This is a genomic window from Niallia sp. FSL M8-0099 (assembly GCF_038006945.1).
GTDB classification, from domain to species: domain Bacteria; phylum Bacillota; class Bacilli; order Bacillales; family Cytobacillaceae; genus Niallia; species Niallia circulans.
The window spans coordinates 2,708,276-2,823,618 of the sequence record NZ_JBBOWF010000001.1 but is presented as its reverse complement, the minus strand read 5'-3'; the positions used below and the strand labels follow the sequence as shown (position 1 = coordinate 2,823,618).

General features: G+C 34.9%; 113 protein-coding genes, 1 tRNA gene, 1 other RNA gene, 1 pseudogene and 2 riboswitches (2 of these 118 running past the window's edge). Of the genes and pseudogenes, 92 read left to right on the top strand and 24 right to left on the bottom strand.

Annotated elements, in window-relative coordinates; all coding sequences use genetic code 11:
• The 22 genes from NSQ92_RS14055 to NSQ92_RS13950 form a co-directional block, all read left to right on the top strand.
• Positions 1-179 carry the final stretch of a hypothetical protein gene (locus NSQ92_RS14055; RefSeq protein ID WP_061798605.1) on the top strand. Its footprint begins 268 nt before the window's first position, so only the last 179 of its 447 coding nucleotides appear in the window; the start codon falls outside the window, past its left edge; its stop codon occupies positions 177-179.
• A 231-nt stretch (positions 180-410) separates the two neighbouring features.
• Positions 411-695 (top strand): sporulation protein YqfC, encoded by a 285-nt coding sequence (gene yqfC / locus NSQ92_RS14050; protein WP_095322357.1) that lies wholly within the window; start codon positions 411-413, stop codon positions 693-695.
• A gap of 14 nt (positions 696-709) precedes the next feature.
• Entirely contained in the window at positions 710-1,903 is a 1,194-nt protein-coding gene (gene yqfD, locus NSQ92_RS14045) for a sporulation protein YqfD (RefSeq protein WP_341152876.1), read from the top strand.
• Entirely contained in the window at positions 1,900-2,865 is a 966-nt protein-coding gene (locus NSQ92_RS14040) for a PhoH family protein (protein ID WP_341152875.1), read from the top strand. The genes yqfD and NSQ92_RS14040 overlap by 4 nt, the downstream gene beginning before the upstream one ends.
• Before the next feature lie 322 nt (positions 2,866-3,187).
• Positions 3,188-5,359, top strand: coding sequence for an HD family phosphohydrolase (locus NSQ92_RS14035; protein ID WP_047941294.1), 2,172 nt, complete (start codon positions 3,188-3,190; stop codon positions 5,357-5,359).
• Positions 5,360-5,371: 12 nt separating this feature from the next.
• Entirely contained in the window at positions 5,372-5,842 is a 471-nt protein-coding gene (ybeY, locus tag NSQ92_RS14030; RefSeq protein WP_047941293.1) for an rRNA maturation RNase YbeY, read from the top strand.
• Positions 5,820-6,215 (top strand): diacylglycerol kinase family protein, encoded by a 396-nt coding sequence (locus tag NSQ92_RS14025; RefSeq protein WP_047941292.1) that lies wholly within the window; start codon positions 5,820-5,822, stop codon positions 6,213-6,215. The genes ybeY and NSQ92_RS14025 overlap by 23 nt, the downstream gene beginning before the upstream one ends.
• Positions 6,216-6,630: 415 nt before the next feature.
• The gene (locus NSQ92_RS14020) at positions 6,631-7,032 is read left to right on the top strand and encodes a cytidine deaminase (protein WP_047941291.1); all 402 of its coding nucleotides are present in this window, start codon (positions 6,631-6,633) and stop codon (positions 7,030-7,032) included.
• Positions 7,022-7,936, top strand: coding sequence for a GTPase Era (era, locus tag NSQ92_RS14015; RefSeq protein WP_217279781.1), 915 nt, complete (start codon positions 7,022-7,024; stop codon positions 7,934-7,936). Before NSQ92_RS14020 ends, era begins: the two co-directional genes overlap by 11 nt.
• A 227-nt stretch (positions 7,937-8,163) precedes the next feature.
• Entirely contained in the window at positions 8,164-8,307 is a 144-nt protein-coding gene (locus tag NSQ92_RS14010) for a YqzL family protein (RefSeq protein ID WP_082138270.1), read from the top strand.
• 34 nt (positions 8,308-8,341) lie between these two features.
• On the top strand, positions 8,342-9,097 hold the full coding sequence (recO, locus tag NSQ92_RS14005) for a DNA repair protein RecO (protein ID WP_047941379.1): 756 nt from the start codon (positions 8,342-8,344) through the stop codon (positions 9,095-9,097).
• A 378-nt stretch (positions 9,098-9,475) separates the two neighbouring features.
• The gene (gene glyQ / locus NSQ92_RS14000; RefSeq protein WP_047941289.1) at positions 9,476-10,366 is read left to right on the top strand and encodes a glycine--tRNA ligase subunit alpha; all 891 of its coding nucleotides are present in this window, start codon (positions 9,476-9,478) and stop codon (positions 10,364-10,366) included.
• Positions 10,359-12,425: a glycine--tRNA ligase subunit beta gene (gene glyS / locus NSQ92_RS13995; protein WP_341152874.1), complete on the top strand. Its 2,067-nt coding sequence runs from the start codon at positions 10,359-10,361 to the stop codon at positions 12,423-12,425. Before glyQ ends, glyS begins: the two co-directional genes overlap by 8 nt.
• Before the next feature lie 207 nt (positions 12,426-12,632).
• Positions 12,633-13,283, top strand: coding sequence for a helix-turn-helix transcriptional regulator (locus tag NSQ92_RS13990; RefSeq protein WP_047941287.1), 651 nt, complete (start codon positions 12,633-12,635; stop codon positions 13,281-13,283).
• The gene (locus NSQ92_RS13985; RefSeq protein WP_047941286.1) at positions 13,276-14,106 is read left to right on the top strand and encodes a pyruvate, water dikinase regulatory protein; all 831 of its coding nucleotides are present in this window, start codon (positions 13,276-13,278) and stop codon (positions 14,104-14,106) included. The genes NSQ92_RS13990 and NSQ92_RS13985 overlap by 8 nt, the downstream gene beginning before the upstream one ends.
• Before the next feature lie 376 nt (positions 14,107-14,482).
• Positions 14,483-14,944, top strand: coding sequence for a YaiI/YqxD family protein (locus tag NSQ92_RS13980; protein ID WP_082138269.1), 462 nt, complete (start codon positions 14,483-14,485; stop codon positions 14,942-14,944).
• Between the two features lie 40 nt (positions 14,945-14,984).
• Positions 14,985-16,799: a DNA primase gene (dnaG, locus tag NSQ92_RS13975; protein ID WP_095320938.1), complete on the top strand. Its 1,815-nt coding sequence runs from the start codon at positions 14,985-14,987 to the stop codon at positions 16,797-16,799.
• Positions 16,800-16,838: 39 nt separating this feature from the next.
• Complete coding sequence (gene rpoD / locus NSQ92_RS13970; protein ID WP_047941284.1) at positions 16,839-17,963, top strand: RNA polymerase sigma factor RpoD; 1,125 nt, start codon at positions 16,839-16,841, stop codon at positions 17,961-17,963.
• Positions 17,964-18,105: 142 nt separating this feature from the next.
• A complete protein-coding gene (locus tag NSQ92_RS13965; protein ID WP_341152873.1) occupies positions 18,106-18,648 on the top strand; it encodes a hypothetical protein in 543 nt (180 codons plus the stop codon).
• 22 nt (positions 18,649-18,670) lie between these two features.
• Entirely contained in the window at positions 18,671-19,381 is a 711-nt protein-coding gene (locus NSQ92_RS13960; RefSeq protein WP_095258978.1) for a tRNA (adenine(22)-N(1))-methyltransferase, read from the top strand.
• Complete coding sequence (locus tag NSQ92_RS13955; protein ID WP_341152872.1) at positions 19,368-20,483, top strand: Nif3-like dinuclear metal center hexameric protein; 1,116 nt, start codon at positions 19,368-19,370, stop codon at positions 20,481-20,483. The genes NSQ92_RS13960 and NSQ92_RS13955 overlap by 14 nt, the downstream gene beginning before the upstream one ends.
• A 361-nt stretch (positions 20,484-20,844) precedes the next feature.
• Positions 20,845-21,012 (top strand): hypothetical protein, encoded by a 168-nt coding sequence (locus NSQ92_RS13950; RefSeq protein WP_341152871.1) that lies wholly within the window; start codon positions 20,845-20,847, stop codon positions 21,010-21,012.
• Between the two features lie 169 nt (positions 21,013-21,181).
• Here NSQ92_RS13950 and NSQ92_RS13945 read toward each other — a convergent pair whose 3' ends face one another.
• Both NSQ92_RS13945 and vrrA read right to left on the bottom strand, forming a co-directional pair.
• On the bottom strand, positions 21,182-22,123 hold the full coding sequence (locus tag NSQ92_RS13945) for a 4-hydroxy-3-methylbut-2-enyl diphosphate reductase (RefSeq protein WP_095322363.1): 942 nt from the start codon (positions 22,121-22,123) through the stop codon (positions 21,182-21,184).
• Between the two features lie 235 nt (positions 22,124-22,358).
• Positions 22,359-22,949 (bottom strand): VrrA/YqfQ family protein, encoded by a 591-nt coding sequence (vrrA, locus tag NSQ92_RS13940; RefSeq protein WP_053215612.1) that lies wholly within the window; start codon positions 22,947-22,949, stop codon positions 22,359-22,361.
• A 265-nt stretch (positions 22,950-23,214) separates the two neighbouring features.
• On the opposite strand from vrrA, the gene NSQ92_RS13935 reads away from it, so the two are divergent.
• Both NSQ92_RS13935 and NSQ92_RS13930 read left to right on the top strand, forming a co-directional pair.
• Positions 23,215-24,525, top strand: a complete 1,311-nt coding sequence (locus tag NSQ92_RS13935; RefSeq protein WP_047941279.1) for a DEAD/DEAH box helicase — start codon at positions 23,215-23,217, stop codon at positions 24,523-24,525.
• A gap of 19 nt (positions 24,526-24,544) precedes the next feature.
• Positions 24,545-25,438, top strand: a complete 894-nt coding sequence (locus NSQ92_RS13930; RefSeq protein ID WP_047941278.1) for a deoxyribonuclease IV — start codon at positions 24,545-24,547, stop codon at positions 25,436-25,438.
• A gap of 43 nt (positions 25,439-25,481) precedes the next feature.
• Here the strand turns inward: NSQ92_RS13930 and NSQ92_RS13925 are convergent, their stop codons facing one another.
• The gene (locus tag NSQ92_RS13925) at positions 25,482-25,739 is read right to left on the bottom strand and encodes a DUF2624 family protein (RefSeq protein WP_016202998.1); all 258 of its coding nucleotides are present in this window, start codon (positions 25,737-25,739) and stop codon (positions 25,482-25,484) included.
• Positions 25,740-26,012: 273 nt separating this feature from the next.
• Between NSQ92_RS13925 and NSQ92_RS13920 the strand changes: the two genes are divergently transcribed.
• Positions 26,013-26,426: a Fur family transcriptional regulator gene (locus NSQ92_RS13920; RefSeq protein WP_047941277.1), complete on the top strand. Its 414-nt coding sequence runs from the start codon at positions 26,013-26,015 to the stop codon at positions 26,424-26,426.
• A gap of 55 nt (positions 26,427-26,481) precedes the next feature.
• On the opposite strand, the gene NSQ92_RS13915 is transcribed toward NSQ92_RS13920, so the two are convergent.
• Both NSQ92_RS13915 and NSQ92_RS13910 read right to left on the bottom strand, forming a co-directional pair.
• Positions 26,482-27,644 (bottom strand): IS3 family transposase gene (locus tag NSQ92_RS13915; protein ID WP_341132941.1). Its coding sequence is split into 2 segments (ribosomal slippage): positions 26,482-27,368 and positions 27,368-27,644, totalling 1,164 coding nucleotides; the frame shifts between segments, so codons are not numbered across the junction.
• A gap of 144 nt (positions 27,645-27,788) precedes the next feature.
• The gene (locus NSQ92_RS13910) at positions 27,789-28,367 is read right to left on the bottom strand and encodes a nucleotidase (RefSeq protein ID WP_047941376.1); all 579 of its coding nucleotides are present in this window, start codon (positions 28,365-28,367) and stop codon (positions 27,789-27,791) included.
• A 159-nt stretch (positions 28,368-28,526) separates the two neighbouring features.
• Here NSQ92_RS13910 and NSQ92_RS13905 point away from each other — a divergent pair, with 159 nt between their 5' ends.
• A complete protein-coding gene (locus NSQ92_RS13905) occupies positions 28,527-28,919 on the top strand; it encodes a DUF4190 domain-containing protein (RefSeq protein ID WP_095258972.1) in 393 nt (130 codons plus the stop codon).
• Positions 28,920-28,972: 53 nt separating this feature from the next.
• Here the strand turns inward: NSQ92_RS13905 and ispG are convergent, their stop codons facing one another.
• Both ispG and NSQ92_RS13895 read right to left on the bottom strand, forming a co-directional pair.
• Complete coding sequence (gene ispG, locus NSQ92_RS13900) at positions 28,973-30,091, bottom strand: flavodoxin-dependent (E)-4-hydroxy-3-methylbut-2-enyl-diphosphate synthase (protein WP_173427262.1); 1,119 nt, start codon at positions 30,089-30,091, stop codon at positions 28,973-28,975.
• A gap of 232 nt (positions 30,092-30,323) precedes the next feature.
• Positions 30,324-30,644, bottom strand: coding sequence for a LysM peptidoglycan-binding domain-containing protein (locus tag NSQ92_RS13895; RefSeq protein ID WP_047941274.1), 321 nt, complete (start codon positions 30,642-30,644; stop codon positions 30,324-30,326).
• A gap of 180 nt (positions 30,645-30,824) precedes the next feature.
• Here NSQ92_RS13895 and NSQ92_RS13890 point away from each other — a divergent pair, with 180 nt between their 5' ends.
• Together NSQ92_RS13890 and NSQ92_RS13885 are read left to right on the top strand one after the other, a co-directional pair.
• Positions 30,825-31,220: a hypothetical protein gene (locus tag NSQ92_RS13890; RefSeq protein ID WP_341152870.1), complete on the top strand. Its 396-nt coding sequence runs from the start codon at positions 30,825-30,827 to the stop codon at positions 31,218-31,220.
• Positions 31,221-31,244: 24 nt separating this feature from the next.
• Positions 31,245-32,546 (top strand): methyl-accepting chemotaxis protein, encoded by a 1,302-nt coding sequence (locus NSQ92_RS13885; RefSeq protein WP_341152869.1) that lies wholly within the window; start codon positions 31,245-31,247, stop codon positions 32,544-32,546.
• Between the two features lie 26 nt (positions 32,547-32,572).
• Here NSQ92_RS13885 and NSQ92_RS26835 read toward each other — a convergent pair whose 3' ends face one another.
• Together NSQ92_RS26835 and NSQ92_RS13880 are read right to left on the bottom strand one after the other, a co-directional pair.
• Entirely contained in the window at positions 32,573-32,632 is a 60-nt protein-coding gene (locus NSQ92_RS26835; protein ID WP_369988355.1) for an SWIM zinc finger family protein, read from the bottom strand.
• A 42-nt stretch (positions 32,633-32,674) separates the two neighbouring features.
• Positions 32,675-33,454 (bottom strand): DUF1189 domain-containing protein, encoded by a 780-nt coding sequence (locus tag NSQ92_RS13880; RefSeq protein WP_047941272.1) that lies wholly within the window; start codon positions 33,452-33,454, stop codon positions 32,675-32,677.
• A 147-nt stretch (positions 33,455-33,601) separates the two neighbouring features.
• On the opposite strand from NSQ92_RS13880, the gene NSQ92_RS13875 reads away from it, so the two are divergent.
• Positions 33,602-34,081 (top strand): DUF456 domain-containing protein, encoded by a 480-nt coding sequence (locus NSQ92_RS13875; RefSeq protein ID WP_047941271.1) that lies wholly within the window; start codon positions 33,602-33,604, stop codon positions 34,079-34,081.
• A gap of 138 nt (positions 34,082-34,219) precedes the next feature.
• Here the strand turns inward: NSQ92_RS13875 and NSQ92_RS13870 are convergent, their stop codons facing one another.
• Entirely contained in the window at positions 34,220-34,915 is a 696-nt protein-coding gene (locus NSQ92_RS13870; RefSeq protein ID WP_095320794.1) for a Crp/Fnr family transcriptional regulator, read from the bottom strand.
• 550 nt (positions 34,916-35,465) lie between these two features.
• Between NSQ92_RS13870 and NSQ92_RS13865 the strand changes: the two genes are divergently transcribed.
• The 9 genes from NSQ92_RS13865 to phoU all read left to right on the top strand — a co-directional run bounded on the left by NSQ92_RS13865 (position 35,466) and on the right by phoU (position 46,678).
• Entirely contained in the window at positions 35,466-36,074 is a 609-nt protein-coding gene (locus tag NSQ92_RS13865) for a superoxide dismutase (RefSeq protein WP_061798570.1), read from the top strand.
• Positions 36,075-36,241: 167 nt separating this feature from the next.
• Positions 36,242-37,459 (top strand): MFS transporter, encoded by a 1,218-nt coding sequence (locus tag NSQ92_RS13860; protein ID WP_061798568.1) that lies wholly within the window; start codon positions 36,242-36,244, stop codon positions 37,457-37,459.
• A 149-nt stretch (positions 37,460-37,608) separates the two neighbouring features.
• A complete protein-coding gene (locus NSQ92_RS13855; protein ID WP_341152868.1) occupies positions 37,609-39,729 on the top strand; it encodes a peptidoglycan D,D-transpeptidase FtsI family protein in 2,121 nt (706 codons plus the stop codon).
• Between the two features lie 264 nt (positions 39,730-39,993).
• Entirely contained in the window at positions 39,994-42,093 is a 2,100-nt protein-coding gene (locus tag NSQ92_RS13850; protein ID WP_095258968.1) for a peptidoglycan D,D-transpeptidase FtsI family protein, read from the top strand.
• Positions 42,094-42,279: 186 nt separating this feature from the next.
• Positions 42,280-43,248 (top strand): PstS family phosphate ABC transporter substrate-binding protein, encoded by a 969-nt coding sequence (locus tag NSQ92_RS13845; protein ID WP_095258967.1) that lies wholly within the window; start codon positions 42,280-42,282, stop codon positions 43,246-43,248.
• A 67-nt stretch (positions 43,249-43,315) separates the two neighbouring features.
• The gene (gene pstC, locus NSQ92_RS13840) at positions 43,316-44,266 is read left to right on the top strand and encodes a phosphate ABC transporter permease subunit PstC (protein WP_047941266.1); all 951 of its coding nucleotides are present in this window, start codon (positions 43,316-43,318) and stop codon (positions 44,264-44,266) included.
• 1 nt (position 44,267) lies between these two features.
• On the top strand, positions 44,268-45,146 hold the full coding sequence (gene pstA / locus NSQ92_RS13835) for a phosphate ABC transporter permease PstA (protein ID WP_047941265.1): 879 nt from the start codon (positions 44,268-44,270) through the stop codon (positions 45,144-45,146).
• Positions 45,147-45,208: 62 nt separating this feature from the next.
• Positions 45,209-45,988, top strand: coding sequence for a phosphate ABC transporter ATP-binding protein PstB (gene pstB / locus NSQ92_RS13830; protein WP_235844481.1), 780 nt, complete (start codon positions 45,209-45,211; stop codon positions 45,986-45,988).
• 36 nt (positions 45,989-46,024) lie between these two features.
• A complete protein-coding gene (gene phoU / locus NSQ92_RS13825; RefSeq protein WP_047941263.1) occupies positions 46,025-46,678 on the top strand; it encodes a phosphate signaling complex protein PhoU in 654 nt (217 codons plus the stop codon).
• A 188-nt stretch (positions 46,679-46,866) separates the two neighbouring features.
• Here the strand turns inward: phoU and NSQ92_RS13820 are convergent, their stop codons facing one another.
• The gene (locus tag NSQ92_RS13820) at positions 46,867-47,349 is read right to left on the bottom strand and encodes an aminodeoxychorismate lyase (protein ID WP_341152867.1); all 483 of its coding nucleotides are present in this window, start codon (positions 47,347-47,349) and stop codon (positions 46,867-46,869) included.
• Between the two features lie 4 nt (positions 47,350-47,353).
• Complete coding sequence (locus tag NSQ92_RS13815; RefSeq protein WP_047941261.1) at positions 47,354-47,743, bottom strand: hypothetical protein; 390 nt, start codon at positions 47,741-47,743, stop codon at positions 47,354-47,356.
• A 456-nt stretch (positions 47,744-48,199) separates the two neighbouring features.
• Between NSQ92_RS13815 and NSQ92_RS13810 the strand changes: the two genes are divergently transcribed.
• The 7 genes from NSQ92_RS13810 to NSQ92_RS13780 all read left to right on the top strand — a co-directional run bounded on the left by NSQ92_RS13810 (position 48,200) and on the right by NSQ92_RS13780 (position 53,929).
• Positions 48,200-48,907 (top strand): DUF4912 domain-containing protein, encoded by a 708-nt coding sequence (locus tag NSQ92_RS13810; protein ID WP_047941260.1) that lies wholly within the window; start codon positions 48,200-48,202, stop codon positions 48,905-48,907.
• A complete protein-coding gene (locus tag NSQ92_RS13805; protein ID WP_341152866.1) occupies positions 48,904-51,357 on the top strand; it encodes a glycosyltransferase in 2,454 nt (817 codons plus the stop codon). Before NSQ92_RS13810 ends, NSQ92_RS13805 begins: the two co-directional genes overlap by 4 nt.
• 25 nt (positions 51,358-51,382) lie before the next feature.
• Complete coding sequence (locus NSQ92_RS13800; protein WP_047941259.1) at positions 51,383-52,009, top strand: hypothetical protein; 627 nt, start codon at positions 51,383-51,385, stop codon at positions 52,007-52,009.
• Between the two features lie 67 nt (positions 52,010-52,076).
• Positions 52,077-52,226, top strand: coding sequence for a 50S ribosomal protein L33 (rpmG, locus tag NSQ92_RS13795; protein ID WP_016204868.1), 150 nt, complete (start codon positions 52,077-52,079; stop codon positions 52,224-52,226).
• A gap of 68 nt (positions 52,227-52,294) precedes the next feature.
• Positions 52,295-52,864, top strand: coding sequence for a 5-formyltetrahydrofolate cyclo-ligase (locus NSQ92_RS13790; RefSeq protein ID WP_047941258.1), 570 nt, complete (start codon positions 52,295-52,297; stop codon positions 52,862-52,864).
• Positions 52,857-53,633: a DUF92 domain-containing protein gene (locus tag NSQ92_RS13785; protein WP_341152865.1), complete on the top strand. Its 777-nt coding sequence runs from the start codon at positions 52,857-52,859 to the stop codon at positions 53,631-53,633. Before NSQ92_RS13790 ends, NSQ92_RS13785 begins: the two co-directional genes overlap by 8 nt.
• Before the next feature lie 95 nt (positions 53,634-53,728).
• Entirely contained in the window at positions 53,729-53,929 is a 201-nt protein-coding gene (locus NSQ92_RS13780) for a hypothetical protein (protein ID WP_047941256.1), read from the top strand.
• Positions 53,930-54,194: 265 nt separating this feature from the next.
• Here NSQ92_RS13780 and NSQ92_RS13775 read toward each other — a convergent pair.
• Positions 54,195-54,677: pseudogene (locus NSQ92_RS13775) on the bottom strand (DinB family protein).
• A gap of 586 nt (positions 54,678-55,263) precedes the next feature.
• Between NSQ92_RS13775 and NSQ92_RS13770 the strand changes: the two are divergent.
• Positions 55,264-56,781, top strand: a complete 1,518-nt coding sequence (locus tag NSQ92_RS13770; RefSeq protein WP_341152864.1) for a rhomboid family intramembrane serine protease — start codon at positions 55,264-55,266, stop codon at positions 56,779-56,781.
• On the opposite strand, the gene NSQ92_RS13765 is transcribed toward NSQ92_RS13770, so the two are convergent.
• Positions 56,771-57,643: a hypothetical protein gene (locus NSQ92_RS13765; protein ID WP_095322372.1), complete on the bottom strand. Its 873-nt coding sequence runs from the start codon at positions 57,641-57,643 to the stop codon at positions 56,771-56,773. The two genes, NSQ92_RS13770 and NSQ92_RS13765, sit on opposite strands and share 11 nt — an antisense overlap.
• 282 nt (positions 57,644-57,925) lie before the next feature.
• Here NSQ92_RS13765 and NSQ92_RS13760 point away from each other — a divergent pair, with 282 nt between their 5' ends.
• The 7 genes from NSQ92_RS13760 to NSQ92_RS13730 all read left to right on the top strand — a co-directional run bounded on the left by NSQ92_RS13760 (position 57,926) and on the right by NSQ92_RS13730 (position 64,975).
• Positions 57,926-58,141, top strand: a complete 216-nt coding sequence (locus tag NSQ92_RS13760; RefSeq protein WP_047941253.1) for a YqgQ family protein — start codon at positions 57,926-57,928, stop codon at positions 58,139-58,141.
• Positions 58,141-59,103 (top strand): ROK family glucokinase, encoded by a 963-nt coding sequence (locus NSQ92_RS13755; RefSeq protein ID WP_047941252.1) that lies wholly within the window; start codon positions 58,141-58,143, stop codon positions 59,101-59,103. Before NSQ92_RS13760 ends, NSQ92_RS13755 begins: the two co-directional genes overlap by 1 nt.
• A gap of 290 nt (positions 59,104-59,393) precedes the next feature.
• Positions 59,394-61,292: an LTA synthase family protein gene (locus NSQ92_RS13750; protein ID WP_341152863.1), complete on the top strand. Its 1,899-nt coding sequence runs from the start codon at positions 59,394-59,396 to the stop codon at positions 61,290-61,292.
• Positions 61,293-61,422: 130 nt separating this feature from the next.
• Positions 61,423-62,610: a M14 family metallopeptidase gene (locus tag NSQ92_RS13745; protein ID WP_341152862.1), complete on the top strand. Its 1,188-nt coding sequence runs from the start codon at positions 61,423-61,425 to the stop codon at positions 62,608-62,610.
• Positions 62,611-62,783: 173 nt separating this feature from the next.
• A complete protein-coding gene (locus NSQ92_RS13740) occupies positions 62,784-63,911 on the top strand; it encodes a YqgU-like beta propeller domain-containing protein (protein WP_061798534.1) in 1,128 nt (375 codons plus the stop codon).
• Positions 63,912-64,008: 97 nt separating this feature from the next.
• Entirely contained in the window at positions 64,009-64,326 is a 318-nt protein-coding gene (locus NSQ92_RS13735) for an MTH1187 family thiamine-binding protein (RefSeq protein ID WP_047941248.1), read from the top strand.
• Positions 64,327-64,339: 13 nt separating this feature from the next.
• A complete protein-coding gene (locus NSQ92_RS13730; protein WP_047941247.1) occupies positions 64,340-64,975 on the top strand; it encodes an MBL fold metallo-hydrolase in 636 nt (211 codons plus the stop codon).
• Between the two features lie 34 nt (positions 64,976-65,009).
• Here NSQ92_RS13730 and NSQ92_RS13725 read toward each other — a convergent pair whose 3' ends face one another.
• Positions 65,010-65,708, bottom strand: a complete 699-nt coding sequence (locus tag NSQ92_RS13725) for a helix-turn-helix transcriptional regulator (protein WP_095258956.1) — start codon at positions 65,706-65,708, stop codon at positions 65,010-65,012.
• A 270-nt stretch (positions 65,709-65,978) separates the two neighbouring features.
• On the opposite strand from NSQ92_RS13725, the gene NSQ92_RS13720 reads away from it, so the two are divergent.
• Positions 65,979-67,022 (top strand): NAD(P)-binding domain-containing protein, encoded by a 1,044-nt coding sequence (locus tag NSQ92_RS13720; RefSeq protein WP_144545192.1) that lies wholly within the window; start codon positions 65,979-65,981, stop codon positions 67,020-67,022.
• Between the two features lie 43 nt (positions 67,023-67,065).
• A complete protein-coding gene (locus NSQ92_RS13715) occupies positions 67,066-67,998 on the top strand; it encodes a cation diffusion facilitator family transporter (protein ID WP_047941244.1) in 933 nt (310 codons plus the stop codon).
• Between the two features lie 67 nt (positions 67,999-68,065).
• Here the strand turns inward: NSQ92_RS13715 and NSQ92_RS13710 are convergent.
• Positions 68,066-68,137 (bottom strand) — tRNA-Gln (locus NSQ92_RS13710).
• A gap of 222 nt (positions 68,138-68,359) precedes the next feature.
• Here NSQ92_RS13710 and comGA point away from each other — a divergent pair.
• Genes comGA through NSQ92_RS13670 form a run of 8 tightly spaced genes read left to right on the top strand, consistent with a single transcriptional unit; the run spans position 68,360 to position 72,590 of the window.
• On the top strand, positions 68,360-69,424 hold the full coding sequence (comGA, locus tag NSQ92_RS13705; RefSeq protein WP_061798515.1) for a competence type IV pilus ATPase ComGA: 1,065 nt from the start codon (positions 68,360-68,362) through the stop codon (positions 69,422-69,424).
• Complete coding sequence (gene comGB / locus NSQ92_RS13700) at positions 69,411-70,448, top strand: competence type IV pilus assembly protein ComGB (RefSeq protein WP_186325647.1); 1,038 nt, start codon at positions 69,411-69,413, stop codon at positions 70,446-70,448. Before comGA ends, comGB begins: the two co-directional genes overlap by 14 nt.
• A gap of 13 nt (positions 70,449-70,461) precedes the next feature.
• On the top strand, positions 70,462-70,776 hold the full coding sequence (gene comGC, locus NSQ92_RS13695; protein ID WP_047941179.1) for a competence type IV pilus major pilin ComGC: 315 nt from the start codon (positions 70,462-70,464) through the stop codon (positions 70,774-70,776).
• On the top strand, positions 70,773-71,210 hold the full coding sequence (gene comGD, locus NSQ92_RS13690; protein WP_082138260.1) for a competence type IV pilus minor pilin ComGD: 438 nt from the start codon (positions 70,773-70,775) through the stop codon (positions 71,208-71,210). Before comGC ends, comGD begins: the two co-directional genes overlap by 4 nt.
• Positions 71,194-71,517, top strand: a complete 324-nt coding sequence (locus tag NSQ92_RS13685) for a hypothetical protein (RefSeq protein ID WP_047941177.1) — start codon at positions 71,194-71,196, stop codon at positions 71,515-71,517. Before comGD ends, NSQ92_RS13685 begins: the two co-directional genes overlap by 17 nt.
• Complete coding sequence (gene comGF, locus NSQ92_RS13680; RefSeq protein WP_235844479.1) at positions 71,514-71,960, top strand: competence type IV pilus minor pilin ComGF; 447 nt, start codon at positions 71,514-71,516, stop codon at positions 71,958-71,960. The genes NSQ92_RS13685 and comGF overlap by 4 nt, the downstream gene beginning before the upstream one ends.
• A gap of 6 nt (positions 71,961-71,966) precedes the next feature.
• Complete coding sequence (gene comGG / locus NSQ92_RS13675; protein ID WP_047941176.1) at positions 71,967-72,347, top strand: competence type IV pilus minor pilin ComGG; 381 nt, start codon at positions 71,967-71,969, stop codon at positions 72,345-72,347.
• A gap of 54 nt (positions 72,348-72,401) precedes the next feature.
• A complete protein-coding gene (locus NSQ92_RS13670) occupies positions 72,402-72,590 on the top strand; it encodes a YqzE family protein (protein ID WP_047941175.1) in 189 nt (62 codons plus the stop codon).
• Between the two features lie 63 nt (positions 72,591-72,653).
• On the opposite strand, the gene NSQ92_RS13665 is transcribed toward NSQ92_RS13670, so the two are convergent.
• Both NSQ92_RS13665 and NSQ92_RS13660 read right to left on the bottom strand, forming a co-directional pair.
• Positions 72,654-73,451 (bottom strand): YqhG family protein, encoded by a 798-nt coding sequence (locus tag NSQ92_RS13665; RefSeq protein WP_144545194.1) that lies wholly within the window; start codon positions 73,449-73,451, stop codon positions 72,654-72,656.
• Positions 73,420-75,132 (bottom strand): DEAD/DEAH box helicase, encoded by a 1,713-nt coding sequence (locus tag NSQ92_RS13660; protein ID WP_061798499.1) that lies wholly within the window; start codon positions 75,130-75,132, stop codon positions 73,420-73,422. Before NSQ92_RS13660 ends, NSQ92_RS13665 begins: the two co-directional genes overlap by 32 nt.
• Positions 75,133-75,424: 292 nt before the next feature.
• Positions 75,425-75,516, top strand: a riboswitch (glycine riboswitch).
• A 2-nt stretch (positions 75,517-75,518) separates the two neighbouring features.
• Positions 75,519-75,606: riboswitch (glycine riboswitch) on the top strand.
• Between the two features lie 102 nt (positions 75,607-75,708).
• Between NSQ92_RS13660 and gcvT the strand changes: the two genes are divergently transcribed.
• Genes gcvT through gcvPB form a run of 3 tightly spaced genes read left to right on the top strand, consistent with a single transcriptional unit; the run spans position 75,709 to position 79,664 of the window.
• Positions 75,709-76,809, top strand: coding sequence for a glycine cleavage system aminomethyltransferase GcvT (gene gcvT / locus NSQ92_RS13655; RefSeq protein WP_144545198.1), 1,101 nt, complete (start codon positions 75,709-75,711; stop codon positions 76,807-76,809).
• Between the two features lie 58 nt (positions 76,810-76,867).
• On the top strand, positions 76,868-78,214 hold the full coding sequence (gene gcvPA, locus NSQ92_RS13650; RefSeq protein WP_341152861.1) for an aminomethyl-transferring glycine dehydrogenase subunit GcvPA: 1,347 nt from the start codon (positions 76,868-76,870) through the stop codon (positions 78,212-78,214).
• Positions 78,207-79,664, top strand: a complete 1,458-nt coding sequence (gene gcvPB / locus NSQ92_RS13645; RefSeq protein ID WP_047941169.1) for an aminomethyl-transferring glycine dehydrogenase subunit GcvPB — start codon at positions 78,207-78,209, stop codon at positions 79,662-79,664. The genes gcvPA and gcvPB overlap by 8 nt, the downstream gene beginning before the upstream one ends.
• A 105-nt stretch (positions 79,665-79,769) precedes the next feature.
• Here gcvPB and NSQ92_RS13640 read toward each other — a convergent pair whose 3' ends face one another.
• Complete coding sequence (locus tag NSQ92_RS13640) at positions 79,770-80,147, bottom strand: rhodanese-like domain-containing protein (protein ID WP_047941360.1); 378 nt, start codon at positions 80,145-80,147, stop codon at positions 79,770-79,772.
• A 209-nt stretch (positions 80,148-80,356) separates the two neighbouring features.
• Here NSQ92_RS13640 and NSQ92_RS13635 point away from each other — a divergent pair, with 209 nt between their 5' ends.
• The 7 genes from NSQ92_RS13635 to NSQ92_RS13605 all read left to right on the top strand — a co-directional run bounded on the left by NSQ92_RS13635 (position 80,357) and on the right by NSQ92_RS13605 (position 88,256).
• Positions 80,357-81,193: a lipoate--protein ligase family protein gene (locus tag NSQ92_RS13635; RefSeq protein ID WP_061798495.1), complete on the top strand. Its 837-nt coding sequence runs from the start codon at positions 80,357-80,359 to the stop codon at positions 81,191-81,193.
• A gap of 533 nt (positions 81,194-81,726) precedes the next feature.
• Positions 81,727-84,279 carry a vitamin B12-dependent ribonucleotide reductase gene (locus NSQ92_RS13630; protein ID WP_251687604.1) on the top strand — a complete coding sequence of 851 codons (2,553 nt, stop codon included), beginning with the start codon at positions 81,727-81,729 and terminating at the stop codon, positions 84,277-84,279.
• A gap of 276 nt (positions 84,280-84,555) precedes the next feature.
• Positions 84,556-85,254 (top strand): response regulator transcription factor, encoded by a 699-nt coding sequence (locus tag NSQ92_RS13625; RefSeq protein ID WP_341152923.1) that lies wholly within the window; start codon positions 84,556-84,558, stop codon positions 85,252-85,254.
• The gene (locus tag NSQ92_RS13620) at positions 85,247-86,359 is read left to right on the top strand and encodes a HAMP domain-containing sensor histidine kinase (RefSeq protein WP_095258974.1); all 1,113 of its coding nucleotides are present in this window, start codon (positions 85,247-85,249) and stop codon (positions 86,357-86,359) included. The genes NSQ92_RS13625 and NSQ92_RS13620 overlap by 8 nt, the downstream gene beginning before the upstream one ends.
• A gap of 90 nt (positions 86,360-86,449) precedes the next feature.
• Positions 86,450-87,346, top strand: coding sequence for a VanY-A/VanY-F/VanY-M family D-Ala-D-Ala carboxypeptidase (gene vanY / locus NSQ92_RS13615; protein ID WP_341152860.1), 897 nt, complete (start codon positions 86,450-86,452; stop codon positions 87,344-87,346).
• Between the two features lie 464 nt (positions 87,347-87,810).
• Positions 87,811-88,110: a DUF2089 family protein gene (locus tag NSQ92_RS13610; protein ID WP_061798489.1), complete on the top strand. Its 300-nt coding sequence runs from the start codon at positions 87,811-87,813 to the stop codon at positions 88,108-88,110.
• Complete coding sequence (locus NSQ92_RS13605; protein ID WP_341152859.1) at positions 88,110-88,256, top strand: hypothetical protein; 147 nt, start codon at positions 88,110-88,112, stop codon at positions 88,254-88,256. The genes NSQ92_RS13610 and NSQ92_RS13605 overlap by 1 nt, the downstream gene beginning before the upstream one ends.
• A gap of 349 nt (positions 88,257-88,605) precedes the next feature.
• On the opposite strand, the gene NSQ92_RS13600 is transcribed toward NSQ92_RS13605, so the two are convergent.
• Positions 88,606-88,869 carry a spore coat protein gene (locus NSQ92_RS13600; protein WP_341152858.1) on the bottom strand — a complete coding sequence of 88 codons (264 nt, stop codon included), beginning with the start codon at positions 88,867-88,869 and terminating at the stop codon, positions 88,606-88,608.
• 327 nt (positions 88,870-89,196) lie between these two features.
• Between NSQ92_RS13600 and NSQ92_RS13595 the strand changes: the two genes are divergently transcribed.
• Positions 89,197-90,081, top strand: coding sequence for a patatin-like phospholipase family protein (locus tag NSQ92_RS13595; protein ID WP_095258947.1), 885 nt, complete (start codon positions 89,197-89,199; stop codon positions 90,079-90,081).
• Positions 90,082-90,141: 60 nt separating this feature from the next.
• Here the strand turns inward: NSQ92_RS13595 and NSQ92_RS13590 are convergent, their stop codons facing one another.
• Positions 90,142-90,531 carry an SA1362 family protein gene (locus tag NSQ92_RS13590; protein ID WP_341132699.1) on the bottom strand — a complete coding sequence of 130 codons (390 nt, stop codon included), beginning with the start codon at positions 90,529-90,531 and terminating at the stop codon, positions 90,142-90,144.
• A 191-nt stretch (positions 90,532-90,722) separates the two neighbouring features.
• On the bottom strand, positions 90,723-91,658 hold the full coding sequence (locus NSQ92_RS13585) for a DUF1385 domain-containing protein (protein WP_341152857.1): 936 nt from the start codon (positions 91,656-91,658) through the stop codon (positions 90,723-90,725).
• Between the two features lie 216 nt (positions 91,659-91,874).
• On the opposite strand from NSQ92_RS13585, the gene NSQ92_RS13580 reads away from it, so the two are divergent.
• The 15 genes from NSQ92_RS13580 (at position 91,875) to NSQ92_RS13510 (ending at position 111,300) form a co-directional block, all read left to right on the top strand.
• A complete protein-coding gene (locus NSQ92_RS13580; protein ID WP_047941157.1) occupies positions 91,875-92,405 on the top strand; it encodes a YqhR family membrane protein in 531 nt (176 codons plus the stop codon).
• 253 nt (positions 92,406-92,658) lie between these two features.
• Positions 92,659-93,720, top strand: a complete 1,062-nt coding sequence (locus tag NSQ92_RS13575; protein WP_095258945.1) for a M24 family metallopeptidase — start codon at positions 92,659-92,661, stop codon at positions 93,718-93,720.
• Between the two features lie 12 nt (positions 93,721-93,732).
• A complete protein-coding gene (gene efp, locus NSQ92_RS13570; protein ID WP_047941155.1) occupies positions 93,733-94,290 on the top strand; it encodes an elongation factor P in 558 nt (185 codons plus the stop codon).
• Positions 94,291-94,364: 74 nt separating this feature from the next.
• Positions 94,365-94,556: non-coding RNA, 6S RNA (gene ssrS, locus NSQ92_RS13565), on the top strand.
• A gap of 520 nt (positions 94,557-95,076) precedes the next feature.
• On the top strand, positions 95,077-97,308 hold the full coding sequence (locus tag NSQ92_RS13560) for a glycosyl hydrolase family 95 catalytic domain-containing protein (protein WP_341152856.1): 2,232 nt from the start codon (positions 95,077-95,079) through the stop codon (positions 97,306-97,308).
• A 112-nt stretch (positions 97,309-97,420) separates the two neighbouring features.
• The gene (locus NSQ92_RS13555) at positions 97,421-99,187 is read left to right on the top strand and encodes a cache domain-containing sensor histidine kinase (protein ID WP_341152855.1); all 1,767 of its coding nucleotides are present in this window, start codon (positions 97,421-97,423) and stop codon (positions 99,185-99,187) included.
• A gap of 12 nt (positions 99,188-99,199) precedes the next feature.
• Entirely contained in the window at positions 99,200-100,654 is a 1,455-nt protein-coding gene (locus NSQ92_RS13550) for a response regulator transcription factor (RefSeq protein WP_095320804.1), read from the top strand.
• Positions 100,623-101,312: a DUF624 domain-containing protein gene (locus NSQ92_RS13545; RefSeq protein ID WP_235844477.1), complete on the top strand. Its 690-nt coding sequence runs from the start codon at positions 100,623-100,625 to the stop codon at positions 101,310-101,312. The genes NSQ92_RS13550 and NSQ92_RS13545 overlap by 32 nt, the downstream gene beginning before the upstream one ends.
• Positions 101,309-102,592 carry a hypothetical protein gene (locus NSQ92_RS13540; protein WP_095320805.1) on the top strand — a complete coding sequence of 428 codons (1,284 nt, stop codon included), beginning with the start codon at positions 101,309-101,311 and terminating at the stop codon, positions 102,590-102,592. The genes NSQ92_RS13545 and NSQ92_RS13540 overlap by 4 nt, the downstream gene beginning before the upstream one ends.
• Positions 102,593-102,882: 290 nt before the next feature.
• A complete protein-coding gene (locus NSQ92_RS13535; protein ID WP_341152854.1) occupies positions 102,883-103,839 on the top strand; it encodes an ABC transporter permease in 957 nt (318 codons plus the stop codon).
• Between the two features lie 10 nt (positions 103,840-103,849).
• Entirely contained in the window at positions 103,850-104,764 is a 915-nt protein-coding gene (locus tag NSQ92_RS13530) for a carbohydrate ABC transporter permease (protein WP_047941144.1), read from the top strand.
• A 45-nt stretch (positions 104,765-104,809) separates the two neighbouring features.
• Positions 104,810-106,459 (top strand): ABC transporter substrate-binding protein, encoded by a 1,650-nt coding sequence (locus NSQ92_RS13525; protein WP_047941143.1) that lies wholly within the window; start codon positions 104,810-104,812, stop codon positions 106,457-106,459.
• Between the two features lie 130 nt (positions 106,460-106,589).
• Entirely contained in the window at positions 106,590-107,504 is a 915-nt protein-coding gene (locus NSQ92_RS13520; RefSeq protein WP_047941141.1) for an ROK family protein, read from the top strand.
• Positions 107,491-109,797, top strand: a complete 2,307-nt coding sequence (yicI, locus tag NSQ92_RS13515) for an alpha-xylosidase (protein WP_047941140.1) — start codon at positions 107,491-107,493, stop codon at positions 109,795-109,797. The genes NSQ92_RS13520 and yicI overlap by 14 nt, the downstream gene beginning before the upstream one ends.
• 39 nt (positions 109,798-109,836) lie before the next feature.
• Positions 109,837-111,300: a glycoside hydrolase family 1 protein gene (locus tag NSQ92_RS13510; RefSeq protein ID WP_144545213.1), complete on the top strand. Its 1,464-nt coding sequence runs from the start codon at positions 109,837-109,839 to the stop codon at positions 111,298-111,300.
• A 108-nt stretch (positions 111,301-111,408) separates the two neighbouring features.
• Here NSQ92_RS13510 and NSQ92_RS13505 read toward each other — a convergent pair whose 3' ends face one another.
• Positions 111,409-112,125, bottom strand: a complete 717-nt coding sequence (locus tag NSQ92_RS13505) for a M23 family metallopeptidase (protein ID WP_053215601.1) — start codon at positions 112,123-112,125, stop codon at positions 111,409-111,411.
• Between the two features lie 67 nt (positions 112,126-112,192).
• Entirely contained in the window at positions 112,193-113,578 is a 1,386-nt protein-coding gene (locus NSQ92_RS13500; RefSeq protein WP_047941137.1) for an alkaline phosphatase, read from the bottom strand.
• 227 nt (positions 113,579-113,805) lie between these two features.
• Between NSQ92_RS13500 and spoIIIAA the strand changes: the two genes are divergently transcribed.
• The 3 genes in view from spoIIIAA to spoIIIAC are tightly spaced (at most 17 nt apart) and all read left to right on the top strand, a layout consistent with a single transcriptional unit that may run on beyond the window.
• Positions 113,806-114,732 carry a stage III sporulation protein AA gene (gene spoIIIAA, locus NSQ92_RS13495; RefSeq protein WP_047941136.1) on the top strand — a complete coding sequence of 309 codons (927 nt, stop codon included), beginning with the start codon at positions 113,806-113,808 and terminating at the stop codon, positions 114,730-114,732.
• Entirely contained in the window at positions 114,733-115,248 is a 516-nt protein-coding gene (gene spoIIIAB / locus NSQ92_RS13490; RefSeq protein WP_047941135.1) for a stage III sporulation protein SpoIIIAB, read from the top strand.
• Between the two features lie 17 nt (positions 115,249-115,265).
• On the top strand, positions 115,266-115,343 hold the 5' end (the start) of the coding sequence (gene spoIIIAC, locus NSQ92_RS13485) for a stage III sporulation protein AC (protein WP_016204918.1). Its footprint extends 129 nt past the window's final position; the window shows 78 of its 207 coding nt (coding positions 1-78); the start codon lies at positions 115,266-115,268; its stop codon lies off the right edge, out of view.

Sequence of the window (115,343 nt, the reverse complement as noted above, 5' to 3'; positions counted from 1 at the left end):
GAAATCGAGTCGTTCAAGGACCAATTATAAATAAGAATCAACCTCTGGAAGAATCTGAAGGCTTATTTACAAAGGATAATATTGTTCAGGCGGTAGTGTTTTCGGAAGTATTAGCTTCGCCTCGTTCAAGAAATCCACATCGAGCTTCTATGCAACACAGCGTAACAAGCAGAAAATAAAAACATAGAGAGTTATTATCAAGCGTTATTTCTCTTTGGAGAAGTGATTTGCTAGATAATAGCTCTTTTTTTGTATAAAAGGATATTTAAAGGAAATCTCCACGAATGCGTGTCGTAAAAGTTTTTCTTAGCATAATGTAGGACTCCGTGAATATGATGATAGTAAGTGTAAGAAAGCGTACTGTCTATACAGAGAATCTCATAAAAGAGAGGAAAGGGGGTTCTTTTTTTATGACTAAAAAATGGGGACACAACTTGCGGAACTGGATGATAAAAAACTTAGAACTTCCTCAAGATGTCATGATGGACTTACCTAGAATTACAATGATTGGACAAATACATATTTATGTAGAGAACCACCGAGGGTTAATAACCTTTTCAGATAAAGAATTGCGATTGCTCTTAAAACAAGGGCAGCTGTTGATTAAAGGAAAAGGGTTTGTTATTAAGACAATTTTACCAGAGGAAATATTATTAGAAGGGAAAATAGATCAAGTTTTATACATAAATGAATGATTTGGGAGGAAATTATGAAAAATCATTGGATAGAATATTTAACAGGGATTATTACAGTGAAAGCAACAGGCAAAGGTTTAGAAAGGTTTTTAAATAAGTTATTAAAAAATGGTATGTCTGTTTGGAACGTAAAGAAGCACGGACCGCAAGCTGTAACCTTTCAGATTAGTCTAAAGAATATCCATTCTCTTCGTCATTTAGTTAGAGGAAGCGGTATAAAAATAGAGTTTCAGCGCCGAGCTGGAGCTCCGTTTCTATATAAAAGAATGTGGAAAAATAGCGGTTTTGTACTCGGATTATTCCTTTTTTTAGGACTAGTTCTCACTTTATCTAATATGGTCTGGGGAATAGAAATCAAGGGAGCAAATCCTGCGACTGAATATCAAATTCGTAAGCAGCTGGATAAGATGGACATAAAAATTGGTAAATCGCAGTTTTTTGCGAAGGAATTAGATGAAATTCAGGCAGAATTAACAAATAATATTGATGCGATTACATGGATTGGTGTGGAGTTAAAAGGGACAACTTATCATTTCCAGGTGGTTGAAAAAAACGAGCCGAAGAAAAAGAAAGAAGCGGGCCCGCAAAATTTAATAGCAACGAAGAAAGCGACAATTGTAACAGATTTTGTGGAATCTGGTACAAAACGCTATGCCATCAATGAAGTTGTGAGAAAAGGACAATTGTTAGTTGCAGGCAAAATAGGGAATGAAGATCGTGCGAAGAGTGTATCTGCTAAAGGGAAAGTATGGGGAGAAGTGTGGTATACGACAAAAGTGACTGTTCCTTTGGAAACAACTTTCCAAGTATTTAATGGAGCGGAAAAGCAAAAAATTTATATGAAGCTTGGTAAGTGGAGTATTCCTGTATGGGGATTTGGCAAAATAGAGTATAAGGAATATGAGGAAGAGGAGAATGAGTCAAACGTTAAGTTCTTTAAATGGGAATTGCCAATTAAGATTGTAAATAAAACATATCGGGAAAAAGAGATTGTAATAAGAGGATATAGTGAGAAGGATGCTATCGAGAAGGGGAAGGAGGATGCGAGAAAGGATATTATGAAACGAATTGGTGAAGATGGGAAAATTAAGGAGGAAAAAATTTTACAACAAGATATAAAGAATGGTAAAGTTAAATTAAATATAGCTTTTACAACAATAGAAAACATTGCGAAAGCACAACCTCTAACTCAAGGAGATACAGAATGACAGAAGATTTAAAAACGATGAATGTAAAGTTGAATGATCCAAACGAAGCAATTGCTTTACTTGGTAATGGAGATAGCAATCTGCAAGTGCTTGAAAAAGAATTAGATTGTAACATCGTAACGAGAGGAGAAACGCTGCTTGTTTCTTCTGAGAATCCTGATTCAATAGAGCTCGTTGGGGATATTGTTGATAAACTTTTACAAGTAATCCGAAAGGGTGTTTCCATCAGTCAACGAGATGTGGTATATGCGATCTCACTGGCAAAGAAAGGAACGCTTGAATATTTTGGGTCACTATACGATGAAGAAATAGCGAAAACGATTAAAGGAAAATCAATTAGAGTAAAAACGATTGGCCAAAGTGAGTATATACGCACTATTAGAAGAAATGATCTAGTTTTTGGGATTGGGCCTGCAGGAACAGGTAAGACTTATTTAGCCGTTGTGATGGCGGTAAATGCTTTAAAGAGCGGGAAAGTAAATAGAATTATTTTAACAAGACCTGCAGTGGAAGCGGGGGAAAGTTTAGGTTTTTTGCCAGGGGATTTGAAAGAAAAAGTAGATCCGTATTTACGCCCGTTATATGATGCATTGCATGATGTGCTTGGTATGGAGCATACTGCTCGTTTGATTGAAAGAAATACGATTGAAGTAGCTCCACTTGCCTATATGCGCGGGAGAACACTGGATGATGCTTTTGTAATATTAGACGAAGCACAGAATACAACTCATGCCCAGATGAAAATGTTTTTAACAAGACTTGGTTTTGGATCCAAGATGGTGGTTACAGGGGATAAAACACAAATAGATCTGCCAAAGGGCGTGAAATCAGGATTAGTAGTTGCAGAACAAATTCTGCAAAACGTAAATGGGATCGGCTTTGTTCATTTAGAAGAAAGCGATGTAGTGAGACATCCATTAGTCGGAAAAATTATTCATGCATATGGAAAGCAAGTTATGTAAAAGAAAGAAGGACAATATCTTAAGTTTATTTGGGCTTAAGGATATTGTCCTTCTTTCTATATTGGATTGGATACGTTCCGGATACATGAAATATTCGAAAAAGGATGAAAACGATCGAAAAAACTGTTATCATTTTACATATCATCAGATTTTTTTGTTTTTAATTATTGGTGGTTTTACTGATCTATTGAGGAAAGTGACAAATGCTTGAAAATCAGCTTTCAGAAGGAGAATTTACATCTAGATAGGTTAAGGATTAAAAAATAGGTTTAAGATGATAGAATAAGCAACTGAACCTATTTTTTTGAAATAGGAGGTAAATATGAACGTTTGGCAGAGAATGCGTAATAATTTAATAAAACTAATGAATATTACCTTTTTTAAAATAATTCTCTTTATTTTACTTGGTGTCATTTTATTCTTTACACTCTATGGAAACGTAAAGCCGGAAAAATTAAATGTACAGTTATTTTCTGTAGCGGATCAGACTATTAGGTCACCCATAACAGTGGAAGATAAAGAGAGTACAGAGAAAAAGAAGGAAGAAGCAAAAAATCAAGTACAGGATGTCTATGTTGTTAATAAAGAAATTGCTCAGAATCGTGTAGATTTAATATCTTCTATATTTGATTCTGTAACAGAAGTAAATAACGAAGTAGAGAAACAAATGGAAGAAAAAAGAAAGAAAGCAGAAGAGGAAGATAAGAATAAACAATCAATAAAAGAGCCATCCGTTGACGAGAAGCTTGAATTACTAAAAGGCAAGCTGACAAATGAAGTAACGAATGAAATTATGGACCGCTCTTTAAAATCGCTTATTCCTTATTCGGAAGATCAGTTAGAAATCGCAAAAGATATTACGGTAACAGCTATACATACAGTAATGAATGGTAAGATTCCTTCAGATGAGGTGGAGAATGCCAAAAAAAGAGTGGAGGATATCTTAAAGGTAAACGATGGTTTAACTTCTGATTTAAAGAGTGCAAGTATCGATTTAGGAAGATTTGCAATCATTCAAAATGAGTTCTACGATCCTACTGCGACAGAAGAAATGCGTCAGCAAGCTGTTGATGGTGTGGAGCCAATAAGAGTACTTCAAGGCCAAGTTCTTGTGGAAGAAGGCCAACTGATAAGTAGAGAGATACATAGACAACTTGAACTTGTTGGATTATTAGATAGCGATAATTCCATTCAGCCATTTATCGGTTTAGGTTTAATCATCTTGACGATGCTAGCGGCACTTTATTTTTATACACTTAAAAGAACATCGAAAGAGAAGGAGAATAATATCCAGTTCTATTTAATGTTCTTTCTTATAATTAGTGTAACGATTGTATTAATGAAAACAATAAGCGCCTTCCAACAGTTTGAATACACAGAGATTGGCTATATATTTCCAGCTGCTATGGCGGTTATGTTAATTAAGATATTAATGGAAGAAAAATCTGCTTTATTAGTAACGATTATTCTTGCGGTTTGTGGAATGATTATGTTTAATGAAGGAGTTGCTGGAACTTTTAATGTAGGAATGGGTATATATATTATTGCAAGTGGTTTAGCCAGTATTTTATTTTTATATAAAAGAAATCAGCGGACCAATATTCTTTATGCAGGATTCTTTATTTCTTTTATAAATATTGTTACGATATTAGCGATTTTATATTTACAAAACGGACATTATGGTGCAAAAGAATATGGTGTATTCCTTTTACTGGCCGTTATTTCCGGAATAAGTTCAGCTGTTTTAACAATCGGTTTCTTGCCTTTCCTTGAAACCGGGTTTGGGGTGCTTTCTACCATTAAGTTAATTGAGCTCTCTAATCCTAACCATCCATTATTACGTAAAATCTTAACTGAGGCACCTGGTACGTATCATCATAGTGTGATGGTTGCTAATTTAGCGGAATCAGCATGTGAAGCGATTGGCGCTAATGGTTTATTGGCAAGAGTTGGTTGTTATTATCATGATATCGGGAAAACAAAAAGGCCGCATTTTTTTATTGAAAATCAAATGAATATGGGAAATCCACACGACCGTATTCCTCCCCAGGCCAGTAAAAATATCATTATTGCCCACGCAACAGATGGAGCTGAGTTATTAAGAAAATATAAATTACCGAAAGAAATCGTCGATATTGCTGAACAGCATCATGGAACCTCCCTCTTAAAATATTTTTATTTTAAGGCAAAGGAAAAAGGGGGAGAGGTAAAAGAAAGTGATTACCGCTACCCAGGCCCAAAAGCCCAAACGCGTGAGGTAGCAATTATAGGAATTGCGGATAGTGTAGAAGCTGCTGTAAGAAGTTTAAATGCACCAACCACCGAGCAAATTGACTCTTTAATTAAGAATATTATTTCTGACCGTTTGCAAGATGGACAATTGGATGAATGTGATTTAACATTAAAGGAATTAGATATTGTTCGAAATACATTAAGTGAAACGTTAAAAGGAATTTTTCATTCACGAATCGAATATCCAGAAATGAAAAAGTAAAGGAAGTCGAATATGAATTTAGAAATTGATTTTATTGATGAAACAGAAAAAGTGAAGGAAAGTGAGATTGCGAAAATCGAGAAACTTTTACAATTTGCGGCCGGTAAACTAAATCTCCAAGGAGAAATTGAGCTTTCCATTACCTTCGTTCATAATGAACAAATTCAACAAATAAATAAAGAATATAGAGAAAAGGATCAACCGACAGATGTTATTTCTTTTGCGCTGGAGGAATTAGGAGAAGGCGAATTGGAATTGGTTGGAGAGGGACTTCCTAGAATGTTAGGAGATATTGTCATTTCTATCGATAAAGCGGAGGAACAGGCTAATGATTATGGTCATTCTTATATGAGAGAACTTGGATTTTTATCTGTTCATGGCTTTTTGCACTTACTAGGATATGACCATATGACAGAAGAAGATGAAAAAGTGATGTTTACTCTTCAAAAGGATATTTTAGATGAGTTCGGATTACAAAGATAAAAGAATTCGAAAGAACAGTCAATTATCCTCCTTCCGTTTAGCGATATTGGGAATACTAACTGCTATTAAACAAGAAAGAAATGTAAAAATTCATTTAGTTATTACCATTCTTGTTATTGTATTGGGCCTTTTAAATGATTTGTCTAAACAGGAATGGATGTTAATTGCTTTTTGTATTGGATTAGTAATTAGCCTAGAACTGATAAATACGGCAATAGAACGTGTGGTGGATCTTGTTACTAGTGAATATCATCCATTGGCAAAAGAGGCAAAGGACATAGCTGCTGGTGCTGTTTTTGTCGCAGCAATTCTTTCGATTGTGATTGGCGGAATCATCTTTATCCCGAAAATCTGGAGCGCTATAATAGGTTAGAGAATAAAAGCTATCTGATAAAAATTAAATCTTCAACAAATAGTTATTTGTTGAAGATTTAATTTTTAAAAGGTAGTTTTTTATTTTTGGGTTTTCTACGTTCATTAATAACTCCCTACTTCTTTCTCTTTATTGTGCTTCCAAATTAGTATATAATTTTAAGACAGTACATTTAACATCATATTAAGTGTTACTGAAGTTTGAAAACGTTCCATTTATTCTTTAAAATAATGTGTAAGGCGAGAATAGGGCTTACTAAAAAGAGATACTCACTAAAATGAAAAATTATTTTAAAATAAATCTTAGCGCTAAAGGGGAAAGTATTTGGCTAAACAAGAACCTTTTCGGCTTGTGATATAGCCAAAAGTGAACTTGAAATAGCATGAAAAGCTGCTTAAAGAAAAGAGGGATTTGTATGAAAAAGGAACTTCTAATGGAAGAAGCAAAACTTGCACGTGATAAAGCGTATGTACCTTATTCAAAATTTAAGGTAGGAGCAGCTCTGCTTTCGGAAAAGGGTATCGTTTATCACGGTTGTAACATTGAAAACGCAGCGTACAGTATGACGAATTGTGCAGAACGAACGGCATTATTTAAAGCTGTGTCAGAAGGTGATACTACTTTCAAGAAGCTTGTTGTTGTGGCAGATACAGAGGGACCAGTTTCTCCATGTGGTGCTTGCAGACAAGTAATTTCTGAACTTTGTCCAAAAGACATGGAAGTAATATTAACGAATTTAAAAGGCGACGTACAAACATTAACTGTGGCAGAGTTATTGCCAGGAGCATTTTCACCGGAGGATTTAAATGAACATTAATAATCAAACAGAACACAAATCAGGATTTATCTCCATTATAGGAAGACCTAATGTTGGAAAATCAACCTTTTTGAACCGTGTAATAGGCCAAAAGATTGCGATTATGAGCGACAAGCCACAGACTACAAGAAATAAAGTTCAAGGTGTACTTACAACAGATGATGCACAGCTTATTTTCATTGATACACCTGGAATTCATAAACCGAAACATAGACTTGGCGATTTTATGATGAAGGTAGCGCAAAATACATTGAAAGAAGTGGATCTAATCCTTTTTATGGTTAACGCTGAAGAAGGCTTTGGTAAAGGGGAAGAATTCATTCTTGAGAAATTTCAGTCTGTAAAAACACCAATATTTTTAGTGATTAATAAAATTGATACGATTCACCCAGATCAATTATTTGCCATTATTGAATCATATAAAGAGAAGTATCCATTTAAAGAAATTGTCCCAATCTCTGCTCTAGAAGGAAATAATGTCGAAACATTATTAACACAAATCAAAAAGTATTTACCAGAAGGACCGCAATTTTATCCAGCTGATCAAGTGACAGACCATCCTGAACGCTTTATTGTTTCTGAGTTAATAAGGGAAAAAGCACTGCACCTAACAAGAGAGGAAATTCCTCACTCCCTTGCAGTAGTAATTGAAAAGATGGAGAGAAAATCAAACGATGTCATTAACGTAATGGCCACTATTATCGTTGAACGAGATTCTCAAAAAGGGATAATTATCGGTAAACAAGGTAGTATGCTGAAAGAAATCGGAAAAAGAGCAAGAACGGATATTGAAAATCTTCTTGGAAATAAAGTCTATTTGGAATTATGGGTGAAAGTACAAAAAGATTGGCGCAATAAAATGACACAATTGCGTGATTTTGGATTTAGAGAAGACGAATATTAATAATTAGAACGGAACAGCTTTAAAGGCTGCCATAAGAAAAAATGGAATCCTGTTGTTCCCTTTATTGCAGCAATAGGAAAACGGATTAAACTAGAAGGCATTCGGTTATTTGAAAATTATACATGCAATCAATTAGCAATATTTTCGTCTCATGATTTTATAAAGACAGGCTATGATAAGATTAAGGTTGTAAACAGCTAGTTAAAAATCGAAAGGTGGGGTTTTACATGTTAGACTTTACCTGGAAAGTTTTTTCCCAAACAGGTAACATTGATACTTATCTACTCTTTAAAGAATTAGAAAAGCATAATCATGAAATACCAGGAATGCAAGAAGAGGAACTAGCGGAACTTGATTATCCCATTTCATAGTTACTGTCCTTATAGTAGGGGATGGTGAATGGTGATGCTCGAAAAGTGTGAAGGGATTGTAATTAGATCCATCGATTACGGTGAATCCAATAAAATAGTAACGTTGTATACAAGAGAATGGGGAAAGGTTGGGGTAATGGCTAGAGGTGCAAAAAAGCCAAACAGCAGGCTTTCTGCTGTAACCCAGCCTTTTGTCTATGGATATTTTCTCGTCCAGCGAAGTAGTGGATTAGGGCTTTTACAGCAAGGGGATATTATATCGAGTATGCGTTCATTGAAAGAAGATATTTTTCTTACTGCATACGCTAGCTATATAGTAGAGCTTACAGATAAATGTACGGATGAAAAAAAGCCAAATCCTTTTCATTTTGAATTATTATATCAAACGTTAAATTACATGAATGAAGAATACGATCCGGAAATATTAGTAAATATCTATGAACTAAAAATGTTAAACAGCTTAGGATTATATCCAATACTAGATCGCTGTGTTTTTTGCGGAGCGACAGAGGGGCATTTTTCGTTTTCTATCCGAGAAGGTGGATTAATCTGTCATCAATGCTTGGACAAGGACCCGTATCATTATAAAATCTCGCAGGCTACAGTAAAGCTGCTTCGGATTTTTTATTATATGGATATTTCCCGTCTAGGTAGTATCTCTGTCAAAGATTCAACTAAGAAAGAGCTAAGTATGATTATTGATGCTTATTATGAAGAGTATTCTGGGTTGTATTTGAAATCTAAAAAATTTATTCAATCAATGAAAAACTTAGGGGATTCCTTTACATAAAAGTAATTGAATGAAGAGTGAATCTTCTTCGAGAATAAATCAAAGCAAGGTTGACAACTAATATTTTTTTCGTTATTATTCATGTAAATAAGAGTGTTGCATTGAAAAGAAAGTAGTACTTAATTCACCTCATGAAAAGCGAGCTTGGGATAGTGGAAGCCAAGTTCATGAGCGTTAAGGAAGGCGTTCTTGGAGCAACTGCGTATGAAAGTGGCTGTATCTTACAGCAAATAGGGTGGAACCGCGGGTTAACTCTCGTCCCTATGTCAAGAAATATTTGGCATAGGGACGAGAGTTTTTTGTGTTCCTTACGAGTACATACTCTACATAAATCTATGCTGAATATACGTTTTATAAATTCGGAGGTGTAGGAAAGCAATGAATATTCAAAACATGATTTTAACATTGCAAAAACATTGGTCTGACTATGGTTGTATCCTAATGCAGGCATATGATGTAGAAAAAGGTGCGGGGACGATGAGTCCTTATACTTTTTTAAGAGCGATTGGTCCTGAGCCGTGGAATGTGGCTTATGTAGAGCCATCTCGAAGACCGGCAGATGGAAGATATGGAGAAAATCCAAACCGTTTATATCAGCATCATCAATTTCAAGTAATCATGAAGCCTTCTCCTGACAATATTCAAGAATTATATTTAGATTCTCTAAGAGCACTAGGGATTAATCCGTTAGAGCATGATATTCGCTTTGTAGAGGATAACTGGGAAAATCCTTCTCTAGGGTGCGCAGGTCTTGGATGGGAAGTATGGCTTGATGGAATGGAAATTACTCAATTTACGTATTTTCAACAAGTTGGCGGTATTGAATGTAAGCCAGTATCGGTTGAAATAACATATGGAATTGAGCGATTGGCTTCCTATATTCAAGATAAAGAAAATGTTTTTGATTTAGAGTGGACAGATGGGTTCACAATCAAAGATATTTTTTATCAACCAGAATTTGAACATAGTAAATATACATTTGAAACGTCTGATACCGATATGCTGTTTAACCTATTCTCTATCTATGAAAAAGAGGCGCATAGACAAATGGACGAAGGGCTAGTACACCCTGCCTATGACTATGTATTAAAATGCTCTCACGTTTTCAACCTATTGGATGCTAAAGGGGCTATTTCTGTTACAGAAAGAACTGGATATATTGGAAGATGCAGAAATTTAGCACGTAAAGTGGCAAAAACTTTCTACGAAGAAAGAGAAAAATTAGGATTCCCAATTTTAAAAAGTAAGGAGGGAAAAAGTCATGAATAAAAGAGACTTATTATTGGAAATTGGTTTAGAAGAAATGCCAGCTCGTTTTATCTCTGCTAGTATCCAATCATTAAAAGAGAAAATGGAGGCTTGGCTTGCGGAGAAACAATTGGGTTATGCTTCTGTTCAGGCTTTTTCTTCCCCGCGCAGATTGGCCCTTCTTGTTACTGATTTAGATGAATCGCAGCAAGATATGGAAGAAGAAGCAAAAGGCCCTGCTAAACGTATTGCATTAAACGAAGCTGGTGAATGGTCTAAAGCAGCTGCGGGATTCACAAGAGGGCAAGGCTTAGCAGTAGAAGACATCTATTTTAAAGAGATAAATGGTGTGGAATACGCTCATGTAAAAAAATTTATTAAAGGGAAACAGACAAGTGAATTATTATCAGAATTAAAAGAGTTAATTCTAAGCTTAACATTCCCGAAAAATATGCGCTGGGCCAATAATGAATTACGATATATTCGTCCAATTAAATGGCTTATTGCCTTATTTGGAGAAGAAATTATTCCATTCTCTATTACTAATGTAGAAACGTCTAATCAGTCACGTGGTCATCGTTTTTTAGGTGGAGAAATCGTCTTTCAAAACCCTTCTGATTATGAGAAGAAAATGTTGGCTCAATATGTGATGGTTAATGCAGCAGAACGAAAAGAAGCTATCGTTTCGCAAATAAAAAAATTAGAAGAAGAAAACAATTGGATTATTCCAATTGATGAAGATTTATTAGAGGAAGTTACTAATTTAGTTGAATACCCAACTGCTTTGTATGGTACTTTTGATGAGTCATATTTAGAGTTACCAACCGAAGTATTAATTACAAGCATGAAAGAACATCAACGCTATTTCCCAGTTAAGTCTAAGGAAGGAAAGTTGTTGCCTTATTTTGTAACTGTTCGGAACGGGGACCATCAACATCTTGACAAAGTTGCAAGGGGAAATGAGAAAGTATTAAGAGCTAGACTTGCTGATGCAGCGTTCTTCTACAAAGAAGATCAAAAGTTAGCGATAGACGATCTTCTAAAAAAACTAGAAGCAATCGTATATCATGAAGAAATTGGTACTTTAGCAGAAAAAGTAGCTCGTGTTCGCTTACTTGCTTCTAAGTTAGCCGACGAATTACAGTTAACTTCTGAAGAAAAACAAGATGTCGACAGAGCTGCGCAAATTGCTAAGTTTGACCTTGTAACAAATATGGTTTATGAATTCCCCGAGCTGCAAGGATTAATGGGAGAACGATATGCTATTCAAAAGGGAGAAAAGGCATCAGTAGCGAACGCTATTAATGAGCATTATATGCCGCGTCATGCAGATGACGAAACAGCACCAAGTAATGTGGGGGCAGTACTTGCGCTAGCAGAGAAACTGGATACAATTGTTTCGTTCTTTAGTATTGGATTAGTACCAACTGGTTCACAAGATCCTTACGCATTAAGAAGACAGGCAACTGGAATTGTTCAGACTCTAATAGATAAAAACTGGAATATTCCAATTGAGCAATTGGTTGAACTGGCGATACAGGCAATAGAGAATGCGTCAAAAGTTTCCGGGCAAGAATTAGTTGATTCAGTGCTGTCATTCTTCAAATTACGTGTGAAATATATTTTACAAGAACAGGGCATCCGCTATGATATGATTGATGCAGTGTTGGCAGAAAAAATTGGTGGGGCTGCAAGTGTTTTAAGAAAGGCAAAAGTTCTTGAACTTCACAAAGATGATGCTAAATTCAAGGAAGGGATAGAAGCATTAAGTCGAATTATCAATATTTCTAATAAGGCAGTAACCGTTTCAGCGGTTGATTCTAGCTTGTTTGAAAATGAATATGAAAGTGATCTATATAATCGTTTTACAGCGGTTAAAGAAAAAATTAATACCAAAGTGGAAGAAAAAGAGTATTTTGAGTTATTGTTCTCTTTACAAGAAGCAATCTCTGCATATTTTGACCACACCATGGTAATGGCTGATAATGAGAAGATTAAAGAAAATCGCCTAAATCTAATGGCGGAAATTGCTGCATATATTAAAGGTTTCGCAAGTGTAAATGAAATAATTGTGAAGTAGTAACTAGATAGTTTAACAAAAAGCTAGGCAGGGGATTCCCCTACCTAGTTTCCTTTTGTTATGATTAGGCATAATGAATATGTACTTGAATGTTAAATATGGTTGTAGCAAAAGAGTTATCTTTAGATTCTTTTTCTTTTGATTCTGGCTATTTCGTATATAATAGTTAGTAGATATCGTTACCTAAATGAAGGTGGTGAATAGGAAATCGAACTGAATAAACGTCAAGAAAAAATTATTGAAATTGTAAAAGAAAATGGGCCGATAACGGGCGAGCATATTGCGGATAAATTAAACTTAACAAGAGCTACACTTCGACCAGATTTAGCGATATTAACAATGGCTGGATTTTTAGATGCAAGACCACGTGTAGGCTACTTCTATACAGGCAAGAACTCAGAGCGGCTAGTAATTGATAATATCCGTAATATCCTTGTGAAAGATTATTATTCACATCCAGTAGTTGTTCACGAGAATTCCTCTGTCTATGATGCCATTGTCATTATGTTCACAGAAGATGTTGGAACTATTTTTGTTATTGATGAAGCTTCCACATTAACTGGAGTTGTTTCCCGCAAAGATCTATTACGAGCAAGCATTGGAAAACAAGAGTTAAACTCTTTGCCTGTCGCGATTATTATGACAAGAATGCCGAATGTCACATATTGCTTTAAAGAAGAAATTTTAGTAGATGTTGGCTGCAAGTTAATGGATCACGAAATAGATGCACTTCCAGTTGTAGAAAAAAATGAAAATGGTCTTCTTGTAATCGGAAGAGTTTCGAAAACAAATATTACTAGAGCGTTTGTAGACTTGTCTAACAATCGTAAAGGAATTGTGGAGGAACATAATGACTGAAAGACAAATTATCTATGTTGTATCTGATTCAGTTGGTGAAACAGCTGAACTAGTAACCAAAGCAGCAATTAGCCAATTTTCTGGACATAACGTAAATGTATTAATTAAAAGATTCCCGTTTGTGGAAGATAAATCGAATATACATGAAGTAGTTATGCAAGCTAAAATGGAACATGGAATGATTGCTTATACGCTTGTTAAACCAGAAGTTCGCAATTATATGAGTGAATTGGCTCGCCAAGAAGGCGTATACGCCTGTGATATAATTGGTCCGATTATCGATCAATTCCAAGTTTTATGGGGAAAGACGCCTTTATATGAACCAGGGCTTGTCCGCAAACTTGATGAAGATTATTTTAAAAAAGTAGAAGCAATAGAATTTGCTGTGAAATATGATGATGGCAGGGATCCAAGAGGGTTAGAAAAGGCAGATATTATCTTAATTGGTGTATCACGAACATCCAAAACACCTTTATCGCAATTTTTGGCACATAAAAGAGTGAAAGTGGCAAATGTTCCAATCGTGCCAGAGGTTGATCCGCCAAAAGAACTTTTTCAAGTTCCAGCAAGTAAGTGCTTTGGCTTAAAAATAAGCCCGACGAAATTAAACAATATTAGAAAAGAGCGCCTTATTTCTCTGGGTTTAAGTGATCAAGCAAGCTATGCGCAAATTGAAAGAATAAAAGAAGAATTAACCTATTTTGATGATATCGTAAATCGCATCGGCTGCCCGGTTATCGATGTTACGAATAAAGCAGTGGAAGAAACAGCAAATATTATACACAATTTATATTATCGCTCCAAGTATAATGCAGATAATTAGTTTTTTCTTATAAAAATAAGTGGTAAAGACTTGGTTCTCCAAAGTAGAATCAAGTTTTTCATTATGGCTGTTTTATACTTATTATCCAACAGAGAAGTTCCTTATATTTTATTTTTTGTTCTAGTATGATCTAAAAGGAATAATTATAGATAAAAAAAGATGGAATTTCAAGCTGATTTATACTATAATAAAAAATTGTGATAAAAAAGTATCATGTTTTAGGTTTAGACTTGGCTTATTACGAATAAACTATTTATTGTGAGAAGTCAAGGGAAGGGATAAAAAAATTTTCGACATTACTTCTTTCGTGAAAAAATAATTTAGGAAGAAGGAATATGTGGAGTGATGTAGAATTAATAGTACATTAGGAAAACACATGATTTATGTTGATGCTGATTCCTGTCCTGTAAAAGAAGATATTGTCGAAATAGCTTCTTATTATCATTATGAATTGCAGTTCGTTGCTTCCTACGCCCATATGAAGCGGGAGAATGACGGACAAAAATGGAAATATGTGGATAGTGATAAAGAAGCTGTTGATTTATTTATTATGAATGCTACCAAGAAACAGGATATTGTCGTGACTCAAGATATTGGCTTGGCCTCCACTTTATTGCTAAAGCAAGTTACTGTTCTTTCACCTAGAGGAGTAATCTATGAGGAAGAAACGATAAATACTGCATTAGATATGCGTTATTTATCTGCTAAAGCAAGGCGAAAAGGGGTATATGGAAAAGGGCCTAAACCATTTACAGAGGAGGATCGACAAAAATTTAGAAGAAATTTTATAAGGATTTTGTCGAAAAATGAAGGAGATTCGACTGGACACGTCGAATAATTCATTAAAGTAGGCAATAAGTAGGGAGATGTGTTAGAAAATGGTGGCGCGCATTCCTGAAGAAAAACTTAATGAAATTAAACAGGCAACTGATATTGTAGAGATCATTGGAGAACATGTATCCCTTACAAGACAAGGGCGCAATTTCATCGGTCTTTGTCCTTTTCACGGCGAAAAAACACCTTCTTTTACTGTATCGCCAGATAAGCAGATATTCCATTGCTTTGGCTGTCATGCAGGTGGAAATGTATTTACCTTTCTAATGGATTTAGAAGGCACTTCTTTTGTAGAAGTAGCTACAAGTCTTGCAGACAGAGCAAGCATTGATTTAGGAATTGAAATCAATGAATTGGAAAAAAAACTAGCTATCCCCAATGATTTACAGCAAATGATTGATGCACATGAATTATTATCTAAATTCTACCATCATTTGCTCGTAAATACAAAGGATGGTCAGCACGCATTGGAATATTTAACTAATAGGGGCTTTACATTACCTATTATTGAAAAGTTCCAAATAGGCTATACATTAAACTCTTGGGATTTAGCTGTGAAGTTTTTAGGGAAACGTAAATTCGATGTTTCACTACTAGAAAAAGCTGGTTTGATTGTAAAAAGTGAGAGGGATGAAAAATATTTTGATCGTTTCCGCGATCGGATCATCTTCCCAATCAGTGATCGAAATGGTAACACAATTGCGTTTTCGGGACGTGCATTAGGGGATAATAATCCCAAATATCTTAACAGTCCCGAAACACCAATTTTTAATAAAAGCAATACACTTTACAATTTTCATAAAGCAAGGCCGATTATAAGGAAGCTACAACAAGCTGTTTTATTTGAAGGGTTTGCAGATGTTATAGCTGCTAATAGAGCGGGAGTGGAAAATAGTGTTGCGACAATGGGTACGTCCTTAACGGAAGAGCATATCGCAATTCTAAAAAGAAACGCGCGAAATATAACGATTTGTTATGATTCTGATTCAGCAGGGATAGAAGCGGCCTTTCGTGCAGGACAGCTTCTTACTAAGGCTAATTGTGTTGTTAAAGTAGTAATGTTACCAGATGGAATGGACCCTGATGATTATGTGAACAAATTTGGGGAAGATAAACTACAGCAGGAAATTCTTCATGGAAGTATTCCTTTTATGGGATTTAAAATGCTGTACTATCGAAGAGGGAAAAATCTTCAAAATGAAGGAGATAAACTCGCCTATATAGAAGAAGTAATAGGAGAAATTGCTAAACTGGATAAGGCGGTTGAAAAAGACCTCTATTTAAGACAACTGGCGGATGAATTTTCGCTATCTTTAGAGGCATTAAAGCAGCAGGAAATGCAGATGGAACAATCAAGTCCAAATGAATATGTTGATGAAAAAACGGTTGTTCCTGTAAAACAATATACAGTAAAAAAAAGAGCAGCCGGATTATTACCCGCATATCATACTGCAGAAAAAAGACTGCTTGCACATATGTTTAAAAGTGAGGATATTGCCTACAAAGTGCAAAGCTCATTACAGGGAAGAGCATTTAATATTGATGAACATCAAGCAATTTTTACTTATCTCCTTGCTTTTTATGAAAAGGGTCTAGGCACTGATACAAGTTCATTTATGAATTTTATTGATGATCCAGATTTGCAGCGGATTGTAGCCGAGATCGAAATGATGGAAGTGAATGAAGAGGTAAGTGAATTAGAAATTAGTGATTATATGAAACAAGTTACTAATTATGAAAAACTGCTTGAAATAAAGGAAAAAAAACAAATGCTTAAAGAAGCAGAACGTCAAAATGACTATATAAAAGCTGCACAAATTGGCATGGAAGTTCTATTATTAGAAAAAACGTTAAAATAGGTATATTATTGTCTTGATTTTTTGGAAGGAGGGGGACATATGGCTGAAAAGTCTGCCCGTTCAAAAGAGATTGAAACGGAACTAACCCTTGATCAGGTAAAGGAACAATTAACAGAAGTAGGTAAGAAAACAGGTGTGCTCGCATATGATGATATTGCGGAGAAATTATCTAGTTTTGAATTAGATTCACACCAGATGGATGAGTTTTACGAATTTTTAGGTGATCAGGGAGTCGAATTAATTGGTGATGGAGAAGAAGAAGCTCCAAATGTCCAAGAACTCGCTAAAGGGGAGGAAGAATTCGATTTAAATGACTTAAGTGTTCCCCCAGGTGTAAAAATAAATGATCCAGTTCGTATGTATTTGAAAGAAATCGGAAGAGTTGATTTGCTTTCAGCAGAAGAAGAAATAAACCTAGCAAAACGTATTTTACAAGGTGACGAAGAAGCAAAACGTCGTTTAGCAGAAGCTAATTTACGTTTAGTTGTAAGTATTGCCAAACGCTATGTTGGCCGTGGAATGCAATTCCTTGATTTAATCCAAGAAGGTAACATGGGCTTAATTAAAGCTGTTGAAAAATTTGATTATGAAAAAGGATTTAAATTTAGTACGTATGCAACATGGTGGATTCGTCAAGCAATTACGCGTGCAATTGCCGACCAGGCAAGAACAATCCGTATTCCTGTTCATATGGTGGAAACCATTAATAAATTGATACGTGTTCAACGTCAATTACTACAGGATCTTGGCCGCGAACCATCTCCAGAAGAAATTGGAGAAGATATGGATTTATCACCAGATAAGGTAAGAGAGATATTAAAAATTGCTCAAGAGCCAGTTTCCTTAGAAACACCGATTGGTGAAGAAGACGATTCCCATTTAGGCGATTTTATTGAGGACCAAGATGCTACATCTCCTTCAGAGCATGCTGCATATGAATTGCTTAAAGAGCAATTAGAAGATGTATTAGATACACTAACAGATAGAGAAGAAAATGTGTTAAGATTGCGTTTTGGACTAGACGATGGTCGTACACGTACACTAGAAGAAGTTGGTAAAGTATTTGGTGTTACACGTGAGCGTATTCGTCAAATTGAAGCAAAAGCATTAAGAAAGTTAAGACACCCAAGCAGAAGCAAACGATTAAAAGATTTCTTAGAATAAGTTGCCAAAGGTTTAAGTGGTCTTCAAGTACGATCCTATAAAGAAATAGTTTACTTCCTGTAAGAAGTGGCTATTTCTTTTTTTTAAGGTTTTATTTTTTCTTGGTTTACTTAATTTAAACTACAGGAAGTGATACTTAAAAATGCAAGATCAGCGAAAAACGATTATTGTTAAGGAAATCGCTTATTGGAAAGAAAATAAAATGCTTCCAGAACATTATTGTGATTATTTACTTACCCTATATACTGAAGGTAATGGGGTAGAGGAAAATACAATTAGTAAAAAAAGAAGGGGTTTCTTACTTTCTTCTTTACTATTTTTTTCTTTCATCCCAATAACTATATTTTTATTATATTTTACTGAATTGTCTTTTATTTTGCAAATGGCTATTTCACTAATTTTTCTGATTTTTTGTTTTGTCGGTATTTTTTTGTATAATAAAAAACAGTTAAATGTAGATATCCCAGCCACTGTTGCTGCTATTATTTTTCTTTTATTTAGTGTAGCATTTATTTTATACTTTTTTGTAAATGAAATAATATTTTTATATATCATTTTATTTCTTAATTGTTTATTTTGGTATATGTGCGGTAAAAGGTATAAACTGCTATATTTTACGATTTCTGCTTATATTGGAGCCTCTTTATTAGTCATACTTGTTGTATCCAAGTATATGTTTAACTAGAATTTGAAATGTGGGGGATATAATGAATACAGATAGATTATCAAAACGATTAGAAACCGTTGCTAAATACATACCTAGAAATTCAAAATTTGCGGATATTGGTTCAGACCATGCTTATTTGCCATGTTATATGGTAAAAAGAAAAGAGGTTCAGTCTGCCATTGCAGGTGAGGTGGTGGAAGGACCATATCAATCAGCGATTAAACAAGTAAAACAAGAAGGTTTAACTTCGAAAATATCTGTACGCAAAGGAAATGGTTTAGAAGTAATTGGAGAAAATGAAGTAGATTGTATTACCATTGCAGGAATGGGAGGGGCATTAATTACATCCATTTTGGAAAATGGAAAAGATAAATTACAATCTGTGCAGAGATTAGTCCTCCAGCCCAATATTAGTGCATTTTCAATTCGCGAGTGGCTATTAAAAAATAACTGGACTTTAGTGGCAGAAGAAATTTTAGAAGAGGATGGGAAAATATACGAGGTTCTAGTAGCGGAAAAAGGGGAATCTCCATCTTTATCCGAAGAAAGAGCCTTATTATTTGGACCATTTTTAATGAAAGAAAAAGATGCAGCATTCGTTAAAAAATGGAAGCTTGAGAAAAAGAACTGGCAAAGAATTCTTGATCAGTTAGAATCTGCACCTGACTCAGTGGAAAATACACAGAAACGGACCGAACTACAGAATAAGATAAAATTAGTGGATGAGGTGATAAACAATGAAGAATATTAATGGTTATGAAATAATATCTTTATTTGAACAATTTTCCCCTAAAGTTTATGCAATGGAAGGAGATAAAATCGGGCTGCAGGTGGGAGACTTAAGTAGGCCAGTAAAACGTGTTATGATTGCTCTAGACGTTCTCGATGAGGTAGTCGAAGAAGCAATATCTAAAAAGGTGGATTTAATCATTGCTCACCATCCTCCTATTTTTCGCTCTCTTTCTAAAATAACAATGGACAATCCTGCAGGAAAATTAATGCATAAATTAATTAAGAATGATATTGCTGTATATGCTGCTCATACGAATCTTGATGTTGCAAAAGGCGGGGTAAATGACCTTTTAAGTGACGCTCTAGGCATTCAGGATGCGGAAGTTTTAGTTCCTACTTATGAAGAAAAATTAAAGAAATTAGTAGTATATGTCCCGAAAGAACATGTAGAACAAGTGAAAAAGGCGATTGGCGATGCAGGCGCAGGATCAATAGGGAATTATAGTCACTGCGTTTTTTCGACGGAAGGAATTGGAGAATTTCTGCCATTGGAAGGAGCTGTTCCCTATATAGGAAGTGTTAATAAGCTGGAGCAAGTAGAAGAAGTCAAGATAGAATCGGTTTATCTTGCTTCGAAAGAAAAGAAAATAGTAAGAGCAATGGTAAAGGCACATCCATATGAGGAAGTGGCTTATGATATTTATGATTTACAGATAAAAGGAGAGCAGTTAGGATTAGGGCGTATTGGAAGAGTAGAAGAGACAACACTGGGAGAATTTGCTGACCATGTCAAAAAAGTCCTTGATGTAAATGGAGTACGTGTAGTGGGGAATTTAGATTCTCGAGTTAAAAAAGTAGCAGTATTAGGTGGAGACGGCAATAAGTATTATTCACATGCTTTAATGAAAGGGGCAGATGTCTATATTACAGGGGATATGTATTATCATGTTGCCCATGATGCCCAAGCAGCGGGACTAAATATTATTGATCCAGGACACAATGTTGAAAAAGTGATGAAGAATGGTGTAACAAAAGTTTTAAAGAGGATGTGTGATGAGAAAGGATATGATGTGGAAATTTTCCCTTCCTTAACTCACACCGATCCTTTTACATTTGTATAATCTAGATTCAAGGTAAAAAGCGGACAAACTTTTGGAGGGAGACCAAGGGAATGTCTGTTTTTTTCTTGTAAAGAAAGTATACAAGGGGCGTTTTTCAAGGGGCAACGCTGAAAAGGAGTTGAACGCCGAAGTTAGAGAGAGAAAAGAGTAAAGCGGTGTTCGTGAAAGGGGTGAACACCGAAACCGAAGAGGGAAGAGAGCAAAATGGCGTTCATGAAAGGAATGAACGCCGAAATCGGAGAGGGAAGGAGAGCAAAGTGGTGTTCATGAAAGGGGTGAACGCCGAAATTGGAGAGAGAAAAGAGTAAAGCGGTGTTCATGAAAGGGGTGAACGCCGAAATTGGAGAGGGAAGAGAGCAAAGTGGTATTCATGAAAGGGATGAACACCGAAACCGAAGAGGAAGAGAGCAAAATGGCGTTCATGAAAGAAATGAACGCCGAAATCGGAGAGGGAAGAGAGCAAAATGGCGTTCATGAAAGGAATGAACGCCGAAATTGGAGAGGGAAGAGAGCAAAGTGGTGTTCATAAAAGGGGGTGAACGCCGAAATTGGAGAGGGAAGAGAGCAAAGTGGTGTTCATAAAAGGGGGTGAACGCCGAAATTACCAGTGAAGGAAGAAAACAAGCGTTCATAAAGAGAGAATGTACCAAAATAAAAACAAGCACTCCATTTAAAGAAGAGAGCGCTTGTTCTATACATTATTTTGCCTTAACTTTCGGCAAAATCTTATTTAAAGGAACTTTCTTTTCAAATTGCCATGTATTCTCGTCTTCTGGATCGTATTGGTCTAGAAAATTTATTACCTCTTTCGTAATAGGAGTCGGAGTGGATGCACCAGCAGTCACTGCCACACTGCTCGCTCCTTTCAACCATTCTAGCTTGAGTTCTGAGATGTCTGCTATGCGATAAGCAGTAGTATGGGCAATTTCTTCGGAAACTTGTGCTAATCGGTTAGAGTTATTGCTCTTAGGGTCGCCAACCACAATTAATACATCTGCTTCACCTGCTTGTTTAGCAACAGCTTCTTGTCTAACTTGAGTTGCTAAGCAGATTTCTTTATGAAATTCAGCTTGTGGAAATTTTTCTTTAATGCTTTCCATTAAATCAGCTACATCCCATTGACTCATCGTTGTTTGGTTTGTTACAAGGATTTTCTCATGGTTAATTTCTAAGCCGCTAAGGTCCTCAAGTGTCTCTACTAGTGAGACGGCGTGTGGAGCGACACCAACAGCTCCTTCTGGTTCCGGATGGCCTTTTTTTCCTATATAAATGATGTAATAACCTTCTTTAACCTTTTCGCTAATTAAATCATGAGTTTTGGTTACATCTGGACAGGTTGCATCCAATGTTACTAACCCTTTTTCTTTCGCTATTCTGCGGACTTCTGGTGATACACCATGGGCAGTGAAAATGATTGTTCCTGAATCAACTTTATCTAATATTTCTTTTCTATTTTCTCCATCTAATGTGATAATACCTTCCTCTTCAAATGCATCTGTTACATGTTTATTATGAACAATCATCCCCAGAATGTAGATGGGGCGAGGTAATGTTTTATCTAAAGCAGCATTTCGAGCAATTACCATAGCATCAACAACACCGTAGCAATAACCTCGTGGTGCAATTTTAATAACTTTCATTCTCCGATTCCTCCTGCATGATCCTACTATATAACAAATATATTAAGTTATAGATACTATTATTTCCTTTATAATATAACATGTTTATTATATATAACATAAGAGAGGTTTACAAAGCATAAGTGTCTGGAAAATAAGTTAGCCAAAAAAGGATAAAAAAATACTGACCAACTGAAGCAAAAACCGATCCAATTCAAATATACTGAATGGTTTTGCTAGTTATGGCCAGCCGAATTTATACATAAAGTTTTGGTTTTGAGGCACCAGTAGTTTTTTCTGGTAATGATTCTGTTTCTGTTTCCAAATCATGATGATCTGTTTCGGGATTTTTAATTTTTTTCTTAGTTTGTGGTTTGCTAGTAGTTTTTTTATTTATTTCCTTACTTGTCTTTTGCTCCGTTACTTCTGTCTCTTCTGTCTCCTTATTTGAACTTGTTAGTCCTCTATACATTTTCCATATCGCAGGGATGTTTTTCACCATTGGTCCATATTGGTTAATCATGGGACCGATTTGGCTTGCGGTATTAAGGAATTTTTGAGAATTAGCCAAAAATCCATTAATGGAGGAAGGGTTAGTTAACGTTTTTAGCAATCCACCGCCTCCAGAAGCGGCACTTCTTGCTCCAGCATTCGTAGCTGCCCCAGCAGCATTATTGCCTCCTCCAAGTAATCTTGATAATAGTCCTCCGCCTCCGCCATTTCCTCTGCTAGGCATTGCACCTCTCCCCATCGGTCCGCCAGGAAAATTTGAAGGACCTCTCATTCCTGGCATTCTTCCGCCCATTGGCGGTCCTTGAAACGGTCCACGCTGTCTTGGTGGCATCATATTTAAAACGCCTCCTTTCACTTATACTACTTTATAGAATATGCAACAGATACTAATATGTTTAGGTTTTAACAGAAAATCTGGATAGCTAGCAAAAGAAAGATAAAAGCTAGAAATAGAGTAAAATACATTGGTAAAAATAAAAAGGGCGCACGTTATAGCCTTTTAAGCGATTTTTTATTATAATTAAATGATGGACAAAAGAGCTATAGGTAAATGTCAAATCTGTGCACACTCATTTATCTGGCTAATAAGGAGTTTTTATATGAGTAATAATCTATTTAACCAATATGAATTAAAACCATTTATTATAGATGCAATTGATGAATTAGGTTTTTATGAACCGACAGAAATTCAGCAGAAGGTCATTCCACTTATCTTAAAAGGGGAAAGCGCCATTGGTCAGTCACAAACAGGGACAGGCAAAACGCATTCTTATGTTTTGCCAATCATTGAAAAAGTCAATCCGGAAAAGCAAGCAGTGCAAGCAGTTATTACAGCGCCGACCAGAGAATTGGCTAATCAAATTTACCAAGAAATACAGAAAATTACGAAGCATTCTGATCAGCCGATTTCTTCGCGATTATTTATTGGGGGAACGGATAAACAACGTTCGATTGAAAAATTAAAAACGCAGCCACAAATTGTTGTTGGAACGCCAGGTAGAATTAATGATCTTGTCAACGAGCAAGCATTATTTGTGCATACAGCAAAAATCCTTATTGTCGATGAAGCAGATCTGATGCTAGATATGGGCTTTATTGAAGATGTGGATCAAATTGCTGCAAAAATGCCTAAGGATTTAAGTATGTTTGTTTTCTCAGCAACAATACCTGAGAAATTAAAACCTTTCTTAAAGAAATATTTAGAAAATCCAACCTTTATTCATATTGAGCCAAAGCAGTTAACGGCAGCAAAAATTGAACATGTGTTAATTCCTTCTAGACATCGAGATAAAATTACAACGGTATATGAGGCATTAGTAAGCTTTAATCCTTATCTTGCTATTGTATTTACAAATACAAAACAGATGTGTGATGAAGTTGCAAATGGTTTATCAAGTAAAGGTCTTAAAGTTGCTAGAATTCATGGTGGCTTAACACCTCGTGAACGTAAAAAAGTAATGAAACAAATTCTTGATTTAGAGTTTCAATATATTGTGGCAACAGACCTAGCAGCAAGAGGAATAGATATTAAAGGAATCAGTCATGTTATCAACTATGAGCTTCCGTCAGACTTAGATTTTTATGTACACCGTGTTGGTAGAACGGCCAGAGCTGGTTATTCAGGTATAGCATTAACGATTTATGAGCCTTCCGATGAGGACAAGCTTAATCAATTAGAAAAACTTGGCGTTGAATTTAAGCATATGGATCTAAAAAAGGGTGAGTGGATTGAATTAGATGATCGCAATCGTCGAAAAAACCGCAAAAAACAAGTAGATGAAATTGATTTAAAGGCAAAATCCCTTGTCAAAAAACCGAAAAAAGTGAAACCGGGCTATAAGAAGAAAATGCAGCAGCAAGTAGAAACAATTAAAAAGAGAGAAAAGCGTATTAAGAGTAGAAGAAAATAGGGAAAGAGGAGAGATTGAATTGCTGAAAATAGGTTCACATGTATCAATGAGCGGGAAAAAGATGTTATTAGGCGCAAGTGAAGAAGCAGCCTCCTATGGGGCAAATACTTTTATGGTCTACACAGGCGCACCCCAAAATACGAGAAGAAAAAAAATAGAAGATTTAAATATTGCTGCAGGACAGCTTCATATGGAGCAAAATGGAATTGGCGATATTATTGTACATGCACCGTACATTATTAATATTGCTAATACTACGAACCCGGCAACCTTTGAATTGGGTGTAAATTTCTTACGCAGTGAAATCGAAAGAACAGAAGCGCTAGGAGCAAAACAAATCGTGTTACATCCCGGTGCTCATGTAGGTGCTGGTGCGGATGTAGGGATTAAAAAGATTATTGAAGGCTTGAATGAAGTACTTACAGGAAATGAAAACTTACAGATTGCTCTTGAAACAATGGCTGGAAAGGGCTCTGAATGCGGTCGTACATTTGAAGAACTAGCGATGATTATGGAAGGCGTTACACATAATGATAAATTATCTGTATGCTTTGATACATGTCATACACATGATGCTGGTTACAATATTGTCGAGGATTTCGATGGGGTTTTAGAGGAATTCAATCGAATCGTTGGAATAGATAAATTAAAGGTATTGCATATTAATGATAGCAAAAATATCGTTGGTGCAAGAAAAGATAGACATGAGAATATAGGGTACGGGCAAATTGGCTTTGATGCCTTAATGAAAATTGTTCATCATCCAGAGTTAGCGGATGTTCCAAAGATATTGGAAACACCGTATGTCGGTATCGATAAAACAAATAAAAAAGCGCCATATAAACATGAAATTGAAATGATTAAAAATAAAACCTTTAATGAAAACTTATTGCAAGAAATCCTAGAAAGTTAAAAAAACGCTCATCTGAGCGTTTTTTATTTCCATTAAGTAGATATTACTGTTCGGCAAATAAATTAAATAAATCATTTAGTTCTTTTGCTGTCGCAGGACTTGTTAATTTAGCTACCTCTCTAATTAATTGTGCACGTTCATTAGGCTTAAAAATATTTACCTTTCGGCCGTTAAGATGATTAGCAAGCTTTACTGCTTCTTCATTTGTAATTTTAATTTTGAATTGCTTACTGTATTTCAATAATTCAGTAGAGGTTATGTTGTTAATTTTATGATTGATTATGTTTTCAAAAATTTTCATGTCATCACTCCCCATTCTAACATATGTGGCGAATAACAAAAATGTGCTAACTTTTTTTGATTTCTTTGGCAAACTTATCTGGATGAGATATCTTTACAACAATCAATCGTTCTTGTATACTGATTTTGAATCATTTATTGTAAATAAATCGTAATGATTACTATAGATTTATATTTGTATATTGGGGAAATGAATATTTAGAGAGTATGATGTTTTTCTTCCTCATTATTCAATGAAATTATTTTAAAAAAGTGTAAGAGATGAGGTGGAGAAATGAATGTACAAACTGCACTTGATATTCTGAAGGAAAAAGGGTATAAACATACCGATAAAAGAGAAGATATATTGGCACTATTTTCTAATGAGAATAAATATTTAACAGCTAAGGATGTTCTGGAATCGCTAAAGGATGATTATCCGGGTCTTAGTTTTGATACAATTTATCGTAATTTATCCTTATTTGAAGAATTGGATATTTTTGAAATGACGGAATTAAATGGAGAGAAGCATTTTCGTTTTACTTGTTCGCACCAGCACCACCATCATCATTTTATTTGTTTAGATTGTGGAAAAACAAAAGAAATTATTACTTGCCCAATGGAAGAGCTATCAGAAAGCTTGAAAGGATACGATGTATCTGGTCATAAATTTGAGATTTACGGGAAATGCCCAGAGTGCAGAAATTAAAAAAACGAAGCATATAGACTGACCTAGCAATATGGGACAGTAATAAAACACCTTCTTAGGCTGCCATATTACCAAACTCTATTGGTGTGTAGTAGCCTAATTTTTCTTGAATACGTTCTTCGTTATAATATCTCATAAATTGATCTACACGCTCTTTTACTTCTTTTAAAGATAAAGAATGGAATTTAACATACTGAAATTCCTCTGATTTTAGATTAGAATGAAAGGACTCAATGACGGCATTGTCCCAACAGTTTCCTCTGCGTGACATACTACTGACTAAATTTTGCTCTCTGACCCGACTTTGATACGCATAAGAAGCATAGACACTGCCTTGATCGGAGTGGATGATTATTCCTTCAGGATTCCCTCGTTTTTCTAGTGCTTCATCCAAGGTATCCATTACTAAAGAAGTTTGTTGATGGGGATAAAGCTTATAGGCAACGATTTGATTGTTATACAAATCCATGATGGTAGATAAATATAAAGTATCTGGACCATATTGAATATAGGTAATATCCGTTACCCATTTTTCGTTAGGATTGCTTGCATAAAATTCTCGCTGTAATAAATTGGGCGCAACAATGACCGATTCCCCCTGTGATTTCCACCTTCTCTTTTGCTTTATTCTACACTGAAGATGATATTTTTGCATAATCCGTTGAACAGTATTACGGTTTAATTTAATTTGATAATTACGCTTTAACAGCTCTTTGATCTTCCGGTGTCCATATCGGTACTTTGTTTCTTTGCAGAGGGAAATAATTGTTTCCTCCTCCTTAGATAACTCCATTGGTTGCGAAGATGCCCAGCGATAATACGTAGATCTTGGAACATGTAAAGCAGATAAAATAGCTGATACAGTATATTTTTTTCGTAATGTCTGTACTAATTGGAGGACAATTTCCTTTTCAACTCCTTTTCGATTTCCAAATACTTTTTTAAGATTTCATTTTCCTGCTTTAAGTGATTCATTTGACGTTCTTTTTTATCTTCATCACTTGAATTATCTGGACCATGCCCGTATGAATACTGTTTTCCTATAGGTTGATCGAATCGATGAACTTGATTTTCCCGATACCATTTCATCCACGTTTTGATTTGAGAAACATTTTTAATTCCATATTTCTGCATGATTTCTTGATTCGTAAACTGACCACTCATCTTATCTTTAACAACTGCCCATTTAACCTCACTTGAATATATGTTTTTGCCCACGCAAAACACCTCCGAGTTAGTACTTTGTTTAAGTGTACCATTCGAAGGTGTTTTATAGTGTCTCATTTATTTAGGTTAGTCTACATATCATAAGATATCGCTTCGTTTTTTTATAGAGATAGTATCTTGCAACGAATAAAGGAGTTATTTAACAGAAGACTTAGCCCATTCATCTACCCATTTTTTTGCTTCACTCCAAGAAGTTACGCGTTTAACACCGTTAGGAATCGGTTTCCGATTATAAGGTGTGTCAAAAAGAATAACTGGTATCCCTAATTCTTCATGGAGCATCACTGCATTATCATGCTTATCTTCAAAGAAAATATCAACCTTATTTTTTTGGGCGGCCGCTATTTTATGATGGGAACCAATTAACTCGATATGGTTAAAACTGATACCTTGATTAAGAAACCATTCTTTTGTCAATTCAAGCATTCCTTCGCCTCTAGCACTAATAAAGATAAGTTCATGTTGTTCAGCCCATTCTTGGAGAACAATATTTGCACCCTCTGCAAGAGGAGAGGCTGCATAAATTCTTGCCTCGTTTTCGATAAACCATTTGTCAAATTCCTCATTAGATACATTTACAAGAGGGTAAAATTCATACTGTACAACATCTTCTAGCGTAATATTTAATTGAAAGCTTTCATTTAAAAAAGGAACAAATGCAGCTGGGCTGGTTACTGTTCCATCAATATCGATTCCAAAACGCAATTTCTTCATTTTGTGCTCCTTTTCCACTGTTGTTCCTCTCTAGCTTACCAAATTATAAAGATAAGGAAAAGAAGGAAGAGAAAAATCATGTAAAACTTTAACAGACATAAGAATCAAAAACTTGGTGATGATAATAAATGCTCCTATGAAAGAAAGCGAGGGATTATCATGGCAGATCAAAATAGCAATGAAGGATATAGTCACGATTTTCAGGATAGAGAGCGAACTAAATCACCTGTAGATTATTTGGAAGAAACATCAGCAGAAATAACACCTCCAATGACTTATAATGCTACACCTCCGATGACCTCTGCTGATACACGCCCTGTCACCTCTGATGTAGAGGGGGACAGAGGAGTAGTAGGCGGTAAAGGGATTGGTATTGCGGCGTTAGTAATTTCTATCCTATCATTATTTGTAATGCCTATCATTTTAGGGATTGTTGGGATAGTATTAGGTTTCGTCGCAAGAAGCAAAGGAGCAAGTTCATTAGGAACATGGGCTATTGCACTAGGTGCTATCTCCATTATCATTGGAATTTTTATTGCTCCATTCTTTTAGCAAGAAGCAATTAAAAAATCTAACCTCTTATTTGAGGTTAGATTTTCCTAAAGTTATGGCTGGACACTGATAGTATCCATCTCTTTTTCTTCTGCAGCTTTTTTTGCAAAGTATTCGGCTGCAATTGCATCGATTTCTTTCTTTAATTCTTCGACCATCGTATCTTCTGGAACCTTGCGGACTATTTTGCCTTTACGGAAAAGTAGGCCCTCTCCACGAGCTCCAGCAATGCCGATATCCGCTTCTCTTGCTTCTCCTGGTCCATTTACTGCACAGCCTAGCACAGCTACCTTAATAGGTGCCTTTATAGTAGAGATATAATCCTCTACTTCGTTTGCAATACTGATAAGATCAATTTCAATACGGCCGCATGTTGGGCAAGAAATTAATGTTGCAGCATTAGAGGAAAGTCCAAATGACTTTAACAGTTCTCTAGCAACTTTTACTTCTTCAACTGGATCAGCACTTAAGGAAATACGTAAAGTATTACCGATGCCTTTGCTTAAAATAGCACCTAACCCAGCCGCGCTCTTTACAGTACCAGCAAATAACGTACCAGATTCTGTTATTCCTAAATGTAGTGGGTAGTCAAAAGCCTTTGCTGCCTTTTCATATGCTTCTATTGCTAAGTTAACATCAGAAGCTTTCATGGAAACAATGATATCATGAAAATCAAGGTCTTCTAGTATTTTGATATGATGCAGGGCACTTTCAACCATGCCGTCTGCTGTTGGATATCCGTATTTCTCCAAGATTTTCTTTTCTAGCGAGCCGGCATTAACCCCAATTCGGATAGGAATTCCTTTCGCTTTTGCCGCTTTTACAACAGCTTCCACTTTTTCTCTTTTCCCAATATTACCTGGATTGATTCGGATTTTATCTGCTCCGCCTTCAATTGCTTTTAAAGCTAAACGATAATCGAAATGGATATCCACGACTAGTGGTATATTTATTTGCTTTTTAATTTCACTGATAGCATTTGCCGCACGTTCATCTGGACATGCTACGCGCACGACTTGACAGCCAGCTTCTTCTAAGCGTCTAATTTGCGCTACAGTAGCTTCCACATCATGTGTTTTAGTTGTGGTCATACTTTGGATAAATAATTCATTACTTCCCCCAATAGTAATATTACCTACTTTTATTGGTCGGGTTTTTGTACGATGTATAATTTCACTCAATGGTGATTCGCTCCTTTTATATTGGACAAGCCAAAATAATTAGCTTTTTATTTAATTCTTGATATCCTTACCTATTGTATCAATGAAACATTGAAATTGACAAGAAACTTGCTGAAAAATGCTTAGCTTTTTACTGGGAATACTTCTAGGGTAAAAATGAACTTGTTGGTTAAAACAAAAAAACTTCCTCAGATTAGATTATTTTTGGAAGTTCTCTTTTATGCTATTTATAAATCGGAAATAGATAGGTTTTGCCAATTTGAATATCTTCCGGTTTTAATCCATCATTTAATTTTTGAAAGTCATTCACTACTGTCTCAAGACTAACGGATAAACCGCCAGTTGAATATTGTTCAACAATTGAAAGAACGGTGTCACCAGATTTTACTTTTTGCTCAAAGGATAAGGACGAATCTTGAGGAGTGCCCTGTGTCTCTATTGTAGGTTCTTGTTCTTTTTGGGAGGAGAGTGTGCCTTCGTTTAAATCAATATAGATGACATATATGGTAACTAGAACTGCAAAGGTAATAAAAAACCTTTTCATCGTAAATCCCCCTAAACTGATTATAGGAAATTATATGCTTGTCCCCTATTGGTTAGAACCAATGAAATGCTAGGAAGGTGGATATAGGTAAAAAGTCATAAAAATTAACATTAAATTACTTTGCCTTTACATGTCCTTAACAAATATTTGTGAAAATGTTTGAGAAGGGGGGACGAGTAGATGAATAAAATCAAGGACAGGAAAAAAGAAAACGAAAAGCTTTCTATTCAAAATCGGTTATTTCTGTTTATCTTACCGTTATTTATTATTACTATCTTAATCTTGACATTTATTTCTATTAATAGTTCTACCAAAATGACTATTAAGATGATGCATGAAAGATTAGAAAAAGAGGCAAATACTATTTACGTAATGGCACAAAATACGATGTTAATGTACGTTGGCCAAGAAGAAAAGTTCCAAACAAAAATGGAACAAATAATTAGAGATCAAGATGCTAGTTTTGCCCAAGAAGGTTTAAATGCCTCTTTTTTTGTACTCACAGAAAAGGAAGTCAAGCCTTTTAAAGTAAGTCAAACATCCAATTTTACGTGGGAGGACTCCTTCATTCAATAGGTAACTGATTTAGAATCGGGAGTATTGGAAACGAAATGGAATGGACAAACATATACCGTTGCCTTTCAGCAAATTCAAGAATTGAAGGGGATATATTTATTAGCAGTTCCACAAGAAGAATACCTGCATAATGTAAAGCAATTAAAAAATAGTTTATTACTGTTTTCGGCATTGAGTATTATTATTATTGCAATTGTTATTCGTTTTTTTGTTAAAACGATGGTAAGTCCCTTATTGAAATTACGGGAAATCATGCGGATTGCCAGAAATGGCCATTTAACAGAGGTAACATCCATTAAAAACTCGATACCAGAAATAAATTCGCTTATAAACAGCTACAATTTATTGATTAAGCGGTTAAAGCATGTCCTATCTGAGATGCAAGCAACAAGTGTTCATTTATCTAAAACAAACGATATATTACATACAGAAGCTGTGCAGATGATTGATAGTGGAGAAAACCTCACGGAAATGATAAATACGGTGAAAAATGGAGCTGAGCAGACAGCTATTAGCTCCGAACATAATATCAGTGTTTTTCAAGAAATGAAGGCATTAAGCGAGCAAATTGAAAAAAGCAGCCAGAAAATAAAGGAGCATACGGAAGAAATGAATCTTGCTGCCATTCATGGCGAAGAAAATATGAATAATTTGTTTGCCAGCCAACATGTACTGCAAGACAAAGTGAAAGTGATATATAGCAATAATGATTTATTAAATAACCATGCTTTATCGATTAAAAAGGTAGTAGAAGATATTAAAGGGCTGGCTGAACAAACCAAGCTTTTAGCTTTGAATGCCACATTAGAAGCGGCTCGAGCAGGCATCCAAGGAAAGGGATTTGCCGTAGTAGCTAATGAAGTAAGAAAACTAGCTGTTTTATCATCTAAATCCGCTGAGGATATTAAATCATTTACGCTCGATATGGATCAAATTATTCAAAAGTCATCATCTGATTTAGAAGATATTCAAATGAACTTCACGAAAAGTGCGGATTTAGTTCAAACAGCAACAGTTTCAATTGATCAGTTATTGGAGGGAATTTCTCTTGTTATTTTTGGGCTAAAAGATAACCATCATTTATTAAATGAACTCCAAGCTTTTTTTCCTAAAATGGAACATAGTACACTTCATGTTACATCGATTAGTCAACAAACACTTGCTAGTTCCGATGAAATGAAAAGGATAGGAGAAATACAGCAAGAGAGTATTCGCGTAAATGCCGAGATAAGCGCTAGATTAGCAACGTTAGTAGCCGCTTTAGAAGAGAATATTAAGATGGAGGAAAAAACTGCTCCTGAGGATGGGAGTGAATTAAATAGATAAACTGATGATTAAACCGCAATTGTAGCTTAATGTAGACAATTCCACTTTATAAATGAAAAAGCCAAACAATCGCACGAAGCGTTTATGATTGTTTGGCTTTATTTCTAAAATACCAAGAGTATTTTTCTTTATGGTTGCAGTGGCTTTTCTGTTTGTATTTCTTTAATAGCTAAGCAGACAAGGAATAAACTAATAAACCAATTTAATAAGTAGCCATTAGGAACAACTGTCTGTAAACAATCCATAATAGCAAAGAAAATTACTGGAATAGTGATACTGTAGACAGTGATTTTCCAGCATTGTGCATAAGTCAATCTTTTGCCGAATATTCTCGCGAAAAAGCTTCCAAACATAGAAAGCACAAGTGTTTGTAATGCTTTATAGAGAAGCATGAACAGAATGTAAATAACAACTAATATAATAATAAACACATAGGATAATGAATCCATTCCTTGGATAAAGTCAATGAGCTCCTCACTTGTCATTGTAAAGTTACCGAATGAGGAATATGCAAATGTTTGAGCTTGTCCAGAAGTTACTATTACGAATTCATTCTTTAAAAGGGCAACTGTATTTCCATAGGAACTAACCTTCGCGTGATCATAAGTTCCTGAGGAATCGACAATGATTGTTAAATCCGGCTTTTCAATAATAGTAGGTTCTTCATCATTATCTGTATGTAGGATATTATCACTTATTGTAAAAGAAGGTACTTCGTCCTCCATGGTTACACTAAACGTATGTATTGCTTCATTTATTCCCTTATTTAAATAATATAAATTAGGTAGTGATGCAATAATCGTCAAAAGCAACAAATAAATAATGGTTTTTCCGATACCTTGAAAACGGAAGCTTGCTATATCTTTTGGAGAATAGAGGCTTCGATAAAACTGCTTAAAAATATTCATTCTTACACATCCTTCAAAAGTTTCATTCCTATTGTATCTTTTTACAACCGATAGATACAAGTCCGAGCATTTGATTTGCAGAAAAAAGTGTGGTAAACAAGATGAATGGGTAACATAATAGATAAATAAGAAGAAAAGAGGATCGGTATGGATATTATTTATTGGACAATTATCAGTGTATTATTCATTATTGCGTTTATTGGATTGATTTATCCAATCATTCCAAGCGTGATCTTTATACTAGCCGGTTATCTTTTATATGGTCTGTTCTTTTCTTTCGAAGAACTTAGTATCCTATTTTGGATTATCCAAGGGATGTTTGTTATCTTATTATTCTTTGCCGATTCCGTATCTAATTGGATTGGAGTAAAGAAATTTGGAGGGACAAAGGCTGGTATCTGGGGAAGTACAATTGGATTACTTATAGGTCCTTTTGTTATTCCTGTGCTCGGAATTCTTCTTGGTCCATTTATTGGGGCAGTCCTAGCTGAGCTCGTTGTAAGTAAGACAAATTGGAAGAATGCCTTGAAAATTGGAGTAGGTTCATTAATAGGATTCCTAAGTAGTGTAGTAACAAAAGGAATTATCCAAGCAATCATGATTATTTATTTCCTCATTAAAATATAAAACAGGCTATAAGCTGAAATCCACAGACCTTCTTTCTGAAATGGATAAAACAACCTGAACGATTATTCGAAAGCATTGCCATTTCAGAATAATTGTTCGGGTTACTATTTGCTTAAAGTAAGTGTGTGCCAGCTTCTTTTAATTAAGTCCACAAATATCGACTGGACAATTTTGACAATCAACTGCTCTTTTTAAATAGGCAAGGTTTTTCACGGTGATTTTTTGGTTACTATAGTCTATTACTTCCCTTTCTCTTAAATCTTTTAATATGCGTTGAATCACTTCTCGTGTCCCAAAAGTTAAGTTTGCTAATTCTTGATGAGTGATAGGGATATCAATCAAAATGCCTTCATTATTTTTTATCCCAAAGGAATGACATAATCGGATTAAAATACTGTAAAGCCCCCCTTTTTTTCCATTCATAATAAGATCCTGGCATTTCATATGTGCTTTTAGATAGCCTGTACTTAACCAACTCGTAATAGAAGTTAATAAGACGGGGTCTTTTAATGCTAATTGTTCAAATTCTGTTCGGTCAATAGCAAGGACATCACAATCAGTCATACTTTTCGCAAAAAAATAGTATTTAGGAGAATGTTTAAATAATTGGTATTCCACTAATAACTCCTCATCATGAAGGATTTTAATGACGAATTCTTTTCCTTTTTCGTGTACTCTTCCAAGTGAAATGGTTCCATTTAATAATATATATATCTTTTGGACAGGGTCTTTTTCTTGGAAAAGTAAAGTCCCTTTTTTTATATGTTCTATTTTTTCAATCTCAAAAAAATGTTGTATGAGTAAACTATATAATGATAGCTGCACTTCATTCATAGGAAAGCACTCCTTAAAAAGCCTCTTTTCTTGATTAAAAAACATTGTGAAATATTTGTCAATCTCAAAATGGAATATAATGGAATTGTAGAAAGTATAATAATTTTTAGGAATATCAGGAATGCTGATGTATTGGGCGAAAATGAAAAAATGACAATTTAACGAACTTATTCTAAGAGAATCTTAGTAGTATATTTATAAATAGGTAATACTTAAGGGTGATGTTAATCACAAGAGAATATAAAGCATTTTTACTTAAGGAATCGAAGAGAGATAGTTAATATATATAAAGAAATAAAATGCTTTTCTCCTTACTGATAGTAAAAGGAAAAAACCATTTGGTATAAGAACTTTAGATTCTTTTATTGAGACGTTTTAAAATGATAACAAATGGGTACTTTAAAAAGGGAATCTTTTCAAGCAAATTGATTGAAAGTAAGCACTTTATTTGATAAGGTATTGTTAAAGGCTTCTCATATAATAATTGTCGGAATAGGGCAAACTATTAGAGGGAAGAACATAATACATAAAATATTAGGAGGAATTAGACATGGCATATTCATTACCACAATTACCTTATGCTTATGATGCATTAGAACCACACATTGATAAAGAAACGATGAACATTCACCATACGAAACATCATAATACTTATGTAACAAATTTAAACAATGCATTAGAAGGAAATGATGAATTACTTTCTAAAACAGTGGAAGAGCTTGTATCTAATCTTGATGCAGTTCCAGAAGCTGCTCGCACTGCAGTTCGTAACAATGGTGGCGGTCATGCAAACCATTCATTATTCTGGGAAGTAATTTCTCCAAATGGTGGCGGTCAACCAACTGGTGATTTAGCTGCTGCTATCGACAGCAAGTTTGGAAGCTTTGAAAACTTTAAAGAAGAATTCTCAAAAGCTGCTACAACTCGATTTGGTTCTGGTTGGGCTTGGCTAGTTGTGAACAACGGTGAATTAGAAGTTACTAGCACACCAAATCAAGATAATCCATTAATGGAAGGTAAAACACCTGTTTTAGGATTAGATGTTTGGGAACATGCTTACTACTTAAATTACCAAAACCGTCGTCCTGAATATATTAGTGCATTCTTTAATGTTATTAATTGGGATGAAGTAGCAAAACGTTTTGCTGCTGCAAAATAAGAAATAGAAATGCGAAAACCTGTGAGCATATATTGTTTACAGGTTTTTTTATTGTTCCATTTTATCGGTCATAATGTGGTCTTATTTTCATAATTGTTAGTTTTTATATATAATGCATAACGAAATTTGTTTTGTTAGAAACTACTCTAGAACAAAGGGGAGTTTCTATGATGAAAATAGGAAAATTAATAGGTGATGTAGAGCTAACAAAAGATTTGAAAATTTTGTTGGTTACAGGAGGGCTGTACTCACTTAGTGTAGCACTTTCTAATACTTTCGTTAACGTGTTTCTATGGAAACAATCAGGTGAATTTAGAGATTTAGGCTTATATAATCTTGCTATCATTTTGTTGCAACTATTTACCTTTACACTTGCTGGCAGATGGGCGAAGAAAATTGACCGAGTTATTGTATTTCGAATTGGAGTAGCTTTTCTTACCATATTCTATTTAACAGTATTACTGATAGGAGATAAAGCATCAACGTTTCTGTTAGTACTAGGGGCCATTCTTGGAATTGGCAACGGATTTTATTGGTTAGCCTATAATGTCTTAACTTTTGAAGTAACAGAACCAGAAACGAGAGATTTCTTTAATGGCTTTTTGGGATTGTTAAATTCTGTTGCTGGTATGATTGGACCAATGATTGCAGGATATATTATCTCCCAGCTCACGAAGTCTACAGGGTATATGATTGTTTTTGGAATGTCTCTTGGTCTTTTTCTTCTCGCGGTTGTTTCAAGTTTCTTTCTAAAAAGACGGCCAGCAGAAGGTAAATATTTTTTTAAAAGAATTGTCAAAGAGCGAAAACATAATTATAACTGGAAATTGATTACGAATGCTCATTTTTTCCAAGGGTTAAGAGAAGGTGTCTTTGCATTTATGATAACTGTCTTTGTTTATATAGCAACAGATAGTGAATTAGCTTTAGGAAAATTTGGGTTGATCAATTCAGGAATTTCCTTTATTGCCTATTATATTGTTTCAAGGACAGTCAAAAATAAGAATCGGAATAAGTCCATTTTAATTGGAGGAATAATGTTATTCTTATCGATGTTTATTATTGTTTTTGACTTTTCTTATACGAAATTATTGATTTATGCAGGTATAATAGCTATTGCTTACCCATTAATTTTAGTACCTTACACCAGCTTGACCTTTGATGTTATCGGAAAAGGCTGGAAAGCAGGAGAAATGAGAATAGAATATATAGTAGTGAGGGAATTGTTTCTCAATCTGGGAAGACTTTTATCGGTTCTTCTTTTTATCATTGGCGTCAGTGTATTCAATCCAAATAAAGTAATCCCGATACTGTTATTTATACTAGGAAGTGGACATTCTGTGATCTATTTCTTTGCTCGAAAGATTAGGTGGAAAACAGCATAAAGCAAAAAAGGATTTGTCATATCTACAGATCCTTTTTTGCTTTATTAATAAGGTGAAGAAAAGAGTATTCAGTTAAATATAAAATAATCATATAGTAATCTTTGTAAATTTCCTTTAAAATAGAAAATAGGAAAGTTTTGGAGGAAAAGGTGGAATCGATCGTGGGGGAAAAAAAGAAAAAAAAGAGAAATCCAATACCTTTAAGAGTTAACATTATATTCTTTACGGTATTTTTATTGTTTTCAGCACTTATTTTAAGATTAGGATTTGTTCAGATTGTTTATGGTGATGAATATAAAAAGCAAGTCGAGAAGAAAGAGGACATTATCATCAGCACATCTGTCCCAAGAGGAGAAATCTATGATCGAACGGGAGAAAGCATTGTAAGTAATGTCGGTAAAAATGCGATTACCTATACGAATTGGAAAAAATATAAACCGAATGAAATGCGGGATACCGCCGAAGAATTAGCAAAAATTATTAAGATGGACAGTGAAAAAGATCTTAAAAAGATATCAGAAAGAGATAAAAAAGATTACTGGATTCTTATTCATCCGAAAGAAGCAAAGAAGAAAATACCCAAAAAAGAAAATGAGAAACTACAAGAACAATATAAGAATGACAATAAAGAATACCAAAAAGTATATGATGAGCTTTTGCGTGAGCGGATAACAGAAAAGGATTTAAACACACTTACAGATCTAGATATGGAAACATTAGCTATTTATCGGGAATTTCAAAGCGGTTATTACTATACACCACATATTGTTAAAAATGAGGGGGTTACCGATAAGGAAATCGCTGTAATCAGCGAAAATTTGGACAAACTGCCAGGTGTCGATACAGTTCGGGACTGGGACAGAAAATATGATTTTGGGTCGACATTAAAAACCGTATTAGGGAATGTCAGTACTTCACAAAGAGGGGTTCCTGCAGAAGAAAAAGACAGCTATATAGCAAAAGGTTATAGCATGAACGATAGAGTCGGACTTAGCTATTTAGAAAAGCAATATGAAGATATTTTAAAAGGACAAAAGAAGAAGGTTAAATTTATTAAAGATAAAAAAGATGAAATAGTTAATTCGGAAGTGATTGCCAATGGAGCTGCCGGTAATGACTTAGTATTGACAATTGATATGAAATTACAGCTAGAAGTAGAAAAAATTATTGAAGAAGAGCTGAAAAAGACGAAATATGGCTATGCTGGCACTCAATATTTAGATAGAGCATTTGTCGTATTAATTGATCCTCATACGGGTGAAGTATTAACGATGGCCGGAAAGCAGTTAGGCAAAGATGAGAAAACAGGCAAGCAAGTTGTGCAGGATTTTGCGTTAGGTAATATTACTACTTCTTATAATGTTGGTTCCGTTGTCAAAGGTGCAATGGTATTGACAGGATATAAGGAAGGGGTTATTTCTCCAGGAACTTCCATACTAGATGCAACCATGCAAATTAAAGGATCACCTCCTTTTAAATCATGGAAACCAATGGGATGGATTAGTGATTTGAAAGCATTACAGGACTCATCTAACGTCTATATGGCTCAAACAGCTATAAAGATTGGGAAAGGGCATTATGGTTATATGCAGCCATTAAACATTGATTTGGAAGCATATCCTAAAATCAGGAATTCCTTTTCAGAATTTGGGTTAGGTATTCGGACTGGAATTGATTTACCAAATGAAACGGCTGGGTTGAGAGGAGTAGTGGATCCAAACCAGCCAGCAAACCTAATGTTCTTGTCGATTGGACAATATGATACGTATACGAACATGCAGTTAGCCCAATATGTTTCAACAATTGCTAATGGAGGGTATCGTATTCAGCCACACTTAGTGAAAGAAATACGTGAAACTTCTAAGGAAGAAGGGAAGTTAGGACCGATTGTTCAAGAAATTCAACCAAAAGTATTAAATAAGTTGGAATTGAAGCCTGGATGGATGGAGCAAATTCATAGAGGATTTCGTCTTGTTATGACAAGCGGTACAGGAGCTAAAGCTTTCGCGGGTTCTTCTTATAGTCCAGCGGGAAAAACTGGCACGGCTGAGGCCTTTTATGATGGGCCATTAAGAAAAAATAGAGAAGGAGAACCGCCCCAAGTAATGAATGTAAGCTTAATAACCTATGCGCCTTCCGAAAACCCAGAGGTTGCCATGGCTGTGATGGTTCCTTGGGTGTACACAACCAACAATGGACCATCACCAAACTTAACTATCGGAAAACGTGTTATGGACAAATATTTTGAATTAAAGAAGGAAAAAGAATAGATTACGAGACTTTAAAATAAAAAAACACTATCTATGGGTATGTACATTGCTGCCTTTTAGATAGTGTTTTTGGTTTTTTTTGGATAAAAGAAAGGTGGATATATAGATGTATTTCCTCCCATATTAATGAATAACAGAGCAAGTTATAGCATGTTTTATACATTCAACAATCCTAGCATATTATTCCAATTAGTTATTAATAGAATAATCTACGATTTTCTATTACAATAGAAAAAGAATATCGAAGGAAAGTGTGATTAAACGTTGGGAAAAAAGAAAAAGAAAAAAACGATACCTGTACGTCTTAATATTATTTTCTTTTTTGTCTTTTTATTATTTTCAGCATTGATTCTGCGCCTAGGCTTTGTGCAGATTGTTTATGGTGAAGATTATAAAAGAGAATTAGAGAAAACAGAAGATGTTACAGTAAATACCTCTGTACCACGTGGCAAAATGTATGATGCAACAGGAAAAGTGATAGTAGATAATGTAGCAGAAAAAGCAATTACTTATACGAATTCTGGTGCGAAACAAGAAGATATGCTCAAAACCGCTGAATTACTTTCAAAATATATTATGAAAGATACGAAAAAGGTGACGGAGCGCGAGAAAAAAGACTATTGGATTATAAAAAATAAAAAAGAAGCGGAAAAGAAAGTCACTGAAAAGGAAAAAAAAGCTTTAGCTGAGAAGTATCCAGATCAAGAAGAATACAATAAGCAAGTGTATCAGTTGCAGCTGGATCGGATTACCGCGGAGGATATAAAAACACTTACTAATCATGATTTAGAAGTGCTAGCTATCTATCGTGAGTTTATCAGCGGTTATAAACTAACACCGCAAATGGTCAAAAATAAAGAGGTAAGCGACGAAGAATTTGCTGTAGTTAGTGAGAATTTAGAAGCCTTACCTGGTGTCGATACGACAACAGATTGGGAGAGATCCTATGCATTTGGGGATACCCTGAAATCTGTTTTAGGGAATGTGAGCTCCGCTGAAAGAGGACTGCCAGCAGAGAAATTAGATTATTATGTTTCCCGAGGATATAGCAGAAATGATCGGGTCGGTACCAGTTACTTAGAACTTCAATATGAGGATGTTCTTAAAGGGCAAAAAGAGAAAATTCGCAATAAAACAGACAAAAAAGGTAATATTGTTAGTACCGAAGTCATTACAGAAGGAAAACGTGGCAATGATTTGGTACTATCAATCGATATGGAGCTTCAATTAAAAATAGAAAAAATCATTGAGGAAGAATTAAAAAAAGCAAAAACATTTGCGGGAACGAAATTACTTGATCGTGCCTATGTTGTTTTAATGAATCCCAATACAGGGGATGTCCTATCCATGGCAGGGAAACGACTAGTGAAAAATGATAAAACAGGTAAAATAGAAGTTCAAGATGATGCACTTGGTAATATTACAACTACTTACAACGTAGGTTCTGTTGTAAAAGGTGCAACTGTTTTAACTGGTTATAAAACAGGAGCGATTTCTCCTGGGACAGTATGGAATGATACACCTGTGAAAATTGGAAATACCATCAAAAAATCGTGGACGACAATGGGACCAATCAACGATCTTACCGCTTTACAACGCTCATCCAATGTTTATATGTTTAGAACGGTAATGAACATGGCTGGTGCTAACTATGTATACGGTAAACCACTATCTGTTTCATTAGCGGACTTCTCGTTAGTGAGAAATGAATTTGCCCAATATGGACTTGGAATCCGTACTGGTATTGATTTACCGAATGAGCAAGTTGGCTTTAAAGGACAAGATACACTGCCAGGTTTCTTACTGGATTTATCCATTGGACAATATGATACGTATTCCAATATGCAGCTTGCCCAATATGTTTCCACCATTGCTAATGGCGGAAACAGAATGGAACCACATATTGTAAAAGAGATCCGCGAACCAGTAGCGGATGACAGTAAACTTGGACCGGTAGTAGAAACAGTTAAACCAAAAGTATTAAATAAGGTTGATGTCAAACCTGAATGGATCAAACGTGTACAGCAAGGATTTAAAATGGTGGCACAAACTCCAAAAGGTACTGCTTATTCTAATCTAGGTGGAAAGGATTATTCACCTGCAGCAAAAACAGGGACAGCAGAGGCATTTTACGATGGACCTTCTCGCAGTGATTATGGAAAAGAACCGCCGCAAGTTATGAATTTAAGTTTAATCAGCTACGCACCTTCCGATAATCCAGAAGTTGCCATGGCTGTAATGGTTCCATGGGCATACCAAGGAAGTGTGGATAATGGTTCCAATAAGAAAATTGGAGAACGCGTTTTGGATGCGTATTTTGATTTGAAAAAAGAAAGACAAAAAGAAGAGAAAAAAGACAAATAATATGATGAAAAGGACAAAACTAGCATTTACTAGTTTTGTCCTTTTTTTATTTAAAAAAGAGTACGAAAACCCTCTAAATTTACAATGTGTTTACATTGATTTACAAATAGTTAAAACCAAGTTAATACTAAAGTCTTATAGTTATCTTGTAAACAAAACAAGCATCCTTAGGGGGTAAAGAGAAAAATGAAGAGCCTTAAAACAGTAGGATTGACAGCAATGATTGGAACAATGTTAGCATTATCAGCGTGTGGTGGAAATAACGATGCCAGTTCATCAAAGTCATCTAATGCATCAAAAGATAATGGTACTGAACAATTATCAGGGCAAATAAAATTAGACGGTTCATCCACTGTATATCCAATTATGGAAGCAATCGTTGAAGAATACCAAGCAGAGCAGCCTAACGTGAAAGTATCTGTAGCATCATCCGGTACAGGTGGCGGCTTCAAAGCATTTATCGCAGGGGAAACAGATTTCAGTAATGCATCCCGTCCAATTAAGGATGAAGAAAAATCCGAGTTAGAATCAAAAGGAATTGACTATACAGAATTAAGATTAGCATATGACGGTTTATCTGTTGTGGTGAATAAGGATAACACATGGGTTGACCATTTAACATTAGATGAATTAAAGAAAATCTGGCTTGAAGATGGTACAACCAAAAAATGGTCTGATATCCGTGAAGGATGGCCAGAAGAAGAAATTAAATATTATTCTCCAGGAACTGATTCTGGAACATTCGATTATTTTGATGAAGTGATTCTAGAAGAGCAGCCAATTGCTAAAGCAGCGACATTATCAGAAGACGATAATATTTTAGTACAAGGGGTAACAGGCGATAAAAACGCAATTGGATACTTTGGTTATGCTTACTATGCTGAAAACAAGGATAAGTTGAAAGTAGTACCAATAGACGGAGGGAACGGCCCAGTTGAACCAACAAATGAAACGGTTGAAAGCGGCGAGTATTCTCCATTATCAAGACCATTATTCACTTATGTAAAAAATGAATCGGTGAAAAAAGAAGAAGTAGCTGATTTTGTAGAATTCATGATTGAAAATGCGGCTGATTTATCAGAAGACGTAGGTTATGTAAAATTGCCAGATGAGGAATACAAAAAAGATTTAGAATTAATCGAAGGACTTAAGTAATAAGTTTTGATGGAAAGCTTTGTACTTAGCTTTCCATCTTGCTGTTGGATTAAGGGGGACTTAAAGCATGATTAAACAAACGACAAATGTGAATGCAAGATCTGTACAAGAGTTAATTGCTGAAAAAAAACAGAAAAATAATCTAAGTAAGATGTTAGAAAAAATTATGCCTAAAGTATTATTGATTACTGCAATCTTTTCGGTATTAACGACGCTCGGTATCCTATTTACATTAGTAATTGAAACATTTACTTTTTTCGAAAGAGTAAATATAAAAGAGTTCTTAACAAGTAAATCATGGTATCCATTTTCTGATCCCGGTTCTTTTGGAATCATGTCACTTGTGTCTGGGACGTTAAAAGTAACGCTGATTGCTGGGATTGTTGCTGTGCCGATAGGGTTAGCATCTGCCATTTTTTTAAGTGAATACGCGAGTGATAGAACAAGAAGAATAATTAAGCCAATTTTAGAAGTACTTGCTGGTATTCCTACAATTGTCTACGGGTTTTTCGCTTTAACATTTATAACGCCATTACTTAGATCCATTATTCCTTCTTTAGAAATGTTTAATGCTTTAAGTCCAGGAATTGTTATTGGGATTATGATTACGCCAATGATTGCTTCTCTATCAGAAGATGCAATGAGTGCAGTTCCGAGGGCAATGCGGGAAGGAGCATTAGCAATGGGTTCTACTAAATTTGAAGTTGCTTTAAAGGTAGTCTTACCTGCAGCAGTTTCTGGAATTGTTTCTTCCATTGTATTAGCTTTATCAAGAGCAATTGGGGAAACAATGATTGTCGCAGTTGCAGGAGGCAGTACACCTAATCTAAGCTTCAATGTAACAGAATCTATACAAACTATGACAGCCTATATTGTTCAAGTAAGTCAAGGAGATGCAGGATATGGAACAACGATTTATTACAGCATTTATGCGGTTGGATTTACATTATTCCTATTCACTTTCTTGATGAATCTGCTTGCTCAGTACATTTCTCGTCGTTTTAGGGAGGAATATTAAGATGAAGTTAGTAAACCATTCAGAAGTTATTAAGCGAATGAAACCAAGATTAATGAAAAACGTCATAATGAAAGGATTATTCTTTAGCGCAACTTTATTTGGTTTAATTGTTCTGGGTGTCCTTTTTTATCGAGTATTGACTCAAGGAATTGGCTATTTAGATTTTCAGTTTTTAACAAGCCTGCCTTCCCGCAAACCTGAAAATGCAGGAGTCTATACCGCATTGATAGGAACAGTTTGGCTTATGGCAGTAGTTGCACCTGTATCACTTTTAATTGGAGTGGGCACGGCGATATATTTAGAAGAATACGCAAGTAAAAATAAATTCACGAATTTTATCCAGATTAATATATCGAATCTTGCAGGTGTACCATCCATTGTTTTTGGTCTATTAGGATTGACACTCTTTGTTCGTGCTTTATCACTTGGAACAAGTGTCCTTGCGGCAGGGTTAACAATGAGCTTATTAGTATTGCCAATCATTATCGTTGCATCTCAGGAAGCTATCCGATCTGTTCCTAGTGAATTAAGAGAAGCCTCCCTTGGTATGGGAGCAACAAAATGGCAGACAATTGTCAGAGTAGTCATGCCTGCAGCTATACCAGGTATTTTAACTGGAGGGATATTGGCACTTTCACGGGCAATTGGCGAAACTGCTCCACTAGTAGTATTAGGTTTACCTTTATTCCTAGCATTCTTGCCGAGAACTGTTTTTGATATGTTTACAGTGCTGCCAATGCAAATCTATAACTGGACCGGAAGACCGCAAGAAGAGTTTCAGAGTCTTGCAGCAGCAGGAATAATTGTTCTTTTAGTTTTATTGATTTTAATGAATTCTATTGCAGTATTGATTCGAAATAAATTTCAAAAACGTTATTAAACGTATAGGGGGAACTTCAAATGAGTACAGTCTTTGCAGATAAAATTAAGAAAGCAGTAGAAATGAATGCTACAGACGGTAGAGTGAAAAACTCTGTTTATAAAACAAATCAGCTTAATTTATGGTACGGGGATAACCATGCGCTGAAAAATATAGATTTAGACATAATCGAAAACGAAGTAACTTCTATTATTGGACCATCAGGCTGCGGTAAATCGACATATATCAAAACTTTAAATCGGATGATTGAATTAGTGCCAAGTGTAAAAACATCAGGTGAAATTAATTATCGTGGCAGAAATATTTTTGATAAAGACTATGGAGTGGAAGAATTAAGAACAAAAGTCGGAATGGTTTTTCAAAAACCAAATCCATTTCCAAAATCTATTTATGAAAATGTAGCATATGGACCAAAAATTCATGGGATACGAGATAAGAAAATTTTAAATGAGATTGTGGAGAAAAGTTTAAGAGGAGCGGCAATTTGGGATGAAGTAAAAGATAGATTACACCAAAATGCATATGGACTTTCTGGTGGACAGCAACAGCGCCTTTGCATTGCAAGATGTCTTGCGATTGAACCAGACGTTATTCTTATGGATGAGCCAACCTCTGCACTTGATCCAATTTCGACATTAAAAGTGGAAGAGTTAGTTCAAGAACTAAAAGAAAACTACAGCATTATTATTGTTACACATAATATGCAGCAAGCAGCACGTATTTCTGATAAAACAGCATTCTTCTTAAATGGAGAAGTAATAGAGTTTGATGTAACCGATAAAATATTCTCTAATCCAAAGGATAAAAGAACAGAAGATTATATTACAGGTAGATTTGGATAATTATTTAAGCTGAATTCAAAAAAAGGAGATCTTACTATGCCAGTTAGAGAGAAATTTGAAGCAGGGCTTAAGGAACTGCAAGAGAAACTGACAGAGCTTGGTGAATTTTCGATTCAAGCACTTGAAAGATCGTTAGAAGCACTTGAAACACAAAATATAGAAATGGCTTTAGAAATTATTGATGATGATGTAAAGGCTGATAATTTGTATGAAGAAATAAATGACTTTGCTATTCTATTAATTGCGAAGCAGGCACCTGTAGCAATTGATTTAAGACGTATTATTGTTGGAATTAAGATTGCAACCGATATTGAAAGAATCGCAGATTTTGCCGTTAATATTGCAAAAGCTACTATTCGAATTGGGAATCAAGACTTAGTGAAACCAATCATTCATGTAAAAAAAATGTTAGAGATTACTAATGAAATGCTGCGCTTATCCTTAAATGCTTATAATAAAGAAGACACAAAACTAGCTCGAAAAATCGCGGAGATGGATGATGAGGTAGATGGTTTAAATAAACAAGCGTTTGTGGAGCTTTTAGAAATTAGTAAAAATAAACCTGAGTATTTACAGCAAATTTCGCAATTGACATTTGTTTGTCGTTATTTAGAAAGAGCAGCAGATCATACAACTAATATAGCTGAGAATATTTTCTATTTAGTTAAAGGCAGACAATATGATTGGTAAATAAAAAAAGACCGGAACAAAGGACTTCACCCCAAATATTATACGGAGATACTAACAACATCTCTATAATATTTGGGGTTTCATTATTTCATAGCTTTTAACTAATTAGTGTGCTTCATTTATACTTAATAGCTAAATATGGATTGTTCGACCTTTTAGATTACTTATTTAATTATGTTCTAGTTCGTTTATTTCGTAAGAGTTTCGGCAATTTTTTTATGACTCATGTCACTAGTTAAAGGAAAGCTGCCAACTTGAATTTTGGTATGGTAGCCATTATCAATTAAGTATGTTTCAAACTCTTCTTGATCTTTTACGATTTTTTCTTTATATAATAACTCAGCAATTTGTGAGATGCTCATACCACTTTTAACTTTTAACGTATAGGCAATGTTCTCATGTTGTTCTTCTTTTGGCTCTTCCTGTTTCTTTTCTTTTGCTGCTGATTTTGCTTGTTCTTGTTTCTTCTCTGCTATTTGCTTTTGTAAATTATTATATTCGTTCTCTGCTAACACAGTAAAACCCTTTTTTTGTAGATAGGATGTTGCTTCAGATACACTAATCGTTGCATGTTCTTGACCTTTATTTTCGAGATAGTAATAAAAACTACCAATAATGCTTGCTGAAAGGAGCATTCCGATGGCAAATGAACGTAAACTATGCTTTTTCATTTAGTTACTTTTCGACCCTTTCCTTTATAATTTGCTGAACTTGAGTGATAGATAAGGAAGATTGATTGGCAATCTGCTCAATCGGTACTCCGCTGGCTGCAAGGGTCCAGACTTGGTTTTTAATAATAGCGTGAATGGGCTGTGGTTTATCCATTTCCATTGCGGATGGGTTTTTTAGGGTAGAAGATGGCTTTAAAGAAAAATCTTCCTCACCGATCATTAACTCTTCTTCTAATAGTTTTAATTTCTTTTTTATTTTGTATAGCTCTTGTACTTGTTGAATGGAAAGCTGATCTATTTCCTCTCGTAAATCTTTAATGGGATCACGAAGGAAAAGAGACAGGATAAGAAGGAATAAAGAAATTCCTATAATTACTAACATTACAATTAACATAATTCACCTCAGAATAAAATCTTCATTTCAAATGATATAAATAATAAGAGACCTAAAGAAGAACAAAGCAAGCTAAAGATATTTTATCATTATCTATCGTTAATTCCTATTAAATCAAGATTGTGGATGACAATATTCGAATAAATCTGCGAAACAGTTAAGAATATGTCGTAATTCATCTTGAATTTTTAAAAACATATGTCGAATCGATGTTGTACTAGCTAATAGAAAAATGCAAAAAAAAATTTTTTGCTCTACTACAATAAATGTACGTAAGTTTAAGCATATTCCGACAAAATCTGTTCGTTGTGGCAATGCCCATTCAGTGGTAACATAATAAATATAAATAGCGAACTAAATGGAATCTTGTATGCATATACTAGTAAATTGCGATCATACACCATAGCAATTAAATGACATTGGATAAATAAAATTTAGAAAGAGGTGCAATTTCTATTGATTGAACAAATTGTAAATTTAAGACGTAAAGGACTGTCTTTCCGGAAAATTGCCATCGAACTAAATTCAACTGTAGGAAAAGTACAATACCAATGGAAAAAATATGTGAAGGAACAAGAACATAATGGGAATGCTGGACAAGCCGAGGAGCAAAAGAATGTAATCCAAATGCAAAAGCAGGAATCATATATAACGGAAAGTTTTTGGACAAGCGTGGATTTATTAGCAAAGAAAAATGGGATGGAAGCTTGGTTAACATCGGAAGACACTGCATTAGTATTTTGGAGAATTCCCGAAGGAAAATGGCAGTTAATTTCAACTTATTATGATATTGATCCGGAAACTTGTTCGCTAGCAGTAAAGATTAATGATATAACTAGTATTATCTATAATGGAAGAAATGCGCATAATTCTCGCATTCTGCCTGTTGAAAATAGGCAAGAATCAGTGGTGTTACAAGACTTATCACCCAATAGAAGTTTTTGTTTCGAAATTGGGGTTCTTGATGTGTATCAATCCTTTTTACCGATATTACAGTCAAACCCCTTGCATACACCGAGAACGGCACATAACCAAACAGGCCAATTAGCAAAGGATTTACAAGAGTGGGAGAATGGGGATGTTTCTGTCCCAAATTGGATTGAACACGTAAGTACCTATAGCTATTATGAATTAGAAGAGCAAGAGGATGTGAAAAAGAAATGAATGGTTCCTATTTTCAACTGATTGTAATTAATAAGATTCCTTTTATGAACTATTTTTCAAAAGATAAACATAAGAAAAAGGAATTATATGCGGAGACTATTAACTTTATCAAGTTTCTTTTCGAAACAGAAAAGAATCAACTTCCATATACCATTCAAATTGTTGTTCCGCCAATTTATCTCGAACAACTTGATGCGCAGTCATTTCGAGAAGAAATAACAGAATTTTTAGAAAAATACTATCCCGATGATGAATTGTATTCTTTCTGGATAGATAAAGAAACAAATCTATTGAAGGTTCTTAAATCGCTTCTCCAAGAAAAGCGGATCGAATTGCTGGCAAGTCCCGCTTCTTTTTCGCCTTTATCAAATGTATCGACAAGTACAGGTATTCAATTACAAATAGAGTTAGGTTTATCCATTATAGATGATTATTTAGACTACCGGCCGACAGGATTTTGGTTTCCAGAAGGAAATTTTTCACCTGGTTTAGATTTATATTTGAAAAAAGAGAACTTTTCTTATAGCTATCTAAACAGTAGGACAATCGATTATAGTGATCCTTTACCGAGTGATACAGGTATTGCGGTTGAATCACCACATAATATTGTGTTCTTTCCTGTGGAAGAAAAGCTGTATCAACTTTTTAAAGAGGAGAAAGCAACAAAACAAGTATGGGATAAATGGATCTTAGATTTGCTAGAATCCTATCCTCCATACATAAATGAGTCCATTTTAACTTTCCCAATTGATTTAGCTGATTATGTAAAGATACAAGACGAGTTGAATAAAAGTATTCGTTATTTAAATGATGAAGGCTATATGGTTCATATTACGCCTGAAACATATATAAAGCAATTCAGTCAAGGAATGGATTGTGTCCATCTCTGTGCTTCCTTCTTAGAGCGCAGAGGGAGAGAAGAGGTTGTTAAACATCGTTCTTCCTATGCTGCTTTAGCATTTTTGGAAAGAGAGCTTCATGAATGGAGACAAATTTCTTTACCGCCAGCAACTCATAGAGTACAGAAGCAGATGGAAAAGGAATGGTTGTTATTAAGCGCTCTCCTTTATCAAGATAATAATTGGACAAGTGAAGAAGTAACAAACCATCTAGAAGCGGCAAACAAATTAAACGGTTATTGGAAAGGACCAATCGATAAAGACTGGCTTTCCTTAAGAGAAAGTAAATATCCAATTTTAAATGCAACGATACAGATCCATAAACCGGTTCGGTCTCAAAAGGAACCGACAAACAAGAAGAGTGTTTTAATCTTATCTTGGGAGTATCCGCCCAATATAGTTGGTGGTCTTGGTGCTCATGTAGTTGGGTTAACAAATAGCTTAATAAAAAATGGCTATGAAGTTCATCTTGTTACAGCACAAGAGATGAATAAAAATCTCGAAGACGTAGAAGAAAAGGCTGGCTTATTTGTGTATCGGGTCAAGCCAATTTATAGTAAAGATCAAAACTTTATTCACTGGATTGGCGGCTTAAATTTAGCAATGTGGGATAAAGCAATAGAGATAGGAAAGAACACAACATTTGAATTAGTGCAGGCACATGATTGGTTAGTAGGTGCAGCTGCTATTTCTTTAAAGAATCAATTAAATGTTCCTTTAATAGCCACCATACATGCAACAGAGCATGGAAGAAACGGTGGTATCTATACAGAAATGCAGAAATTTATCCATAGGAAAGAAAGCCAGTTAATAGATACAGCTGATTCTTTAATTGTGTGCAGCGAATATATGCAGAATGAGTTAATGACAATTTTTGAAGTAGAACAAACGAAAATTAATATCATTCCCAATGGAGTAGAAATCTTGAAGAAGGAAGCTATATCGGCTGCTCCGGTTGAAAATTTTTCAAAGGGCAACAAAAAAGTGGTTTTTGCTATGGGGAGATTGGTAAAAGAAAAAGGCTTTGGAACTTTATTAGAAGCAGCAAGAAAGTTGCATAAAAAGCGAAATGATCTATGTTTTGTTATTGCTGGAGTCGGTCCGATGTATGATGAATATCAACAATTTATTGAAAGACATCAATTAGCAGAAAGTGTTCACTTAATAGGGTATTTGCAGGAAGAACAGAAGAATGCACTCTATGCACTAGCAGATATAGTTGTTATACCGAGTTCCTATGAGCCTTTTGGAATCGTAGCATTAGAATCCCTTGTTTTCGCTATTCCAACAATTGTATCCCAGACAGGCGGCTTAAAAGGAATCATTAAGGATAGAGAGACAGGACTATATATGGAGCCAAATAATGCAGAAAACTTAGTAAAGAATATCGAGTATTTAGTAGAAAATCCAGCCGTGGGTAAAGAAATTGGTAAGAAAGGGCAAATATTAGTTAGCCAGCTTTTTAGCTGGAATCGAATTGGCGAAGAGACAAAAAGAATTTTTGATGAATTGATTGTACAGGCAAAGGTGAAGGAATCCATATCTAATTAAAAATATTAGAGTAGGTGAAGGAAGAATGAAAATTGAGGCCAATTTACAAAAAGACTATCAAAGTGTTCAAAGAAAGTTATTAGTAAAAAAAATAACGACAACTCCTGGAATCTGGGTTGATGGAAAAACGTATTGGATTCAAAATGGTTATGAAAAATTAATACCAGAACATTCTATTTCCATTCATGTAAAACAAATACACAAGCACTCAAAAATTCAATATAATGAGATTTTTGTCAGAAATCACTCTCAAGAACCGAAAAAAATGAAAGTTTTAGTTTTGAATTATTTTCCAAAGGCTTTTCATAATCATCTTTCTTTTGTATCACCTACGGAAAACGTCATCTATCATTCCATTGAGGAACAGCTATATTTAGTAAATGGAGAACATAATTCAAGCTGCATGGAACAGAGAACCGTACAACCTCTGTGGAATGTGCATACTGATCATATTTGGAGCAATAATCAAAATGGTACCCTCAAATATCAGCCTATGGCAAAAGGCTCCAGTGTAAGTATTTTTTCTTTAAATATGGAGGTAATGCCTCAATCAACTGGTATTAGTCGGGCTTGGTCCATTATGGGGACAGAAAAAAAGGATATTTTAGATATGAATCATATTCTAATGAAAACAAGTACTAGCATTTCCTAACAAAAGATGTTATCATATAAAAGTCGTATGCACGAACTAGCAACCTATAGTTTGGAGGGAAATAAACATGCGTGTAAACATTACGTTAGCTTGCACTGAATGTGGTGATCGTAACTACATTTCTAAAAAAAATAAACGAAATAATCCAGATCGTCTTGAGCTAAAAAAATATTGTTCAAGAGAAAAACGTACTACAGTTCATCGTGAAACAAAATAAGCAGAAGGGGGATATCCCTTCTGTTTTTTTCATATTTATAACGAAAATGTAAGGAAGGTGTACATAAAATGCAGGAAAAAAAACAATTCCGATCAGATATGATAAAACAACTCCAATCAATCGATAAACCACAATATGAGCATATGTCCTACCAAATAGCTTCCCAATTATATAATGATGCTTCCTTTATTTCTGCTAGTCATATAGGGATTACCATTTCCAAATTTCCTGAGGTGGATACATACCAAATTATTCGTACAGCTTGGCAATTAGGCAAAAAAGTAAGTGTTCCCAAGTGCATCCCTGCATCTAGACAAATGATTTTTCGCGAATTAGAGCAATTTAATCAACTTGAATCGGTTTATAGTAACCTGTTTGAACCAGTTATAGAAAAAACGAAACCAACAGATTCTAAACTAATTGATTTACTTCTTGTTCCTGGATTAGCTTTTTCACCAAAAGGATATAGATTAGGATTTGGGGGCGGTTATTATGACCGCTTTTTGCAAAATTATGATGGACAAACAATATCACTAGCATTTTCTATGCAAATACAGCAGCAAATTCCCGTTGAGAATCATGATTTAGCTGTTCAGAAAATAATTACAAATGAAGGAATTATTTACGCAAATGAGTAGTATGATGTATGCAGTAGTCATTTTATTTGTCTCTTATTTGGCATATAAACGCAGATCATTAACGATGAGTGGCGCAATTGCGGCTTTTTTTGTTGGGAGCGGAATTGCGCTAGGATTTGGCTCTAAAGGATTAGTAGTTCTAGGAGTATTTTTTGTTTCTTCTAGTATGCTTTCAAAATATAAAAGCAAAACTAAACAGGCGATGGAGGACAAAACCAAAAAAGGGTCACAACGAGATGCATGGCAAGTTATGGCAAATGGAGGTTTTGCAGCAATTGTTGGTATCATCTATTATTTTGCAAAAGAATCAGTTTGGATTAGTGTATTCGCCATACTTCTTGCAGCTGCCAACTCGGATACATGGGCATCAGAGATTGGATCCTTAAGCAAGAAAAAGCCAATCTCTGTTCGAACGTTTAAACAAGCGGCCACTGGAACATCTGGAGCAGTCAGTGTCTTAGGAACAATTGCTGCATTTGCTGGATCACTCTTAATAGCGTTAACAGCGAATTTCTTATTTGCTTTGGAGTTTGGTAGTTTTTTTGTCATCCTTGTATTTGGATTCTTAGGTAATATCGTGGATACTCTTTTAGGTGCCTTTGTACAAGTGGAATATAAATGTCCTGTTTGTGGTCGAATAGTTGAATCAAAAGTAGAATGTCACACTAACTTAGTGAAAATAAAGGGTTTTGCACTTTTTAATAATGATATGGTAAATGTTCTTTCCGGCTTCTTAGCTGCGTTGATATATATACTTTTCTTTTTGTAATAATTTTAATCACGTCAATACATTAACATTTTCATTCGTTTACACGGATAAAAAATAATATTATTACCAAACTAGTTAGTAGGAGGGATTTCGAAATGTCAAAAGTATTCTCCATTTTACTAATTGTTTTAGGTGGATATTATTTATTTCAAAAACGGTATCGTGTCATTAATACGGTATTAAGAAGTCCATTTATTCGTAAATATGCAGTTAGAATATTAATGAATATTCCAAGTGTAAAAAGAATGACAATGAACTCTGTTTTTGGACGTTCGCAAAATACGATTTATCAATGAATAAAAAAGAACAGATGCGACGGAAAATAGCGTTTAAATGAGCTGGGAATAAGTAGCCTGCACAAAAATAAGGCCGAACAATTACAAGAAGTAACGTAATTGTTTGGCTTATTGGCTTCTAAAAGTGTAAGGGACAGCTACTGTAAGCTCGAATACACAAGTCATGTTAATCCTATGCTCTGCTTTTAGACTGCCGAAACTCAGCTGTCTTGCTAATCTAAGCCAAGGTGTACATTTAGTATTACAAGGATATCTTCTTGAACTGTTAAAGTGGTGGATTGTCTTTGTCTAGTCCTACAAGAATCCAACCTTCCTTTGATGGTCCATAAACTCCAAATGGTTTGACTCTTGCTGCATCAGAATTGTAACTTGTTGTCCACGGTGATGAACAATATGCTTAATGAGCCCTATTAAAATTTGAGCATTTGTTTCTTCTCTGCCAAAGGCTGATTGCACTTCCTTCAAGGATTCGTCTGTCCATTGTTCTTCTATCACTTTGATTGCAGTAGAACTAAGAAGTTTAAATGTATCGGTTATTTCTTTAGCTGCAGCAGGAATATTTTTTGCATTCTCTAGTTCATTTATTTTCTGCCCGAATTTGAGCTAAATATTCCGGTCTTCCTAATGTACGACCTTCAGGGGAGACTTTTTGCTGTAAAGAATCATCGGTTAAACCTTCTAAAATCTTTTGAGTCAGCTCTGCCTCCCGCTTCCATTCTCTAATAAAATCTGCAATCGTTACATACATATTATAAAAGACCTCATAGTTAAATTTTAAAGATTTTTATTTGATACAGTAAGACTTTCCGCTTTTTGTATACGGTAATTGGTTGATATCCTTTGACATAGTGTTAAATAATTGCTATCTTAATATCTATTCGAACGTTCGTTCTCAAATGGATAATATCAAGATTTTGGTCATATATAAATATCTTTAATTGGATTTTTTGAAAATATGATAAATAGATCCCGAAAAGGGAGAAGGTATACACAGAGTGTCCGCAACATAATGGTACCAATTGGTTACTTTTGTTCTATCCTTTTTTCCTTTTACCAAATGTGTTTTTAATCTTTTTAAAAAGGTAATAACAAATAATAACGTTCATATCTTCAAGCGATATGCTTGTCGAATGTCACTTTCATTTATAAAATACATAAAATAAGCTAAAATGAAAGATGGATTTTGTGACATTTAAATGAAATGAAGGAAAAAAGAAACATATATAGTATTGTTACATAGAAAGCGTATTTCCTTAAAAAGCAACTATTTTTAAGAACTTGAAGAATATAGTGTCATTACCTTTCAGGATGTTCGGAGAGTAGGGAGAGAACAGATGGAGCTAGAACATTATAAGTATTGGAGAATCATCCATATACTAGTAAATGAATATCAGTATAAAATTATCTACTTATCAGAAGATCAACAAGAAATATGGCTAGAGGCTCAAGAGAATAAATCAAAATCTCCCGTTATTCGCTTATTTCAAATCGATATTAACTGGAGTAATTGGTTAAGCAGGGATATAGAAAGGACAGCGTTAAATGCTGAAAGGATAAGAAGTTCGCTGCATAGTCGTTCCCTTAGGGTGGTGAGCATTTATATATCTGCTTATCCGCCTGTAGATTCATATGAACATATTATCAATCCAGTATTTTTAAGCCCAAATAAAAAAATACAAATTGAAACAGTTCTTCTTGATCGATCCGTCCAAGACTGGGAAATAGGAGAGTTTAAAATAGCAGAATTACAAGGTATGCCAGAAACGGAAGCAGAGCGAGAAACGCATATTCAAAAATATAAAGATGCTATCTTTACACGCTTAAGACAAAATGAAAAAGAAGAAAGACAGTTATTTAATTTTGGAAAACCATGTATCACGTATTTTTTCATTGCTATTCAAGTGATTGTATTTTTCTTAATGGAATTAAGTGGCGGAAGTACAAACAGTGAAACGTTAATTAAATGGGGAGCAAAAGTAAATTATTTAATTGCCAATGGGGAATGGTGGCGATTTGTAACACCTGTTTTTTTACATATTGGTATTTTGCATTTACTTATGAATTCCATTGCTCTATATTATGTTGGACCATTAATTGAGCGGATTTTTGGATCGAGCCGATTTATGTTTATTTATTTATTTGCTGGGTTTAGTGGGGTATTTGCTAGTTATTTATTAAGTCCGTCTTTATCGGCTGGTGCAAGCGGCGCGATTTTTGGCTGTTTTGGTGCACTTCTTTATTTTGCGTGGCGCTTTCCCCAGCTATTTTTTCGTGTAATGGGCTGGAATGTCATTATCATCATAATTATCAATCTTATTTTTGGTTTTACTATACAAGGAATCGATAATGCAGGACATATTGGTGGTTTGATAGGCGGCTTCTTAGCCACAGCGATTGTTCATTTTCCAAAGAAAAAAAACTGGAAAATCCAGCTTGGTGCCGCCTTTGTTACTATACTGCTTTTGGGAATAGGTGTCCTTTATTCATTCCATCAAGATGTATTGCAAAGACAAGAACAATCAGCCTATATGCTGATCCATGATTATATCCATGATGAGAAATTTCATCAGGCTGAATTGGCTTTGGAGAAACTGGAACCAAAGAATAATGAAGATTACTACTTTTTACTTTCTTATATTCAACTTAAGAAGAGTAATCTAAATGATGCAGAGAAGAACCTGCAAAAAACAATCGCGATAAATCCAGAATTTCATGAAGCATATTATAATTTAGCGGTTGTAAGTATATATAATAAGAACTTGGAAGAAGCAAGGAAGTATTTACAATCAGCGATAAATTTGGACGAAAACAATTCTAAATATCTTCTATTATGGGATAAAATTAAAGAGTAGATATTTGTTGTCTTAAAACAATTGACTCACCATCTACTGTTGTAAATAAGATAAGAAGATGGTTATCATTAATTAATAATACAGGAATAGAACTACCGATGGGATCAGCAATGGTTCCATCTTCTTTTATAACGCCAAGAAAATAATTTTTATAGAGCCCCTCTGTTAGTTGTCCAATTATTTTTGCGCTTTGTTCTTTTGAAAAGTTCGGGAGAGGTGCATCGTTATAGTTGATTAAGTCTGTAAGTAATAGTTTTGTATGATATTGCTCAGGTGAAATATGGAATTTTTTTAATACTTGAAGATAAGCATACTCTACATTGTTTAATGCTTCTTTCTCTAAGGTCTTTGCCCAATCCTTTTCTGTTAAGTTGCTGGCAGTATGAAAAGTTAGGGGAGCATTTTCAAACTTGGAGTTAATAATATATAAGTTGTCCGTGGAAGTTTTTTGTGAACTGAAAATTCTTTCACTACTATCGTGTATTTCCGCATAATGAAAAGTTATTGCTTGTAAAAAGTTACTTTCTCTTTCCACGATTGTTTTTTTTCCTGAAAGCTCCAAAGTGTTTTGTTTCCATTCTCCCATTGTGTTTATTAGTTTTCCATTTGCATACAATAAGCTCATATCCTGCCGTAAATATGCGACCTTATTAATGGATGAATGGCTCTCCCAAAGAATACTGTATTCATCAAATCTTTTTTTACTAAAAGTAAGAGTTGTGTTTGCTTTCGGAAAAGTGACAGTAGGATCAATCGGAAAATAGGTGATACTCTCCTTAGCAATCTGCTTTTGTTGAAAAATATAGAAAATAGAAATAAGGATAATAAGAGAAAGACTTAAACGAATAAAATCTTTTTTCATTATTTTCACCGCTCCATGTTAAGTATGCTCAAAATATGAGCCTGTCTCATCTATACTTCTTTAAATATATGTATGGAAAAGAAAATTATGATAAAAGAAGAAAGAGGAGGGAATATCTTTTGTTTTCTAGCTTTAAACATATATTTACTTTCCTAATAAGGGAAAAGAATCTGCTGTTGAGGAAACAGTCCGTATCCTTTATACTTAATTTGAAAACGATTAATTTATCACTTTATGCAAACCTTTGCAGTGGATAGAATAAGAATGAAATCGAGGGGTACCATGCAAACAATTTATGACGTGCAGCAGTTTTTAAAAAAGTACGGGACAATCATTTATGTTGGAGATCGAGTAGGCGATTTACAATTAATGAAATCCGAAATTAAAGAATTATATCAATCTCAATTAATAAAAGAACAAGAATTCGATTCTGCTATGCGACTGCTTAATCAAGAAATACAATACTTAGAGGATAAGAGAAATCGGGGGAATGTGTGATGCAAGAAAAATGGGTAGCTGGAATAGATTTAGGCGGAACAACGGTGAAAATTGCTTTTTTATCTTTAAATGGCGATTTAATTGATCATTGGGAAATCCCAACAGATAATTCTGAGGAAGGGAAAAATATAACATCTGATATTGCAAAATCCATTGATGCTAAATTGAAGGAATTAGGTCATTCGAAAGAGGATGTTTTAGGTGCAGGAATGGGTGCGCCAGGTCCTTTTGATTATGAAACAGGAATTATTTTTAATACGGTAAATTTAGGCTGGCCCGATAATTTTCCTTTAAAGGCTCGCCTTGAAGCAGATTTAGGATTGCCAGTAACGATTGATAATGATGCTAACTGTGCTGCTTTAGGTGAAATGTGGAAGGGAGCTGGAGAAGGAGCAAAGGATTTAGTTTGCGTAACACTGGGGACTGGTGTTGGCGGAGGCGTTATTATTAATGGAGATATTGTGCAAGGCGTTAAAGGAGCTGCTGGTGAAATAGGTCATCTAACTGCAATTGTGGAAAATGGAGCTCCTTGTAACTGTGGGAAAACTGGCTGTTTAGAAACGATTGCATCTGCAACGGGAATTGTTCGTTTAACGAAAGAAAGATTAGCGGAAAGACATACATTAAGCGAGCTTCATTCGTTACTAGATCAAGAAGGGGCGATTACAGCAAAAGATGTGTTCGATGCAGCTAAAGGAGGGGACGAATTAGCTAATGAAATCGTTCAATTTGTTGCATTTCATTTAGGGCTAGTATTAGCAAATATTGCTAATACGTTAAATCCTGAGAAAATTGTCATAGGTGGAGGAGTATCAAAAGCTGGAGATGTCCTGTTAGATCCTGTAAAAGAGAATTTTATGAAATTTTCCTTTAAAAGTGTAGCAGAGTCAACTGTCATTGATGTTGCGACTCTTGGAAATACAGCAGGGGTAATTGGTGCTGCGTGGTTGGCTAAAAGTTAATCGAGCTAGGTACAAATAGATAGGATTATTAAGAATGAAAAAAATCTTCTTCCGTTTGGAAGGAGATTTTTTTTAGCTATTTTAAATGATAGGAATAATTACGATAAAATTTCTGAAACTTTTCGTCTGATTGGACGTTTAAAAAAGAGTAAGCTATTATAATAATACACAAAGATGAAAATTAGATTAAAATTTCATAAAGATTAGCTTTATATAATAAAAATATTGTAAAATGTGTAAAGTGATAATTTTCGAGATTTTGTTTGATCAATAGTTAGGAGGATTCACCATTGTTTAAGAAAAAATTGGAGTGGTCAAAGCTATCACTTATAACGATTGCAACAGTTTTACTATGGATTAAAACAAATATTGCCTATATTACAAGCTTTGATATTAAAATTGAAAATTGGATTCAACAATTCATATTAATCATTAATCCTTTAAGTTCCATATTATTTATACTAGGAATATCCATGTTTTTCTCAGAAAAAAATCAAAAGAGATATATATTAATTTCAAGTTTGATTCTCTCGTTTGTTTTGTACGCAAATGTGGTTTTTTATCGAGTTTATACAGATTTTTTAACTCTGCCGCTTTTATTTCAAACAAGTAATATGAGTGATTTAGGAAGTAGTATTAGAGAGTTAATCCATGTTACGGATATTCTTTTCTTTGTTGATATTATTTTGCTTATTGTCATTATGAAAAAGAAACCAGCCTTTGTAAAAATTCCGAAATACACAAGAGTTCACAAGAGTATTTTCTATTTACTTACGATAAGCTTAGCTTTTTTTAATCTAAGTTTAGCAGAAACGCAAAGAACGCAATTGTTAACTCGAACATTTGATAGAGAGCTTTTAGTGAAAAATATTGGAACATATAATTATCAACTTTATGATATTTTTCTGCAAACAAAGACTTCTGCACAAAGAGCATTTGCAGATGGCAGTGAATTAACAGATATGGTTAATTATAATCAGGCAAATTATACAGAACCAAATAAGGACATGTTTGGTATTGCTAAAGGTAAAAATGTAATCATGGTTAGTCTAGAGTCTACTCAGTCGTTTACAATCAATCGAGAAGTTAATGGCGAAGAAATTTCACCATTTTTAAATGATTTTATTAAACAGAGCTTCTATTTTGAAAATTTCTACCACCAAACTGGACAAGGTAAAACTTCAGATTCGGAATTCATTGTGGAAAATTCATTGTATCCATTAAGTAGAGGGGCTGTTTTCTTTACTCATTCTGGAAATGAATATCAGGCAACTCCTGAAATTTTAAATGAAAATGGATATTACACAGCTTCCTTACATGCAAATAATAAGAGTTTCTGGAATCGTGATATTATGTACCAAAGTATAGGATACCAACGATTTTATGAGATTAATGATTATGAGGTGAATGAGGAAAACTCTGTTGGCTGGGGGCTGAAGGATATTGACTTCTTCGAGCAATCAATCGCTCATTTAAAAGAAATGCCGCAGCCTTTTTATAGTAAATTTATTACGCTGACAAATCATTTTCCTTTTGAGTTAGAAGAGGAAGACAAATTTATCGAGCCATTAACAACCGGCAGTAAAACACTGAATAATTATATTCCTACTGTCCGTTATCAGGATGAAGCATTGAAAAATTTTATTGAGAAACTAAAAGAAGAAGGTCTCTATGAAAATAGCATTATTGTACTGTATGGAGATCATAATGGCATTTCGGAAAATCATAATAAAGCAATGAGTGAGTTATTAGGAGAAGAAGTGACTCCTTTTGTAAGCACTCAATTACAAAGAGTGCCTTTTGTTATCCATATTCCAGGAATGGAAGGGAAAACATTGTCAACAGTATCTGGTCAAGTGGATATCAAGCCGACTCTTCTTCATTTGCTCGGGATCGAGACAAAAAATGATATTCAATTTGGATCTGATCTTTTCTCTGATAACAAGGATCCGTTTGTTGTCTTACGAGATGGCAGCTTTATCACAAATGATTATGTGTATACGAAAGAAGTTTGTTATGATCGAACAACTGGAGAAGCAGTCAATGGAGACGGGTGTGAGCCTTATATAGAGCAGGCGAATTTAGAATTGCAGTATTCTGATAGTATTATTTATGGAGACTTATTGCGGTTCTATGATAAAGAAAAAGGGATGCTTGAGATAGTGGAAGAAGCGAATAAAAAAGAGTAGAATGATGGAGCTTTGTGATAAATGTAGAAATACCTACTTTGTCACAAAGCTTTTTTTATGAATAAGAAAAAGTACCATAAGTAATGTTTTTTAGTGCGGTTCATATATATATAGGGAGAGGAGTGGGCATATGGAGATTAAATTGAGACCAGGAGATACACTTTGGTACTATAGTCAGCTTTTTATGGTTCCCTTGAATCTTATTTTAGACAGTAATCCTCATGTTAATCCGAATAAATTAGCAGCTTCAGAAACTATCCAAATACCTGGATTTGAATTACAGGTTCATAAGATAAAGCAGGGAGAAACTCTGTGGAAATTGGCAGGAGTAAGAAATATTTCAGTGGATAGTATTTTATTAATAAACCAACATGTAAATCCGAATAATCTTCAAGTAGGCGATGAAATTTATATTCCAAATCGCATTATTGGAAGAATAGTACAGGGAAAGAAAAAGTATGATTATCATTCCTTGCAAGTCGATCTAACTAGATTAAAGAAAATTTTTCCATTCATTCAAGTGAAGAGTATTGGTAAAAGTGTATTAGGACATAATATTGAGGAAATTAGAATAGGAAAAGGTATAAAAAAGGTTCATATAAATGCATCATTCCATGCCAATGAATGGATTACTACGCCGATTTTAATGGTGTTTTTGAATGATTTTTTATTATCTTTAACGAATGGGACAAATATTCATCGTGTTCATACAATGCCATTATATCAGTCTGTTGACTTATCCATTGTACCGATGGTCAATCCAGATGGAGTTAATTTGGTCTTAAATGGTCCTCCAGAAGAAGAGAAGGAGAAATTATTCTCGATAAATGGTGGAAGCACTGATTTCACTAGCTGGAAGGCAAATATCCGTGGGGTTGATTTGAATAATCAATTTCCGGCAAATTGGGAAATTGAAAAGGAAAGGAAAGAACCAAAATCGCCAGCACCAAGAGATTATCCGGGAGACACGCCATTGTCTGAACCTGAGGCTCAAGTGATGGCGAAGCTTGCGCATAAAGAGAATTTTGACTGTTTAATAGCATTGCATACGCAAGGAAAAGAATTTTATTGGGGCTATGAAGGGCTAGAGCCAGCAGAATCGCAAACGATAGCAAATGAATTTTATAGAGTGAGTGGATATAAAGCCATTCAAAATGTAGATAGTCATGCTGGTTATAAAGATTGGTTTATTCAAGAATTTAGAAAGCCAGGATTTACATTAGAGTTGGGAAAAGGGATAAATCCTCTTCCTCTATCCCAATTTACTGAAATCTATCATGACACATCAACGATTTTCTTAGCGTCTTTATATTTGTAGATTTACAGTAGATGAAATGTATGGAGTGTAAATAAGCACCTATTATGGAGGAATATTTCTCATTTTAGTAAAATATCAAAGCGTATTTGAAAAAAAGCCGAAAAAATCGGCTTTTTTATGTTACTATTCTATAGAGTAAATAAAACATGAAAAGTAGTATAGGAGTGTGAAAAATGTTTCCATTAGGTAAGAGAAACACACTAGGAATAGTTCTTCTCTTCACTTTTTTCACACTTATTCTGTCTGGCTGTGTACCAAGACAGAATAATTCAGCCAGTGAAAATGAAGCGAAGGACAAAAATATCAATAACAACACGATGCTTCCTCCTATTAGTCCAGTTGAAGGAGATTTTGAGCAAGTATATGGCTGGATAAAGAATGATACAATTTGTTATTCGGCGAAAGTAGAGGGTGTTAATAAAATTTACACTTATAACATCTATACTGGAAAGCATATTCCTTTATATGAATCGGTAACAGAATTGTCAAATGTGATACTCAATAAAAATCAACTTTTAATATACAATGCTCTTTCTGATGAAGAAGGAGAAATTCATATCATTGATATGAAGGGAAATGAAGTGCTTACTAGAAAATTGCAAAGCTATGAAACAGATTTTGCGTGGAATCCTTATAGTGAAAATGAACTATTAATTACTACTTTCACCAAGGATTGGGAAAGTAAAGTATCTGTATTGGATATTCAAGAAAATGAATTAAGTGATTTTCCTGTGTCTACGCCCTTTCCCCAATGGCAATCAAAGGAAAAAGTAATGTATTTAGAGTGGGACCAAAGCTCCCCTTCCTTTTACGCTCCTCTTAAAATTTTCAATTTGGAAACAAAAGAAGAAAAAGAATGGGACGTACCTGATATTTATTTTATAGAAGAGAAAAATGGTTATCTCCTTACTCTGGCCGGTTCATCTAAAGAAGAGGAAGCCATTTATACCTTTTATGATTCTGAATTAAAGAAGCAAGGAAGTGTCCGCTTACCTAGATTATCTAAATTTTCCAATTGGTTAGTACCAAACTATACTTTTTATGAGAATAAATTTCTTACTTTTGTTCCCAAAAATAGTGGTAATGCGGAAACTTATCAAGATGGCTTTAATCTTGTTGAAATAAATATGGAAACAGGTGAAAGCAAAAAGATAGATACGGAAATGGAATTAGAGGATCAGCCTATCCAAATTTCGAGTGATGGAAAATATTGTCTATTTGGTTATTATTATGAAAATATGCTGGATATGGAAACGGGCGAAATTAGCTCCTTATTTTCTACCACTATTCACAATAGTTGATGATGGCATAAAAATATGCCATCATAATCATGGAACATAATCAAGTATCTTTGTCTTATATATGGTTAAATATACGGTTGAAAGGAGAATATAGTTAATGGCAATTGTAGATGTAACAGTTATACCAGTAGGAACACAAACACCAAGTGTAAGTGCATATGTAGCAGATATACAAAAAGTGCTTATGGGTTATGAGGAAAAAGGGCAAATTCGGTTCCAATTAACGCCGATGAATACAATTATTGAGGGAGAGCTTCCTGTTTTATTTGAAGTAATCCAAGCTATGCATGAAGTTCCTTTTGAAAAAGGGCTTGTTCGTGTTTGTACAAATATCCGAATTGATGATAGACGGGATATTAGTAGAAAAATGGAAGATAAAGTAGAACGTGTTGTAAGTCAATTAGAGAGTAGATAGGAGGGGTTATGGGATGGAGTATAAACAAATTCCTTTAGGACCAATCCAGACAAATTGTTATTTAATATGGAATGAAAACAAGGATTGTTTGGTGATAGATCCTGGGGCAAATGGAGAAAAGTTAATAAAGATAATTCAGGAGTTAGGATTATCTCCTATAGCAATTCTGTTAACACATGCTCACTTTGACCATATTGGTGCAGTGGAAGATGTTCGGACAGAGTATAGTATTCCCGTATATGTACATAGCAAAGAGGAAGAATGGCTAATTAATCCGAAATTAAACGGCAGTGAAGCATTTAGGCTGCCGAATCCGATTGTAACAAGACCTGCTGAGCATTTCTTAGATGAAAATCCAAGCATGACAATCGGTGATTTTACCTTTCAAGTGATGGAGACACCAGGGCATTCTCCAGGCAGTGTTACGTTTTATTTTGAAAAGGAGAATTGGGCATTTGTAGGCGATGCCCTTTTCTATGAAAGTATCGGCCGAACAGATTTAGCTGGCGGGAATCAAAGAACATTGCTAACTAGTATCCATGAGAAGTTATTGAATTTACCTGAAGACACATTAGTGCTTTCCGGTCATGGCAGAAAAACGACGATTGAGCATGAAATGGACCATAATCCATATATTAATGGCTTTTAAATGAGAAAAAAGAGAAGGGGCTCCTTCTCTTTTTTTATTGCACGATCGTTTTATAAGCGCATTGATCACAACCAGTAATAATATTTTGTTTCTCGATTAACTGAACATCTTTAAACAAAGCTTCGAACATTCCTGTAAAGAAGGATTGGTGCATGGTACAAACTTTATTCTTATGTTCTACAGCTACTTCTTTAAATGGACAGTTATAAATTTCAAAATATAAAGAGGTTTGATCATCATTCCATTCCAATGCAGGTAACTGTCCGGTCATTAAACTAGCATTTTGTAATAAACGTATTTTATCCTCATTCGATAATAGTGCTGTGTTGTTTGTAATACGTGCAATCTCCTGCTCCATCATCTCTTTGCCAAATGTTTTTCCTGTTTCATAAAGTGCTTTGCTTCCCTCTGCTCCAAGACTTTCAAGCGTTTTCAATAAAATGCTGCTTAATAATTGATAATCTCGAAAAGGAAAGCTAAATTGAATAACTTCATCTGATAAACGATATAGTCTGCTGGGGCGACCACCTTTACCTGTTTTTTTTGTTTCCGAGTGTAGCATTCTTACATCTTCTAACTTAGATAAATGCAAGCGAGCTACATTTGGATGGATGGAAAATTCATCCGCTATTTCTTGAACAGTGACATCTTGATGACGTTTTGTAATGTACTGATAAATATAGAAACGAGTTGGATCTGATAAGACATTTGTAACTTTTAGTGTATTTTCCATATTAAATGTTCCTCCTGAGGACTAATTTTCTTTATTATAATATAGCAATCTACCATAAACATGGTTAAAACGATAAGTTTATAAAATGTTCACAACTTCACAAATGTTTTGTTCATAAATTGTACATATTCACTATTTGAAGCATGAGCAACGTTTTAAATAGATTATTAAAAGAGAAGTGGAACTTATTGTTAATTTTTATTGACAGATTTATTAATTAGATTATAATGAATATATGAACACATATTCATATAATGGAGGACGGTTGTTATGAGTTACGATGTAATAATAATTGGCGGCGGGCAAGCCGGGCTAGCGATGGGTTACTTTTTAAAGAAAAGCGGCTTATCTTTCCTCATAGTAGAAAAAGAAACATCTATAGGTGAAAGCTGGAGAAAGAGATATGATTCATTAAGATTGTTTACTCCACGTTTTTACAGTTCTCTTCCTGGGTTTCCGCTGTATGGGGATTTGGATGGCTATCCCACAAAAAATGAAATAGCAGACTATTTATTTGATTATGCGACCACGTTTTCGCTGCCAGTTCAATTAAATACAGAGGTAAAGGAACTATCAAAGACAAAGGAAGGCTTTAAGGTAGTTACTAATGCGGGTGTATTAGCAGCTAAAAAAGTGATTATTTCTACTGGTCCCTTTCAAAAACCATTGATACCTTCATTTGCTTCTAGTTTATCTGAAAATGTAGTCCAGCTTCATACATCGCAATATCATAATCCGAAACAAATTAAAGAAGGACCGGTTTTAATTGTAGGAGCCGGGAATTCAGGGGCGCAAGTTGCAGCGGAGCTTTCAGACAAATATTTGGTATACCTATCAGTAGGTCATAAAATTCGTTTTTTACCACAAAATATAGGGAATAAGAGTATTTTCTGGTTATTTGAGAAAATGAAAATATATAAAGCAAGTACCTATTCCAAAATAGGTCAATGGCTAAGGAAGAAACCAGACCCAGTTTTTGGATTTGAATTAAGAGCAAAAATAAAAAGTGGAGCAATAACAGTATTTCCGCGCACAGAAAGAATTGTCGATGATACTTTTGAGTTTATAGATAAACGCAGACTAAAAGTTAACACTGTTATCTGGGCTACCGGTTTTTATCATGATTATAGTTGGATTAACATTCCACAAGTAATAAATGTAAACGGAAATCCTATTCATAAGAAGGGAATAACGAATATTGCTGGATTGTATTTTTTAGGATTACCATGGCAAACACATAGAGCTTCCAGTCTGCTTCAAGGAGTTGGGGATGATGCAGCATATATCTATCAACATTTACGGAGAAACATGTAAAAAGCAAGCAAATATCATTTTTTAGAAACAGGAGGAAGATAAGATGGGACATTCTCATGGGCACGACCATAGTCATCATGGACATCATCATGGTTTCGAAGAAATAAGAGAAGGAAATAAAAAGGGCTTACTTATAGCGTTAATCATAACAACTGGTATTATGCTGTTAGAGTTTTTTGGTGGTTTACTTACAAATAGTCTTGCTTTATTGTCAGATTCAGGTCATATGCTAAGTGATGCAAGTTCTCTTTTTTTAAGCTTTCTAGCAATCTGGTTCGCCACACGACCTGCCTCTTCGAGTAAAACCTACGGCTATTATCGTTTTGAAATTTTAGCTGCCTTATTTAATGGTGTTACATTGTTTGTTATCGCCTTTTTTATCATATTAGAGGCAATCGAACGATTTTCCCAACCACCTGCTGTCTCAAGTGGAACGATGATGATAATAGCTGTAATTGGACTATTAGCGAATATGATCAGTGCCCTAGCATTATTGAGAAAAGGCGATGTAGAGGGCAATGTTAATTTGCGAAGTGCTTATTTACACATTCTAGGTGACGCATTGGGCTCTGTTGGCGCAATAATTGCAGGCTGCCTCATGATTTTCTTTAAGTGGTATATTGCTGATCCAATCATATCTGTTGTAGTTGCGCTATTAATTTTGAAAAGCGGCTGGGGAGTAATAAAAACGTCCATCCATATTTTAATGGAAGGAACACCAACCACTATTAATAAAGAAGAGGTAAAAAAGGAGTTGGAAGGAATCGCTGGAGTTATCGATGTTCATGACTTGCATATATGGACAATCACTTCTGGATTGGATTCACTAAGCTGCCATTTATTAATTGATGATAAGAGTGATAGTCAAGTAATTCTACAGGTCGCGATTGATCGTCTGAAAGCTAAATTTAATATGGAACATACAACCATCCAAATCGAAAAGTCACAGATTCGGCATGATGATATGAATGTATAATAAAAGGTAAAGCCTCGATCTACTCGAGGCTTTTTTACAAAAAAAAGACCCAGAACACGGGTCTCTACTGGGCTAGCTGGATTCGAACCAACGAATGACGGAGTCAAAGTCCGTTGCCTTACCACTTGGCTATAGCCCAAAATAGTTGACATCTATAGTATGGATAGGAGCTGGCATTTTATACAGATTTGTTGAACTTCTTGGAAAGATTTTTAGTCAATGTAGTGATGGAAAAGGACAATACTATTGTATAAGTATATTCTGACATTAAATTTAGCAAAAAAATTAAAAAGAAAGAAGGAATTTACCCTTTTTTGTCGAAATACATATTTGAAAAATATAAAGGTGGTGTTAAATATAAGTGTTATCGATTGAAGCTCTAGCAAATCGTATTATATGTGAAGCAGTAGAACAGAATGCTACTGATATTCACATAACCCCAAAACAGAAGGAATCTGTTCTCCAATTTAGAATTGCCAATCATTTAATTAATTACTTAGTAATTTCAGCAAATGAATGTGACAAGTTGATCTCTCATTTTAAATTTACAGCTTCTATGGATATTGGCGAAAGAAGAAAACCGCAAAATGGATCCATTTCCACAACAGTCAAAGGTCAGTATATTGGCTTACGACTTTCAACCTTACCATCTCACCCTCATGAGAGTTTAGTAATTCGTATACTTTCCGACCAAAATATGCTTCCAATCTATCACATCTCTTTATTTCCAAATATTTCTCGTAAATTAATCTCCTTGCTAAAGCACGCACACGGATTAATAATTCTGACCGGTCCAACTGGATCAGGGAAAACAACAACACTCTACTCTCTCCTAAATGAAAATGCTCATCTTTATCAGCGAAATGTAATTAGTTTAGAAGATCCCATTGAAAAAACGCAGGAAAACGTTTTGCAAGTTCAAGTCAATGAAAAAGCAGGTATTACGTATTCCACTGGCTTAAAAGCAATTCTTCGCCATGATCCAGATATTATTATGGTTGGAGAAATCCGCGATAAAGAAACCGCTCACATTGCAATAAGGGCGAGTTTAACAGGTCATTTAGTATTGAGCACAATGCATACGAGGGATGCGAAAGGTGCGATTCATCGACTGCTAGAATTTGGTATTAAGGAGACTGAAATTGAACAAACCTTAATTGCTATTACTGCTCAAAGACTAGTTGAAATGGTGTGTCCATTTTGTGATCAAGATTGTTCTCCTAACTGTTACCGTTTAGATAACCGCTTAAAACGATCAACCGTGTTTGAAATGATAACAGGCAGGATGATTTCTGATATTCTCTATAACCGAAGAGAATATCAGAGAGCGAACTATAAATCACTAGGAGATATTATTTCCAAAGGGATAGCGCTAGGTTATATAAAGAAAGGAGAATATGAACGGTGGATTTATGATGAAGAATAATCATGCATGGTCTAATATAGAACAAGCGAAATTTTTAAAGTGTATTGGTGAGCTGCTGGATAGAGGTTATTCGATGGCGGAGGCAGTCCAGTCTTCTCGTTACTATATGCCTGATCGTCGATTGGAAGATATTAATGCGTGTTACGGTTCTTTAAAAGGAGGAGAGTCGTTTTTTGAGAATCTAGTAAGATTCAATTTTGATTATCAAGTGATAAGTTTTGTTTACTTTGCTGAAAAGCATGGCGGATTTGCTAGTGCTTTTCAAGATGCAAGTAGAATGATTCAGAATAAGCAAGATACGATAAAAAAATTAAAAAAAATCCTTACTTATCCTCTTTTTCTTTTGTGTTTTACCTTTGTTTTATTTTTCTTTGTTCAAAGTATCCTCATCCCGAAGTTTAATTCTATCTTTTTAACGATGAATATTAACAAGAATTTCTTTCTCCTGTTTCTCCAATTTATTGGTCACATTATTCCATTTCTTCTTGTTTTCTTATCCCTATGTTTTATTTCCGCGCTTCTCTACTATTATTTTTCTTTTCGAAAATTAGATGTTATTAACCAAATAAATGTACTAGCGAGTATTCCGATGATTGGGATATTTGTTAGACGTTATTTTTCCTATCTAGTATCCGTACAGTTAAGTTATTTATTATCAAGTGGTTTTTCGATTTATGAGTGTATGCAATTTTTTCTTGAAAATAAGGAGCAAAAACTATATTCCAAAATAGGCCAAATCACTATTTCACAGTTAAAAAAAGGAGTGCGACTTGAACAAGCTTTTGCTTCCTTTGATTTTTTGGAAAAAGAGCTATTACAAATTATTCAGCACGGCCAGGAAAATGGAAAGCTTGATCAGGAATTCTATTATTTCGGTAACTATTGCTTAACACAAATAGAAGAAAATTTACAAAAAACATTAAAAGTCCTTCAACCTACATTGTATACAGCTGTTGGAATTCTAATAATTTCTATTTATTTATCTGTGTTAATGCCAATGTTTCAATTACTGGACGGCTTTTGAAAGGAGAAAAAAAATGAAGAATGAGCAAGGATTTACCCTAATTGAAATGATGATTGTTTTGGTAGTTATTTCCATATTATTAATTATCACCATTCCCAATATAACCAAGCATAATTCCAAAATCAATAATACTGGGTGTGAAGCATTAACAAAGATGGTACAAGCAGAGGTTCAATCTTACTATATAGAGCATAAAGCATATCCAGAGAATCTTGCTAAACTAGAAGAGGAAAATTATATAACAGCAGACCAAAAAAAATGTCCCAATGGCAAGGAGTTAAATATTAAAAATGGAGTAATTACGACATCAGGTTCAGAAAATCCATGATAAATAATCAAAGAGGCTTTACGTTAATGGAAATGCTTGTTGCCATGTCTTTACTAGTTGTTCTTTCCTCTCTATCCATATTCCTTGTTACTTCCCAACAAACTTCTCTTAAAGAAACTCACTTCTTAGCGCAATTGGAAGGTGATCTTTATTATGCCCAAGCGTTTGCGCTAGAAAATCAAATCCCCATTCAAGTGAGGATATATCCAACTTTACATTATTACTACATGCGTGCTGATGCTGATACTGGGAATATTGTGGAACGTTATTATGCAGATGATGTTATATTTTCTACTAACGCGACACTTTCTTTTAACATTAATTCGAATGGTAATTTTTCGAAATTTGGCACATATGAATTTAGAATTGGTAAACAACCCTATAAATTAACCGTTTTAATAGGGAAAGGACGATTTTATGCGACTAAATTGTAAAGGCTTTATGCTGCCGGATTATTTATTGTCCTTTACGATATGGCTGTTAATAGCGCTAACATGGATGCCGGTTTATATCCATGTGTTAAAACAGCTAGAAGATTCCGCGGATAGCAGGCTAGTAAATGAATTGTTTTATAACCATTTAATAGAGCTTAAATTAGAGGAAGTGGAGAGAGGGAATACGACGATTGAAAAAGAAGGAACAAGCTACTCGATTGTCTGGGAAAAAGATAGTATTGTCTGTTTGCAATATAAGGATGTATTTCAGAAAAACAAAAAAATCTGTGAAGTGTGGAAAGAATGAACAAATTAATACTTCATAATAATAATAAGGGCTATGTGTTGGCAGAAATGCTTCTTTCCTTTTTTATTTTCACGATTATTCTTACTCTCCTGTTAACTCCTTTGCGACTTATGCTTGACAAGCAGTTTTCGGAAAAAGAATTACAAGAAATGGAGTGGGAAGTGTTCATTCTTGAATTAAAAAAAGAAACAAAAATGTCACAAGGAATTTCTGTTTCAAACAATAAATTGGTACTCTATGTGGATGGCAGGGTTGTTACTTATGAAAAATATGGAAGCAGTGTTAGAAGGCGAGTAGATTCAACAGGGCATGAGGTAGCATTACAAGCCATTAACAAGGTAGAATTTATTATGCAGAAGAACGGATTTCGGGTTAAGGTAGTAGACCGATTTGGTATGGCAAAAGAGACTAGTATAAGATCTTATCTTACCTTTTTGGAGTGATGGGAATTGATTAAGAACAATAAAGGATTTATTTACCCATTATCTTTATGTGTATATATCCTTTTTATCCATTTTTTATTTATACTATATGGAATTTATGTAAATAAGAAGGGGATAGATTCAGGAGTCAAAAATAGCAATATTCAAGAATATTATTTTTTGTCTTCCTTAAAAGAAATCGAGCTAGACCTTTCAACAAAAGAGAATCCTGACCTTTCAGGTACAAAGAATTTTTTACATGGTAATGTCTTTTATACAATTGAAAAAAATTCGCGTACTACTTTTAAAATCGATTATCAATTAAAGATGCAAGATGGGATAAAGCCGATTTATGCGATAAGTTACTTTGATATAGAGCAGAATAAAATGACGAAATGGGTTGAATGAATAAAAAACAAACGATAGGGCTATCCTAGTACAAATGCTAGAGTAGGTGATTAGATGAATACCAATGATTATGTGAAGTATTTAACCCAAACATTTGTCCAGTACATGGATCAGCCCAAAGAAGAAAGAAAAAAATTAAGAGCGGAAAGAAAAGGACTGAAAGAACCTTTCATGCTGAGGTGGTTTGGGATTTTACCTTATTTAATTTTATTCAGTTTCAAGCGTAGAAATGTAAAGAGATAGGTTTGGAAAGGAGTAGATGCTGCTTATGACAGCAATTTACTCCTTTTTTAATAAAGCTGATCTTTACGAAACAGCTTCTGAAGCCAAATAGAAGAGCCCGCCATTAATAATTGAAATATTAATCTTTGGCTCATATTGTTCCTGCAGGGCTAACCTTTCCGTTTCCAAAGTTTCTTGTTCTTCTTCCATATCCTCATAAAAATGCTCTAGCAATTCTAAATCCTTTTTCCACCTTTGCTTCGCTTCTTCTGCCCATGAATGCTCTTCTGCTAATAAAGATTGTTTTATCATATTCTCAATTCTTGTTATCCCACTTTTCGGCATGATTAAGGGAGAGAGCGTAAATGCATAATCAGGAATTTTGGCAGAAAGGTTCATTTTCTCCACTTTTGCCTGGAAATCTGTTGCTATTTGGCCATTGATGAGCTGCAGTCCAATCGATTGAAATACGTCTCGTTTTCTGTCACATTGATAGGAAATTTTCACATTAAGAGCAAGCCACGGTTGTAAAGGGGTTTGCTGCTTTCCATATGCTATCTTATTTTCATATAAACGAATATACTTTGATAAATTTTTTGCAGAAGCAAAAAGTTGATGAAGACGGGGAGACCCAAAGTGGATCAGTTCGCCCTTCAAATCCTCTGGTGCCAGCTTTGGATCAGTAATGAGGGTTAGACTGGCAGGATTCGGAACGCCGCCAGTCTTTTCAAGATAATGCCAATAAAAAGGTCGATTCATTAACTCCTTGTCCATTTCAATTGTTAATTGGACAGTTAGATAACCAGGTTTATTCTCCACTATCTCACAATCATTTGCGACAAAAAATCGTTCAAGAAATTGATGAATTTCCTGCTGCTTCATATGGCTCATCCTCCTTCATACTTTGTGCGAATTCAATCATGCTTGTTAAATTATCCATTTTTATTTTCATTTCTCCTTCTGATTTAGAGTGGGAGAAAATATCAATCATATAATCATCCATATTGCCAAAATCCAATTTCGTCAAAATATCATCTAGCTCGCCAATAACTTTTTCAAAAAGATGGATTTTTTCATAAAGTAATTTTAAAATATGATCTTCCACTGTGTCTTTTACGGCAAAATTATAAATCTTCACATCTTCTTTTTGACCAAGCCGATGAATCCGGCCAATTCTTTGCTCCAATCTCATTGGATTCCATGGTAAATCAAAGTTTATAATATGATGACAAAATTGGAGGTTGATTCCTTCGCCGCCGGCCTCTGTGGCAATTAATACTTGTGCATGATTCTGGAAGAGATCTCGCATCCAATCCTTTTTGCCGCGTTTAAATCCACCGCGAAATGGAACAGATGTAATACCGTGCTGCTTCAAAAACCATTGTAAATAAAGTTGTGTAGCCCTATATTCGGTAAAGATGATTACTTTATCATTAATTTTCTTAATAAGCTCTAGTGCCTTGTTTGCTTTTGAATTTTGCTGAACCGCTTCTACCTTTTTTACCAGTTCTTGTATTCTTTGTTGGAATTGTGGTGTTGGATTTTCCACTTTCTTCACCATGTTTTGCAGTGTATAATACACTGCTTCTCTGCTGGAACACGCCTCTCTTTGTAATGTAATCATCGAAAATGGACTGCGGGGATTTTCGATGTTGCTAGAAAGATTGGTTTCAGTTTTTAAATCTGCCAGTCCTTCATACAATGCTCTTTCTTCTTTTGTAAATTCAATAGGAACGGCTTCAACAATTCGTTTGGTCCATTCAATCCCTGTATCATGGCGTCTGTTTCTGATCATGACTTTATTGACCAATGCTTTTAGATTTTCATCATCATCAATGGAGCGAGCATCTTTTTTATATTTTTCATAGAAAGATGATTCGCTTCCTAGATGACCTGGCTTTAATAAAGATACTAAATTAAAAATTTCGCTAATTCTATTTTGGATAGGAGTAGCTGTTAATAGCAAACAAAATTTCTTTTTTAAATTTTGGACAAACTCATAGTTTTTTGTTTTATTATTTTTGAGTTTATGCGCCTCGTCAATAATCACCAAATCATAGTCCAGATTGTTTATAATATCACGATGCGGCTGTCTTTTTGCTGTATCAATAGAAGACACGACAATGTCGCATTGCTCCCAGACATAACTTTTGCGCTGAACCATTGCGGGAATATAAAATTTACTATTTAACTCATAAGCCCATTGTGTGACAAGAGAGGCAGGAACTAAAATCAGCACCTTTTTTACTAAACCACGAATCATGTATTCTTTTAGTATCAATCCTGCTTCAATCGTTTTACCAAGACCAACTTCATCTGCCAAAATAGCTTTTCCATTCATATCTTCTATTACTTTTTTCGCAACCTCCAGCTGGTGAGGCAATGGAGAAAGGTCTGATAGGTATTTAGGGGCTTGGAGACCTTCGAATTCTGGTATGATATTATGTTGTTCCACTTCTACTGCTAGCTTATATAGTTCCCAATTGGCCCATGGACCATCATCTGAAATTCGCTTTAATAGCTGATCATTCCACGAATCATCAAAATTGATTTGGAGTGTCATCGTTTATTCATCCTTTCTAATGTTTCCTCTGGTAAAGCTAAAATGTTATGTATATGAGAAATAAAAAAAGAAAGCTAGTAAACATAAAAACTTATTGCCACCTTTTCATTCGGATGTTAGGATAAAAGGGTAAAAAAGTTTTTAATTTTGTCACAATTTATTTATATTGGGACAAAACATGAACATTAAATGAGAAAAAATAAATATTAATCGTATTTTGCTAATTACATAAACAAACTTTATTTCTGGTAGTATTTAGTATGACCAATGGAGAAAATTTTATGAATCGCGGATGAGAAATAGGGGAGAGACTACGTTTGTAGCGCCGAAGGAGCAAGCAATATTATTTGTGAATCTCTCAGGCAAAAGAACTCTATTTGGACGCAGCTCTGGAGAGTGCTTACAAGTAAATGTGTAAGCCACCAAAGGGGACAGCCGACATTATCGGTAAACTTTCAGGTGCAAGGACAGAGCCCTTACTTTTTTAAAAGGGGGGTTTCTGTCTTTTTTTGCTGCCATTTTATGATATGCAATAAATGAGAATGTCTAATACATAGGGGAATGGAGTGCTGTTCATTGACTTTATTAAAGCAAACACCGTTATACGAAGTGTATAAACAGTATGGCGGAAAGACAATCGATTTCGGAGGCTGGGATTTACCTGTACAATTTTCTGGCATAAAACAGGAGCACGAGGCAGTTCGTACAAAAGCAGGCTTATTTGATGTTTCCCATATGGGGGAAATCGAAGTTAAAGGGAACGATAGTTTAGCATTTCTGCAAAAAATGCTTACAAATGATATTGGAAAAATCAATATTGGTGCTGCTCAATATTCAGCAATGTGCTATGAAAATGGTGGGACTGTAGATGATTTATTAACATATAAGCTAGCAGAGCATCACTATTTATTAGTTGTAAATGCATCCAATATCGAAAAGGATTTCGAATGGTTACAAAAGCATGCAAGTGGGGATGTACTCTTAACGAATTTATCTCAAGATATTGCTCAATTAGCACTGCAAGGTCCATTGGCAGAAGAAGTGCTAAGAAAAATAAACCCTTCTATTGATTATGCTTCAATAAAATATTTTCACTTTCAGAACCAGGTGAATGTAGCAGGTAAAGAAGTTCTTTTATCCCGTACTGGCTACACAGGTGAAGATGGATTTGAAATTTATTGTCAAAGTGAAGATGCTATTGACTTATGGAGTGAAATATTGACAGCAGGAGAGCCGTTAGGCGTACTTCCGTGTGGATTAGGGGCAAGGGATACTTTGCGCTTTGAAGCAGCACTTGCCTTGTATGGGCAAGAATTATCCGCTGATATCTCTCCATTGGAAGCCGGGATTGGATTTGCGGTTAAAGTAAATAAAGAAGCAGACTTTATTGGAAAAGAAGCTTTAATGAAGCAAAAAGAAGAAGGACCGATTAGAAAGTTAGCCGGTATCGAAATGGTAGATAGAGGAATACCAAGACATGGCTATAAGGTATATGCAAACGGATTATGTATTGGAGAAGTAACTACGGGTACACAATCACCAACCTTAAAGAAAAACATTGGTCTTGCATTAATTCAAAGTGATTATGCAGCAATAGATACAGAAGTAGAAGTCGAAATTAGAGGAAAGTATTTAAAGGCAAAAGTAACTAAAATTCCTTTTTATAAACGAAAATAATTTTTAATCTTTTTTTCTACAAATAAATCAAATGGGCTAATGACTGGGGGAAAAACGAATGAAGCATCGTTATTTACCGATGACGGAACAGGATCAAAAGGAAATGCTAGCGGCAATAGGGGTAAGTTCAGTAGAAGATTTATTTTCAGATATACCAGAAAAAGTGCGTTTTCAAGGAAACTATTCGATTAAACCGGCAAAAAGTGAATCAGCTTTATTGAAAGAATTAACAAAACTTGCCCAAAAGAATGCTGATGCAAAAGAGAATGTTTCTTTTTTAGGTGCAGGAGTTTATGATCACTATTCGCCTGTTATTGTCGATTATGTTTTATCACGATCTGAATTTTATACAGCCTATACTCCATATCAACCAGAAATTTCTCAAGGGGAATTACAGGCTATTTTCGAATTTCAGACAATGATATGTGAACTGACGGGAATGGACGTAGCAAACTCTTCTATGTACGATGGGGCAACGGCATTAGCAGAAGCAGGAATGTTAAGTGCAGGTACGACGAAACGGAAGAAAATTCTTCTCTCGAGTGCTGTCCATCCTGAGGCAAAAGAAGTAGTGAAAACCTATGCAAAGGGACAGTATATTGAGGTTATCGAGATTCCGCATAATGAGGGAATAACAGATATAGAAGCATTAGAGAAAATGGTAGATGATACAGTTGCAGCTGTGATGATCCAATATCCGAACTTTTTTGGGAGAGTAGAGCCGCTTAAGGATTTAGAAGCAATCATTCATGCTCATAAATCATTATTTGTTGTATCTAGTAATCCATTAGCTTTAGGGGCGCTGACTCCCCCAGGAAAATTTAATGCAGATATTGTCGTGGGGGATGCGCAGCCTTTTGGAATTCCAATGGGCTTTGGAGGTCCACACTGTGGTTATTTTGCGGTAACGTCAAAATTAATGCGTAAAGTGCCTGGGCGTTTAGTAGGGCAAACTGTAGATGACAATGGTCAAAGAGGTTTTGTGTTAACACTGCAGGCGCGAGAACAACATATTCGCCGTGACAAGGCAACTTCTAATATTTGCTCGAACCAAGCACTTAATGCATTAGCTGCTTCCGTTGCTATGACTGCACTTGGAAAACATGGCGTGAAAGAAATGGCGATTGCTAATATACAGAAAGCCCATTATGCTAAAACCAAATTAAAGGAAGCTGGATTTGAAATAGTGTATGAAGGACCTTCCTTTAATGAGTTTATTATTAAATGTAATTCCTCTATTTCGGCAGTAAACCGAGCATTATTAGAAAAAGGTATGATTGGTGGCTATGATTTAGGAAGAGACTTCAAACAATTAGAAAATCATATGCTCATTGCAGTAACCGAATTGCGTACAAAAGAAGAAATAGATGAATTCGTTGCAGAAATGGAGGATTATCATGTCTAATCAAAATCAACCTCTTATCTTTGAAAGCAGTACACCAGGCAGAATTGGCTATAGTTTGCCAGAAATGGATATTCCGGCAGTAGATCTTACACAATTACTGCCAAATGATTATATCAGAGAAGAAAATCCAGAATTACCAGAGGTCTCTGAATTAGATATTATGCGTCATTATACTGCATTGTCCAAACGAAATCATGGCTTGGATTCTGGTTTTTACCCACTAGGTTCGTGTACGATGAAATATAATCCGAAAATAAATGAAAATGTGGCAAGATTCAATGGGTATGCCCATATTCATCCGCTCCAAGAAGCGTCATCTGTACAAGGGGCTCTTGAGTTAATGTATGATTTACAACAGCATCTTGTTGAAATCACAGGGATGGATGAAGTAACCTTGCAGCCAGCTGCAGGTGCACATGGCGAGTGGACTGGGTTAATGTTGATTAGAGCATACCATGAAGCAAATGGAGATATGCATCGTACAAAGGTAATTGTTCCCGATTCTGCGCACGGAACCAATCCTGCTTCGGCAACCGTTGCTGGCTTAGAAACAATAACGGTTAAATCAAATGAACATGGACTTGTTGATCTAGTTGATTTAAAACGTGTAGTAGGAGAGGATACTGCAGCATTAATGTTAACAAATCCTAATACTTTAGGTCTATTCGAAGAAAATATTCTAGAAATGGCGGAAATAGTCCATAATGCCGGTGGAAAATTATATTATGATGGCGCCAATCTAAACGCTGTTCTTTCTAAAGCAAGACCTGGAGATATGGGTTTTGATGTTGTTCATCTAAATTTGCATAAGACATTTACAGGACCGCATGGCGGCGGTGGACCGGGTTCAGGACCGGTAGGAGTAAAAGCTGATTTGATTCCATTCTTGCCAAAGCCAGTATTGACCAAAGTAGGGGAAGAATTTGTATTAGATTACAATAGACCTCAATCGATTGGCAGAGTGAAGCCGTTCTATGGTAATTTTGGGATTAATGTCCGTGCTTACACGTATATCCGTTCTATGGGGCCAGATGGCTTAAAAGCGGTCACAGAAAATGCTGTATTAAATGCAAACTACATGATGCGTCGATTGGCTGAACATTACGATTTGCCATTTGATCGTCATTGTAAACATGAATTTGTGTTAAGCGGAAGACGGCAGAAGAAACTAGGTGTGAGAACACTTGATATAGCTAAAAGGCTGCTGGATTTTGGCTATCATCCACCTACTATCTATTTCCCACTTAATGTAGAGGAGTGTATAATGATCGAGCCGACTGAGACCGAGTCAAAAGAGACATTAGACAGCTTTATCGATGCAATGATTCAAATTGCAAAAGAGGCAGAAGAAACACCGGAAATCGTTCAGGAGGCTCCACATACAACGGTAATCGGTCGCTTGGACGAAACATTAGCAGCGAGAAAACCTGTTCTGCGCTATACAAAGTAATTCGTCAGTGCTATGAAACTATTTATATTTAAGTAATAAAAAAGCTGATGTCCATGTAAATTGGCATCAGCTTTCTTCTATATAATAATTCCTATAAGAGCATTATTATTTTTTTGCTTTAATTTTCCCTGTCCACTTTTTAAATCCGCCTTCTAATTGGGTTAAGTCTTTGTACCCTTTACGATATAGAAATTGAGCTGCTCTCCCGCTTCTCATCCCATTTTGACAGTATAGGTATACTGGTTTATCAGGACGGATTTCACTTTTTCTCATCTTTAGCTGTGATAGTGGAATATTTCTTGCGCCAAGTACATGTCCTGCCTCATATTCGTTGGGTTCACGTACATCAATTAATTGTGCTTTTCTGTAGCCTTGACGGAATTCATCTTGGCTCACAGTTTTAACAATTCGGCGTTGATACAGCCACATCACTAATGAATATACAAGGAATGCGACTAAAATGATGAGAAGAGTATAAATCATTGTCAATTCTCATTTCTCCTTTCAATTACTTGCACTATCTCTATTATATCTATCAACTGGTATAGTAGTAAAGTAAATACTTACATGAGCCTTCTAAAGTTTCAAAGAATATCACTTTTCTCATGCAAGTTACTTTTAAATAATCTGATATTTTGATATCCTTAGTAAGGATTTAGGAATACATCATACATAGAAAAAGAGGGTTCATCATGGTAAAAGAAACATGGAGATTTATTGATTCAGGCAATCATTCTCCTTCTTTTAATATGGCATTAGACGAAGCTTTATTAGAATGGCATTCTAAAGGAGTTTTTCCGCCGGTTATCCGTTTTTATGGCTGGAATCCTGCTACTTTATCTATTGGATATTTTCAGAAGGTAGAGAAAGAAATTGATTTAGATGCAGTGAAAGAATTGGGACTTGGATTTGTTAGAAGACCGACAGGCGGAAGAGGTGTACTGCATGAACACGAATTAACATACAGTGTTATTGTGTCAGAAGAACATCCTAATATGCCTAAAACAGTTACAGAAGCATATCGTGTAATTTCGGAAGGTATTTTAAAAGGTTTTCATTTTTTAGGTTTGGATGCTTATTTTGCAGTGCCGAAAACAGAAGAGCAGCGAAATAATTTAAAAAGCCCAAGATCCGCAGTATGCTTTGATGCTCCCAGTTGGTATGAATTAGTTGTGGAAGGCAGAAAAGTTGCCGGAAGTGCACAGACAAGACAGCAAGGTGTAATTTTGCAGCATGGTTCCATTTTACTTGATTTAGATGAGGATAAATTATTCCGTTTATTTAAGTATCCAAATGAACGTGTCAAAGAGAGAATGCAAAAAGCATTTAAGAGTAAAGCGGTGGCAATTAATGAGTTAACCACAAGAAATATTACCATCGAAATGGCGAAAGAGGCCTTTAAAAAAGGTTTTGAAGTAGGATTAAATATTCAATTAGAAAACTATCAACTAACAGATGAAGAATTAGGATATGTTGAAAAAATCGCCAAAGAAAAATATGAAAAAGATGAATGGAACTTTAGACGATAACATCCTTAAACACGAAATTCTTTTATTAATGGAATTTCGTGTTTTTCTTTTGTAGACAAATGTTTATGTAAAAATATTTTGAGCTATTATCTCAATCGATTAAGCGCTCTATACCAATGGCTTATGCTTTTTTGTATGCTGCAAGTGCAAAAGAAGTTGAAAATCCTTTAAAATAACCAGTTTTCTTCATTTCTCTTACCTTTTCTTTAAAATCTACTTATTTTATCATTTGACAAATTGGTTAACACTCTATCAATACACAATATATAGATGTTTTATGTTTGTTTATATACTATATATTGATTTCGCTGTTTTGGTGTGATAGATTAAGGTTATTGCAATACTAGACACCTATTGATAGATTTATCCCACTCTTAAACTTCTATAAAGGAGAGAAGGATAGATATCAACTGTTTGGAAAGGGATGTATGGTTCAATTAACCATGGTTATGGATGGGAGTTTCTTATTTAAGTATAAAAGAAATTTTTCATCAATTAGATAGCATTTTTATATGAGTGAAGGAGTTGTCCGTATGTCTACAATGTTAAGTCGGGGTATTAAATTAAATGTTGAGAAACTGAATAAGGATATTGCTTTATTTCCGGAGGTCTATCCAATTACTCCAGATATGAAGCTAACACATAAAGGCGTTTCTCGACTAGTAATGCTTGATCGTTATACGTATAAAGATACAGAGAAAATTACATTAACTGCTGGTGATTTTGTGGTTTTAACTATTAAAGAGGACCCTAAGTTTCCAGCAAGAGGACTTGGATTTATTCAAGAAATTGATCATGTCTTAAACACAGCAACAGTGTTAGTAGAAGAAGATTATCGTGGTGTGCTGGAAGGAAAAGAAGCAGAAACAGGAGTTGTCATTCGTTCTTTAGATGTTATTGAAAAACCATTGGAGATATATTATGAGCAAATCGCTAAGCGTAATGCAACTGGTCTAGCGTCAGTAGAAAAGACGGAAGAGAAAAGAAAAGAATGGTTCGAAAAGTTTTACCAGGAGCTTGTTAATTTGAACTTCATCCCGGCTGGTCGTGTGTTATATGGAGCAGGTGCAGGAACGGATGTTACATATTTCAATTGCTATGTAATGCCTTTTGTTCCAGATTCAAGAGAAGGTATTTCCGAGCATCGTAAGCAGGTTATGGAAATCATGAGTCGTGGAGGCGGTGTAGGAACAAATGGATCTACATTAAGACCGCGGAATACATTAGCAAAAGGAGTTAATGGAAAATCTTCAGGTTCTGTTTCTTGGTTGGATGATATTGCAAAATTAACCCATTTAGTAGAGCAAGGTGGATCTCGTCGTGGTGCTCAAATGATTATGCTAGCTGACTGGCATCCAGATATTATTGAATTCATTATTTCGAAAATGCAAAATCCTCGCATTTTACGGTTCTTGATCGATAATACACAAGACCAAACCATTAAAAAATATGCACAAGATAAATTAAAATTTACGCCATTAACGGACAAAGAGCGTGCCATGTATCGAGGCATTCTAAATTATAAGAATATCCCTGGCCAAGGTGGTTTTAACGAGGAAATTTTCAGGGATGCAGAAGAAAAGCTTTCAATCGGAGGGACATATTCTGTTCATCAGACAGAATTTTTAACTGGCGCAAATATTTCTGTCTGCTTAACAAAGGAATTTATGGAAGCGGTGGAGAAGGATGAAGAATATGCACTTCGTTTCCCAGATGTAGAAAGTTACGATAAGGAGCAAATGCAGCATTATAATGAAGAATGGCATAAAGTTGGTGATGTAAGAGAGTGGGAGGCAAAGGGAAATAGAGTTCGTATTTATCGTAAAATGAAGGCAAAGGAATTATGGAACCTAATTAATATCTGTGCAACTTATTCTGCAGAGCCCGGTATCTTCTATATTGATAATGCAAATGAAATGACAAACGCAACTAGCTACGGTCAAAAAGTTGTCGCGACAAACCCATGTGGTGAGCAGCCGCTGGCACCATATAGTGTATGTAACCTTGCTGCTGTTAATCTTGCAGAAATGGCAGATAAAGAAAACAAGACTGTTAATTTTGAGAAGCTTAAGAAAACAGTAGAAGTAGGCGTAAGATTGCAGGATAATGTTATTGATGCCACACCTTACTTCTTGGAAGAAAATAAAGACCAGGCTCTAGGAGAGCGTCGTGTTGGACTTGGAGTAATGGGTCTTCATGATTTACTCATATACTGTGAAACAGAATATGGCAGTGAAGAAGGAAATGTTTTAGTAGATAAAGTATTTGAAACGATTGCAACAACTGCATACAGAACATCGATTGACTTGGCAAAAGAAAAAGGCAGCTTCCCATTCTTACAAGCAGAAACAGAAGAGGGAGAAGCGGGATTACGCAATGCTTTTATTCATACTGGCTACATGAAAAAAATGCCTAAGGATATTAGAGACAATATTCTTCAATATGGTATCCGTAATTCCCATTTACTAACTGTTGCACCAACCGGAAGCACAGGTACAATGGTTGGGGTATCAACTGGTCTGGAACCATACTTTTCCTTCTCTTACTTCCGCAGCGGGAGACTTGGAAAATTTATCGAAGTAAAAGCAGATATTGTTCAAGAATATTTAGATGCACATCCAGAGGCAGATCCAGATACTCTTCCCAATTGGTTCGTTGCTGCAATGGATCTGGAACCTGAGGCTCATGCTGATGTACAATGCATCATTCAACGATGGATTGACAGCTCTATTAGTAAAACGGTAAATGCGCCAAAAGGTTATAGTGTAGAGCAAGTTCAGAAAGTATATGAGAGATTATACCGTGGCGGCGCTAAGGGTGGTACGGTATATGTTGATGGTTCACGTGACAGTCAAGTGCTTACATTAAAGGCAGAAGAGAATACATTCGAAGATATACTACTACAAAAACAGGAAAAAACACATGTTGTACTTGTTGATACAATAAATGAATTGCAATCAACAAACGTAACGATTGGGTCAGAGATAGGCGATACTTGTCCTGTATGCAGACAAGGCGTCGTCGAAGAAATTGGTGGCTGTAATACTTGTACGAATTGCAACACACAATTAAAATGTGGACTTTAATAAATATTAGGTATAGAAAAATGGCTGAATTGAAAACATCCCCCCAAAAAACCTCTTCTTAATATTAATGAAGAGGTTTTTTTATAGCTGAAAGTTGAGAATGAATTTATGTGATACTAAATAGGGACAGGAGAAGTTGCGTAAAAGTAGTATAACAGCTTATAGTAATGAATAGAACTCGGAGAGGATATATTGAAAAAGATATTCCTCCTAAACATTTTTGAAGCTTGGAGTTTTGCTATTAAAGCGATGAAACTTCTTAAAGGAGTGAAACAGATGAAAACTATTTCGATTTTAATTGCAGATGATGAGGAAGAGATTGCTGATCTGGTTGCAATCCATCTAGAAAAAGAAGGTTACAATTGTGTGAAAGTGCTTAATGGCCAAGATGCAATATTAGCTATCCAGACTCGGTCCATTGATTTGGTGATTTTAGACATAATGATGCCGATAATGGATGGATATGAAGTAACTCGCCTGATTCGGGAACAGTATAATATGCCTATCATTTTTTTGAGTGCAAAGACTTCTGATTTTGATAAAGTCCATGGATTAGTGATTGGAGCAGATGATTATATGACAAAGCCATTTATTCCCATTGAATTAGTGGCACGTGTGAATGCTCAATTACGACGATTTATGAAGCTGAATAATCCAATCGCAAACTCTAATAAAACAATCTTGGAATTTGGTGAAATAGTCATTTCACTTGAGCAACGTACTGTGTTGCTTCATGGAGAAACGATTGAACTGACTCCGAAAGAGTTTGATATTTTACATTTGTTAGCTAGTCATCCGAAGAAAGTTTATAGTGTTGAAAATATCTTTCAAAAAGTATGGGGGGATGCATATTTTGAAGGAGCTAATACGGTGATGGTGCATATACGCACATTGAGGAAAAAGCTTGGAGAAGATAAGCGGAAAAATAAGATTATCAAAACTGTATGGGGAGTGGGGTATGCCTTCAATGGCTAAATTTATGCGCAGTTTTCGTACTAGAATAACTGCATTATTTGCTGCCAGTATGTTTCTGACAGGTATCATCACTTATTTCATTTATAAAGTGTTACAACTTTACTATCATACGATGGTTCAATATGGTGATTCACTAGTACTGCTTCGTCAATTCATCAAAAGTATTGGAGATTTTGCCTTCTTTTTTATACTATTTTTCTGCCTGTCCTTATTGTTTTTTTATATACTCACAAAGCCTTATTCAAATTATTTCAAGGATATATCCAATGGAATTCATTATCTTTCTCATGGGAACTTTAAACATAAAGTAATTATCCACTCAAATGATGAATTTGGAGATATTGGACAAGCAATTAATCGGGCTAGCGAGAAATTAGAAGAGGCCATACAAAGAGGCGACTTTTCAGAAAGTAGTAAGGAACAGTTAGTTGTAAATTTGGCTCATGATTTGCGTACTCCCTTAACTTCTATTTTAGGTTATTTAGACTTAATCCTGAAGAATGAGAAGTTGACTAAAGAACAACTAAGGCATTTTTTAACGATTGCTTATACTAAATCCCAGCGTTTAGAAAGATTGATTGATGAATTATTCGAAATTACTAGAATGAACTATGGCATGCTGCCAATTGATAAGAAGGAAATTAATATAAGTGATTTACTTCTTCAATTAAAAGAAGAGTTATATCCAATTTTTGAGAAAAATGATTTAATTGCTCGAATAAACATTAAGCCTAATTTACTTATTTGGGGAGATGGAGAGTTATTAGCTCGTGTATTTGAAAATCTTTTAACTAATGCTATTCGATATGGATATGATGGCCAGTATGTGGACATTAATGGTTTTGTTGAAGAAGATGTAGTAGTTGTTCAGGTTGTAAATTATGGAGATAGTATTCCGGCTGAAGAACACCCTTTTCTTTTTGATATGTTTTATACAGGTGATAAAGCACGAACTCAGCAAGAAAATAGCACAGGCCTTGGTTTATTCATTGCAAAGAATATTGTGGAGCAGCATAATGGCAAGATAAAAGCTGAAAGTAATTTGATACGTACTGTATTTGAAGTACGTTTACCGCAGGAAAATGCTCCAATTGAAATTTTATAAAGAATTTAAGAAAAATTTAAACTTTACCCTACTCTTTTTTTAAAAAGTTGTCCCTATTCTATTATTTATAAGAATAAGGAGGATTTTAAAATGAAGAAGTGGGGATGTTTATTGTTATTATTAATAGGTGTGTGTTTTTTCTTTGTCTATAAAGAATCTCCTCTTTCAGATAAAATAGTGATTCAAAAAAACAGTGGATATTTAGAAAATCGTGCTAACGATGAAGGTTTACGAAAAATAAAGATTTCAAGAGAAATGGTCTTTCAAGGAAATTTACTCTTGATTAATAATGAATTTCCGGTTCATCAAGAGAGTATAAAGTCAGATATTGTCGAGTTATTCAGGCATAAAGAATGGACACAGGGATTTGTACTGTTTGATAATGATATTAAATTGTCTAAGGAGGTACTCCATAAATTCTCAGAGATGATAGCTGCCGCTAAAAAGGAAGGGGTTGATCATTTTCTAATCAGTAGTGGCTTTCGAGACTTTGAGGAGCAAAATGTTCTGTATCATGAGATGGGGGCAGACTATGCTTTGCCGGCAAGCTATAGCGAACATAATTTAGGTTTATCACTTGATGTAGGGTCTACACAAATGAAGATGGAGGCAGCACCTGAAGGTAAATGGTTAGAGAATAACGCTTGGAGATATGGCTTTATATTACGTTATCCCAAGGATAAAACAGAAGTTACTGGAATTCAATATGAACCTTGGCACATTCGCTATGTTGGATTGCCGCATAGTGCAATTATGGCGGAAAAGGATTTAGTTTTAGAAGAATACTTAGCTTATTTAAAAGAAGAAAGAAACATTTCGATTACGCTAAATGAGAAAAAATATGATGTCTCTTATTATCCGCTCGCAAAAACTACGGATATTCATGTACCAGACAATCTTCACTATGAGCTATCAGGCAACAATATAGATGGTGTTATAGTGACAGTATTTGATGGGGAAACAAATTCTTCTCAGACGGATAGATGAGGGGATACAAAATGTGTTTAATAACGAAACGATTAATCCCAAAACTGTTTTACATGTAAAAGAAGGCTGTGAAATGCACAGCCTCTCAGACCATAGACAAACTCCTTGAAATTTGAGGTTTTGTCTATGGTCTTTTTTTATGACCTCTTCTAATAGGGTATTGATTTTCGCTACAGGGGTTCGCTTTCCAAGGGGCGAGAGCCGAGCCGCTTCGTCGCATACGTGAACTGCACCCCAATTATTGGTAGAGAGAGTAATAGAAAGAAGTAGACATAAAAGGAATTCTTTTGATTTAAAGTAATAACTTCTTTCATTCTTAAATAAAACTCTAAAATTTTTAACTAAATTATCATAAAAATTAAAGTATAGATATAAAATATTTTCAATAAAATTAATATTTTATTTTACTTTATTAAAAAATATGTTAAACTAATTTTATAATAAATAGAAAGGAGTGAGGTTGTGTGGATATAAAAGATGTGCCAAACTGGATTTTAACCTTAGAAATTGAAGATCTTGAATTTATCAAGAAGTTTATTCTAACTTCAGGATCATTAAAAGAAATTGCCAAAATCTATGAGGTTTCCTATCCAACAGTTAGACTTAAACTTGATCGTTTAATAGATAAAATCAAAATGAATGATGTCGTGGAAAACGAAGAGTTTATTAAATTTATCAAAGGCCTGTCAATTGATGATCGTATAAGTGTGGAAGATGCAAAATTAATTATTGAAAAATATAAAAAAGAAAGGAATGAGACATAATGGATATAGATTTTTATGGCGTTTTTATTACTGCTGGTATTCTGGCTGTTCAGTTCTTCTTTTCAACTAGAAACAGTATTTACTGGGGAGCAGTTTTACCTTTACTTTATATTGGCTTTGTTACATGGATGCTGGCAACAGATTAAATCGAAAGTTTTATTGCATACATCCTTATTCTATTATTAGGAAGTTTATTTCTTCTTGCAGAATGGAGTGGCGGAAGAAAGTATCTGCACGAAAAAAGAAGAAAAGAATTAGATAAAATGAAATCACATGATATGAAATAGCGAAAGCTTAGTAAAAGTACTTCAGAAGTATGTATATTGGCCGCGAATAAATACCTAAACAATAATGTAATGGCATTTACATATTATTGTTTAGGTATTTTGATTGCAATATTTAATTCTTCTTTTCATTAAATTTGCAAATGTTTATATGATTTAGTTATGATTTACATTGTCAGGACCATACATACACTACTGGGAACAACTAGTTTTAATAATATCCATAAGGTGGATAACCATACCCATAACTGTACGGTGGATACCCATAACCATAAGGTGGATAACCGTATCCTCCATATAGAGCTGGAGCAAGTAACGCGCCTGTTGCTAACCCGCCAAGTAATCCCAGTCCAAGTCCGAACCCAGGTCTTCCGAAGCCAAAACCAGGTCTTCCGAAACCAAAGCCAGGTCTTCCAAAACCAAAGCCAGGGCGAATTCTCCTCACATCATTTGCATCAATGTAGTGATTTTGCATAATGATTCCTCCTCTTTTCTTTTTCGTTTTTTTTAACACCTAACCTCTAAACATACTACCTCTTTTTACTATCTTGTTTGCAAGGAAAAGTGCCTAGATTTTTCTGCTTTCAAAATAGTTTATGTGTTCCTGCACTAATTTGCTTGATACAAATGCCTAACTGCATACAGCAATTTTTAGTGGAGCTAAAGAGATGCTGATAAAAGCAATAACTTTTAACTTGTCTTCTGTACTATTTTTCACTTCGTAATACTAAATTTGAGGTAGGGAGGTGTAGGGATTCCATCTATATCTTTCGCCTTAACTGCTTTTAAAAGGAGTGATTAAATGTATATAGACGGGGTATTTTCTGGCGGAGGAATTAAGGGGCTGGCATTAGTTGGCGCCTATGAGGTAGTTGAACAGCGTGGCTTTAAATTTGCTAGACTAGCAGGAACTAGTGCAGGTTCCATTGTTGCAGCCCTAATTGCTGCAGGCTATACAAGCAGAGAGATAGCCCAGCTTCTTGAAGATTTAGATTTGAATATGTTTTTGGATGAAAGAAAGTTATTTATCCCCTTTCCTCTTGCAAAATGGTTCTTTCTCTATTGGAAATTAGGTCTATATAAAGGAGAGGAATTAGAAAAATGGATAGAAGAGAAATTAGCTGCAAAAGGATTAAGAACTTTTGCGGATATTCCTCCTCAAACATTACGTTTTATCGCTTCAGATATTACAAATGGCGTATTAATGATTCTGCCAGATGATCTACCGAAATACGGCATCAATCCTCAGACATTTTCCATTGCAAAGGCTATTCGAATGAGCTGTAGTCTTCCTTATTTTTTTGAACCAGTGATAATCGGCAGTAAGGCAAATAAAAATGTGATTGTCGATGGCGGTGTATTAAGTAATTTCCCAATGTGGTTATTTGATCAAGAAAATGTATTAAAAACACGACCGATATTAGGGATAAAGTTAAGTCATAATATCAAGGAGCATCCAAAACATAAAATCACAAATGCCATTGATTTATTCGCAGCCATGTTTGAAACAATGAAAGATGCTCACGATTCGAGATATATTTCGCGAAAGCATGAGAAAAATATCATATTTGTACCAACTGAAGGTGTTTTAGCAACAGAATTTGCGCTTACGAAAGAGGATCAAGCGAAGCTCATACAACTAGGGAGAGATTGTGCCATTAAATTTTTTAAATCATGGGCTTATTAAATTGTTTCTCTTATGAGGTGTATCGCTAATGATAAGAATATTAAAAAAGGAATCGAGCCCTTATAAGGAAGCTCGATTCTTCTTTTTGCTCTTCTTGCCTTCAATAACAGTCAAATGAGCAGTACTCTTACTTCTTTTATGCTTATTGGCTTTTATGGAAGAGGTTTTTGTTGATTGTTGTTGTCCAGAAGATGATCTGTCCCTTGTCTGTAGCCTTTTTTTTGATTGCTTTGCAGCTTTTAGAAAAGCTTTTTGCTCTTTTTTTTGTGGGCTAGATGTACTGAAATGGCGATAAATGAACCATATAGCGGCACCAACAGCGACCATCACAACAATGTTTAGAAAAAATCCACTAGGATTTTTAATTAAATTTACAGATAGACCGATGAAAGCAAGGAAAATGATACTTCCAAATAAGATAAGTGAAAATCGGTTCTTCAAAAAAGCCACCTCCCTAAAAGCATGATAAGCATTTTTTCTAACTTTTAAACTATTAATAAGAAAAGTTTATTCAAAAAGGGTTAAATTGTTCACTTGAAAAAGTTTTCAGAAAAAAGATTTTTCGCATCGAAATGATATGAACCATTAAAAAAGGGGTAATCCCTTTTAAAAGATAATACCCATTGCTTCTATTTATTCAATCATTGTCTTGATAATTGTGCTTCTGTTTCTTCCTCGCGTCTTTTTAATTCATTAAAGGAAAGTATTGCTATTTCTACTTGATCATCGCTTGGTTCTTTTGTCGTTAATAATTGCAGCCATAGACCTGGCAAACCAAGATATTTTAACACAGGAACATCTCTTAATTTATTCGTAATTTGAAGTACTTCAAATGAAATCCCGATAACTACTGGAATTAAAGCAATTCGGATTAATACTCTTTCTAACAGATTTTCTGGATAGAAGAATAGATAAAGGAATAAACCAACTATTACGGTGAAAAGGATAAAGCTCGATCCACAGCGATAATGTAATCTAGAAGCTGCTTGCACATTTTGCACAGTCAAATCTTTCCCATTTTCATATGCATTAATTACTTTGTGTTCAGCTCCATGATACTGAAATACTCGTTTTATAATGGGAGTGAGGGACACAAAGTAAATATACCCAAGTAAAAGAATTAGTTTAAACAAGCTTTCTAACATTATTTGGGCAACATGACCAGAAATAATCGGCATAAATAAAGCTGCTAAAAAAGTTGGAATAAGCGTGAAAATGAATTTTCCGAATAGAAAGGATAGGACTCCCAGAACAGCGACCCCTAAAACCATCGATAATTTAGAAGGTTCTTGTTCTTCTAATTTATAATCTTCAGAAGGATCTAAATCAAACCGATCTGTTGAAAAATTTAAATGTTTTGTTCCATTTCCGCTCGATTCAATAATGGCAATAAGCCCTCTTAAAAACGGGATTTTTTTAAATTTTGTAAGTTTATCATTATACGTTCTTGGAAGATGAAAGTAATCTACAGACTGATCTTTTCGTCTAATCGCGGTGACATAATGATGTTTTCCACCAAACATGACACCTTCTACAACAGCCTGGCCTCCGTATAATGGTTTTTGTTCACTTGACATGTATAATTACACCAACCTCAGGATAAATTAGGTGAAAACAACAAGCTTCCTATTATAGGGAAGAATATGAAGGTTGTAAATTCCCCTATTACTATATTACTAAAAAATTCAAAAAACCACTAGCAGGACATTCTTTTCTTCCATAATTGATGTTAATCAGATATTTTGCAAGGAAAGAAAAGGAATGGGACATACTATTATTCGGAGGTGGATAGGATGGATAATCAACATGATTCACATGAAAAAGGCAGGCCAATGTCTTTTATTTCTTTAGTAATTTGGACAGGAATGTTTGGTGGAATATTCTGGACGCTTATCGGTTACATAGGATATATTTTTAATTTTACCGAATTACGCCCTAATTTTATTTTAGAACCTTGGGCGATTGGAAGCTGGAAATATGGATGGCTGGGAACGGTAATTAGCTTCATTGCCATTGGTTTTTTCTCCACTGGAGCAGCGTTTGCCTATTACCTTATCTTAAGAAAATTTAAAACCATTTACATAGGCATGGGGTATGGTATTGCCTTGTTTGTTTGTGTTTTTATTATTTTAAATCCCATTTTTCCAAGTATGGCGCCTTTTTTGGAATTAAAAAGAGATACAATCATTTCGTCGGTATGTTTGTATATTTTATATGGAGTTTTTGTTGGAACCTCAATCTCTTATGAAGAAAGTGAAATTCAGTTAAAAAAATGGAAAGACAAAAAAGCAGTTACGAATATGACAGGGAGAGAAGGGGACTAAGCCAATAGTATATTTGAAAAGGGGTAAACAGACTCTAATTTTCAGTTTCCTAAGATTGTGTTTTTTGGTCAGCTAGTTAGGGTAACTAAAATCTCTGTTTACATACAATTTCGCCTGTATTCTACCTGTATTTATGTTAAAATAATTAACATGAGTGTACTTTTTTCATCATTCAGATTTTTACCTTGTCTAGAATTGGGAAGGCTGAACCACGAGCCTCTAGGAAATATATAAACTAAGGGAGAGGATTTTAATGGAGAAACTAAAGAGAATAAGAGAAGCGCTGACAGAGGTTGGGGCAGATGGCATTTTAATAACAAGCACTTATAATAGACGCTATGTAAGTAATTTTACAGGTTCCGCTGGAGCAGTCTTAATCAGTGGGGAAAAAGCGTTATTCATTACAGATTTTCGTTATGTAGAGCAAGCTGGTAATCAGTGTATTGGCTTTGAAATCGTGCAGCATAAAGGAGCGATTCTACAAGAGGTTGCTACTCAAGCAGAGAAATTAGGAATCAAGAAATTGGCATTCGAACAAGATTATACAACATTTACTCAGTTTAAGGAGTTAGAAACAGTAGTAAAAGGTGAATTAGTGCCTGTTTCAGGAATAATTGAAAAGTTACGCTTGATTAAGACAAATGAAGAGATTAAGATATTAAAGGAAGCTGCTAAGATTGCTGACGCTGCTTTCACCCATATTCTTGATTTCATCAAGGTCGGGAAAACAGAATTGGAAGTTTCGAATGAATTAGAGTTTTTTATGAGAAAATTAGGCGCCACTTCATCTTCCTTTGATACTATTGTTGCATCAGGAAAAAGATCTGCATTGCCGCATGGGGTAGCATCCGATAAAGTGATTGAAGCTGGTGACTTCATTACATTAGACTATGGTGCGTATTATAATGGATATGTATCTGATATTACGAGAACAATCGCTGTCGGTAACCCAGATGAGAAATTAAAAGAAATCTATGATATTGTTTTAACAGCTCAACTTAAGGGTATGGAAGGCATTAAACCAGGTATGACTGGTGTCGAAGCAGATGCACTTACTCGTGATTACATAACTGAAAAAGGATATGGAGAGTATTTTGGACATACAACAGGTCATGGAATAGGGTTAGAAGTCCATGAAGGACCGAATCTATCCTTCCGAAATAATGCTCCATTAGAACCAGGTATGGTAGTAACAGTAGAGCCAGGAATTTATATTCCAGGTCTAGGTGGAGTGCGTATTGAAGATGATACAATTATAACCGAAGATCATAATGAAGCTTTAACCCATTCAACGAAAGAATTGATTATTTTATAGGAGGATTACTGCATGATATCAGTAAACGATTTTAAAACAGGTTTAACAATTGAGGTAGACGGAGGAATTTGGCGCGTACTGGATTTCCAACACGTTAAACCTGGTAAGGGTGCAGCTTTTGTTCGTTCAAAATTAAAGAATTTACGTACAGGTGCTGTTCAAGAAAAAACTTTTAGAGCTGGGGAAAAAGTAGCGAAAGCACAAATTGATAACCGTAAAATGCAATATTTATACGCAAATGGTGACCAGCATGTATTCATGGATGTAGAATCTTATGACCAAATTGAACTTCCTGAAGCTGTTATTGAATATGAATTGAAATTCTTAAAAGAAAATATGGAAGTCCATATTATGATGTACCAATCAGAAACATTAGGGGTAGAACTGCCAAATACAGTTGAATTAGAAGTTACCGAAACAGAACCGGGTATTAAAGGAGATACTGCTTCAGGTGGTACTAAACCAGCTGTAATGGAAACAGGGCTAACGGTTCAAGTTCCTTTCTTCGTTAACCAAGGTGACCGTTTAATCATTAATACATCTGAAGCAAGTTACGTTTCACGCGCATAATTAGGCAGGGAAATCGGAAAATATACTTTATTTTCCATTTGCTTTTCTTTCCTTAATCATGTATGATAAAAACATAGAAGCTGCGTTGTACGTTATCGTATGAAGTTTCAACCTTTATCGATAATTAGGGAGTTCTATATTAAAGCAGGATCAGCAGGCCTAATGCCATTTGTCATTAGGACATATGATGAGAGCTTTTGCGAACACCCACCTGGTGGAGCAGGTTTTGAAACTCCATACATCAAAGCGGCAAATGCGGCAAAAAAGAAGGAAACCATTGGTTTCCTTCTTTTTTATTTTAATTGTTTTTTAGAAACCACTAATTTTTCTATTTTTATAACTAATATTTACAGCTATTTTTAATGGCATAATTGTTATTATTAAAATATGTAAGCGCAATCATATTTTAGAGGAATTTCATGCACTTCCCACAAAAAAACTATCAGTTGAATTTTGCAAATGATTAATCAAGCAACTGCAGAGCACAGTGTAATATTATTTATTCCGAAGGGAAAAAGTATTCGCGACCTATGGAGAGGGAAAATTCTATCCATATACATCTGTTGTAATCAAACATTATTTAGGTAAGGGACAAGCGTTTTATGTAGATACAATGCTAGGAATTAGGGGAAGGGAGTTTTACTTGAGCTAGTGTTAGATGGACTATAGATCTCGCAATATCATCTACCAGAGGGTTAGAAACAATGCTGCGTAAGAAAAATGGTGAAAAGTTCATGTTCATTATAAATCATCGAAATAACTTATTTAAAAGAAAGGGGAGAGTTAATGATGACAAAATTAATTAATCGTTCCATCGCTGATCGTTGGGAAGATGGCCTATTAATTGGAAATGGAAAAATGGGGCTAGTTCTATATGGAACTCCAAGTGTCACTTATTTGGATTTTACAGTACAAGACCTATTTCTAAAAGATAATCAAATGCAAAAGCTGCCATATTTAGCTCCCCATCTAGAAGAACTTCGCTCCATTATAGATAAGCAAGGCTATAGGGAAGGAATTAGTTATTTTTATGAGAAAGCCCAAGAACAAGGCTATAAGGGTTTAACGATGAGTGATCCTTTTATACCAGCTGCTAGGTTCCTTATAGAGATTAAGCAAGATTCAATAGAAAATTATCAGCGGATCATTGATTTTCAAAATGGAATGATACAAGTAACTTATAATTCTTCAATAGGAGGCAAGGTAGAAGAAACCTTATTTGCTTCCAAAAAGGAAAATTGTATTTTTGGTAAAATTAAAAGTGAAAAACCGTTAACTGGAAGCGTTATTCCAGTTAATTGGAAAGAAATGAAAATGAAAGAGAAGATAACTGTCGCAGCGAATGATCAGTTAAAATGGGAACATAGATATCAAGATCAAACAGGCTATGATGTAATCTGGTCTATAGATTCCGCTGATGGGAGAATCATCCCTCAAAGAGATAGCCTGATGTTTCATGATTCTACCACCATCTATTTTACAATCCAATACGTCGAAAAAGACAAAGAGGAAAGACAAGTCAATTGTTATGAAAAGGCAATTATAGAACACAAAAAGTGTTTTTCTAAAAAATTTAACGCTGTCAAACTGTTATTAACGGATGAACAAGAAACTATTTATCTTGAAGAAGTTCTCTCAGAAATGCGAACTCGAAAACAAATAACACCAGTATTTATGCAGCTTTTTTATCAAGCATCACGATATGTCATTCAATCAATGGCAAATGGAATTCCAACATTGCAGGGAATATGGTCGGGAACCTTACATCCTGCTTGGAGTGGTGATTATACATTTGATACAAATGTCCAGCTGGCTATTTCATCATTAGCAAGCAGTGGCTATTTTACAGAATATCGCAGCTTTTTTGAACGATTAAAACAGTATTACCCAGATTTTAGAGAAAATGCGCAATACTATTATGGTTGTCATGGATTTTTGGTACCTGTACATGCCAGTACTACAGCAAAACATGTTCATTGGAATGAAGAATGGCCGCTCATTTTTTGGATATCAGGGGCCGGATGGCTCGCTTATTTTTATTATGAATATTGGCATTATACAAAAGATGCAGCTTTTTTGAAACATGAATGCATCCCTTTTTATGAAGAAGTGCTGGCATTTTATTTAGACTTTGCGCAGTGTAAAGAAGGAAAACTTCGCTTGTCCCCAAGCTATTCAGCTGAAAATGGAATGGGAGACAATACAACAATGGATATTGCGATTGTTAAGAGTGTGATAAAGTACTATATTGAGGCGAAAACCCAATTGGGTGACGAAGTGGCAAAGATTTATAAACAATTATATGAACAAATTCCACCTTACCGTTTGTTAGAGGATGGTGGTATAGCGGAATGGCTAGATCCAAGTACAGTAGAGAATGACAATCATCGTCATTTTTCCAATCTGTATCCACTGTTCCAAACAAAAGAGATTAATCAAGATACACCGGAATTATGGGAATCAGCAAAAATAGCTTTTCGAAAACGAATGGATTCTTGGTTAAATAATTTGGAAGGCGATACAACGTCTTCCCATGGGAGAATGCATGCAGCAATGTGTGCGATAAGTTTAGAGCAAACAAAAGAAGTAACAGAATCATTGGAAGCACTTGTGTTGGAAAATGCATTTATGGATTCATTGGCGACTGCCCATTATCGCGATAAAAATATATTTAATGTAGATGCAAATGGTTCTTTGCCAAAAGTAATTCATGATTGCCTAATCTACCCGGAACATAATGATAGTGTCACCATCTTAAAGACGGTCCCATACTTTTTAAGCAGAGGAAAGGCTACTGGTATCTATTTACCTGATAATCTTTATGTTCAAGCATTAGAATGGGATTTAGAAAAGGGTAATGTTTCGGTCATTTTAGAAAAACGGGAAAATCGCTTTCCAAATGTGAATTTGGGTAATCATTATGATGTGAAAAAAGAGACCTCAGATCAAAAACTGATAAACAAAAGTAAGTGGCAATATACTTGGACTTGTACTTTTGATACATTGGAAAAAAGATAAGTATTTGATTAGTTCTTGCGATAAGTTGTGATGTGCAGTCCAATAACGAATAAGACATGGATATCGTCTTCTCCTAAAAAATAGTGTTGTCTAAGTAAAGAGGCGATAAAAGATGCATAGTAAATTTATACCTATAAAAAAAAGATTGATGCTAATGTTCTTAAGTGTAGTTATCCCAATATTTATTGTAGGTATTTATTTAACAATAAATATAAGGCAGGATATGATCGAGTCTCGAGAAAGAGATATACTGGTTGAAACCGAAAGAGTAAGGAAGGGGTTAGAAGATAATTTCACTTCCATTATCCAAATATCAGATTGGATATATCAGGATGAAGGCTTGGAAGAGCTAGTAACAAAAAGGTATGCCAATCCTAAGGAAATGATTGAAGGGTATAATGAATTCACTTTATTTGATTATTTTCTTAGGTATCATAGTAATTTAGCCAATATTCGATTTTTTGTAGATAATAAATCATTTATGACCAATTCGAACTTCGTTTTTGCAGATGAACAAATAAAAGAGACGGAGTGGTATGAAATGGCTCTACAGGGAAAAGGAAAGATTTATTGGTACAATTTAGTAGATCCAGTAACAGAGAAACCTTTTTTGGCATTAGTCAGAAGCGTATATAACTTGGAAAATCAGTTTCTTGGTGTTCTTGCCATTTATGTAGATGAGTTATTGTTAATGGATATATTAAATTCAGCAACAATTGATAACGCATTACTATTAGACAAAAAGCTAACGAATTTTCAATATACGAACCATACACCAAAAAAATACTTAACAAAACAATTGCAAAACAAAATGAAAAATCATCCAATAAATGTTGGGGATACTTATTCCATTGAAATGAAAGACACAAAACCATTTATATTTTATGGGCAGATGTTAGATTTGCCTAAGTCCATTACGAATCATTTTCAAGTAGTGACAGTAATGAATAATCAAGAAATATTGAACGAAGTAAATAAAATAATGATAAAGAGCTATACAATTATCGGTCTTGTTATGTTACTAGTATTATTTGTTATTAAAAGATATACGAGTTCCATGGATAGAAGGATATTACAATTAAAAGATTCTATGCATAAAGTGGCAAACGGTGATTTTGATATTCCGATAACGATTGATGGCAATGATGAAATAAGAGATATCTATAATCAGCTCTATACAACAATGGAAAGCTTAAGAGAATTATTACATAAAAATTATCAGCATCAATTACAAGAAAAAAACTGGCAGCTGCAGCAGAAGGAATCGGAATTTAAATTATTGGCGAGCCAAATTAATCCACATTTTCTTTATAATACATTAGAAATGATAAGGATGAGAGCATTAAAGAATAAGGATAAAGAAGTATCAGAAAGTGTAAAAATTTTAAGCAAACTTTTAAGAAGATCCCTTGAAAATAATCAGCTGAAATATGTGAAATTAAGTGAGGAAATTGATTTTTTACTGCTATATCTGCGAATTCAGCAGCTTCGCTTCGGAAATAGAATAAGATATGAAATTACATCAGATGTAAATACAGCACAATATCATATTCTTCCCCTTATCTTGCAGCCTATTGTTGAAAATGCATTTGTGCATGGGATTGAAGAAAAAGTAGAAAGTGGGCTTATTCTAATAAATATTGTGCAAATGGAAGAAGCTATTCATATTTTTATTCAAGATGATGGCAAAGGCATACCGAAAGAAAAATTAATCGAAATTCAACAAATATTACATAAAGAGAAAATAGGAAACCGTATTGGCTTGAATAATGTGAATGAAAGAATAAAAAGAATGTATGGAAAAAAATACGGACTAACAATAACTAGTACAGAAGGGAAGGGAACGATTGTAAAAGTTACCATCCCAATAAAAGCATAGGGGGCGTAAATAATGAAAAAAGTACTAATTGTTGATGACGAGCCGGTAATTAGAGAGGGGCTGCCTTATATTATTGATTGGCAGGAATATGGATTTGAAATTGTTGGTTCTGCCCAAAATGGGAAAGAAGGAATAAAACTAATTAAAGAATACCATCCTGATTTAGTAATAACAGATATACGAATGCCTGAGATGGACGGGTTAGAAATGATACAGACTGCCCAAAAAAGAGGAGAAACTTTTTATTCTATTATTCTATCAGGATATTCAGAATTTACTTACGCTCAAAAAGCCATTCGCTTAGGAACAGTATCTTATTTGTTAAAACCAATAGATGAAGATGAATTAACAGATATATTGTTAGGGATACGAAAAAAAGTAGATAAACAGAAAGAGACGAATAATGATATCTACAATGTTCTAAGGAAAAATATTTTTGAAGGGGATTTTACACCCTGTACACAAGAATATAGGTTGGCTTGTTTAATACGTTTTTCAAACCAATCCATAGCAAGGGAATTTCAGACAAGAATAAGGGAGAATAAAAACGTTCTTTGTTATTTATTAACACACGATGATTATACGTATATATTGACACTAATTTTAGATGATTTTGATTTAAATACCTTGGAAAGGGAACTGCTGTCTATAGCTAGTCAAGAAGGGGAAGTTATACTTCAGTCTTCATGGCAAAATAAAAGCAGCCATTTGAAACAGCTATATAAAGAGATAAGAAAGTTAAAAGATATTACCTTTTCTTATGCTAACTTAGGTCTTATTTCAAATGAAAGAATAAAAAGTTTACAAGCCAAAACTCATTTTACAGGAAATATAACAGAGCAGCTGTTAAAGGATATTTTGTATGAGGGAGATCTTGCAAATTCTCTTTTTAAATATAAGGAAAACTTCCGTTATCATTCACTACATGAAAATGAAATCAAATGGAATGTCAGTAAGGAGTTCCAAAGTGTTGTAAATAACGTGATAGATACTATTAATCCAACAGATAGAGAGCGCTTGCAGGAAGTGGTAAATACTGCTGAAAAGAGTATCGCAAGAAGTAGAACGATGGAACAGTTAATGAAGGAAATGGAAAATAGTTATCGAGTGTTGCAGCAAATTGTGAATGAAAGCTTTAATAGAATTAATACTATCCAAGAAATAGAAAGATATACACAAAAACACTACAAGGAAGATTTAAATCTTAAAATTATATCAGAGCACTTTAATTATAACAACGCTTACATCGGCAAAAAATTCAAAAAAGAAACTGGAAAAAGCTACTCTCAATATCTAGATGAAATACGGATGGGCAAAGCAAAACAACTACTAAAAGATTCTAATTTAATGATTTATGAGATTGCAGAAAGAACAGGTTATGCTAATTTGGACTATTTTTATAAAAAGTTTAAGCGACATTGTGGCATGTCACCAAATGAATACCGAAAATTACAAGGTAATGGGTGAAGCGATGAATAGTAGGAAGCTTTATCAAACTCTAAATTACATATCCACTTTCTTTCTTTTGAATCTATGTTTTGTATTCAGTAACATATTATTCTTTACTGCTTTATTGCTTTTTCCATTTTCCCTAGAAAATATTATGCTGTTTTATATATCGCTTCTTCCTATGGGAGCAAGTCTCACTGCCCTTTTCTCCACTAACGGCCGATTGTTAAGAGAAGGAAGTATCACTCCGGTAAAAGATTTTTTCATGGATTATAAAACAAATTTTAAACTCAGTTTTATTTATTGGTTTATACAGTTAACCATCCTTTTAATCTTATTTGTTGATTTTTTTTATATGCTACAAAAAAATAATTTAATACTGGCTTGTGTAGTTGCTATTCTTTTAGCAATTGTCTTTATCACCACAAGTATTGGTCTTAGTGTATTAAGCAGATTTGAAAGTAATATGAAAACATTATTAAAAGCAGGACCGTTTATATTGTTGCGATTTCCAGGAAAAGCATTCTTACACTTATCCACTTCTGTTATTCTAGTTGTCTTTTTTTACTATGTCCCCGCTGTATCCTTTTTATTTGCTTTTAGCCTGTTCGGCTTTATTTTAATGTATTATACAAATCCGGTGCTGTATCGGCTAGAGAAGGAGTTAAAAAAATGAAAAACAGTCCAAAAAACTATCTATATATTTTTATCCCTCTAGTAATGTTTCTGATGGCAAGCTGCAATCAAGAAAAAGAACATGCTTCGCCTATAAAAAGCAGCATAAGCTTAAAAAACATCGAGCAGGCAAGTGAGCTGCGTATTAAACAACAGGACAGTTCGATAAAACTAAGCAAAGAAGGAAGTTATTGGACTGTAAAGGAACAGACTTTCCAAGATGATATGGCAAATCAATTTGTTCTAGCTTTATCAAGTATGAGAGGAGATAAAGTGAAAGAGCAGAAGGAAATGGATTTATTAATCGAGGTGGCAGCAGATCAATCACAAATGAAGTTATATAAAAAGAAAAATCAATATTATTTAGTGAGACAAAACCAAACTTATCAGCTTTCTTATGTTCCAAACCTTGTGAAATTCTACTCACCGATAATTTTTTCAGAAAGGAAGGCATTTCCACTAGAAGCAGATCAGATAAAAAAGATTGAATTTCGAGGAAAGCAAGCTCACTATTCCTTGAGTAAACAAACTACTTATTCATCGGTCGAAAAAGCACCCTTTATAAGTGGATGGTTTCTTCATGACTATTATTCACACGATTATTCAGTGGAATACAAAAAAATGGATGAAATCTTGTCTACACTTACACATTTAAAAGTATCAGATCCATTAAAAGAAATCGATCAAAGTAAGCTGACCAATTGGAAGGAGATTATTATTCAAGAAGAGGGTAAGGAATATACTTTACAATTGCTAAAGGATGAAAATAATCAATACTATGCGACCGTTAATAAAGAAAAAAAGCTGTTTTTCGTTCCAAAAGGGCAAATTGAAAATTTAGTAAATCACCCTTTTTCTATTATCGATAAGTTTCTGTGCCTTATTATGGCAGATGCTTTGAACAAGTGGACAATTGAAGGCAAACAATCAGAGCAGATTACTGCTTTCCATCGACTTAATAGTAAGTCAGATAAAATTATTTCTTCCTTTCAATTAAATAATAGAAATATAGACGAAGCAGACTTTCGAAATTTATATCAATATATTGCTGTACTATCTGCAAATGAGGAATATAAAGGAGAGGCATTAGAAAATAACCCTTATTTGAAAATGACGTACGATTTTACATCTGACGGAAGCGAACATAGTCGAAAACTAGAATTTTATCCATTGAAAACTAATGATAGTATGTTCGCTATTAAAGAAAATGGCAATATTGATTTTGTTATCAAAAAAGACCAATTAGTAACGATGCTTAAGCAAGTAAATGAATTTGATTAATCGAATAATTAGATGGCTGAATTCCTTTATATAGGGCAGCTTAGAAATATATCCAAGAGGCAAATTTGAAGTAGTACTTCTAGAAGAGAAATTTGCCTGTTATCAAAGTGCTCATTCAATCATGAGCACTTTTGGTTTATTACTGTTTGAAAGTATATATCAATAGATTAAACGCTTTCAAAACACTATTTTTTACTACTTACTACACTAAGAATTACTATTAAAAATGAAAGCGTAACCAATTATACTTTATCTATAAAGAAGTTACTTTAGTTAGGGAGTGGGGAGAGATGGAGATAGCACCTCTTGTTAAGCAAGAAAAAAGGCCCCAAAAGGAGAAAAAGATCACCTGGAAAAAGCTGAAAGATCAAAAAGTACTTATCATGATGGCACTACCCTTGGTAATTTGGCTTATCGTATTTTGTTATGTACCTCTTTTTGGATGGATAATGGCTTTTCAAGATTATAAGCCTGCATTAGGAGTTCTAGGATCTCCATGGGTTGGACTTAAGCACTTTAAAGCACTGTTTGAGGACGAATTGTTTTATCGGGCATTAATTAATACTTTGGGAATGGGTGGATTAGGGATTGTTTTTGGAACCGCAAGTTCAATTGCTCTGGCTCTCTTATTAAATGAGCTCCGGTTCACAAGATTTAAGAAATTTACACAGACCGTATCATACCTTCCGCATTTTGTATCGTGGGTAATTGTAGCAAACATTGTAACTACCATGCTTTCAACTAATGGAGCATTGAATGAATTATTATTGGCCCTCCATATTATTGATAGCCCAATACAATTTATGAGTGATCCCAATAAGTTTTGGTATATTGTCACATTCTCTGACGTTTGGAAAGAAATGGGATGGAATGCAATTATTTATCTCGCAGCAATGGTGAGTATCGATAAAGAAATGTATGAAGCAGCTTGGGTAGATGGAGCAAGTCGGTTTAAACAAATGATCCACATTACACTTCCATCTATCAAACCTATTATCCTTATACTATTAATTTTGAGTATTGGCAACCTTATTAATATCGGATTTGAAAAACAAATGCTGCTTGGAAATAATATCGTAGCAGATAAAGCGCTTGTACTGGACAAGTATGCTCTTGATTACGGTATTGGTATGTTTAGATATTCCTATGGTACAGCAATAGGAATTTTTAAATCAGTCGTTAGTATTATTCTTATCTTTATATTTAATAATATTGCCAAAAAATCAGGGAATGGCGGACTTATGTAAGGAGGCTAATATGACAAATTTATTCAGGAAGAAAAAGAGCATAAATCGACCTACTGGCTTTGATGTAGTCATTGGATCAATAATGATCATCATCATTATCGCCACACTCTATCCATTTTTAAATGTTTTAGCTATTTCATTAAATGATTCAGTGGATACAGCTAAAGGTGGATTGCACATTTTGCCAAGGGAATTTACTTTTGCAAACTATATAGAAATCTTCAGCAATAATGATCAACTGCTGTTAGCCTTTACCAATTCTGTTTTAAGAACAGTCATTGGTACTATTGCAGGAGTTTTATGTACATGTGTCATGGCTTATGTCATTAGCCGAAAAGACTTCATCTTTCGAAAACATCTTACAACATTGCTGATTGTTACGATGTATGTCAGTGGCGGGCTAATCCCTGGATATATTTTAATTCGCAATTTAGGATTGATTAACAGTTTTGCTGTCTATATTATTCCAGCATTACTAAGTGCTTTTAATGTAATCGTTATAAGATCCTTTATTGATAGTTTACCAGATGCACTGGAAGAATCAGCAAAAATAGACGGAGCAAATGATTTTGTTATATTTTACAAGATTATTATGCCGTTATGCATTCCAGCGATTGCTACAATTGCTCTTTTTATCGCTGTTGGTCAATGGAATAGCTGGTTCGATACCTATTTGTATGCGAGGGGGAATGTTAATCTAACAACACTACAATATGAATTAATGAAGATTTTAGACAATGCTAGTGCACAATCAACGGGAAATGTCAGTAATTCAGCTATGGAGCAATTAAATGCAGGGAAAACTACTCCAGAATCTATTAAGATGGCAATCACTATTATTGCTACTGTACCTATATTGCTAGTATATCCATTTCTGCAAAAATATTTTGTTTCAGGATTAACATTAGGAGCAGTGAAAAATTAATCAGCTAGGTTAGCCTATTTTGCTTATTATTAGGAGGGATTTTTAATGAAATGGAAGAAAATCATAATGGCAGGTTCAGTGTTATCGGCAAGTCTGTTACTTGCAGCTTGTAATAATGCTGTTGATTCAGAAAAAGAGCAAGATGGAGACATTACAACCCTAACGTTTTTTAGTGCGGATTTAACGAAGGATGACAAATTTGATAATCCGGTTGCTAAAGAAATTACCAAAAAAACAGGGGTAAAGTTAGAAATTTCTCATCCGGTTGGTGGCGATACACAAGCAGTTCCTTTAATGATTGCAAGCGGCGATTATCCTGACTTAATTTTTGGCAAAGGCGATCTTAATAAATTAATTGATGCTGGAGCTGTTATCCCATTAGATGAACTGATTGAAGACAAGGGGGAAAATTTGAAAGCTCTGTATGGTGATCAACTAGTCCGCCTAAAGAACAATACAGAAGATCCGCAGATTTACCATGTGGGTACAGGCGGCATGACGAATACAGTATTAAATCCTAGCGGAACATTTAAAATACAATTAGAAGTATTAAAAGAATTAGGCTATCCAGAGATTAAAACTTTAGAAGATTACGAGAATGCTTTAAAAGCTTATAAAGAAAAGTATCCGCAAATCAATGGACAAGATACGATTGGCTTATCTTTATTAGGTAGTGACTGGAGATGGCTCATTACAGTAGGAAACCCAGCAGGATATGCATCTGGATATCAAGATGATGGGCAATGGCTGGTGGATGAAAGTACAGGCGAGACAAGATATAAATTCCAAGATGAGAAAGTAAAAGAGTACTTTAAATGGCTCAACCATATGTATGATGAAGGATTAGTAGATCCAGAGAGTTTTACTCAAAAATATGACACATATATCGCAAAAATATCTTCGGGTCGTGTCATAGGTTTAGCGGATCAAAACTGGGATATAAATGATGGAATTGCGGCCCTTAAAGCAGACGGCCAGTCGTGGAGAACTTACGCACCACTTCCTGTGACATTGGAAGAAGGTATTTTACAGCCAGATACAAAAGACTATGGCTATACAGGTACGATTGGTGTTTCCATTTCCTCTACAAGTAAACAACAAGAAAAGGCTTTTGAATTTTTAGACTGGATGGCTTCAGAAGAAGCACAAATCTTAGTTAACTGGGGGATTGAAGGAGAAAACTATGAAATCAAGGATGGAAAACGTGTTGCTACCGATATTAAAGAATCGCAAACAGATCCTAATTATTCCCTTAAAACAGGAGTCGGGAACTATATTTACCCGTTTCCACAATGGGGAACAGGAGCAGTTGATTCCACTGGACAACCAATATCAAGGTCTGATACGAAAGAATTAGCCATGTCGAATTACACTGAGGAAGAAAAAGAGGTTATAAGTAGTTATGGTCATGAAGTGTGGGCAGACTTCTTCCCATCCCCAGATGAATTAGGACAGACAAAGCACGGTCGTGCTTTTGAAATAGCTATTCCAGCAAGCAGTGATTTGACAGTGATTCAACAAAAGGCAGACGACTACACAACACAAGCAATTACTGATATTATCATTTCCCCTCCAAGTGAGTTTGAACAGAAATGGTCAGAAATGCAAACAAAATTAAAAGAGATGGGGATTGATAAAGCTAGTTCGGATATGACTGGATTAGTAAAAGATCGCATGAAGTTATGGGAGAATTAAAGATTTACTTTTATGGGTGAAACATCTGAGGAAATAAAAACTATTTCTTCTTTAAACGACTCTGTTGGAACAAAGCAGAATAGTTTTTCCTATCTTTCTACTGTTTCATCCCTTTAAGGGGAGATTGGTAATGGCTGTCATAAGTTTTGATGTAGGTGGAACATATGTGAAATATGGATTGATCGAAGACTCTCACATTGTTCAAAAAGGAAAATTCAAAACAGATAAGGTTGACAAAGATAGTTTTCTATCTAGTTTGGCTGCAAAAATAGAAGAATTGAGCCTGTTAGCATCTATTAAAGGAATAGGTATAAGCTTTCCAGGGTTTATTGATACAGTAAATGGAGTTCCTATTCTTGCAGGCGCAATTACTTCTATAAATGGAGTAAATATAGTAAATGAAGTAAAGAGAAGATTAACAATGGATTGTCCAATCTATATAGAAAATGATGCGAATTGCGCCGCTATAGCAGAAAAGTATAATGGTGCAGCAATTGATAATAATGATTTTATTCTCTTAACACTTGGGACGGGAGTAGGCGGTGCGATTTACTATCAGAATCAAACAATAAAGGGTCACTCTTATCGAGCTGGTGAATTAGGTATGATGCTTACAGATTATGGGAAATATCCGAATAAAACACTTCATGAGTTAGCATCCACAAGTGCACTTATCAGCCTTTATAAAGAAAAATATAGACTTCCGCCTGAAGCGGAAATAACTGGTGAAGAAATATTTTCTCTAACAAATGATTACAAGGTAGAAGCGATAATTAGAGAGTGGAGTAAGTACGTTGCGGTAGCGATATTTAATTCTGTCGTTATTTTCAATCCCGAGAAGGTTCTAATTGGTGGCGGCATAAGTCAAAATCCTGCACTATATCCTTATATAAACGAGGCATTAAACTCCATACCTTACTGGCAAGATTTCATTATACCTGTTGAAATTTGTAAGCATTATAATGATTCGGGTTTATGGGGGGCTTATATTTTAGTAGAAAACCATTTAAAGCAAGGGGAGTGTGAAAGAAATGAAATTTCTTAACGGCGGATGGTTAGTTAAAGACGGTTTTGAAGTGAATTATGCTACACATGTGTATTCGACAAGACAATCAAAAAATATCTTAACTTTATATGCTCCTTTTTCCTATATAAATCATAAAGGGTCAACATTAGATGGCGGGATGATGACCATTGAACTATTCACTCCACATCCAGATATAATCGGTGTCAGAATGTACCATTATAAAGGAACAAAAAAACTTGAGCCGTGTTTTGTGATCAATAAAAAAGAAATTGTTCCAGATATTTCAGAATCGGAATCTGCATATTCTTTTGTTGCTGGGGATTTAAGTGCCGTTGTGACAAAGGGAGAAACCTTTACGATAACTTTTAAATATAAGGGACGAATCCTTACAGAAAGCAATCCAAGAAGTAAAGGATATATTAAAGATCCACAGGGAGATTCCCATATCAGTGAACAATTGTCTATTGGTGTAGGAGAAAACATTTATGGCTTAGGAGAACGGTTTACTAATTTTGTGAAAAACGGGCAAACAGTCGATATTTGGAATGCAGACGGAGGGACTGGTACGGAACAGGCATATAAAAATATTCCATTCTATGTAAGCAGCAATGGGTATGGTGTATTTGTGAATACTCCAGGGAAAGCTAGTTTTGAAATTGGAAGTGAAAAGGTGTCGAAGGTGCAATTTAGCGTACCTGGTGAAATGATGGAATATTATGTAATTGGGGGCGGAAATCTAAAGCAAGTATTAGAAAATTATACTGAATTGACAGGGAAACCATCAATGCCGCCCGCATGGTCCTTTGGTCTTTGGTTAAGTACTTCCTTTTTAACAGATTATGATGAAAAAACAGTTACTTCTTTTGTAGATGGAATGGCAGAGCATGATATTCCTTTAGAAGTTTTTCATTTTGATTGTTTATGGATGAAAGAATATGAATGGTGCAATTTTACTTGGGATCAAGATATCTTTCCAGAACCTGAAAAGATGTTAGCGAGGTTAAAAGCAAAAGGATTAAAAATCTGTGTTTGGATTAATCCGTATATTGGCCAAAAGTCACCTTTATTTGATGAAGGAATGGAAAAAGGCTACTTCTTAACAAAAGCTAATGGTGATATTTGGCAATGGGATAAGTGGCAAGCAGGAATGGCAATTGTGGATTTTACTAATCCTGCAGCAGTAAAGTGGTATCAGTCCCAGTTAACCTCTTTGCTTGATATGGGAGTCGACTCTTTTAAGACAGATTTTGGCGAACGTATTCCAATAGATTGCGTTTATTATGACGGATCTGATCCGGAAAGAATGCATAATTACTATGCCTATTTGTATAACGAAGTAGTTTATAACCTTTTAGTAGAGGTGCGCGGCAAAGAAGAAGCCGTAGTCTTTGCCAGGTCTGCATCCGTTGGTTCGCAAAAGTTTCCAGTACATTGGGGTGGGGATAGTACTTCTGATTATCCATCAATGGCTGAAACACTTCGGGCAGGGTTATCTTTTGGCCTTGGCGGTTTTGGTTATTGGAGTCATGATATCTCAGGATTTGAGGCAGGAGCAACGCCAGATATTTATAAAAGATGGACGCAGTTTGGCCTATTATCTTCCCATAGCCGCTATCACGGAAGCTGGGAGTATAAAGTGCCTTGGATGTATGGAGAAGAGGCAGTGGAGGTTACACGCACCTTTACAAAATTGAAACTGAGTTTAATGCCATATTTAATTGCTCAATCTGTATATACTGCAGAAAAAGGGATACCTATGATGAGACCAATGGTTTTAGAGTTCCCACATGATATTTCTACTCATACTTTAGATCGTCAATACATGCTCGGAGATAATCTATTAGTAGCACCAATTTTTAGAGAAGACGGCAAAGTTAATTTTTATGTACCAGAGACAAAAGGAGTTTGGACCAATTATTTAACAGGAGAATTATATGAGGGTGGTCATTGGTATGAGCAATCGTATGATTATTTTACGCTGCCGTTATTGGTCCGCCCAAATAGCATTATTATCGAAGGAAGCTGCAGGGAACATGCAGTATATGATTATACGGAAAAGCCGAAGATTCACGTATTTGATTTACATGAAAACCAACTCCTTTCAGCTGCGATATATAGCAAAGATGGAGAAAAACAAGCGAATGTCATGTTATCGAAAAAGCACGGGCAGTATGAAATAGAGGTTACTGGCATAAATAAATATGAAATTATTTTACATGGAGTAACGGATATTCCTCCAGCTCCAGAAGTGAAAGTAGAGAATAATTCCACCCGGATTGTTTCATCCAAACAAAAATGGACACTTGGCTAAACGAGTAGAAGGGTTAAGGAAAAGGAAGGGACAGAAGTTATGTACCATAAACAACTAGATGACTTTCCAGCCGATTTTCTATGGGGTGCTGCATCAGCTGCGTACCAAATTGAAGGTGCTTGGAATGTTGATGGGAAAGGGCCTTCTATCTGGGATACTTTCTCCAAAATAAAAGGAAAAACATATGAAGGAACAACTGGAGATGTAGCCGTCGATCATTATCATTTATATAAGGATGATGTGAGATTGATGGCAGAAATGGGTTTAAGGGCATATCGCTTTAGCGTTTCTTGGAGCAGAGTAATTCCAGATGGTGACGGTCGTGTGAATGAAGCAGGCTTATTATTTTATGAAAGATTAGTAGATGAGTTATTGGCTAATAAAATTGAGCCGGTTATCACTCTTTATCACTGGGATTTACCACAATCATTACAGGATCGCTTTAATGGCTGGGAGTCTCGAGAAACAATTAAAGCTTTTAAAAAATATTGTGAAGTGTTATATCGTAGATTGGGAAAAAAGGTTACTTATTGGGTATCCATGAATGAACAAAATGTTTTCACCACACTTGGTTACCGATGGGCCATACATCCACCTGGAGTTACCGATTTAAAAAGAATGTATGAAGCCAATCATATTATTAATCTTGCAAATGCGGAAGCAATTAAGTTATTTCATGAATTAGTGCCGAATGGAAAGATCGGACCAAGTTTTGGATATGGACCGATGTACCCTTTAAATGCAGATCCAGCTAATGTATTGGCAGCAGAAAATGGCGAGTCCTTTAACAATGATTGGTGGCTAGATGTATATTGTAAAGGGACTTATCCAAGGTTTGTGAGGAAACAACTAGTGAGACTTGGAATTGCTCCCACGGTTTTGGAAGAAGATGAAATTTTATTAAAATCTGCTAAACCAGACTTTTTAGGTATTAATTATTACCATGGTGGCACAGCACAGCAGAATCGATTGGAGCTTTCTGACAAGGATTGTGAAAAAGAATTTTTAGGAACTGATCCATATTTAATGCAGCCTAAAAGCGGTCAAGCAGTGACTCCAGAGATTCCGATGTTTAATGCAGTCGAAAATCCATATTTGCAAAAGACAGATTGGGGATGGGAAATAGATCCAATTGGTTTTCGAATAGCATTAAGAAGAGTTCAAGCAAGATATGATTTACCAATTTTTATTACAGAAAATGGCTTAGGTGCTATTGATACAATTGCTGAGAATGGACAAATAAAGGATTATTACCGTATTGATTATTTAAAGAATCATATATTAGAAATGAAAAAAGCAATAACAGATGGAGTGGACATTATCGGATATTGCGCATGGTCTTTTACTGATCTGTTAAGTTGGTTGAATGGATATAAAAAACGTTACGGTTTTGTTTATGTAAATAGAACGGAGCATGAAGAAAAGGATTTAAGAAGGATACCGAAAGAAAGCTATTATTGGTATAAACAGCTTATTTTAGAAAATGGTGTGTCGATTAAATAGCGGAAAGCAACACCCTGTTTCAAAGAAGTTAATAAATAAACCCAACTCAGTCTTTTATTTCCAAAAAATAAGAGTTTGTCTACAGTCTAAGAGTAGGATAAATATAATTTATCCTACTCTTAGTTTTTGGCCAGGGTAAATTTTGTCTACATTTTTCAATTGATTCCATTCCTTTATTTTTCCTGCACTTGTATGAAAATTTTTTGCTATTCGACTGACTGTATCTCCTTTTTTGACCACATAATAGACAGCCTTTTGGGAAGGTATTTTGATTTTTTGTCCGACTTTGATGATATCTTGGTTTTCTATCTGGTTAAAAGCACGTAGAACTTTAATCGTTGTCTTATATTTTCTGCTAATTTGATACAGGGTATCCCCTTTTTTCACAATATATTCTGTATTATGTGAAGGGATTGTATTAGAATCTAATTCAAAATATGGTAATGGATTAACTGCGTTAGATTTATTGATATTCCAACGACCAATGTGTAATTCAAAGTGCAAATGCTGACCTGTTGATTCTCCTGTACTTCCCATAATGCCAATAACTTGTCCTTTTTTTACATAATCGCCAACCTTCACTTTTCGAGATCCTCTTTTCAAATGCGCATACACTGTTTCATATTCTTGTCCAGATATTTTATGAAGAATCATAATGCATTCTCCGTAACTTGCCGAGTAATAGGATCTGCTGACAATCCCGTCAGCACAAGCTTTAATTGCATTGATGCCATTGTGGGCAAAATCTATCCCAAAGTGCATGTTTTTACCAGTTGCACGAAATTCGTTTGATATATATGTCACGGAAGTTGGTTTAGAAAACATATCATATCACCTCATGATAGCATATGACGAAGTGGTTATAATTGGTTGGACTTTCCCTTTTTATTTCTTAGAAGGCATATCCCATAATCTCAGCAATTTTTCTGGGGATATCGGTGTTATCTAAAACACCATGAAATTCTTCTGCTCCTGTCCCAACTGCAAATACAACAATCATATTGCTTGTATGGCCGCCTGTTGAACTAAGCTGCTGGGTGAGTGGATGTACTATGCCTGCATGATAATGGTTCGCGATAATAGTGCCAATTTTCCAGTCCATTTGTTGTTCTCGATATACTTGTCCGTTATTTACTTTCGGATTTATTTGCAGCTGAAGCAGCTCATCTTTCCTGAGGTCTATTCCAGCATAGTCTTTAAAAACTTTCTTTATGCTTTTTGTCGTATAGCCATTTTTTGTTTTTTTCTTTATTAATTGCTGAGCCATATAATGAGGGGACGCTGAAACCTTTTTTAAACCACTAATATCTAACGCTTCTGTAGCAGATATGCCCATTGTTTCGTGATCTGCTGCAACAACAACCAATGTATCGTTTCTTTTATTCGCCCATTCCACACAGTACTTAACCACTTCATCAAATGCAACTGTTTCTTTCCATATACCAGTTATATCAGAAGCATGAGAGGCGTGATCTATTCGACCTCCTTCAATCATTGCAAAAAATCCTTTTTGTTCACTTGATAGCACGTCTAATGCCTTTTTCGTCATTTCTTCCAATGTTGGTTCAGTTGTTTTGATATGACTTCTATCAAGTTGAAAATTCAAATGAGCATCACCGAATAATCCAAGCCATTTTTGGGCATTCGTTTTTTCTAATTCCTCAGCGGTTGTTAGAAAATCATATCCAGCTTTTTTATAAGCACCGATAAGATCAATTCCTCGTTTATCCTTATGCGTAAAGTACTTTTTGCCTCCTCCCATGATAATATCCACCTTATTATTCAATTGTTGTTTAGCAATTTCCTCCTGGTCTGCCCATCTATTATTGACGCTTGCGGTAAAGCTGGCAGGTGTTGCATCTGTAACAGAATTTGTCGTGATGATGGCCGTTTTTTTACCATCCTTTTTAAATTTGTCTAAAATACTATCTACATTTTTTCCTTCTGGTGTAATACCTATCATTCCATTATTTGTTTTCCTTCCTATTGCAAGGGCTGTTCCTCCAGCAGCAGAGTCTGTTACCCGATTATTGCTAGATGAAGTATGAACTATGGCAGTATAGGGAAGTGTTTCTAGAAAAAGTCTTCCATTTACTCCATGTTCAAATAATCGAGCAATCTCCATTTGTCCAATGCCCATACCATCACCGATGAGGAAAATAACATTTTTTGGTTTTCTCTGTTGTTCCTTGCTAAAAGCAGGCTTTTCTACCATTGTTTGCATGGAAAGAAAGAACCCTAAACTAATGGAAAGAAAGGCGATAAGTAGTCTTTTCAAGTCTTTTCCCCTCCTTTATTTTTTGCTTTTAATCCTATATAGCATTTGAAAAAAAACTAATTTTTAACCACTTGTAACTAAATGTCGCTTTTTTTCTGAAAAAAAATGAATTAATGAAGTGATGACATAAAAAAAGAAGACAAGCATACATTTTAATAAGTCATCCTATATATGTCATTACAAAGCAGCCAATTTAAACTAGGAAATTTCATTAAGGAGGAACTATTGTGAATACTATCTATTCTTTTTTGCCTAAAGCAATCGAAAATCATATTCTCACAATCCCTCCATCAGAAAGATTAGGGATGGAAGAGATTCGAGTTCGCATAGGTAGACCTTTAGAAGTATTTATAAGTGGACGTTCTATCTTTTTTCCATTTATTGTTTCGAAAGAGGATGGGAACCAATTATTGAATAAAATCAGTCAGTATTCGGTCTATACAATGGAAGAAGAATTGAAAAGAGGATATATCACTATTCAAGGTGGACATCGGATTGGACTAGCAGGCAAGGTCATTTTACAAGATAGCAAAGTTAAGGCAATAAGGGATGTAGCATCTTTTAATATTCGAATTGCAAAGGAGCAAATTGGCATTGCTAACCCATTTATTCCTTATTTATATGATAAAGGGAAATGGCGTCATACGATGATTATTGGCCCTCCACAGACCGGGAAAACGACTTTATTGAGGGATATTGCTAGATTGATTTCTTCTGATACGGAAAATACTTTGTTAAAACCAGCTAAAGTAGGAATTGTGGATGAGCGGTCTGAAATTGCCGGATGCTTGGATGGTATTCCACAAATGACATTTGGTCCCCGTGTAGATGTACTGGATGCTTGTCCAAAAGCAGAAGGAATGATGATGATGATTCGCTCCATGAGTCCAGACGTCCTCATAGTGGATGAGGTTGGTCGGAAAGAGGATGAAGAAGCAATACTAGAAGCAGTGAATGCAGGTATTCAATTAATAATGACTACACATGGTTCAAGCTTGGAAGAAGTAAAAAAACGACCATTGCTTTCTAGCATGATAAAAATGGGCATATTCGAACGATATATTGAATTAAATAGAAGGAAAGGTCCTGGGACTGTGACAGCGATAAAAAATGGACAAGGCCAGTTATTGATGGATGAAATGAAGGTGAAATAAATGATTAAAATAATTGGTGCAATCTTGATCCTTGCTTCTACAAGCTGGGGTGGAATGGAATTTTCCAAGCTATTAAGTCAAAGACCAAAGCAAATTCGCGCTTTAAAATCTGCTCTGCAATCTTTAGAGGCGGAGATTATGTATGGACATACCCCCTTGCATGAAGCGAGTAGACGATTAGCTGAACAATTAAGTGAACCATTACGTTCCTTTTTTGCGAGCTTTGCAGAACGCCTGCTTAAAGAGGATACAACAGTGAAAGAGGCATGGACAGCCTCTTTGCATGAGATTTGGAAAAAAACAGCGATGAAGGATTCAGAATTAGAAATTATGAAACAATTTGGAGAAACATTAGGAAGACATGATCGTTTTTCCCAGCAGAAGCAGATTATGTTAACACTTACCCATCTGGAAAGAGAAGAAGAGGAAGCAAGGGAAATACAAGGGAAATATGAAAAAATGATAAGGAGCTTAGGATTTCTTTCGGGTCTGCTGATTGTCATTTTATTGATGTAGTTTAGGAGGAGACTTTTATGGGTTTAGAGGTCGATATTATATTCAAAATCGCTGGTGTTGGAATCGTTGTTGCTTTTTTACACACAATCCTCGAC

Coding starts and splice junctions, on each gene's coding strand:
- yqfC (WP_095322357.1), top strand. CDS start 411: ATGACTAAAAAATGGGGACACAACTTGCGGAACTGGATGATAAAAAAC.
- yqfD (WP_341152876.1), top strand. CDS start 710: ATGAAAAATCATTGGATAGAATATTTAACAGGGATTATTACAGTGAAA.
- NSQ92_RS14040 (WP_341152875.1), top strand. CDS start 1,900: ATGACAGAAGATTTAAAAACGATGAATGTAAAGTTGAATGATCCAAAC.
- NSQ92_RS14035 (WP_047941294.1), top strand. CDS start 3,188: ATGAACGTTTGGCAGAGAATGCGTAATAATTTAATAAAACTAATGAAT.
- ybeY (WP_047941293.1), top strand. CDS start 5,372: ATGAATTTAGAAATTGATTTTATTGATGAAACAGAAAAAGTGAAGGAA.
- NSQ92_RS14025 (WP_047941292.1), top strand. CDS start 5,820: ATGAGTTCGGATTACAAAGATAAAAGAATTCGAAAGAACAGTCAATTA.
- NSQ92_RS14020 (WP_047941291.1), top strand. CDS start 6,631: ATGAAAAAGGAACTTCTAATGGAAGAAGCAAAACTTGCACGTGATAAA.
- era (WP_217279781.1), top strand. CDS start 7,022: ATGAACATTAATAATCAAACAGAACACAAATCAGGATTTATCTCCATT.
- NSQ92_RS14010 (WP_082138270.1), top strand. CDS start 8,164: ATGTTAGACTTTACCTGGAAAGTTTTTTCCCAAACAGGTAACATTGAT.
- recO (WP_047941379.1), top strand. CDS start 8,342: ATGCTCGAAAAGTGTGAAGGGATTGTAATTAGATCCATCGATTACGGT.
- glyQ (WP_047941289.1), top strand. CDS start 9,476: ATGAATATTCAAAACATGATTTTAACATTGCAAAAACATTGGTCTGAC.
- glyS (WP_341152874.1), top strand. CDS start 10,359: ATGAATAAAAGAGACTTATTATTGGAAATTGGTTTAGAAGAAATGCCA.
- NSQ92_RS13985 (WP_047941286.1), top strand. CDS start 13,276: ATGACTGAAAGACAAATTATCTATGTTGTATCTGATTCAGTTGGTGAA.
- NSQ92_RS13980 (WP_082138269.1), top strand. CDS start 14,483: ATGATTTATGTTGATGCTGATTCCTGTCCTGTAAAAGAAGATATTGTC.
- dnaG (WP_095320938.1), top strand. CDS start 14,985: ATGGTGGCGCGCATTCCTGAAGAAAAACTTAATGAAATTAAACAGGCA.
- rpoD (WP_047941284.1), top strand. CDS start 16,839: ATGGCTGAAAAGTCTGCCCGTTCAAAAGAGATTGAAACGGAACTAACC.
- NSQ92_RS13965 (WP_341152873.1), top strand. CDS start 18,106: ATGCAAGATCAGCGAAAAACGATTATTGTTAAGGAAATCGCTTATTGG.
- NSQ92_RS13960 (WP_095258978.1), top strand. CDS start 18,671: ATGAATACAGATAGATTATCAAAACGATTAGAAACCGTTGCTAAATAC.
- NSQ92_RS13955 (WP_341152872.1), top strand. CDS start 19,368: ATGAAGAATATTAATGGTTATGAAATAATATCTTTATTTGAACAATTT.
- NSQ92_RS13945 (WP_095322363.1), bottom strand. CDS start 22,123: ATGAAAGTTATTAAAATTGCACCACGAGGTTATTGCTACGGTGTTGTT.
- vrrA (WP_053215612.1), bottom strand. CDS start 22,949: ATGATGCCACCAAGACAGCGTGGACCGTTTCAAGGACCGCCAATGGGC.
- NSQ92_RS13935 (WP_047941279.1), top strand. CDS start 23,215: ATGAGTAATAATCTATTTAACCAATATGAATTAAAACCATTTATTATA.
- NSQ92_RS13925 (WP_016202998.1), bottom strand. CDS start 25,739: ATGAAAATTTTTGAAAACATAATCAATCATAAAATTAACAACATAACC.
- NSQ92_RS13920 (WP_047941277.1), top strand. CDS start 26,013: ATGAATGTACAAACTGCACTTGATATTCTGAAGGAAAAAGGGTATAAA.
- NSQ92_RS13910 (WP_047941376.1), bottom strand. CDS start 28,367: ATGAAGAAATTGCGTTTTGGAATCGATATTGATGGAACAGTAACCAGC.
- NSQ92_RS13905 (WP_095258972.1), top strand. CDS start 28,527: ATGGCAGATCAAAATAGCAATGAAGGATATAGTCACGATTTTCAGGAT.
- NSQ92_RS13895 (WP_047941274.1), bottom strand. CDS start 30,644: ATGAAAAGGTTTTTTATTACCTTTGCAGTTCTAGTTACCATATATGTC.
- NSQ92_RS13890 (WP_341152870.1), top strand. CDS start 30,825: ATGAATAAAATCAAGGACAGGAAAAAAGAAAACGAAAAGCTTTCTATT.
- NSQ92_RS13880 (WP_047941272.1), bottom strand. CDS start 33,454: ATGAATATTTTTAAGCAGTTTTATCGAAGCCTCTATTCTCCAAAAGAT.
- NSQ92_RS13875 (WP_047941271.1), top strand. CDS start 33,602: ATGGATATTATTTATTGGACAATTATCAGTGTATTATTCATTATTGCG.
- NSQ92_RS13870 (WP_095320794.1), bottom strand. CDS start 34,915: ATGAATGAAGTGCAGCTATCATTATATAGTTTACTCATACAACATTTT.
- NSQ92_RS13865 (WP_061798570.1), top strand. CDS start 35,466: ATGGCATATTCATTACCACAATTACCTTATGCTTATGATGCATTAGAA.
- NSQ92_RS13860 (WP_061798568.1), top strand. CDS start 36,242: ATGATGAAAATAGGAAAATTAATAGGTGATGTAGAGCTAACAAAAGAT.
- NSQ92_RS13845 (WP_095258967.1), top strand. CDS start 42,280: ATGAAGAGCCTTAAAACAGTAGGATTGACAGCAATGATTGGAACAATG.
- pstC (WP_047941266.1), top strand. CDS start 43,316: ATGATTAAACAAACGACAAATGTGAATGCAAGATCTGTACAAGAGTTA.
- pstA (WP_047941265.1), top strand. CDS start 44,268: ATGAAGTTAGTAAACCATTCAGAAGTTATTAAGCGAATGAAACCAAGA.
- pstB (WP_235844481.1), top strand. CDS start 45,209: ATGAATGCTACAGACGGTAGAGTGAAAAACTCTGTTTATAAAACAAAT.
- phoU (WP_047941263.1), top strand. CDS start 46,025: ATGCCAGTTAGAGAGAAATTTGAAGCAGGGCTTAAGGAACTGCAAGAG.
- NSQ92_RS13820 (WP_341152867.1), bottom strand. CDS start 47,349: ATGAAAAAGCATAGTTTACGTTCATTTGCCATCGGAATGCTCCTTTCA.
- NSQ92_RS13815 (WP_047941261.1), bottom strand. CDS start 47,743: ATGTTAATTGTAATGTTAGTAATTATAGGAATTTCTTTATTCCTTCTT.
- NSQ92_RS13805 (WP_341152866.1), top strand. CDS start 48,904: ATGAATGGTTCCTATTTTCAACTGATTGTAATTAATAAGATTCCTTTT.
- NSQ92_RS13800 (WP_047941259.1), top strand. CDS start 51,383: ATGAAAATTGAGGCCAATTTACAAAAAGACTATCAAAGTGTTCAAAGA.
- rpmG (WP_016204868.1), top strand. CDS start 52,077: ATGCGTGTAAACATTACGTTAGCTTGCACTGAATGTGGTGATCGTAAC.
- NSQ92_RS13790 (WP_047941258.1), top strand. CDS start 52,295: ATGCAGGAAAAAAAACAATTCCGATCAGATATGATAAAACAACTCCAA.
- NSQ92_RS13785 (WP_341152865.1), top strand. CDS start 52,857: ATGAGTAGTATGATGTATGCAGTAGTCATTTTATTTGTCTCTTATTTG.
- NSQ92_RS13780 (WP_047941256.1), top strand. CDS start 53,729: ATGTCAAAAGTATTCTCCATTTTACTAATTGTTTTAGGTGGATATTAT.
- NSQ92_RS13770 (WP_341152864.1), top strand. CDS start 55,264: ATGGAGCTAGAACATTATAAGTATTGGAGAATCATCCATATACTAGTA.
- NSQ92_RS13765 (WP_095322372.1), bottom strand. CDS start 57,643: ATGAAAAAAGATTTTATTCGTTTAAGTCTTTCTCTTATTATCCTTATT.
- NSQ92_RS13760 (WP_047941253.1), top strand. CDS start 57,926: ATGCAAACAATTTATGACGTGCAGCAGTTTTTAAAAAAGTACGGGACA.
- NSQ92_RS13755 (WP_047941252.1), top strand. CDS start 58,141: ATGCAAGAAAAATGGGTAGCTGGAATAGATTTAGGCGGAACAACGGTG.
- NSQ92_RS13745 (WP_341152862.1), top strand. CDS start 61,423: ATGGAGATTAAATTGAGACCAGGAGATACACTTTGGTACTATAGTCAG.
- NSQ92_RS13740 (WP_061798534.1), top strand. CDS start 62,784: ATGTTTCCATTAGGTAAGAGAAACACACTAGGAATAGTTCTTCTCTTC.
- NSQ92_RS13735 (WP_047941248.1), top strand. CDS start 64,009: ATGGCAATTGTAGATGTAACAGTTATACCAGTAGGAACACAAACACCA.
- NSQ92_RS13730 (WP_047941247.1), top strand. CDS start 64,340: ATGGAGTATAAACAAATTCCTTTAGGACCAATCCAGACAAATTGTTAT.
- NSQ92_RS13725 (WP_095258956.1), bottom strand. CDS start 65,708: ATGGAAAATACACTAAAAGTTACAAATGTCTTATCAGATCCAACTCGT.
- NSQ92_RS13720 (WP_144545192.1), top strand. CDS start 65,979: ATGAGTTACGATGTAATAATAATTGGCGGCGGGCAAGCCGGGCTAGCG.
- NSQ92_RS13715 (WP_047941244.1), top strand. CDS start 67,066: ATGGGACATTCTCATGGGCACGACCATAGTCATCATGGACATCATCAT.
- comGB (WP_186325647.1), top strand. CDS start 69,411: ATGATGAAGAATAATCATGCATGGTCTAATATAGAACAAGCGAAATTT.
- comGC (WP_047941179.1), top strand. CDS start 70,462: ATGAAGAATGAGCAAGGATTTACCCTAATTGAAATGATGATTGTTTTG.
- comGD (WP_082138260.1), top strand. CDS start 70,773: ATGATAAATAATCAAAGAGGCTTTACGTTAATGGAAATGCTTGTTGCC.
- NSQ92_RS13685 (WP_047941177.1), top strand. CDS start 71,194: ATGCGACTAAATTGTAAAGGCTTTATGCTGCCGGATTATTTATTGTCC.
- comGF (WP_235844479.1), top strand. CDS start 71,514: ATGAACAAATTAATACTTCATAATAATAATAAGGGCTATGTGTTGGCA.
- NSQ92_RS13670 (WP_047941175.1), top strand. CDS start 72,402: ATGAATACCAATGATTATGTGAAGTATTTAACCCAAACATTTGTCCAG.
- NSQ92_RS13665 (WP_144545194.1), bottom strand. CDS start 73,451: ATGAAGCAGCAGGAAATTCATCAATTTCTTGAACGATTTTTTGTCGCA.
- NSQ92_RS13660 (WP_061798499.1), bottom strand. CDS start 75,132: ATGACACTCCAAATCAATTTTGATGATTCGTGGAATGATCAGCTATTA.
- gcvPA (WP_341152861.1), top strand. CDS start 76,868: ATGAAGCATCGTTATTTACCGATGACGGAACAGGATCAAAAGGAAATG.
- gcvPB (WP_047941169.1), top strand. CDS start 78,207: ATGTCTAATCAAAATCAACCTCTTATCTTTGAAAGCAGTACACCAGGC.
- NSQ92_RS13640 (WP_047941360.1), bottom strand. CDS start 80,147: ATGATTTATACTCTTCTCATCATTTTAGTCGCATTCCTTGTATATTCA.
- NSQ92_RS13635 (WP_061798495.1), top strand. CDS start 80,357: ATGGTAAAAGAAACATGGAGATTTATTGATTCAGGCAATCATTCTCCT.
- NSQ92_RS13630 (WP_251687604.1), top strand. CDS start 81,727: ATGTCTACAATGTTAAGTCGGGGTATTAAATTAAATGTTGAGAAACTG.
- NSQ92_RS13625 (WP_341152923.1), top strand. CDS start 84,556: ATGAAAACTATTTCGATTTTAATTGCAGATGATGAGGAAGAGATTGCT.
- NSQ92_RS13620 (WP_095258974.1), top strand. CDS start 85,247: ATGGCTAAATTTATGCGCAGTTTTCGTACTAGAATAACTGCATTATTT.
- vanY (WP_341152860.1), top strand. CDS start 86,450: ATGAAGAAGTGGGGATGTTTATTGTTATTATTAATAGGTGTGTGTTTT.
- NSQ92_RS13605 (WP_341152859.1), top strand. CDS start 88,110: ATGGATATAGATTTTTATGGCGTTTTTATTACTGCTGGTATTCTGGCT.
- NSQ92_RS13600 (WP_341152858.1), bottom strand. CDS start 88,869: ATGCAAAATCACTACATTGATGCAAATGATGTGAGGAGAATTCGCCCT.
- NSQ92_RS13595 (WP_095258947.1), top strand. CDS start 89,197: ATGTATATAGACGGGGTATTTTCTGGCGGAGGAATTAAGGGGCTGGCA.
- NSQ92_RS13585 (WP_341152857.1), bottom strand. CDS start 91,658: ATGTCAAGTGAACAAAAACCATTATACGGAGGCCAGGCTGTTGTAGAA.
- NSQ92_RS13580 (WP_047941157.1), top strand. CDS start 91,875: ATGGATAATCAACATGATTCACATGAAAAAGGCAGGCCAATGTCTTTT.
- NSQ92_RS13575 (WP_095258945.1), top strand. CDS start 92,659: ATGGAGAAACTAAAGAGAATAAGAGAAGCGCTGACAGAGGTTGGGGCA.
- efp (WP_047941155.1), top strand. CDS start 93,733: ATGATATCAGTAAACGATTTTAAAACAGGTTTAACAATTGAGGTAGAC.
- NSQ92_RS13560 (WP_341152856.1), top strand. CDS start 95,077: ATGATGACAAAATTAATTAATCGTTCCATCGCTGATCGTTGGGAAGAT.
- NSQ92_RS13555 (WP_341152855.1), top strand. CDS start 97,421: ATGCATAGTAAATTTATACCTATAAAAAAAAGATTGATGCTAATGTTC.
- NSQ92_RS13550 (WP_095320804.1), top strand. CDS start 99,200: ATGAAAAAAGTACTAATTGTTGATGACGAGCCGGTAATTAGAGAGGGG.
- NSQ92_RS13545 (WP_235844477.1), top strand. CDS start 100,623: ATGAATACCGAAAATTACAAGGTAATGGGTGAAGCGATGAATAGTAGG.
- NSQ92_RS13540 (WP_095320805.1), top strand. CDS start 101,309: ATGAAAAACAGTCCAAAAAACTATCTATATATTTTTATCCCTCTAGTA.
- NSQ92_RS13535 (WP_341152854.1), top strand. CDS start 102,883: ATGGAGATAGCACCTCTTGTTAAGCAAGAAAAAAGGCCCCAAAAGGAG.
- NSQ92_RS13530 (WP_047941144.1), top strand. CDS start 103,850: ATGACAAATTTATTCAGGAAGAAAAAGAGCATAAATCGACCTACTGGC.
- NSQ92_RS13525 (WP_047941143.1), top strand. CDS start 104,810: ATGAAATGGAAGAAAATCATAATGGCAGGTTCAGTGTTATCGGCAAGT.
- NSQ92_RS13520 (WP_047941141.1), top strand. CDS start 106,590: ATGGCTGTCATAAGTTTTGATGTAGGTGGAACATATGTGAAATATGGA.
- yicI (WP_047941140.1), top strand. CDS start 107,491: ATGAAATTTCTTAACGGCGGATGGTTAGTTAAAGACGGTTTTGAAGTG.
- NSQ92_RS13510 (WP_144545213.1), top strand. CDS start 109,837: ATGTACCATAAACAACTAGATGACTTTCCAGCCGATTTTCTATGGGGT.
- NSQ92_RS13505 (WP_053215601.1), bottom strand. CDS start 112,125: ATGTTTTCTAAACCAACTTCCGTGACATATATATCAAACGAATTTCGT.
- spoIIIAB (WP_047941135.1), top strand. CDS start 114,733: ATGATTAAAATAATTGGTGCAATCTTGATCCTTGCTTCTACAAGCTGG.